The following is a 115,343-nucleotide window of genomic DNA, read 5'->3' on the forward strand; positions in this document are numbered from 1 at the left end:
GACACGGCGCCTCCCCTGGCAGCCGTCGGGGAGATTGCCATAGCGCACCGACATGATCCGTGATGCGCGTCCCGCAGGAGGGAAGCGTCGAGTTGCCGGTGTCCCGGTCTATACAGTTCTGTTGGTCGTCGTCGAGCAGAACAGGCAGGTAGCGGTACCCGTGATCACTGGTGAGATCAAGAGCAAGGTCGACGCCGTCTGGGACGCGTTCTGGACAGGCGGTATCTCCAACCCGCTCGAGGTGATGGAGCAGATCACCTACCTGCTGTTCATCCGACGACTCGACGACGAGCAGACCCTCGCGCTCAGCCGCGCCAACATGCTCGGCACGCCGGTCACCGGCAATCCCTTCCCGGTCGGCACCGACGAGCAGGGACGCGACTACGACGAGCTTCGCTGGTCCCGGATCAAGAACATGTCCGCCGACGAGGCGTTCGCCGTCGTCGACCAGCGGGTGTTCCCGTTCATCAAGACCATGCGCGGCGACGACTCCACCTACGCACACTTCATGAAGGACGCGCGGCTGACGATCCCCAACGCGGGCATGCTGCAGCGGGTGATCGACCGGCTCGACAAGGTGCCGATGGGGGACCTCGACACCAAGGGCGACATCTACGAGTACCTGCTCGCGAAGATCGCCAGCGCCGGCCAGAACGGCCAGTTCCGCACGCCGCGGCACATCATCCAGCTGATGGTCGAGATGATGGCGCCGAAGCCCGGCGACCGCATCGTGGACCCGGCCTCGGGTACCTGTGGTTTCCTCGTGGTGGCGAGCGAGTACATGCGGGACAACCACCCCGACGCGATCGCATCCGGCGCGGGCAAGGAGCAGTACCACCACGAGATGTTCCACGGCTTCGACTTCGACAACACGATGCTGCGAATCGGGTCGATGAACATGCTGCTGCATGGTGTGGAGCAGCCGGACGTGCGTTACCGGGACTCGTTGGCGGAGGCCAACACCGGCGACGCGGGGGCGTACTCGATGATCCTGGCGAACCCGCCGTTCGCCGGCTCGCTGGACTACGAGAGCACCGCGAAGGATCTGCAGCAGGTCGTCAAGACCAAGAAGACGGAACTGCTGTTCCTCGCGCTGTTCCTGCGCCTGCTCAAGCCGGGTGGACGGGCGGCGGTGATCGTGCCGGACGGCGTGCTGTTCGGATCGTCGAAGGCGCACAAGGAACTTCGTCGGATTCTGGTCGAGGATCAGAAGCTCGACGCGGTCGTGAAGCTGCCGTCCGGGGTGTTCAAGCCATACGCGGGCGTCTCGACGGCGATCCTGTTGTTCACCAAGACCGACTCCGGCGGCACCGACAACGTGTGGTTCTATGACGTGCAGGCCGACGGGTACTCGTTGGACGACAGGCGGAATCCGACTCTCGACGAGGGCAAGCTCGGGGTGTTAGCGGTCCTCGACGAGTCCGAGCACGAGAAGAACAACCTGCCGGACGTGTTGCGGCGCTGGGCTTCGCGTGGCTCGGAAGAGTTGACGCGGGCGCGGACCGAGCAGAGTTTCTGTGTACCCAAGGCTGATATTGCAGCGCAGGGCTACGACCTGTCGCTGAACCGGTACAAGGAGATCGTCCACGAGGAGATCGAGCACCGGGAGCCGGAGGTGATCCTCGACGAGCTGGAGCGGATCGAGAAGGAGATCGGCGACGGCATGGCGCAGCTGCGGGCGATGCTGGCGGGGGGTGTGGCGTGAGCGGGTGGCCGAGCGTTGCGCTGGGCGACGTATTGGTGGAAGCGCGTTCCGGATTTGCTTGTGGCGAGGTGGACCCAGCAGGCGTTCCTCAGTTCCGTATGTACAACGTCACGCGAGATGGCGCCATTGACTACACTAAGTTGCGGCGGGTTCCGTCGGAAAAGGCGCGTCTCGAAACGTTCGAGCTGCGGACGGGGGACGTTCTCTTCAACGCGACAAACAGCCCTGACCTGGTGGGTAAGACTGCCCTCTTCGTCGAACGAGACGAGCCCACTGTGTTCAGTAATCACTTTCTCCGGATCAGGACTGGCGATTCCCTCGACCCGTCTTTCCTCTCGCGATTCCTGCAGATGCACTTCGCGCGAGGGACGTTCCGCGGCATGTGCCGGCAGTGGGTGAACCAGGCGACGGTTAGCCGTGATTCTGTCCTCGGCTTGAAAATGCCGCTACCCCCACTCCCCGAACAGTGCCGGGTCGCCGCGATCCTCGATCACGCCGATGCCCTCCGCACCAAGCGCCGCGAAGCCCTCACTCGCCTCGACGAGCTCGTCCAGTCGATCTTCATCGACATGTTTGGCGGTGCTTTGACTCGCTGGCCAGTGGTCACGGTTGCCGATGTGGCGGGGTCGGACCGTGGTTCGATGCGTACTGGCCCTTTTGGAAGTCAGCTGCTCCACGAGGAGTTCACGGATTCGGGGGTGGCTGTCCTCGGGATTGACAATGCAGTTGGCAACCGATTCGAGTGGGGTGAAAGGCGTTACATCTCCGAAGACAAGTATGAGCAGCTCTGCCGATACACGGTGCGTCCGGGTGACGTTCTTATCACAATCATGGGTACTTGTGGGCGCTGTGCTGTTGTTCCGGAGGGCATTCCATTGGCGATTAACACGAAACACCTCTGTTGTATCACGCTCGACCGCGGCAAGGCGTTGCCCGAGTTTCTTCACTCATACTTCTTGCTACATCCAGCAGCTATTCGCTACCTGACGCAGAAGGCCAAAGGCGCGATCATGTCGGGCCTGAACATGGGGATCATCAAGGAGCTTCCCATTCCTCTCGTTCCAATCGAACTCCAGAGGAAGTACGTGGAGCGGACTGCTCATATCGAGAGCCAGCGACGCGACTATCGTCTCGGTCTAGCCGAGCTCGACGCCCTCTTCGCCTCTCTTCAGTCCCGAGCGTTCCGAGGTGAATTGTGATCCCTGGCTACGAGAGTGCGATTCTCCCCGCCTGGCCGGTGTTCGTCCGTCCAACGCTTGTGGTGCTATCGGACGGCCAGACATGGCGAACCGCCGACCTACGCGAGGCCGTCGCCGATGCGATGCAGCTGACCGACGGTCAGCGTGAGGAGCGGCTGAACTCCGGCCAGTCTCGCGCCGAGAATCGCGTCGGCTGGGCGCTGTCGATGCTGAAACGCGTGGGTGCGGTCACCCAGATTCGTAACGGCTATTCGGCTATCACCGACTTCGGGCAACAACTTCTCGTCGAACATCCTGAAGCGATCACCGAGGCCGAACTCGTTGCCATCCCAGCCTTTCAGGAATATGTTCCCAAGCGGCGCAAGGCTTCTCCGAAGGAAGCAATCGAGGACGGGCCGTCGTACTGGTTCGTCGGTGCGTACTACTACGGGGAGGCGGTCGAGGACCTGACCGACACCTTCGTGGAGGAGGGTATCTGGCGCAACGGCTACGAGGACAAGTATCTCGACGAGGTCCAGTCGATCGAAGTTGGCGAACGCATCGCCATCAAGGCCGCCTATACCCGCCTCTACGAGCTGCCGTTCGAGGCCAATGGAAACAAGGTCTCGGTGATGGCAGTCAAAGCGACTGGAACAGTCACCCGGAACCACGGCGACGGTCGCACCCTCGACGTGGAATGGGATCCGCGAGAGCATATTCGGGAGTGGTACTTCTACACGAACCAGCGGACGGTGTGGAAGGTCCAGCCGGGCGACTGGCGCACCGACGGACTCATCGACTTCGCCTTCGAAGGTGAAGAGCAAGACCTCGACCGCTTCCGGAACTCTCGGTTCTGGGCCGACCGCTTCGGCGACGACGCCGGCCTCGCCGAGGCGCCCGACGTGGACGACGAGATCGGTGCGGACGACGAGGAACTGCAGGGCGCCCAGCAGGGCTACACGCTCGCCGACATCGTCGCCGACGGCTGCTTCGTCCCCGCCCCGGTGCTCGGCGACTACCTGGATGCCCTGCGTATCAAGAAGAACCTCATCCTGCAGGGCCCGCCCGGCACCGGCAAGACCTGGCTCGCCAAGCGCCTCGGCTACGCCCTCATCGGTGGCAAGGATCGGAACCTGCTGCGCGCCATCCAGTTCCATCCCACCCTGGCGTACGAGGACTTCATCCGAGGATGGCGGCCCAGCGGCGACGGCAAGCTGCAGCTCGAGGACGGCATCTTCCTCGACATCGTCAATGCCGCCCAGGCCGACCCCGGGCACAACCACGTCGTCGTCATCGAGGAGATCAACCGCGGCAACCTCGCCCAGATCTTCGGTGAACTGCTCACGCTCCTCGAGAACAGCAAACGGACACCCGACGAGGCCCTCGAACTGTCCTACCGCCGCCCCGGCGAACCGCCCACATACCTGCCCGAGAACCTCTACATCATCGGCACCATGAACCTCGCCGACCGCTCCCTCGCGATCGTCGACTTCGCGTTGCGCCGCCGCTTCGCCTTCCGCAACCTCGAACCCAACCTCAACGAGGCCTGGCGCCGCTGGGTGTCCGAGCACAACGGCATCCCCGACGCCTTCCTCGCCGCGCTGGCGCACCGCATCGACGCGCTCAACGACAGCATCGCGGCGGACCGCTCGCTCGGCGACCAGTACCGGATCGGGCACAGCTTCTTCACGCCGTCCGGCAAGACCCGCATCGGCGACCCGGACAGCTGGCTGCGGCAGGTGGTGGACTCCGAGATCCGTCCGCTGCTCGACGAGTACTGGTTCGACGACCCGGAGCGCGTGCGGAAGGAAGCGGAGGCACTGCTCGGGTATCCGCTGTGACCGGCGTGATCGTCAGCGGCCGCACCCGGATCCCCGTCCGGAACCTGTGGCTGCTGATGCTGTACGCGTCGAGCCTGTACCGGGCCGACGAGTCGCTGCGCCGCGGCGGCGTCGAAGAGAATCCGGAAGACCTGTGCGACGTGGTCGCCGAGATCCTCGCCGACGCCGTCGAGACCCGGCTGCAGCGCACCCTCGGCCAGGCCTACAGGCCGCGCCGCGCCGCGCTCACCCGGGTGCGGGGCCAGATCGACGTGCTCGAGACGACGACCCGACAACTCCTCTCCCGCGGTCGCGTCGCGTGCCGGTTCACCGAACTGTCCGTGGACAATCCGCGGAACCGGCTGATGCGCACCGCCCTCGCCGTCGCTGCGGGACGGGTGCGCAGCGAACGACTCTCGGCGCGGTGCCGCCGGCTCGCCGCCACCCTCGTCCAGGCCGGCGTCTCGCCCCGGCCCATCGGACGGGGCGAGGTCGTCGGCGTCGTCCTCGGCCGCAACGAGGCGACCGACGTGGCTGCCGTCGACGCCGCGAAACTGATTCTGGCGATGGATATTCCGACCGAGGAGGACGGATCCGGTCACCGCTGGGCGGCATCGCGGGACGTCGCCGAGATGCGTCGCCTCTACGAAGCCGCGGTGCGCGGGTTCTATCGCGCCACCCTCACCGCGCCGTGGCAGGTGCATGCGGGCGAGAAGACGCTCCGCTGGCCTACCGAGGAGGCGACGAGCCGGGTGCGTCAGATCCTGCCGGTGATGCGGGCCGACACCATCCTCGAGACCGTCGACCGGCGGATCGTCGTCGAGACCAAGTTCACCGACGCGCTCAAGTCCAACCGGTACGGCGCCCTCAAACTCGCTCGTGGACACGTCTTTCAGCTGTACGCCTACATCCAGTCGCAGCACGAGCAGGACGCGCTCGCCGCCACCGCCGAGGGGGTGCTGCTGTATCCGACGGTGGGGGAGCACCTCGACGAGTCGGTCCGCATTCAGGGCCACCGCTACCGTTTCCTCACCGTCGACCTCGCCGGCAGCGCCGTCGACATCCGTGCCGCACTTGCCGCGGTCACGGACGAACCCACCATCGAACTCGAGGACAGTCATGAGTGAAATCCATCCGGCGGCAAGCGACGAGAACTTCGAACGGCTGCGCCAGGAACCGTTCTTCGAGGTGGTGGTCGACCTGATCGCCGGTTATCTTTCGTCCGCATTCGACGACGCGGCGTCGGGCGAGGTGGACCAGTGGACGCTGACGTGTCTCCCGACGACGAACAAGACCGCCGAGAGTGAACGTCTCTTCACCCTCAACATCGGACCGATGGAGGTGCTCTACGTGGAGCGGTACACGGAGAACGGCGAGACCGTCGACTACCGCACCGTGCTGTACACGTCGAAGTCCGCGCTGATGCGCGGCACCGGGTACAGCCTCGACGGCCTCACGATGGCAAACCCGTTGCTGCGTTTCCGCGAAACCGAACTGGCCTCCGCGGACGGCGACGGTGTGGTGATCGACTGGTTCCTCTCCGACGAGGGCGCGGACGACCAGTTCTTCGAGCTTCCCCTCGACGAGACGACCATCCGCCCGCTCGCCGAGCGACTTGTCGGCAAGGGTCGAGGCCCGTACGCGCAATATCACAATCGACGGTTCGCGCAGCATGTGCTCGACGTGATGACAGAAGAGGCCTGACATGACGATTCGTCTTCCGAAGGTCCTCGCGTCCGGTGACGACGGCGCCGCAGTCGAGGTGTTGCAGCAGTACTTCCGCGCGCCGCGGGTGAAGACCGGCCGACTGCGCAGCGGCGCGCTGTGGGACGAATGGGATTCCAGCGGAACCCGCGAGCGCGACGTCGACGTCTTCACCGCCGACGACTTGGTCGCCGTCACGCTGCTCTCGGTTGCGGTATCCCCGGACGGCGCCGACATCATCCTGCGCGAGCGCCGCGACGAGTTCGCCGAGCTGCTGCGGGAGGTCGGCCCCGACCGCGACCTCGTCGACGAGGCCGACGAGATGACCCCCGAGTCGCCGGCGTGGCGGCTGGAGACGGCGCTGTGGACGGTCCCCAGCGTCGGGCGGACCGTCGCCTCGAAACTGATCGCGCGCAAGCGCCCGCGGCTCTACCCCATCTACGACCGTGTCGTCGGCGAGGTTCTCGACACCAAGAAGGCGCACCTCAACCCCGTCCGGCAGGCCCTGCGGGACAACGACCGCGAACTGCACAACCGGCTCGTCGCGTTGCGGGAACGGGCGGAGTTGCCGGCCGCGGTCCCGGCCATCCGGATTCTCGACGTGCTTGCGTGGATGCAACTGAAGGCACCGGGCTGAGCGCTCGACTCGATCGCAGCTCTGCGCGCCGCTGTGCACAGGAGTGCCTATTTGAATGCACAGCTGACCTCCTCATGAGCGAGACGAGCCTGAATCGGCGACGAATTGCAGGCGAAAAGTACGTCTTGAACAGGAAATATACACAAATAGTCACAAATGTAGAATGGAGTGTGTAGGTGGACTATCCTGTGGACATGTCGTGGACAGCGGAGCGGCTACAGGACGTCCTGGCGGATCTGCGGACGCGCGGCGGTGATCGTACGGAGATCGAAGTGAAGCGCGCCTCTGGTGGGTGTCCCGGTTTGGCCGAGACTCTCTGCGCCTTCGGCAACATGCCCGAAGGCGGCACCATCCTGCTCGGAATCGACGAGGCACGGGACTTCGAGGTCGTCGGTGTGACGTCCGTGGCTGACATCGAGAAGGGGGTTGCGTCACAAGCGAGAAACGCCGTCGCGCCACCCGTCAACGTCACGTTCGAGCATGCGATCGTGGACGGCTGCGATGTTGTGATTGCCGGTGTGGCCGGGCTTCCCGACTCCGACCGGCCGTGTCGACTCGTCAGAGGCGGTGCTGCTTACCTACGGCAGGGCGACGGGGACTATCGGATGTCGGATCAGGAAGTAGCGCAACTGATTGCGCTCCGAAACCGGCCACGAGACGACGCGGATGCGGTGCAGGGATCGTCGACGACGGATCTCGACAAGCGGTTGGTGACGTTGTTTCTGTCGGAAGCGAGATCGTCGTCACGACGGCTTGCGGACGCCACGGACGGCCAGATCCTCCGATGGAAAGGCGTGACTGCATCGGACGGCACGACTCTGACGATTGCTGGGCTGTACGCACTGGGGCAGTTTCCTCAGCAGTTCGCCCCGTCGCTGGCCATCACCGCCGCGGTCGAACTACCTGATCGCACGGAAGGCCGCACACGTGATCTCGTCCATCTGGACGGGCCGATTCCCGAAATGCTCGATCATGCGATGGAGTGGGTGCGTCGTAACACTCGCAGCGTCATTCGATACGGCGCCGACGGTCACGGAGTCAACCAGAGTGAGATTCCGATGATCGCCGTCCGTGAGCTGATCGCAAACGCGCTCGTACACCGTGATCTCGGTCCACACACGCAGAGCAAGCGGGTGGAGATCCGTTTGCGGGACGACAAGCTGATCATCGCGAACCCGGGTGGCCTCTGGGGGATCAGCCGAGACCAACTCGGAATGCCGACAGGTAAGTCGGCGGTCAACGAGTTCCTATACGAGATCTGCAAACTGACGAGAACGACGATGGGGAACCGTGTTGTCGAGGGCGAAGGGGGTGGGATTCGAGAAGTGCGATCCGCACTGCGCCAGGCAGGGATGCGTCCTCCGGAGTTCCATGACACCGGCGTCAGGTTCACCGCCATCGTGCCGCGCCATGCCCTGCTGTCACCCGATGACCTGTCCTGGTTGGCGGCCGTTGTCAAGAATGCGCCGCTGTCGGACGTGCAGCGGCAGATCCTCGCATCCATGCGGCATGGGCAGGAGTGGACGAATTCGTTTGTGCGAGAGGAGTTCGCACCGATCGACTCGGTTGCCGCCCGCGCAGTGTTGCAGGGCCTGGTCGCCGCGGGATTCGCTGCGGCGAGCGGAGATCGGGGCGGCACCACTTATCATCTTGCGCCGAACCTTGTCGAAGGAAACGAGCGGACCGTGCCCACTGTCGAGATCCTCGACAACCCGGTTGCCGCGTCCGAGGTGTCTGCGCCAGGGGCGCCGGCCAACTTGATGGCGATCTCGTCCAATGCGTCCACCATCTGGCACGCGCTCGATCAGCCCAGGTCCGTCCGAGAGTTGACGGAGGTGACAGGACTCGGGGCGCATCAGGTCAGGTATGCGCTTGCCAAGATGGTCGACAATGGAATCGTTCACGTCGACGGCGGCCCGGGGCGCCGAGGTACCCGATATCGCCGTAGCTCTTGACAACTCGGAACGTACAAACCTGGCTCGCCCGACCCCGCCACGCATGGCAGCGGGGCCGGTTCTGGGCTGGGGTCAGCTCACCAACGTCCAAGTGCCACAACGCTTGCTGGTGAACGCGATGTCGCCCGGCTGGATGGTGACGACGGCCGGACCGTTCTCGTTACCGTTGGCGAGGATCTCGTCGAAGTCGCCGCTCGTGCCGCTGGACCGCTGCCAGTAGCAGCTGGATGTCCCGCTGTTGCGGTACGTGCCGGGGTTGATGTCCTTGCCGACGAGGAAGATGCCGTCGCCCTTGATCGTGTTCTTCGCGGCAGCCTGTTCCTTCGGCAGCAGTTCCCGCTCGCGGCGAGCGATGTCGGCGCTCTGCTTGTCGAGTTGCGACTTGCGGGAGTCGAGTGCGGTGGTCTCGGAGTCCTTGCGCGCCTGCAGATCCTGCTCCTGCTTCGCGACGGTCTGCTCGCGGGCCTCGACGGCTTTCGTTCGCTCACCGGTCGGGTCGGATGCCCCGGCGGCACCGATACCCACGCCGGCGAGCAGCGCCGCGATCAGCGCGACTACCCACGGCCAGCGGCGGCGTTTGGCGGGCTTCGAGGGTGCAGCGTTCGGGACGGTGAGATCGGGTGTGAAGGTGGGACCGGTCATGTCGAGCTCCTGTAACGGGAAGTGGCACCGCGGGTTCGGAGGCCCGATGTACCGCGGCGCGCCCTCGACGTTCGCGAGAGCCGGACAGACTGACAGACACCACCGACAGGATCGGCGTCGTGCAGGCGCCGCATCGTCAACGGTGCTGCTCCGGTATGGCGGGCGGGGTCGTTGCTGGACCGGCGCGGGGTTCCTCCCGCAATCTCTGCAGTGATCATCCTTGGATCAGGAACCAGTCGATCAAAGTTTGGTGTCTCAAACCATTGATCAATGGGCATTGATGAGAGGTTTCTCGGCCGTGTCCGGTTCGGTCGGAGCCCTGTGTCAAGATCACCGGACAGGTGCTACATGGGGAGGACGAGTGTCGATGGCGGGGAATTTCGACTTTCTGCAGGCAGAGTGGCCGACACTGCACGCGGAGGCGCGTAAGGCCGAGCGGGACGCGCTGTTCGACGCCCGCACCACGTGTTTCTACGCCCGCCGCACCGTCGAGCTGACGGTCAAGTGGCTGTACCAGGTGGAGTCGCTGCAGGAGCCGTACAAGAGCGATCTGTCGGCGAAGCTCCACGACCCGGCCTTCGTCGCGGTCATCGGTTACGCCCTCCAGACGAAGATGAACCTCATCCGCAAGCTGGGCAATGCCGCGGTGCACGAGGCCCGCCCGGTGCCGCCGGATGCCGGCCGCAAGGCGCTGGTCGAACTGTTCCACGTGCTGTCGTGGCTGGCCCGCAGGTATGCGACGCAGCCGGCCAGCAAGCCGTCGCCGCAGCAGCAGTTCGATCCCGGTCTGCTCCCGAAGCCGGGCGGCGGGGCCGTCGTCGCGAAGACCGTCGCGCAGCTGAAGAAGCTCGAAGGCGACATGGCGGCCAAGGATGCCCTGCTCGAGAAGTCCGAGGCCGAGAAGCTCGATCTGGCAGCGCAGTTGGCGGCCCGTGACGCCGAGAAGCAGGCCTCCGACCTGGAGAAGGCGACGCTCGAACAGCTCGTCGCCGAACTCAAGGCGCAGGTCGCCGAGGCGCAGGCGGCCAGCGCGGCCGTGCTGGACACCCACGACTACGGCGAGGCGCAGACCCGGCGAGACCTCATCGACCTGTTGCTCCATGAATCGGGGTGGCCGCTCGACCGGGCGCGCGATCGCGAGTTTCCCGTCCAGGGCATGCCCGACGGCAAGAACGGCTTCGTCGACTACGTGCTGTGGGGCGACGACGGTCTGCCGCTCGCGGTGGTCGAGGCCAAGCGCACCTCCAAGGATCCGCGGGTGGGGCAGCACCAGGCCAAGCTGTACGCCGACTGCCTCGAACTGCAGACGGGCCGACGCCCGATCATCTACTACACCAATGGATTCGATCACCACATCTGGGACGACACCCGGTACCCACCACGGCCGATCGAAGGGTTCCACACCCGCGACGAACTGGCGCTGATGGTCCAGCGTCGAACGTCCCGTAAGCAGTTGGCCACGATCGAGGTGCCCAAGCACATCGCGGGACGGCCCTATCAGGAGCGCGCCATCCGCCGCGTCGCTGAGCATTTCGAGAGCGACAACCAGCGTGCGGCCCTGCTGGTGATGGCCACCGGGTCCGGCAAGACCCGTACCGTCGTCGCGCTCACCGACATGCTGATGCGGGCCAACTGGGCCAAGCGGGTGCTCTTCCTCGCCGACCGCAAGGCGCTCGTGAAGCAGGCGGTCAACGCCTTCAAAACGCACCTGCCGGACTCGGCGCCGGTGAACCTGTTGACCGACAAGAACACCGAGGGCCGCGTCTACGTCTCGACCTACCCGACGATGATGGGCCTGATCAACGAGGTCGACGGAGGAGAGCGGCGGTTCGGTCCCGGCCACTTCGACCTCGTGGTGATCGACGAGGCGCACCGTTCGGTGTACCAGAAGTACCGCCACATCTTCTCGTATTTCGACTCGCTGCTGCTGGGGCTCACGGCGACCCCGAAGGATCAGGTCGACTACAACACCTACTCGTTGTTCAATCTTGAAACAGGTGTCCCCACAGACGATTACAGTCTGGAACAGGCCATCGCCGACAAGTTCCTGGTGCCCCCGCGCGCGGTGACGGTGCCGCTGGCCTTCCCGCAGCGGGGCATCAAGTACGAGAACCTCAGCGACGAGGAGAAGCAGTGGTGGGAGGATCTCGACTGGGGTGACGACGTCGTCGAGGCCGCGATTCCCGACGGCGTGGACGCCGAGGTCGTCAACAAATGGCTGTTCAACACCGACACCGTCGACAAGGTGCTCGAGATCCTGATGACGCAGGGGCACAAGGTCGAAGGCGGTGACCGGCTCGGCAAGACGATCGTCTTCGCGAAGAATCAGCGGCACGCCGACTTCATCGCCGAGCGCTTCGACGCGAACTATCCGGAGTTCAAGGGTGCGTTCGCGCAGGTGATCACCCATTCGGTGGTCCAGAACCAGGACCTGATCGACCAGTTCTCGCAGCGCGACAAGGAACCGCAGATCGCGATCTCCGTCGACATGCTCGACACCGGCATCGACGTCCCCGAGGTGGTGAACCTCGTCTTCTTCAAGCCCGTCCGCGCCCGGTCGAAGTTCTGGCAGATGGTGGGCCGCGGTACCCGGCTCTGCGAGGACCTGTACGGGCCGGGTCGGGACAAGACCGACTTCTTCATCTTCGACGTGTGCGGGAACTTCGAGTTCTTCAGCGCCCACCCGGATGCCGCGGAGGGCACGCCGGCGGCGTCGCTGTCGCACCGCCTGTTCGCCACCCGGACCGAACTGATTGCGGCACTGGGCAAGAGCGGTGCGGACGTCGATCTGCGTTCGGACACCGCCGACATGCTGCACCGGCAGGTGCAGGGTATGCGGTTGGACAACTTCATCGTCCGCGCGAAACGACGTCAGGTGGAGAAGTACGCCGACCGGGCGGAGTGGGACTCGCTCTCCGAGCAGAGGGTCGCCGAGATCATCGAGAACCTCGCACCGCTGCCGACCACGGTGCGCGATACCGACGAGCTGGCCAAGAGGTTCGACCTGATCGTCCTGCGCGGCCAGTTGGCGGTCGTGCACGCCGACGGCACCCTGCCCAAGTTCGAGGCGCCGATCCGGCAGATCGCCGACGGCCTGCTCGACGAGGGGCTGAACATCCCGAAGGTCAAGGCGAAGGAGGCGCTGCTGCGTGAGGTGGCGGGTGACGAGTGGTGGCAGGACGTCACGCTGCCGATGCTCGAACACGCGCGCCGCGAACTGCGCTCCATCGTCGGACTGCTCGAGAAGAAGAAGCGGACGATCGTCTACACCGACTTCAAGGACACCCTCGGTGATGTCGTCGAGGTCGATATGCCTGTGCTTCGGTCGGGCACCGATGTGGAGCGGTTCACCGCGAAGGTGCGCGACTACCTGCGGCGGCAGCCCGACAACCTGGCGCTGTCGAAGGTCCGCCACGGCAAACCGCTCACGACCGCGGACCTCGCCTCGCTCGAGGAGATGCTCGCCCGCAGTGGTGCCGGTGAGCCGGAGGATCTGGAACGCGCGGTCGAGAATGCCAAGGGACTGGCCCGATTCATCCGCTCACTCGTGGGCCTTGATCAGCAGGCCGCCGCCCAGGCGTTCGCGGAGTTCCTGCACGGCAAGACCGCGACGGCGGACCAGATCGATTTCGTGAATCTGATCATCTCCCACCTGACACGGCACGGCGAGATGGATCCGTCGCTGCTGTTCGAGTCGCCGTTCACCGACAAGGCGCCGCACGGACCCGGGCAGGTATTCGGCGACGACCAGGTGATGCGCCTGGTCCAGGTGATCCGGTCGATCAACGAGTCCGTCGACACCACCGACGCCGCCAGCGCCTGATCCGACCCGCGGCTGTCCCCAGCAGTCACGGTGGCACCCAGGATCGCCGCCGGCGGGAGACTGTGGCGTGGTTCGCGGGTGGTTCACCCGGCGGACTCGACCTTCGTGTATACCCGATCTTTGACCCGATATGTCCGCATCGACCACTTTCACATCGAAGGAGCCGTAACGCCGTGACCGCACCGCTGACCAAGGGGCAGAACGCCCCGATCACTGCCGGCGACGTCGTCGTCTTGCTCGATCTGACCGCGGCCGCTGATTTGTCGGCTCTTCTGGTCACCGCGAACGGGAAGGTTCGCTCCGACGCCGACTTCGTCTTCTTCAACCAGCCGAGCGGTCCTGGCGTGCAGCTGCAGCCGGGCCCGCCCGGTCAGGCTGCAACGCTGCGCGTTTCACTCGCGTCGGTGCCCGCCGACATCGACCAGATTCGTACCGTCATCACCCTCGAGGACGCCACGTCGACGTTCGGTCGCTATGGCGCTCCGACCGCGCGTCTGGCCGATGCCAACGGAAACACACTGTACGAGTATCGGATCGACGGCCTCGATACCGAGTCGATCGTGATCGCACTCGAGCTGTACCGGCGACAGGGCGGGTGGAAGGTACGCGCCGTCGGGCAGGGATACGCGGGCGGTTTCGCCGCGCTGGTCACCGACCACGGCGTCTCGGTGGACGACGAACCGGCCGCTCCTGCGGCTCCTGTCGCGCCGCCGGCGCCCCCCGCGCCGCCTGCGGCTGCGCCGGCCCCTGCCGCGCCGCCGGTTCACCCGGCGCCCCCGGCCGCGGGTGCCGAAGTCAGCCTCGTGAAGGGCCGCCCGGTCAGCCTGACCAAGGGCCAGAAGGTGAGCCTGCGCAAGGACGGCGGGGTGGCCCTCACCATGGTGAGCATGGGCCTGGGTTGGGATCCGATCGAGAAGCGAGGAATGTTCGGCAGCCGCGCCGTCGACGTCGACCTCGACGCCTCGGCCGTCCTGATCGCCGACAACCAGATCGTCGACGTCGCGTACTACGGGCAGCTTCGGTCCAAGGATGGCTCGATTCTTCACGAGGGCGACAACCTCACCGGCGTCGGTGACGGTGACGACGAGGTGATCCATGTCGACCTGACGCGGGTACCGCCGTACATCACCACGGTCATCTTCCTGGTCACCTCCTACAAGGGGCACACCTTCGAGCAGGTCAAGAACGCCTTCTGCCGGCTCGTCGACGCCACCACGAGCAGCGAACTCGCCCGATACACCCTGCAGGGTGGCATGCCATTCACGGGCATGGTCATGGCCAAGGTGTTCCGGTCGGGCGGTGACTGGAAGCTCGAAGCGATCGGCGAGGGAATCCAGGCCCGGCACGCCGGCGAGGCCGCACCCCAACTGCACCGGTTCATCGGCGCGTAGAGGACCGACAGTGCACCTGACGCCTGGACAGAACACCGTGCTGTCGACCGCGACTCTGCGGTTCACCGCCAACAGCGCAACTGCACTCGACGTGTCGGCCCTGGTGACCGATTCCTCGCTCCGTGCACTGTCGTCCGACGACTTCGTGTTCTACAACCAACCACGGACGAGCGGAGTCCATCTGGGACCGGACGGCGTCGAGATCGATCTCGACGCCGTCCACCCCGATGCCGGCGCCGTGCTCTGCATCGCGAGCGTCGACCCGAACGCTGCCCCCGATGCGGCTTTCACCCAGCTCACCGCGACGCTGCACGACCACAGCGGAGCGCCTGTCGCCACCGTCGACGTCGGCTGCAGATCCGCTGAATCGGCAGTGATCTGTTGGGAGCTGTACCGGCGAGCCGGGCAGTGGAAGGTCCGCGCAGTCGGGCAGGGATACAACGACGGGCTTGCGGGCCTGATCACTCGGCACGGCGTGGACGTCGACGACGACGCGAGTGAACAACCCGCGGCGCAGATGGCAGCCCCAACCACCGCATACGCGCCGATCGAGCCGCTCGACCCGGACAGGATCGTCGAACGGTTCGGGATGATCCAGGAAGACGCTGCTCGCTCGGCCGGTGCCCTTATCGCCGCGCGCCAGTTCGCAGAGTCCCGCCTCGACGACGAGATGACCGCGGCGGTAGCCGATCCCGCCACCCGCAACAGCCCGGAAGCGGGGCAGGCGAGGGCACGAGCGCAGCAGCGACATGACACGGTCGTCGAAGAGGCCTTCATCCGATACCGCCGAGACAGCGCCCACCTCGAGGCTGAACTCCAAGCCGTCGGGCCGATGCTGCCGCGACCGTTCGCAGACTGGAACTCTCCAGCCTGGACCAACCTCAGTGCAGGTGGCGGAACCGCAGACGGAATCCGCATCGGGGAACTGTCAGCCCCCCAGTGTGGTCCACTGCGAATCCCGGTGTGTCTGCCGTTCCCACTCCGGCAGCCGCTTCGAATCATCGGCCCGGACACACCCGGAACTTCAGCCGTCGTCTTCGCTGTCGCACTGCGGATGTTGGCCTCCTACGACGACATCGCCCTCGATATCGTCGATCTCAGCGGCGGACTTCGACCGCTGACGTCCGCGCTGTCCCATCGTCCCCACGGAACCACGATCGCAGGTGTCGACGAAGTAGCCGCCTACCTCGAGTCGATCTCCGCGTCGGTCGAACTCGGCATACTCGACGGGGCCGGCGGAGTCCGATGTTCCGCACGTCCCCAGCGGCTTCTCGTTCTGAACCACTTCCCGTTCGGCTACGAGCAGCGGCACTGGCCGGCGATCGCGTTCCTCGCAGAGCATGGCCCGTCGATGGGTGTTTCGATGGTGATCGTGGGCGAAGATTTCTCCTCCGTCGAGGCGATCGACAGCGACCTCGTCCACCGCAGCTACGCCCTTCCGGCCGCGGACCGATCCGAGTGGTGTGACCCGTGGACCTTCAACGACTGGACCTTCACCCCCGATCAGATACCGGCCGACGCCAACCGCCTGGCACAAGTGCTCGCGCACTTCGCGGACCGGTAGCAGGTGCGGTCGGCACCTGTTCTTGGGTCGACGCTGGACTGTGCTGAGTTCTCGGGTGGTGGATCAGCGGCCGGGAGCGACCGCCGTGATGGCCTGTGTGTTCGACTGTTCGGTGGCATCGAAGCTCGCCGCGATCTTCTCGAACACTGACTGCATCTGTTCGACGACGGTGATGTGGTCGGCCAGAGCCTGATCGAGCGGGTAGGCGCCACCCGACGCCTTCTGCCCGAACTTCCGGGCCAGGGCGACACCGGAGGGGAGGATGCCGAGGCCGTCGATGCGGGTCAAGTCGCCGGACCTCCACCGAAGCTTCTCGAGTTCTTCTCGAAGCTGAGCGCAGCGTTGCGCGCACTTCTCGGCGATCCCGGGTTCCAGGCGCAGGTCGCCCGCATCGACCAAGTCCCCGAGCTCACTCCATGACGAGCTGTTCATGTGATTCTGCCTTCCACTCAGCGGGGAATCGACGGCTCGAAAAGTCCCGCGTTTCGAATGGCGAGGGGACATGGACCTTCTGGTGGAGTTTGATTCGTGTAGTAGCCCGACTTGATCATCACTGTGTCCGACCCGGACGTGAAGACGACATCGCAGTACTCATTGCGCTTATCGGAAACCTCGCGGACGGTGAACGCTTCACGACCGCCCACATCGACGGGAGTGAAGTCTGTGAAACGCTCGTTTGAGCGGACCTCGTCGAGTGTCCGTCCCGAAGCGAAGATCGTGATCAGCCGGTTCGAGCCACTCCAGTTGCACAGGCTCCAACCGGGTTGCTTGACGCCGAGGATGTCCCGCGACTCGGTGGTCGGATCCATGCCCGCCGCTCGCAGCGCCTCGTCCGGGATGCTGCACGGGTCGAATGACGGCTCTGCGGCCCCGGGTGTGGCCGGGTCGGCCTGACCCTCGACGCTCGTCGACCCGCAGCCGACCAGGCTCAGAACCCCGACCGCGGCGACGGCCACGACACTCCACCGTCCCACAGACCTCACGTTTCCCCCCCTCGTTCGGCGACGATCCGCTCATTGGATCAGACGCGCGGTGACCCCACTCGGTTCCACCGAAGATCTCCACTGACGACGACCGGTGACCCGGGCGACGCCACGGATGCGACACCGGAGTCCTGAGCCATCCCGGCTAGGTTCTGCTCATGACTTCTGCCTCCGGCGCCTACTCCGGCCGGCCGCTGCGCCTCCCCGCTCCGCCGACCGTCGAGAACATGTCTGCCCTCGCGCAGGCATGTTCGCACTCGGTTCGTGCCAACACCGGGCACGACCTGCCCTTCACGCTCGCATCTGCACGCGATGTCGACGCCTTCCTCGGCGAGATACGCGACCAGGAGGGCGGCAGCGACTACCTTGCCGAACTCGTCTTCAAGTTCGGCGCCTACCTCGGCGAACTGCTCGTCCGCCACGCCGGAGGGAGGTGGGTCGAGCCGCCCACCGAAATCGGTGGCTGGCCCGGCATCGAACTGCCTGACGGGACCTTTGCGGACCCCATCGGCAAGGCGTTCAAGCGCGTCGACAACGGCTCCGAGGATGCGGTGCAGTCGTTCGTCGACGTGGCGGTCGACCTCGCCCGCCCCGCCCCGAAGCGGCGCTGGTTCGGGCGGTCACGGTAGCCGCTGCGCGGCAAGCGGTTCGAAGTCGACCTCGGTCGCGCCGAACAACGTCGCGGATTCCGCCCTCAGCACCGGCGCCGCAGCAACCAGCGACGGTCCGAGCAGCCGCAGCGAATTCATCCGCTGCGAGCAGTACACCGGGAACTCGCCTCGCTCGTCACGAGCGGCGGTGTCCCACAACAGCACATCGCCGTTCTCGCTGATGGCGAAAACCTGGAGCGAGTCGACGAGCGCCCAGTTGCCGTCCGGCTCGATCATCCAGTCGAACTCCTCGACCTGCCCGTCGCGGTAGGCCTCCTGCAGGCGCTCGGTGAGGATCGCGCTCCTGGCCTGCCAGCCGTCGGCGTAGCCGCCCAGCACGGTCGGGTACACGAGTCAGAGCCCGAACAGCCTGCCCCAGCCCAGTTCTCGCACGAAGGCCCGGTATGAGTCGGGAAACCCCGCGCCGTCGGGGAACCGGAAGGTATCGAGGAAGTCGACGTCGATGTGGGTATCAGGCGCGCGCACCCGGACGGTTCTCTTCGGCGTCGGAATCGGCGCGGATGAGTCCATCGCCGTACCGATCGGCATCCTCGACGGCGAGTCCGGAGTCCGTGATGATCAGGTCGACTTCGCCGAGCGCGGCCACCCGCGTCAGTGCTCTGTGTCCGAACTTCGAACTGTCTGCGACGACGGCCGAGCGGGCGGATGCCGCGATCATGGCCCGTTTGATCGGGACCTCGAGGGTGTTCGTATTGGTGACCCCGGCGGTGGGATCGATGGCGTCGGCCCCGAGGAATGCCCAGTCGACGGAGTAGTCGGCGAGGAACTCCACCGAACGCTCGCCGACCAGCGTGAATACCGACCCGAGGAGTTCTCCGCCGGTCACCAGCAGGCGCACCTCCGGGAACGTGGCGACGTACTTTCCGATGCGCAGGTCGTTGGTGATGATCGTCAGCTCGGACCTGTGTCGCAGCGCGGCCGCGACCTGGTAGGTGGTGGAGCCGCTGTCGAGAATGACGCTCGCGCCGTCGCTCACGAGGCCCGCGGCCGCACGAGCGATGGCGATCTTCTCGGCCCTGTGATCGCTCTCCTTGACCGCGTAGGGGATCTCGGACATCGCACCGGCGATCGGCCGCGCGCCACCGTGTGTCCGTTCGGCTTTGCCGAGTCGGACGAGAGCGTCCAGATCGCGCCGGATGGTGGACGCGTCCACGCAGAGCTCCCGCGACAGCGCCTTTGCCTCGACGTAGCCGTCTGCCACGAGCCTGCGAAGTATGTCCTCGCGCCGCTGTGCACTCCCGGACAAGCCAGTTCCTCCTCGGACGGTGCCCGCCGTTGCCGACCGGGCGGGCTGGTCGATTGTAGCTTCCGGGCTGCGCAGATATTGACAGATCAGGCAACGGTTTGCATGATTTCACGCAACGGATGCGCGAATTCGTGCAATCCAATTTCTGTCCGGATGGTGTGTCGATTCCGAGGAGTGCCAATGCAGATGGGTCTGATCGGCCTGGGCCGGATGGGCGCGAACATGCGCGAACGCATACGCGGCGCCGGGCACGACGTCGTCGGGTTCGATCCCGGAACCACCTCGAGTGACGTGGAGTCGCTGCAGGAACTGGTTGCCCGGCTGGCGACTCCACGGGTGGTGTGGGTGATGGTTCCGGCAGGCGAGCCGACTCGCACCGTGATCGAACAGCTGAGTCACCTGCTCGGGGCCGGCGATCTCGTCATAGACGGGGGAAACTCGCGGTTCACCGACGACAAGGATCATTGTGCGTTGCTGGGCGACAGGGGAATCGCCTATCTCGATTGCGGTGTGTCCGGTGGTGTTTGGGGTCTGCAGGAGGGGTACGGCCTGATGGTCGGCGGTGCAGCGGGCGACGTCGCGCGCGCCATGCCGATCTTCGACGCCCTGCGGCCCGCCGGCGAACACGCCGAGGGGTTCGTCCATGCCGGACCCGTCGGTGCCGGGCACTACGCGAAGATGGTGCACAACGCCGTCGAGTACGGGCTCATGCAGTCCTACGCGGAGGGCTACGAACTCCTTGCTGCCGAGCCTCTCATCACCGACGTCGGCGCCGTGCTGAAGGCCTGGCAGCGGGGGACCGTGGTGCGCTCGTGGCTGTTGGAGTTGCTGGTGGCCGCGGACAGCGATGATCCGGGGTTCGAATGCCTGACGGGCTACACCGACGACTCCGGTGAGGGGCGCTGGGCCGTCGAGGAAGCGATCGCGCACGCGGTACCCGCGCCGGTGATATCGGCGGCGTTGTTCGCCAGATTCTCCTCGCGCCAACCCGATTCCCCGGCGATGAAGGCGGTCTCGGCGCTGCGCAACCAGTTCGGTGGACACGATGTACGTCTGAAGGAGTTGTCGGCATGAACCTGCGGTTGGGGTACAAGGCATCCGCGGAGCAGTTCGGCCCGCGGCAGTTGGTGGAGTTGGGTGTGCTGGCCGAGGCCCACGGGATGGACTCGGCGACGGTGTCGGATCACTTTCAGCCGTGGCGGCACGAGGGTGGTCATGCGCCCTTCTCTCTTGCGTGGATGACGGCCGTGGGGGAGCGGACATCGCACCTGATGTTGGGGACGTCGGTGATGACTCCGACGTTCCGGTACAACCCGGCGGTGGTGGCGCAGGCGTTCGCGACGATGGGCTGCCTCTACCCGGGGCGGGTCATGCTGGGCGTGGGTACGGGTGAGGCGCTGAACGAGATCGCGACCGGATTCGCCGGGCCGTGGCCGGAATTCAAGGAACGGTTCGCGCGGCTGCGGGAGGCCGTCCGGTTGATGCGGGAACTGTGGTCGGGGAACCGAGTGGATTTCGAGGGGGAGTTCTACCGGACGACGGGTGCATCGATCTATGACGTGCCCGAGGGCGGCATACCGGTGTACATCGCGGCGGGTGGTCCGGTGGTGGCACGGTATGCGGGCCGGTCGGGCGACGGGTTCATCTGTACGTCGGGTAAGGGGATGGAGTTGTACACCGACAAGCTGATGCCCGCGGTCGCGGAGGGGGCGGACACCGCAGGACGCGACATCGCCGCGATCGACAGGATGATCGAGATCAAGATTTCCTACGACACGGATCCGGAACTGGCACTGGAGAATACGCGGTTCTGGGCGCCGTTGTCGTTGACGGCGGAGCAGAAGCACAGCATCGATGATCCGATCGAGATGGAGAAGGCGGCGAATGCGTTGCCGATCGAGCAGGTGGCCAAGCGGTGGATCGTGGCATCGGATCCGGACGAGGCGGTGGCGCAGATCCAGCCGTACGTCGACGCGGGGTTGAACCACCTCGTCTTCCACGCGCCGGGCCACGATCAGAAGAGGTTCCTCGAGCTGTTCGAGAAGGACCTCGCTCCACGACTGCGTGCCCTCGCGTGATCGGAGTCGATGTCACGAAATCCGCGTTGTGGCAGGAGCTCACGGCGCATCAGTCCACGATCGCGTCGACCGATCTGCGCTCGCTGTTCGCGTCGGACCCGAGCCGCGGCCGCCGCCTCGCCGTGAACGCCGGCGATCTCTACATCGACTTCAGCAAGCACCTCGTCACAGCGGAGACGCTCGACCTGTTGACCGCGCTGGCACGATCGGCCGGTGTCGAACGGTGCCGTGAGGCGATGTTCGACGGCAAGCGTATCAACAGCACCGAGGATCGGGCGGTGCTGCACACGGCACTGCGAGCGTCTCGGGGCGCACGACTGGTCGTCGACGGAGAGCACGTTGTCGACGACGTGCATGACGTTCTCGACCGAATGGCAGACTTTGCCGATCGCGTCCGATCCGGCCGGTGGCGCGGCGCAACGGGCCGTCGAATCCGATCCGTCGTGAACATCGGAATCGGTGGATCCGACCTCGGCCCCGCCATGGCGTACCGCGCTTTGCGGTCCTGTGTCGACGGTCCGGAAGTGCGCTTCGTGTCGAACGTCGACCCCGCGGATCTGGCCTCCGCGCTGGCCGGGTTCGAGCCGGAAACCACTCTCTTCGTGGTGGTTTCGAAGACTTTCTCGACTCTGGAAACCCTGACCAATGCAACCGCGGCGCGCCGTTGGTTGACGAACGTGCTCGGGGAGGACGCTGTACCCCTGCACTTCGTTGCGGTATCGAGCGATGTCGAACGAGTCGAAGCGTTCGGCATCGATCGAGCGAACATGTTCGGCTTCTGGGACTGGGTCGGCGGCCGCTACTCGTTGGGATCGGCCGTCGGACTCAGTCTCATGGTCGCGATCGGGCCCGAACAGTTCGGCGAGTTCCTGACCGGGTTCAGGCGAATGGATCAGCATTTCCGCACCGCGCCGCTCGAATCGAACGCGCCGGTGCTGCTCGGACTGCTCGGTGTCTGGTATGCGAGCTTCTTCGGTGCCGACACACACGCGGTACTGCCGTACGCGAACGACCTCGCGAGGTTCCCGGCGTATCTCCAGCAGCTGGTGATGGAGTCCAACGGCAAGTCGGTCCGATCCGACGGCACCGGTGTGGGCACCCGGACCGGCGAAATCTACTGGGGTGAGCCCGGAACGAACGGGCAGCACGCCTTCCATCAGCTTCTCCATCAAGGCACCCGTCTGGTTCCCGTGGATTTCATCGGGTTCGTGAATTCGGCGGCCGGCGTCACGGAAGTCGACCCCGACGGGTCGATGCACGATGTGCTGGTCGCGAACATGTTCGCCCAGGCGAAGGTCCTGGCCTTCGGCCGCTCCGCGGCGGAGATCGAGTCCGAAGGTGTTGCGCAGGAACTCGTTCCGCACAAGATCATGTCCGGGAACCGCCCGTCGACGACGATCCTCGCGCCCCGGCTCACACCCTCGGTCCTCGGACAGTTGATCGCGCTCTACGAGCACCTGGTCTTCGTGCAGGGAACGATATGGGGCATCAACTCTTTCGACCAGTGGGGTGTCGAACTCGGCAAGAAGGCTGCACTCGAGTTGACGGCCGACCTGTGCGATGTCGGCGTCGCGGTCTCCGATGGGGACACTTCCACGACAGAGCTGATGGGGGTCTACCGGCGGGAGCGGGACAGCATGCGGTGCCCGCACTGACGGCAGGCACAGCGAAACGCCCGGGGGCCGTCGAACCGTTCCGGTCGGCGACCCCCGGGCGGGGCGCGTGGGTCTACACGTCGCGCTTGCCGAGCCTCATCACCTCGCGATTGCCGGTGCACCACCGCTGGACCGCGCGCACCGAGCTGATCCGCCAGCCGTCCTCACCTCGCCGGAGACCCATGTCGTACTGACCTCCGGAGGTCCACAGCGGTCCACCGCTGTTGTTGGGCTTCACGTGGGTGGCCACCACCTGGGAGATGCACCTGGCCTCGTCGCCCGAGCCGCTCACGAGGTGCCCGGACACCTGGTGCTGCGTCGCGTCGAGGTTGCCGAGCAGACGCTCGGCGTTCCTGACGTAGTCGGCGCGCGGAGTGTCGGTGGGGGCACCGCCGAAGACACCCACGTAGTCCAAAGTGATGGTCTCGGTGAAGATCTCGTGGAGGTCGGCCCACCGGCGCTCGTCGATGTAGTACGTCATCTTCGTGCAGGTCTCGATGATCTCCGCACGATCGTCGGCGCTGAAGCGCTCGTCGGTCATTCAGTTGTTCCCTTCGTTCACGGATGATTGCGGGCGCTCGCCGGCGGCGCCGCCGGCGAGGAGATCGTCGATCTCCACGGCGTCGACGCCCCACTCGCCCAGGACTTCACGGGTGTGCGCGCCGGGCGTGGCGGCCGGCGCCGGGGTCCGAGGAGGCGTGCGGGAGAAGCGTGGGGCCGGGGCCGGCTGTACGATGCCACCGACCTCGACGAACACATTCCGCGCACGGTTCGCCGGATGCCGCGTCGCCTCCGTCGGGCTGAGCACCGGCGCGAAGCACGCGTCGGTGCCCTCGAGCAGGTCGCACCACTCCTGTCGGGTCCGGGTGGCGAACAGTTCGGCGAACCGGGACCGTGTCGCTGCCGCGTCGGCGGTACGGTCGACCTCGACACCCAGACGGTCGCACAGGTCGTTGTAGAACCGGGACTCCAGAGCGCCGATCGCGACGAACTGGTGGTCGGCCGTCTCGTACACGTCGTAGTGACCGGCACCGCCGTCGAGGACGTTGCTGCCGCGTTTCTCGGACCATTCTCCGGAGGCGATGAGTTCGTGGATCGCGGTGGTGAGCAGTGCCGCCCCGTCCACGATCGCGGCATCGACCACCTGGCCCTGTCCGGACGACCGCGCCTCGAGGAGCGCGCTGACCACACCGAGGGCGAGCAACATTCCGCCGCCGGCGAAGTCACCGACGATGTTGCCGGGTGGGACGGGACGCTCGGGTGTCCCGATGCCGTGGAGCGCGCCGGCGAGCGCGATGTAGTTGATGTCGTGCCCGGCGGTCTGGGCGAGCGGGCCGTCCTGGCCCCAACCGGTCATGCGCCCGTAGACCAGACGCGGGTTGCGTGCACGGCAGGGCTCGGGGCCGATGCCGAGGCGTTCGGCGACGCCGGGACGGAAGCCCTCGATCACCGCATCCGCGCTCTCACAGAGACGCAGGAACGTCTCGACGGCGTCAGGGTTCTTGAGATCGAGCGCGACGGAACGGCGGCCTCGCCCAACCGGCTCGTGCTCCAGCAGTGCCTCACCGCGCGGTGCGAGACGGTCGATGCGTACGACGTCCGCGCCGAGATCGGAGAGCAGCATGCCGGCGAAGGGCAGTGGACCCATGCCCTGCAGTTCCAACACGCGGACTCCGGCCAGCGGGCCGCTCAATTCACGGCTCCCAGCCGGGTGGAGTACGCGCCCGCCGACCCGAGGGTGTGGACCAGCGTCACGAGGTTGTTCAGCAGTTGGCCAATGAGTTTCGTGGCCCCCGGATCGACGAGTGTGCCATCCTCGAACCGGGTGTGCGCGCGGGTGACGAAGACCTCCGGGTGGTTCACCACATGGGATTGCGTCGCCACGAACGACTGCCGCAGTTGGGATTGCGCGCGCGCCGTACCCAGGATGCTCGGCGATGCGCCGACGAGGGCGACGGCCTTGCCCTCGAGTCCGGAGTTGCCCGGTGGCATCGAGATCCAGTCGAGCGCGTTCTTGAGCACCCCGGGGACACCGTAGTTGTACTCGGGGGTCGCGATGACGATCGCGTCGGCAGCGCGTACGGCCTCTCGCAGCTCGGCCACCGCGGGAGGTTCACCCTGGCGGGCATGGTCCTCGTTGAACAGTGGAATCTCCGCCATCCGGGTGAACGGGTCGATCGCCAGATCGTCCGGGCAGAGCCGGATGACGTTGTCGAGCAACAGCTGATTGTAGGAACCCGCGCGGAGGCTGCCCACGATCCCGACCGCACGGAGGCTCCGGGGAATGGTCACATCATCGGTCATCGTCGGACTCTTTCCTACTGCTGTCGGACACGTGGTTCGCGCGGGAGTCCCAGGACGCGTTCGGCGATCACGTTCTTCATGATCTCGTCGGTTCCGCCGCCGATCCGCAGGCCCAGGGCGCCGGTGAGCAGTTCGGTCCAGGGGTTCTCGAGGACGCCGTCCGGGCCGAGGGCGCGCAACGCGGTGTCCGCGGCGAGGTACTGGCCTTCCGTCGAGAGCAGTTTCGTGATCGACCCCTCGGCCCCCGGCGGACGCCCCTCGTTGGCTGCGGTGCGCAGCCGGAGCTTCAGGATGCCGAGGATGTGCTGGATCGTGTACACGTCGGCGAACTGTCGGCGGATCGTCGGGTCGGTGACGTGCGTGCTGGTGCGGAGCATCTCCAGCAGTGGCTGCGCGCCAACGATATCCGGCTCCAGCGAGTAGCGCTCGGCCATCAGGGTGGTCATCGCGACCTCCCACCCCTGGCCGGGCTCGCCGAGAACCGCGTCGGCGGCGACCTCCGCGTCGTCGAAGAAGACTTCGTTGAAGGTGTGCGCTCCGGTCGCCTGCTTCAGCGGCCGAACCGTGACTCCTGGTTGCTTCAGGTCGACCAGGAACGCGGTCAGACCGCGGTGGCGGGCAGCATCCTCGCTGCGGGCGAGGAGGTAGCCGAATGATGCGTACTGGGCGTAGGACGTCCAGATCTTCTGCCCGTTGATCCGCCAGCCGTCCGCGGTCCTGCGTGCGGTGGTGCGGATGGCGGCGAGGTCGGATCCGGCGTCCGGCTCGGAGAACAGCTGGCACGAGAGTTGCTTGCCGGCCAGGAGCGGTGTCAGGTACCGGTCGCGTTGCTCGGCGGTTCCCCACAGGGAGAGAGTCGGCACGATCATCCCCATCGTGACCGACTGGGCATCGAGCGGCAGGCGGTATCGCCCCTCCTCTTCGGTGAACAGGAGTTTCTGGGGGACATCACCTCCCGCGCCGCCGTACTCCTCCGGGATGCCGATTCCCGCCCATCCGTCCGCGTACTTGCGGGCCTGCCAGGCGAGGGCCTGCTCCACGTGGCGGACGGATTCCTCGGTGGTGCGAGCGCCGAAGACGCTCAATCTGCCCGTGTCCGGCTCCTCGAAGGCGGGTGCGTTCGCGGCAAGCCACTTCGCAGCCTGCTCCCGGTACGCGATGTCAGCGGGCGAATCAGCGAAATCCATGGTCGCTCCTAGGGGGTCTCGGCGAGCAGAAGGCGGGCGGCAACCGCGTCGCGGTGATCGTCGGGACTTCCCAGAGTCATTGCGCGACTCCGGGCGCGGCGGACGTGCAGGTGCGCGTCGTGTTCCCACGTGAACCCGATCCCGCCGTGGGTCAGGAGATTTGCCTCCGCGGCCTGCACGTAGGTGTCCGAGCACCACGCCTTCGCCATCGATGCGACGAGGGCGAGTTCCTCCGTCGCGCCGGTGTCGGCGAGCCATGCGGCGTGATAGACGAGCGAGCGTGCGCCCTCGACCTTGAGTAGTACGTCCGCGCACCGGTGCTTGATCGCCTGGAAGGACCCGATCGCCCGTCCGAACTGCGTTCTCGTCTTCGCGTACTCGACACAGCTGTCCAGGCAGGCCTGCGCGCCTCCCAACTGCTCGGCGGCCAACGCGATGTTCGCGTGCGCGAACGCCCGCTCGACCTTGTCCGAGACGGGCGCGCCGAGCCGGACGGACGGGGTGTCGTCGAAGCGGATCCGGCTCGATCGGGTGACCAGATCGTAGGGTGTGGCCTCGTCTGTGGGGGCGTCTCTGGGCGCGTCGAGGACTCCGCGGTCGACAGCGAAAAGGTCGGTCCCGCTGGACGTGCGCGCGGGCACGATCAGCAGACCTGCCGACTCCGCATCGATGACCGCGTCGGCGACGCCGGTCAGTCGCGCGTCGTCCGACGCGTGGACCGGGAGGTTCGCCATCGACCCGACCCCCACGGGGAGCGCGAACGTGGCGATCAGCTCGCCTTCGGCGATCCGGGGGAGGAAGTCGGCGCACGCCGTGTCGTCGTCGGTTGCGAGGAGTGCGGTGGACGCCAGGCCGATGCTGGCCAGGTACGGCGACCTGACGAGACGGCGGCCGAACTCTTCGAGGACGATTGCGAGTTCGACCATCCCGCCACCGGCACCGCCGTACTCGACCGGAATCGGGACCGACATCAGGCCGAGCTCGTCTGCCGCTCGGCGCCAGACCGCTTCGTCGTAGCGGAGGCCGGCCTCCATGAGTGTTCGTACCTGCTGCCGATCGGAGGCGTCGAGGAATCGACCGACGCTGTCGCGGAGAGCAGCTTGCTCTGGGGTGAAACCGAATTGCACGATCTTGCCGCCTAGGTGAGGAGGTCGGCCATGAGGCGAACCGCCTCAGGCTGTCGGGTCATGAGGGACATGGAAGTGATCGGTGCCGAGGTCCAGGGGTCGAGCAGTTCCTTGATCCGTTCGGGTGGGCCGCACAGTGCGATGTCGTCGACCAGGTCGTCCGGCACTGCGGCGATCGCCTCCTCCTTCCGTCCCGCGAGGTACAGATCCTGGATCTTCACCGCCGCGTCCGTGTATCCGTAACGGCATGCGACGTCGTTGTAGAAGTTCTTTCCCCGGGCGCCCATGCCGCCGACGTAGAGCGCGATGCTCGGCTTGACCTGGGCTCGGCACTCGGCGGCGTCGTCTCCCACGACCACGTCGAGAATCGGGCACAGGTCGAAGTCGGGTCGGGGCGTGAACCCGGCGGGAACGATCGCGTCGAACCTGCGCGGGGAGAAGAACACCGGGAACCAGCCGTCGGCGATCTCGCAGGCCAGTTCGATGTTGCGGGGCCCGATCGCCGCGAGGTAGATCGGCAGGTTCTCTCGCCGGGGATGCAGGATCATCTTGAGTGGCTTGCCGAGGCCGCTGCCGTCGCTCCCCGTATAGGGGACGTCGTAGTAGGTGCCGTGGTGTTCGAGGGGGGCCTCGCGGCGGAGCACCTGCCGGACCACGTCGACGTACTCGCGGGTACGTTGCATCGGCTTGCCGTAGGGGATACCGTGCCAGCCTTCGACGACCTGCGGCCCGGACATGCCGAGACCGAGGCGGAATCGGCCGTCGGAGAGATGGTCCATCGTGGCTGCGGTCTGTGCCGTGAGAGCTGGTGAGCGGCCGGCCATGCCGAGAACGGCTGTGCCGAGCCCGATCCTGGACGTTCGTCCGGCAAGCCATGCAAGGGGCGTAATGCCGTCGGACCCGTAGGCCTCGCCGGACCACACGCAGTCGAACCCGACATCCTCGGCGAGCTGCACGAGGTCGAGAACGTCGTCTCTTCCAGATCCCCAATAGCCAAGGTTCAGGCCAAGTTTCATGACGTCCTCCGAATGTGGATGTGGGGGCGGCCGATGGTGCCGCCGGAGGGAGTGGGATCGCCAAGGGTGAGGTCCCGGGTGTTTCGTCGTCCCGAGAACATAGCAGATTCTGACCTGCAGAGGGATTTTCTGTAAACCCTTGTGACGTCACCGAACTCGTGCCATGCTTTCACCAGCCGAACGCACAGGCGAGCCGACCTCGAAAGGTGGGCCCTGGCGCTCGGTATCCAATTTTCCGACCAGGCTGTGGCCGCCGTTCGAGACGGTTTCGAGGGCCCGCCGCCGTTGAATGGAGTCCCTATGAAGGCCGTGGATGCCCCGATTCTCGTTTCGAACCCCGCACCGGGCGTTCAGCAGATCACGTTGAACCGCCCGAACAGGCTCAACGCCCTCAACCCCGGCCTGATCATCGAACTCACCAAACACCTCGATTCCTTGGTGCGGGCCGACGATGTCAAGGTCGTCGTGCTCACCGGTGCCGGCCGCGGTTTCTGCTCCGGCGCCGACCTGTCGGGCGAGGTGTTCCCGACCGGCGTGGAGAGCGATCCGAATCGGCACTGGGCGGCCATTCAGTCGTGGTACTCCGGGGTAGTGGCGCGGCTGCGTCGGATCCCGCAGCCGGTGATCGCGGCCGTCAACGGACCTTGCGTCGGCGGCGGCTTCTCTCTCGCGATGGCGAGCGATATCCGGCTGGCCGCACCGGAGGCGTACTTCTCTGCGGCGCAGATCAATATCGGTCAGTCGGTTTCCGAGATGGGTGCGAGCTACCTGCTCCCCCGGATCATCGGCGGTCGTGCGACGGAGATCCTGATGACCGGCCGTCGAGTGCAGTCCGACGAGGCCGAGCGCATCGGCTTCGTGAGCCGCGTCTGTCCCGACGGTGTCGTGGACGCCGCACTCGAGGTGGCCGGGGTGCTCGCGGCCAAGGCGCCGCTGGCCCTGCGGATGTCGAAGGAGGCGCTCAAGGCCTCGCAGGAGATCGGCAGCCTCGAGGCCGCGTTGACCATGGAGGACCGTACCCAGGTCGTCTGTGTCCTGAGTCAGGACCTGGCCGAGGGAGAACTCGCCTTCCGCCAGAAGCGCAAGGCCGTGTTCTCCGATGCTCTCGTCGGATCCGCGCAGGTGTCCGATGAGTAAGCCGCCCGGCAACCGCGCGGTGTCCCGCTTCGAGCTCTACCTGGATACGTCGCCGAGTGTGGCGGCCGGGTGGTCGATGGGCACCGTCCGCGAGCCGGCCCGACTCTTCGGGGCCAACGGGGTACGGCTCCATGCCGACGGACGCTTATGGATCTCGGAGCTTGTAGGCGAACACCTTTCGGCGTGGGACGCCGACAATGACGTCCTGTCGACCGTTTCACCGATGGGCTCGGAGCTCCAGGGACCCGACGACATCGCCTTCGACTCCGAAGGGACCGTCTACGCGGCCGAAACGATGAACGGGAGAATTAGCGGTCGCCGCGCCGACGGCACGTACTTCGTGCTGGTCGACGACTGCCCCGCGGTGAACGGAATCACCGTCGACCCCGAGACCGACAGGTTGTACGTCGACGAGATGCGTGAGGGCGGTCGGGTCCTCGAGATCGACCGGCACCAGCGAAACCAGGTCCGGGTGATCGCCGAGGGTCTGGATTGGCTCAATGCCCTGGCGATGGGTCCCGACCGGCGGCTGTACATGCCGCAGGTCTTCGCGGGGACCGTGTTGGCCGTGGATCCGGAGTCCGGCGCGGTCGAGAAGGTCGTCGACAGCCTCGCGCACCCGACCGCGGTCAAGTTCGCCCCGGACGGCCGACTTGTCGTGGCCCAGGCGAGCATCGGCGAGGTCACGGCGGTGGATCTGAGCACCGGCGAACGGCAGCGGCTGGTGAGCCTCGCCCCCGGGATCGACAACTTCGACATCGACACGCGCGGTTACATCTACGTCTCCAACTTCGTGGAGGCGAGTGTGGCTCGGTACTCGATGGAGACCGGTGAGCTCGACAAGGTGCTCTCGGCCGGCTCGTTCCTCGGGCCGTACCAGGTCGCCCGTGCAGCCGAAGGTTTCATCGCAGCCGACCACGGGAGCATTTGCCGGGTGGACGGTGACGGAATCCTCGAGCGGGTGAGCAGGCTACTGCTCGACCAACCGTTCGCCGCCGTCGGTGTCGTCGAGGTCGCCGGCGTCATCGTGGCGCTGAGCCAGGCAGGCGAGGTGTTCCGCCGTGTCGACGGCTCGGGCGAGTGGGTAAAGATCTTCGGTTCGCTCAGCGGAGCGAACTCCGAGTACTTCGCCCAAGATGCAGACGGAGTGAATGCCGTCGGTGTCGGTGACGATCAGTTGCTGGTCGGGATGCGACGCGGCGACGTCGTCGTCCTGGATCTGGACGGCACCGTGAAGTCGCGGCGGTCGTCGGGGCTCACGACCGTCACGGCGATCACCGGTGACCGCGGTGCGATCGTCGTCAGCGACGAGACCACGGGCTCGGTGCTGGTCCTCGGCGAGGGCGAACCGTGTGCGCTGACCGGCTTCGTCCGGCCCCAGGGCGTCGCTCTCACCGACGACTACGTGGTGGTCGCCGATCAGGGCGCACGGCAGGTCGTGTGCGTGAGCCGGGACGGCGACCGACGCGAGGTGGCGGCCACGGATCTCCCTCTCGGACTGCCGCAGGTACGGGCCAACGACGGTCGCCGGTCGTCGGTGACCATCGCGGCCGACGGGTCGATCATTGTCGGATGCGACGGCGACGGGAGCATCCGCCGCCTCGTTCGCAGCTGAAGACCGCTGGGAGGGAACATGAATCTTGCTGGACCACTGCGGTACTGGGCGCAGCGCGACCCGGAGCGCATGGCGATCGCGATGGGCGATCGCGAACTCACGTGGGCACAACTGGACGACCGCACCTCGAGGCTCGCGCAAGGACTGCGCGGCCTCGGGGTGGGGCTCGGCGATCGGGTGGCGGCACTCGTTCCCAACTGCATCGAATTCTGCGAGACGGTGCTGGCTTGTTTCAAGCTGGGCGCGACCTTCGTGCCGCTGAACTACCGGCTGGCACCTGCGGAGCTGGCCGAGATCATCGACCGCAGCGGTACGACGACGATCGTCGCGGACCGAGCGATGCTGGACACCCTCCTCGAGTACGACGAACAGGCGGTCCGCCGGCACCGGCTCATCGTGACCGCGGCGCCTCGCGACGGTGAGCGTTTGTTCGAAGAGGTCGTGGCTGCGTCCGCGCCCGAGGACCCGCGGGCGTTCTTCGCCGGCGACCATCCGGCGTTCATCTGTTACACGTCGGGAACGACCGGCGTACCCAAGGGCGCAGTGCTCAGTCACCGCAATGTGCTCGCGGTGTGCGCCGAGCGGATCGCGATCGATGCGTGGAACTCCACCGACAGCACGTACTTCCCCTATGCGCTCGCCTTCACCGGCGGACTGATCGCGATGTGGATGCCGCTGTACTCGGTGGGCGGTCAGACCGTGCTCGACGCCGAGTTCGACCCGGTACGGACCCTCGAGGTCTTCGAGGAGCGTCGTATCACCCAGTTCATCGCGGTCGGATCGATTCTGGAGGCGCTCACCCAGGCCGCGACCTTCGAGACGACCGACCTGTCGAGCGTGCGGATGCTCGGCACGGGTGGCCAGGCCATCTCCGTCGCGATGCTGCGGGCATTCGCGCGCCGGGGGCTGCACGTGTGCCAAGGCTACGGCCTCACCGAAAGCGGTGGGCTGTGTCTGGCGCTGTCCGGCGAGATGTCGGAGAAGAAGCTGGGCTCCACCGGTATCCCGACGCCGCAGACGACGGCCAGGGTGGTTGGCATCTCGGGGGAGGACGTCGCCCCGGGTGATGTCGGCGAGCTGTGGTTGCGCGGGCCCCAGATCATGGAGCGCTACTGGGAGGATCCCGTGGCCACCAGCGATGCGGTCGTCGACGGCTGGCTGCGCACCGGCGATCTCGTCAGGCAGGACGAGGAAGGCTACTTCTACGTCGTCGACCGGGCCAAGGACATGCTGATCTCGGGTGGGGTCAACATCTACCCCGCCGAGATCGAGCGCGTGCTCGCGGGCTATCCCGGGATCAGCGAACTCGTGGTCATCGCCGCCCCCGACGAGAAGTGGGGTGAGGTGCCGGCGCTGATCGCACGACGCGACAAGCACGCAGCACAAGCGCCGAGCGCCGACGAGCTGATCGAGTACTGCCGTCAGCATCTGGCCCGTTACAAGGCCCCCAAATATGTCCTGTTCCAGGATGATCCGCTCCCTCGCGGCCTGTCCAACAAGATCCTCAAGAGTGAGGTTCGTGAGCAGTGCCTGCCGATGCTCGGCCTCAGCGTGGACGACACGCCGACGATGGCATGACGAAGAACTGATGGAGGCATGAGGAACACGTGACACAGCTATCGGAGATCGAGACCACGTTCGTCGGCCTGGCCGCCCCGGGCCAGCTCCGGGCGGGAGCGGGCGGTTGGCCCTGCCAGGGCGTCTACCACCGTCCTCGGGGAACCCGGCCGAAGGTTGCCGTGATCGCAACCCACTACAACGTCGACTTCTCCCAGCACTACCTGGCCGATCATCTGGCCGCACGCGGGTTCGGCTTCTTGGGTTGGAACACGCGGTTCCGCAACGATCCACTGCATTTCCTGCTCGATCGGGCACTCGTCGACATCGGAGTCGGCGTGAGGTGGCTACTCGAGGAGATGGGCGTCGAGTCGGTGATCATCCTCGGTAACTCCGGTGGATGCTCACTGATGGCGGCATACCAGTCGCATGCGACCAAACCGAATGTCGTTGCCCTACCGGGTATGCGACCGGCGCCCGGACTCGACGATCTCGTACCGGGCGACGCCTTCATTGCACTGGCAGCACACCAGGGTCGCCCCGACGTACTGACCAGTCAGCTCGACCCTGCGGTCATCGACGAGAACGACCCCACACTCACCGATCCCGAACTCGATCTGTGGAACCCCGAGCGGGAGAGACCGTTCACAGCCGAGTTCCTCACCCGCTACCGGGCCGCGCAGCGCGACCGCAATGCTCGGATCACTGCGTGGGCCAAGTCCGAGCTGCGGCGCGTCGCCGCCGCCGGTCAGCGCGATCGTGTCTTCACGGTCGCGCGGACATGGGCGGACCCACGATTCGTGGATCCGACCATCGACCCCAACGGTCGCAAGCCGAACCTGTGCTACCACGGTGAGCCCGAGCAGTCGAACGGCTCGACCTGGGGCCTGGTGACGTCGTGCACACTGCGGACATGGCTCTCGATGTGGAGTCAGGAAACTTCGCAGTGCAATGCCGGTCCTCACCTGGCGAACATTTCGGTGCCGGGATTCGTCGTCAACGGTGACGCAGACACCGGGGTGTTCCCCAGCGACGCCGAGGCACTCCTGAACGGCCTTGCCTCCGTGGACAAGACCGCCGCAACGATCCCAGGCGATCACTACTTCGACCGGCCGACCGATACTCGCCCGCAGGTCGCTGACGTGATTTCCGAGTGGATCGGACAGCGGTTCCAGCTGTAGCGGCACGCCTGGGACGGCCGGCTCGAACGGTCGAAGACGAGGAGCTCGGGTCCTGGTGGTCGGCCCCCGGCGGCTCTGCACTGCCGGGGGTGAAGTCGCCGGTCAACGACGGAGGTGAGTGAGCACCTGTCGGTGGCCTCGTCCACGGCTCATCGGCTGCTGGCGACGATGCAGCATCGCGGGTTCCCGGGTGGGTATGTCGATGGCCGCGAGTTCGACCTCGTCGGGCAAGGCGCTGCCGTCGTTGCACGACAACCAGCGGATCTCAAACATCCTGCGATTCAGAGATTCTCGATATCGCCAGCCCTCCTTGCGGGCCGCCGCCGCACCGGGCGTTCGAACTGCGCCTCGAACCCTCGGCTGTCTCGACGGACGTGCGTGATGGCAGTGAGCCATGCGGATCGTCTGTGTCGGTAGGGGTTTCCTCGGTATCGGCTGAGCATCCCTCCGGTCATGTGACGTGGCTCACCGGCGTGAGTCAGGTCTGATTGAACAGTGGTGAAGCGACCGGTGTCAAGACCAATCTATCGTTCGTTAGCTCGCTAGAGTGCCTGCAGGGCGCTCTTTCCGCCAGGGCTGATTCTGGCGAGCAGAGACATCTTCCGATTCTTCCGCGTGGGGCGATCCGTGCGTGCGCCGACGCTGTGCCCTGCTGGCCGGCGGGCTGTCTGCGAACAGGGATTTCGACGGTTCTCTGGACAACAGAATGATCTTCTAGCAAGGTAGTCCCCGAGCGGTGGATGCTTCGCGTGCCGGCCCTGAGTGGCCGGTCGGTATCGATGATCCGCGAGTCGGTCGATGCCGTGCCACGAATCTTGGTGAAGAGAGGCGAAAAGCGTTGAACAACAGTCAGTGTGAACTTGGTGGTGTGTTCTGTCCGGTGTCGGCGAGCATCACGATGACCGACCGGCGTACGGCTCCGGCCGGCGTGTGAACGACGTTCAACCGACCTCGATAGACGGTTCACCTGAGTCGAATTGGCGGAACCGCCACGTCTTTCGTCAATCGAGACCCTTCCTGCGAGAGGAACAATCGTGAGATTTCTAGGTGCAAAAGTCTGTGGTGCCGCTGCGATCCTTGCGCTCGCCGTCACCGGATGCGGCGGCCAACCCGCCGCGCAGGAGCGAACAACGACGGGACCCGCCGTCTCCGAAGCCGATCCGGCCGGGCACCTGCGGGTGGGCTACTTCCTCCCGCCGCGGCCGGTGGATCCCTACACGGCGCCCTCGACCGTTGCTGCATATCCGTACCTCACGCCGCTCTACGATCGTCTCACGCAGATCGTGAACGGTGAGAACGGAGCGGTGCTCGCCCCGATGGTCGCCACCGGGTGGGAATTCGGACCGGACGGCCGATCCGTAACCTTCACTCTCCGCGACGACGTCACGTTCTCCGATGGCGCGGTGCTCGATTCGACAGCGGTGAAGGCCTCGCTGGAGCGCGCCATGCGCTTACCCGGATCGACAGTTTCGAGCTTCTTCTCGATGGTCGAGGGCATCGACGTTGTGGATCCGTTGCGGGTAACGATACGGACGAACCGGCCTGCCTCGGATCTTCCGTACGTCCTGTCCGGCGTCGAGGGGATGCTCATCAGTCCCAACGCCGTGAACAACCCGGATCTCGACGTGCGGCCGGTCGGATCCGGCCCGTACAAGCTGGACACTCTGCGCGTAGGTGATTCGATCTCGTACGTGCGGAGGGATGGGTACTGGGACCCGTCCGCGCAGCTGCCGGAACGGATAACCATCACCGGTTACGCGGATGGCAACGCGCGCATCAACGCTCTGCGCTCCGGCCAGATCGACCTCGCGTACGTGATGCCCGTCGACTACACCCAAGCGTCGAATCTCGGTCGCGGATACGGCTTCTACTCCTACCCGCCCTCCACGGAGTACGTGGTGAATGTGAACACGAACTCTGCCGACATGGCGCGGCCGGAGGTTCGTCAGGCGATGAACTTCGCGATCGACCGGGAAGGTATCAACAAATCGATCATGCACGGTCAGTGCACGCCCAATCCGCAGGCCGCCACGCCGGGAACCGTCGGATACCTCGAAGAGCCGCCGATTCGATACGACTTCGACCCGGAGCGTGCCCGACAGATTCTCGAGTCGGCCGGTGCGGGCAGCCTCGAGATCGACATGATGGCGCCGTCGCGGGTCTCCCCGGTGGTTGAACTTGCGACCGCGGTGCGATCGCAGCTCGAAGACATCGGAATCAAGGTGAACTATCAAGAAGTCGATCAAGCGGAGATGAATGCCCGGTTCGCGCAGGGCGATGCGTACGACGCGGTCCTCAACGGCCGAGTGCCACGGGCGAGTTCGCTGCAGTCGTTCCAGTATTGGTACCGGACGCCCCAGCTGTTCCCCGGACCGCGTCCCGCCGGCTTCGACGAGACCCTGGATCGAGCGTTCGACCCGGCTCTGACCGAGGACCAGCGCACGCAACTCCTCGAGGACACCGCCTCGATCGCAACCGAGCAGGCAATGAACGTCTTCATCTGTGCGACCCCCACTCAGTTCGCCTATTCCGACAAGGTCATCGGAGCCACCGACATGGCGATGTCCCGAATCCAGGGAGTCCCTGACTTACGGCACGTCGGTGTGGCGAAGTAGCCACTCGAGTCGTCGAACCGGTGGTGGCTGAACGCTGGCACCGATGAACGAAAGCATGACCGGGGATTGGCTGTGACGGTACGGCCGAACGCGATCTTCTGCGTATCGGACCGCCGCGGCAGCCGATCCCCGGTCATGCTTGTTTGTAAACATGTTGGTAGACAACAGGACACGAGCATTCGGCTATTGACGTTTCGGACGGAAGATGATTAACGTTCGTTAAAGATGTGAACTGTCACATGCTTTCAGTCATTTGCGAACCCCTTCTTCGCCACAGTCCCATAGTGGCTGCAGGCCCTCAGAGTTCGGGAGTTGTTGCATGAGTATCGATGTCGCTGGCCGATTGACGTCGACGCACGCTGATGCGGAGCCGGTGTTGCGGGTCGAGGGACTGTCGGTGGACTTCGTCACCGATCGTGGATGGACCCGGGTGGTCGACGGAGTCGACCTGTCGGTACCGGCGGGATCGGTGGTCGGTGTCGTCGGGGAATCCGGGTCCGGCAAGACGGTGACGTCACTCGCCGCGATGGGATTGCTGCCGGCGGCGACGTCGAAGGTGTCGGGGTCGATCCGAGTGGCCGGCCGTGAGCTGGTCGGCATGACCGATCGTGAGCTGGCGGATGTGCGCGGCACCGAAGTGTCGATGATCTTTCAGGAGCCCCGACGTAGCCTGGACCCGGCCTTCTCTGTCGGGTCGCAGATCGCGGAGGTCGTGCGCAGGCACGAACGGGTGGGTCGGAAGGCCGCCTGGGCGCGCGCGGTGGAGATGCTCGACGCCGTGGGGATCGACGACGCGGCGCGGCGCGCCGATGCCTATCCGCACGAGTTCTCCGGTGGGATGTGTCAGCGGGTGATGCTGGCGATCGCAATGGTGTGCCGACCGAAACTGCTGATCGCCGACGAGCCGACCACCGCCCTGGACGTCACCGTGCAGGCGCAGATGCTCGATCTGATGCGAGAGGTGCAGCAGCAGTTCGAGGTTGCGATCTTGTTCATCACCCACGATCTCGGCGTCGTCGCGCAGATGTGTGACGCCGTCAATGTGATGTACGCCGGACAGGTGATCGAGTCCGCACCGGTCGAGGATCTGTTTCTGTCCCCGCAGCACCCCTACGCCCAGGGCCTGCTCGATGCGATTCCGGATCACCGGGACCGGTCGGCTCCGCTGCAGGCGATCGCGGGAGCGGTACCCGCACCGTGGGACTGGCCGGATTCGTGCCGGTTCGCGCCGAGATGCCCCCATGCGGGTCCGGAATGCGAAGCCGGCCCCGTTCCACTCGCGGGTGCCGCAGCCGAGTCCACGCGGGCGGTGCGATGTGTACGCGCGAATGATCTGGTGTTGGAAGGGATCACGGGATGAGCCCGCTGCTGGAAGTATCGGATCTCGTCAAGACCTATCCGGTGAAGCGGAACCTGCTCGGTCGGGTGCGTGAACGTACCACGGTGACCGACCATGTCTCCTTCACCGTCGAGAGGGGAGAGACCGTCGGGATCGTAGGGGAATCCGGTGCAGGCAAGTCCACCGTCGGCCGTCTTGCCCTGCGACTGATCGAACCGGACTCGGGATCGATCGTGTTCGACGGCCGCGATGTTCGCGGTCTGTCCAGGGCGGAGCTGCGCGAGTTCCGGCAACGGGCTCAGATGATCTTCCAGGATCCGTTCTCGTCTCTCGACCCCCATATGACCATCCGCGAGGCGGTCGGTGAGCCGCTCACGATCCACCGCGGTTTGAAGGGGATTGAACGCGACGCCGCGGTGACCGCCTTGCTGGCGCGGGTCGGGCTGCGGGCCGACCAGCTCGACAAGTATCCGCGTGAGTTCTCGGGCGGCCAGTTGCAGCGCATCGCGATTGCGCGAGCGCTGACCACCGAGCCGGATTTCATCGTGTGTGACGAACCCGTTGCGGCACTGGATGTCTCGATCCAGGCGCAGGTGCTCAACCTGCTCATCGACCTGCAACGCGAGCGCGGACTGGCATATGTGTTCGTCTCGCACGACCTGTCGCTCGTGCGGTTCCTCGCGCACCGCGTCGCCGTGATGCGCAAGGGTGTGATCGTGGAGATGGGGCCCACCGAGCAGGTTTTCACCGATCCGCAGCACGCCTACACCAAGACCTTGCTGGAGGCGATCCCGGATCCGCGGGCGCACTTCCTCGGCAGACGAGCCGAAGCGGACGCGGGGCGTGCCGCGTCGGCGATGGTCGGCACCGCGAAGGAGTCCTGATGCTGACCCTGATCGCAAAGCGGATCGCCTCGGCGATCCCGATGTTGCTGTTCGTCAGCTTCTTCGTCTATGCGCTCGTCGATCTCGTTCCGGGCGATGCGGCGACGGCGCTGGCCGGTGACAATGCCAGCGCCGAGCAGATCGAACAGACCAGGCAGGCGCTCGGGCTGGACCAACCGTTGATCGTGCGGTACCTCGACTGGCTCGGTGGGGCGCTGACCGGAGACCTGGGGACCTCGCTCTACAGCACTCAGTCGGTGGTGCAGATCATCGCCGAACGACTTCCGGTGACCCTCTCGCTGACGTTCGTGACGATGCTGATCGTGGTGGCCGTCGGACTGCCGGCGGGCATCGCCGCTGCGGTGCGCCCGAACTCGTGGTTGGACCGGGGGCTGACCGTACTCTCGAGTGTGGCCATCGCGGTGCCGCCGTTCATCGTTGCGCTGGCGTTGGTGATCCCGTTGGCAATCCTCAGTCCGATTTTCCCTGCCACCGGATACGCGATGCTCACCGACGGAGCAGGTGCGTGGCTGCAGCATCTGATCCTTCCGGCGATCGCGATCGCCGCCATCTCCGCTGCCGAACTGGCGCGACAGACTCGCGCCTCGCTCGTCGACGTGCTGGGCCGGGACTTCATACGCACTGCTCGCGCCAAAGGTCTGCTGCAGAAAGCGATCATCGGAAAACACGGCCTCAAGAACGCCGGCGTACCGATCGTCACGGTGCTGGGCCTGCAGGTCTCGCGGGTCCTTGCCGGTGCGGTGACGGTCGAGTTCGTCTTCGCGCTCCCGGGACTGGGCACACTCGCGGTGAGCTCCGTCTTCTCTCGCGACGTCCCGGTGATCCTCGGCATCGTCATGGTCTGCGCGGTGTTCATCGTGGTGATCAACGTGATCGTCGATGCCACCTACGGCTACCTCAATCCTCGCGTTCGCGTCTGAAAGGCCTGACCATGATCAGCACGACCGATGCCGCGGTGACACGTCCGCCCAATCCCTTCGTCCATTTCTGGACCACCAGTCGCCCGCTCCGGTTGCTGCGGAGCAACCGGTTGGCGATGGTCGCCTTGGGATTCCTCGTCGTTGTGATGCTGCTGGCCGCGTTCGGCGGCCTGCTCGCACCGTACGACCCGAATGCGCAGGACTTGTCGAACAGTTTCGCCCCGGCCGACGGAGCGCACCTCCTCGGGACCGACCTGTACGGCCGCGACAATCTCAGCCGACTGCTGGACGCAGCGTCGGTGACGTTCGCGGCCATCGTGCAGGCCGTCGGCGTCGCCGCGCTGTTGGGAATCCCGTTCGGATTGCTCGCCGGATTGCTCGGCGGCTGGGTGGGGGCCGTGCTGTCGCGGATCTCCGACGCATTGCAGTCGCTGCCGCCCCTGATCCTGGCCATCGCCGTCGTCGGCATCCTCGGCCCGGGACTGACCAACGCGATGCTCGCCATCGGTATCGTGCTTGCGCCGTCACTCTTCCGTCTCGCCCGCGGAGCCGCCGAGTCTGTCGCCACCGAAACCTATATCGAAGCCTGTCGGGCACTGGGATGTTCGCAGTGGCGGCTGCTGTGGCGGCATGTGCTTCCCAACGCTGCGTCCCCGATTCTGGTGCAGCTCACCTTCTCCGCCGGCGTTGCGATCGTCGCCGAGGCATCGCTGAGCTTCCTCGGGCTCGGCGTGCAGGCGCCGCAGACATCCTGGGGCAGCATGCTGCGCGATGCATTCGACAACGTCTACACCGCTCCTGCCGCGCTGATCGCGCCTGCGGTCATGATCGTCGCAACCGTTCTGGCGCTTTCCACGTTCGGTGACGGCCTGCGCGACGCCCTCGAAGGCACCGGCACCACCCGCAAGGTCAGGCTGCTCACCCGAAACAGATAGGTATCCTCAGCGAATCCCGTCCCGCCGCAGGGCGATCGAGACGGCTGCGGCACGAGAGTCGACGCCGAGCTTGGCGTAGATGTGGGCGAGGTGGGTCTTCACGGTGGCCTCGCTGATGAACAGCCGCCGGCCCAGTTCCTTGTTCGTCAGGCCCTCGGCCAGCAGGGTCAGCAGTTCCGCCTCGCGTGCGGTGAGGGCCTGGTCGGGTCGGCGCATCTGGTCGAGCACGCGGGCCGCGACGGGCGGCGACAGCACGCTCTGGCCCACGACCGCGCCGCGGATCGCGGCGAAGATGTCCCGCGGCGCGGAGTCCTTGAGCAGGTAGCCGATCGCGCCCGCGTCGAGTGCGCGCACCACGTCGGCATCCGTGTCGTAGGTGGTGAACACCAGCACCGGCTGGTCGGGCCGGGCGGCGCGGATGCGTCGAATCGCTTCCACCCCATCGATTCCGGCGCCGAGCGCGAGATCCATCATCATCAGATCCGGTGCGCGGTCCGCGGCGAGCGCGACGGCGTCCTCGCCGGTGTCGGCCTCGCCGGTCACCTCGATGTCGGGTTGCGAGTCCAGCAGGGCGCGCAGCCCCGCGCGCACCACGAGGTGGTCGTCCACCAGCAGCACGGAGATCACGCCGCACCCCCGACCGGAACCTGGGCGGCCACGACGGTGCCCTCGCCGGGTGCGCTCTCCACCGAGAATGTCCCGCCGAGCGCCTCGACCCGCTTCCGCATCGCCGTCAGTCCGAATCCGCTGCGGTCGCCCACGTCGAAGCCGGCGCCGTCGTCGAAGATGTCCAGGGCGACGGCGTCGGGCAGGTATGTCAGGGTCACCCCCACAGTCTGCGCGTGGGCGTGCCGGCGGATGTTCGACACCGCGCTCTGCGTGATCCGCAACAGTGCGTGCTCGACGGCGGACGGCAGCGGCGCCGGTTCGCCGATCACCCGAAGCTGCGCCGACGGAACATATCCGCGGGCGGCGGCGAGCAGCGCCGCTTCCAGCGTCTGCGTCTCGAGGTCGGGGGAGCTCAGGTAGTGGACCAGATCCCGGGTCTGGGCCAGGTTCTCGCGCAGCGACGCCGTTGCGACGTGGACCTCCTCCCGCGCCCGTGGCCCCGGCTGCTCCCACACCTGCTCGGCCGCCTCGAGATGCAGCAGCGCGCTGGTGAGTCCCTGTGTGACGGTGTCGTGGATCTCCCGCGCGAGCCGTTCGCGTTCGGACAGCACGCCGGCCTCCCGCTCGGTCTCGGCGAGCCTGGACTGGGCGGTGACGAGTTCACCGAGCAGTCGTTCCCGTTCGGCGCTGTCGCGCTCCACCTGGCCGTAGGCGAGGACGATGAGGGCGCCCGTGCACAGCGGGGCCAGGAACACCGCCCATTCGGTCCGCCCGCTGAACGACACGAACTCGATGCCGGTGAACACCGCCAGCGCGGCGACCACCAGGAACGCGAGCCACCGCGGGAACGCGCGGGTGCAGAGGAAGAAGATCGGGAACGCCGTCCACGCGAAGCTCGGCGCGAGCCACACCAGTGCCACCCACGTGCTCAGGACCGGCCACACCCACGGCTGCCACACCGCGCCGCGGCGCGAGGTCACCACGACCACCATGTAGAGCGCCGCGAGTACGGCGACGAGGCTCGCGATGACCACCCAGCGGTCGCCGAACCCGTGATACGTGAGGTAGCGGGCCGTGGACGCCGCGAGCAGCACGTAGAACGAGAGGTGGATCGCGACCCCGATCGGTCCGCGGAACGCCGACTTGTCCTGCACGGCCCGATCCTACGGAGACCGCAACCCGCGCGGATCGGCCATTCGGATGATGTCTGCGTGGCCGGAGGGTCGAGACCAGCGCAGACGGGCGGGCGATGCCGTCGAACAGCCGTCGGAGCGAGGCTCGAATCGATCGATTCACCACCTCCGAGAGGACCGAAGATGACCACCTCCCTCCGCCTGCCCCGAGCCCTCGCGATCGCCGTCCCCACCGTTGCCCTGCTGGCCGCGGCCGCCTGCGGATCGACCGACGACGCTGCCGCTCCGCCCACCGCCATGGAGGTCGCGCCCGCCGCGGTCTCGTCGCAACAGCCCGGCGCCGCCGACAAGGGCACCGTCTCCGCGAACCGGCTGGCCGTGGCGACCGCCGGCCGCGCCGCGCAGGCCGCGCTCGCGAAGTGCCAGGCCGACGGCCTCGGCTACGTCACCGTCTCGGTGGTGGACCGCTTCGGCAACGTGCAGGCGATGCTGCGCGGCGACAACGCGGCCCAGCACACCGTGGAGGCGTCGCGGGCCAAGGGCTACACGGCCGCCGCGTTCGGTGCGAACACCAGCGACCTCACCGGCCGCGCGAAGGGCGACGGCCCGACCGTTGCTGACCTGCCCGGCACGCTGTTCCTGCCCGGTGGTGTCACGGTGAACGTGGGTAACGCGTCGATCGCCGGCATCGGGGTGGGCGGTGCGCCCGACGGCAACGCCGACCAGGCCTGCGCCGCAGCCGGACTCGCCGAGATCGCCGGGAGCCTGCAGTGAGGGCTGCCGTCCTGCTGGCCGCCGTCGCATTGACGGCGGCCGCGTGCGGCAGCGCCGAGGTGCCCGAGACATATTCCACGCCAGTGTCTTCCGACGTCGCGTCGCCCGTACCCACGCCGGTGTCCACGCCGGAACTCGAAGGGGCGCTCTTCGCGGCGGTACGGACGGGCGACGCGGTCCGAGTGCGCGACGCTCTCGCCGGCGGAGCCGATGCAGAGGCCCGGGGTGCGGGCGGCCGGACCCCGCTGGTGGAGGCGACCAAGGCGAACGCGGTCGCCGTGGCGGCGGCGCTGATATGCACAGCACCAACCGATTCGGTGGGACCGCGCTGATCCCGGCGTCCGAGTACGGGCACGTGGAGACCGTGCGGACCCTGATCCGGGCGGGGGTGCCGGTGAACCACGTCAACGACCCGGGTTGGACGGCGCTACACGAGGCGATCGTCTACGGCGACGGATCGGCCCGGTACCTCGATGTCGTGTCCCGCTGCTCGACGCCGGCGCCGACCCGTCGATCCGCGACGCGCGGGGCCGCACGCCGCTGCAGAAGGCGCAGTCCCGCGGCCAGCACGACATCGTCGCGGTGCTGACCGCGTCGAACGGGAACTGACGGCACGCCCCGAACCCGAACCGTGCCGTGAGCTCCCGTTCATCGCTCGAGGTGGGTCGGGAGGTGGGGCGGACAGGTGTCGGGTCAGTCGGGGTCCTGGATCCGGGCCCAGGGCCGGGCGGCCTCGAGTTCGAAGGCGAGTTCGAGGAGGGTGCGCTCGTCGCCGTGGTTCGCGGAGAAGTGCGAGGCCAGGGGCAGACCGTTCGACGTCCGGTGCAGTGGGAGGGAGATGGCCGGTCCGCCGGAGGCGTTGTTGAGCGGGGTGAACGAGGCGTAGGTCACCAGGCGCTCGAACAGTGTGTCGAAATCTTGTGCGGGGGAGAGGTACCCGAGCTTGGGGGTGGTGTGTCCGAGGACCGGGGAGAGCACGACGTCGTACTTCTGGAACGCTCGGGAGTAGGTGCGGGCCGTGCGCCGCAACCGGTACAGCATGCGGGGTGTCTCGACCATGTGCTTGCGGTACATCGCATCCAGTCCGCGGCTGAGATTGTCGGTCTTCTTCGGATCGAACGTCGGTCCGAACATCCGCTTCCCGCCGGCGAGGATCGCGAAGGACAGGAAGCCCCAGTACAGCTTGAAGTCGCGCATGAAGTCCTCGCCGACCGGCAGCGACGCCTCCTCGACATGGTGGCCGAGTTCGTCGAGCAGATCGGCGGTGGATGCCACGGACTTGCGCGTCTCGTCGTCGGTGGGCACCGCGGTCACCGAGTCGGCGATCACGCCGACCCGCAGCCGCGTTGCGGCCGGACCCTCCACCAGGCGAATCGGCGGCAACTTCGGGTTCCGGTAGTACTGCTCGGCCGCGGCGTAGAAGCGGGCGGTGTCGCGCACCGAGCGGCTGATGGCGCCCTGCGTGACGATCCGGATCGGCATGGTCTTGTCGGTCGCATCGGGGATGGTGCGGCCGCGGGTCGGCTTCAGACCGACGAGCCCGCATGCCGCAGCGGGAATTCGGATGGAGCCGCCCCCGTCGTTCGCGTGCGCGAAGGGTAGAGCGCCGGACGCCACGAGCGCCGCCGAACCGCCGGACGACGCACCGGACGAGTACTCGGGGTTCCACGGGTTCCGGACCGGATCGGCGTCGGAGTACTCGGTGGAGGCGCTGAACCCGAACTCGGGCAGCCGGCTCTTGCCGATGGAGACGGAGCCCGTCGACAGGAACTGGTCCACGAAGTCGCTGTTGCGGTCGGCGGGGGCGGGGGTGAACGCGGCACTGCCCTGCCCGGTGGGCAGCCCCACGACGTCGACGTTGTCCTTGACGATCGTCGGTACACCGGCGAAGACGCCGCGGCGCGGGGTATCGGACAGCTTCAGGGCTCGCTCGAAGTCGCGGGCCTGGATACCGTTCAGCCTGCCCTGGACCTTCTCGGCGCGGTCGATGGCCGCCTGCACGACCTCCCGTGACGACACCTCACCGGCCGCGATGCGGGCGGCGACGCCGGTCGCGTCCAGGTCGCCGAGGGCGTCGTCACCGAATGTGTGGATCCGCGGATCATCGGTCATGTCCGGAGTCTAGGTCGCCGCGGGCTCGGTCCGGGAGGGTTCCAGCGGACGGATCAGCTCGCGTCGGGTCGGTCCGCGATGGCCTCGCGGATCGCCCGCAGTTCGGTGCGCAGTGAGTCGAGTTCGGCCCGGATGTCCTCGGCCCCGCCGGTCGGGGTCTCCGGTTCGGGGGCGGGGGCGGCGACGATCTTCTTGGTGCGTGCTCGTTTCGGTGCCGGCGCGAGGGGAGCGCCGTCGGTCTCTGTCGGCGCCGGGACGAACCCGTTGAGGAAGACGGTGGTGAGGGTCGTCGTCAGGGACTCGATGTCCCGGCTCAGGGTCTTGCGATGCCAGCGCACGGACATGAACACGCATTCGCGCATCATCCGCTGGAACTCGAAAACGTCTATCCCGGAATTGAATTCGCCGCCGCGGACGCCGTCCTCGACGATCCCGAACCAGGCATCGTGGGAAGCCTCGACCGCCGCGGCGATCTCGGTATAGCGGGGGAGCGTGCCGAGGTTCGCGAACTCGTTCTGGTAGATCTCGGTCGCGTACGGATGGGCGTCGGCCGTCTCGAGGGAGACGCGCACGATCCTCGCGAGACGCTCGCGCGCGGTCTCCGGCAACTCGACGACGGAGTTGTAGCGCTCCACCAGGTCGGTCAGGAAGCTCACCAGGATCTCGGAGACGATTGCGTCCTTCGAGTTGAAATAGTGATAGAGCGTTCCCGAATTGAGTCCGACTGCCTCGCCGATCTCCCGAATCGTTGTCGCTGTGATGCCACGATCGGAGAACAGTCGTGCCGATTCGGCCAGGATCACCTCGCGTCGGCCCACTGACGCCACGGTTCACTCCTCTTGTTCAGGTATTGATTCGATCGTGTACTACCCGAGGCTAGCAGCGGGTTATCGGCCGCTTTACTGACGAAGCGCTTGTTCGATGGCACCGAATCGGCGGGGCAGGAACAGGACGTATGCCCACACGAAGCCGACGCCCGCCATCAGTGTGCGGCTCACCTCCGCGACGCTCGAGCTGACCACCTGGTTGTCCGGGGCTGCCGAGACCGGGATGATCTCGGAGACGAGGATCGGGACCACCAGCACGGTGACGAGCCGCGGCGTCCAACGCTGCTGTGGCTCGGTCGATGGGACTCCGGTGCCCGTCGAGAGTCCGCCGTCGAGGGTTCCCGTCACCGGGGCAGGCCCTTCGCGCCGGCCGGGGGCGGCGTGTACCGATGACCCCACACCGCGCCCTCGGTGAGCCGGTAGGTCGGCGTCGGAGCCGCGATCCGCTCACCGCCCCAACCGATCTCGGTGGCATGCCCCTCGGGAGAATAGATGTAGAACGAGAGCATCCGGTCGTTGGTGTGCTTGCCGAGCGACTGCATCATGGGGATGCCGAGGTCGTGCGCCCGGTCGAGCGCCTTGCCGACGTCGTCGATCTCCGCGGTCTCCACCATGAAGTGCAGCAGCCCCGGACCCTCGGCCGGATTGAGCCCGAGAGTGTGCTGACGCGGGTTGCAGCCCAGGAAGTAGCTGGTGCCGCCCGGCAGCTCGAGCGAGTTGCGTTCGGCGAATCCCAGTACCCCCGTGTAGAAGTCGTAGGCGACCTCGGTGTCGGTCACATTGAGGATCACGTGGCCCATGCCCTGGTCGCCGGTCACGAACCCGGACACCGAGGGCAGGTCGACGGGCCGATGGCTCAGGACGGGTCCGTAGAACAGTTCCACCCGGTTGCCCGACGGATCGTCGAACGCGACGAACCCGGTGACCTGGCGCAGCGCACACTCCGCGGCGGTGCCGGCGTGCGTCGGGATACCGGCGGCCTCGATCCGCTCGACCAGGTGGCGCAGGTCCGTTCGGTCGAGCACCTCGAACCCGACGGCCGCCAATCCCGGTGTCGCGGACTCGGTCACCACGAGGCGCAGGTATCCCAGCGAGAGAACAGGCATTGCATCTCCTCGAATCAGTAGAGCGTTCCGGGGTCGCCGGTGAGCAGGTAGGTGCCGTATTCGTGGTTGACCTTGTCCGGCAGGTTGATTGCGTGATGCTGTCCGGCGTGGACGTCGCGTCACACCGACTGCAGCGCGCTGGACGTCGCGATCGAGCGGGGCCCGCCCACCTGGTACGCCTTGTCCGCGGCGGAGACCGCCAGGCCGACCGCGGCGATGTGATCGCGCTTCGAACGCTGCCGCATCTCCATCGGGACGACGTCGGAATCCGCCACGGCCGCAAAGGCGTCGGCCAGGTTCGACTGGAGGATCCGGTAGGCGGTGTCGATCTCGAAGTCCGCCTCGGTGAACCGGGCGAGGGTTGCCGGACGGGGAAGTGTGGTGGCGTCTGCGGCCGAGCGGGACTTGTGAATTCCGACCGCCTCGTCGAGCACGCGGCGGGACATCCCGACCAGCGGCACCACGACGGCGTTGACGAACAGGGTGTACCACGGCACCCGCAACAGCGCGCTCGGGTTGACCTCGCGGCCCGGGCAGCGGCCCGCGTACAGGTCCTCGACGTCGAGGACGCGGTGCTCGGGGACGAACACGCCGTCCACGACGATGTCGTTGCTGCCGGTGCCCGCCAGTCCGGACGTGAACCACACGTCGTCGATCCGGTAGTCGGCGCGGCCTCGAACCCGCCCCAGCGTTTGGGCTGGATCAGGCGCATGATGCCCGCATCGCGCAGGATCTTCGCGCTGTCGGCTGCGAGCCTGCGCTCCTCGACGCACTCGGATTCCAGTGCGCTCAGGCGGTCCCCGGCGGCGAGGACGCTATCGATCGCATCGTGCTGGAAAAGCATGTGTGAAAGCTCCTTTCGCCGGCTGGGATGCCGGGTCAGCGGGTGAGGAAGTCGGTCACGAGGGATTCGAAGTCGTGCTTGCGCTCGACCTGCGCCCAGTGCCCGCACTCGCCCAGGACGTGCAGGTCGGCCTTGGGCATGCGGCGCAGTGCGAACAGGGCGCCGTCGAGTGGCAGCATCCGGTCGTCGCGGCCCCACGTGACCAGGGTCTTGTGCGGGATCTCGTCGGTGCGCGTCCACAGCGGTGCCTTACCGGGCAGTGCGAGCGACGCCATCACCGCGCGCATGCGCTCGATCGCGCGGGGTGCGGTGGCGTTGGCCCAGCGCTCGTCGAGCAATTGCGGCGTGACGGTGGCCGGGTCGTAGACCATCGAATCCACCCACGCCTCGAGGGCCTCGCGGGTGGGATCGACGAGGAAGGCGTTGAGCCGACGCGCGCCCTCACTGAGCATCGGTCCCAGCAGCGGCGCGTACAGGCCACCCGGGCCCATCAGGGCCAGGCGCTCGACGCGTTCCGGGGCGAGCGCCGCGGTCTCGAGCGCGACCCAGCCGCCCATGGAGTTGCCCAGCAGGTGCGCCTTCTCGATCCCGAGGTCGTCGAGCAGCGTCACGATCGACTGCGCGGCGATCTCGGGGTACGGGCGGTCGTACTCCATGTCGGGACTCGCGCCGAAGCCCGGCATGTCGACGACGACGGTACGGAAGTTGCGGGCGAACACCGGGAGGTTCTTCGAGAAGTTGGACCAGCCGGATACGCCCGGGCCGGAACCGTGCAGCAGCACCAGCGGATGGCCGTCGCCGGCCTCGTTGAAGTGCAGTTTGTCCGTGGCGGACGGTCCTCGGGTGGTGTCGACGTAGTCGAGGGTGCTCATGGCGGTCCTATCTCCTGGGCGGGCACGGGCGGTACCTCCGTGCTCAGAAACATTGAGCTGGAACGAAACTCGAGTGATCTCGTTGAGGCGTGGGAACCGAGCCTACGGTCGAACCGAACATCAATCAAGCGATTGAGTGATATCGGTCTCCGTGTTTCCGGTGCGCGGGATATCCGCGTGATCGAACAATTATGTTCGGGTTACCGAACTCGAGCTAGTCTCGTGTCGTCACGCACCGAAGAGAGGCATGAGGACATGAACGGCACCGGCGGCTATGCACTTCCCGACCTGGCCTACGACTACGGCGCCCTGGAACCGGCGATCTCCGGCGAGATAATGGAGTTGCACCACGGCGCACATCACGCTGCGTACGTGAGGGGAGCGAACAGCACCATGGAACAACTCCACGAGGTCCGGGCGCGCGGCGACTACTCGGCGCTCGCCGGCCTCGAACGTGCCCTCGCCTTCAACCTCTCCGGTCACGCGCTGCACTCGATCTTCTGGCGCAACCTGTCGCCGGAAGGCGGCGACCGTCCCGACGGCGAACTGGCGGCCGCGATCGACGAATTCTTCGGCAGCTTCGACAGTTTCCGCGCCGAGATGACGGCGGTGACCGGCACGGTGCAGGGATCGGGGTGGGGCGTGCTGGCCTGGGAACCGGTCGGCGGTCGCCTCGTGGTGCACCAGTTGCACGATCACCACGCGAACTTCGCGGTCACCAGCACGCCGTTGCTCGTGTTCGACGCGTGGGAGCATGCCTTCTACCTGCAGTACCACAACGTCAAGGCGGACTACATCGAACGGCTGTGGTCGATCGTCGACTGGTCCGATGTCGGCCGACGGTTCGACGCGGCCCGGGCCGGTCGGCTCGTCGGTCTGACGGAGGCGAGCGGCGGTGAGTGAACGGCTGGTCGACCGAGTGCACGCGATCAACTGGAACCGGCTGCCCGATCCCAAGGACGCCGAGGTGTGGGACCGCCTCACCAGCAACTTCTGGCTGCCGGAGAAGATCCCACTGTCCAACGATCTGGCGTCGTGGGAAACGCTCACCGACGTCGAGCGGGAGATGACGATCCGGGTGTTCACCGGACTGACGCTGCTCGACACGGCGCAGGCCACCGTCGGCGCCGTCGCGATGATCGCCGACGCCGTCACCCCGCACGAGGAGGCGGTGCTGACGAACATGGCGTTCATGGAGTCGGTGCACGCCAAGAGCTACAGCTCGATCTTCTCGACGCTGTGCTCCACCCGGCAGATCGATGCCGCCTTCGACTGGTCGGAACGGAACCCGCACCTGCAGCGCAAGGCGCAGATCATCGTCGACTACTACCGCGGGGACGACGCGCTGAAGCGCAAGGCGGCATCGGTGATGCTCGAATCGTTCCTGTTCTACAGCGGTTTCTACCTGCCGATGTACTGGGCGAGCCACGGCAACCTCACCAACACCGCCGACCTCATCCGCCTGATCATCCGCGACGAGGCGGTGCACGGGTACTACATCGGGTACAAGTGCCGGCAGGCGCTCGAACACCTCGACGTCGGCGCCCGCGACGAGCACCGCGCCTACACGTACGAGCTGCTGCAGACCCTCTACGACAACGAGGTCGAGTACGCCGCAGACCTGTACGACGAGGTGGGCTGGACGTCGGACGTGTTGTCCTACATGCGGTTCAACGCGAACAAGGCGCTCGCGAACCTCGGCTACGAGGCGCTGTTCCCGGCATCGGACTGCGAGGTCAACCCCGCGATCCTGTCGTCGCTGGACCCCGGGGCCGGAGAAAACCACGACTTCTTCTCCGGCTCCGGCAGCGCCTACGTCATCGGGAAGCAGAAGCCGACCGAGGACGCCGACTGGGACTTCTGAGCGTGCTCTACGCGGCGCGCCGCAGCTCCGCGCGCAGGTGGTGCGTCATCGGCGTCGTGTCGAAGGCCATCCACATGTCGTAGCTGAGCACGTCGCCGTCGACGGCGAAGCGGCGCCGGATCTCGTGGACCGGCTTGGCGTCGGGCGACGCGCTCAGCGCGTGCGGTGCGAAGTCGAGGATGCCGTCGGACAGTGTGGCGCGGTGGATTTCGACGAAACCGGTCGGCTGGGTGACGAGCAGTTCGGCGACGCCGTCCGTGAGTCGCAGGTAGCCGGTCTCGGTGTGCATCGGCATGCCACCACCGGGCTTGCGGGTGCGGGAGCGGTAGAAGAGGAACGGCTTTCCGCTGGGGGAGAGCTCGATTTCCTCGTCGTACGCGAAGTCGTCGATGGTCGGGTAGTGGCCGGCACCCCCGCCCACCCAGCGTCCGGCGAAGGCGGCGAGATCACCGAGAGGGGCGAGCAGGTCGGGCTGCGTCTGGTCCATGCCGTCAGTCTAGGAACCGCGGGGTGCGTCGACCTGCTCGGCGGGTGCCGGGGTGTGGGGCCCACGGACAGCGCGTCGGGCAATGGCCGCGACGGCGGAGACGGCGACGACGGCGCCCGCCGCGATCGGACCGGCGGGGCTGTCCGGGAACAGGCCCTCGAGCAGCAGCCAGGCGCCGAACGCGAAGAACAGCACCGCGGCGCCGATCTTGACGACCGCCTCGGGCAGATGCTTGCCGAGCAGCGCGCCGACGACGATCGCGAGGGCGTCCGCGGCCACCATGCCGACCGTCGATCCGATCCACACGCCCACCCAGTCGTTGTCCGCTGCGAGCGTGACGGTGGCGAGCATGGTCTTGTCGCCTAGTTCGGCGAGGAAGAACGCCGACGCGACCGCCAGGAAGGCCGATCCGGTGACCTTGCGGGCCTTCTGCTCCTCCTCGTCGGAGAGCTTGTCGCCACGCAGTGTCCACAGGCCGAAGATCAGGAAGGCGACGCCGCCGAGGATCGACATGGCGGTGGTCGGAATCGCGGCACCGAGGAAGTGGCCGACGCCGACGGAGACCAGGTGCACGACGGTGGTCGCCACCGTGATGCCGGCGATCACCACCCACCAGCGGTAACGCAGCGCGAACGTCATCGCCATGAGCTGGGACTTGTCGCCCAGTTCGGCGACGAAGATGACGCCGAAACTCAGCAGTGTCGCGGCCAGCATGTATGTACCCTCCTCCGGATTTCTCGCTTCTCGGAGGATGTCGGGAAACCTTCCTCCGGCCCCGAACGCCACGTATGCGTTCACGGCCGAAGGTCTCGCCCACCGGAGAAGATCCGGTCCGCTGGGCCGGGCGGGCACTGCAATGTGCCGGCCAGTATGTCGACCCAGCGATTGGGGGCTACTCCCCTTCGCTGAGGCAACGATAACTCCGGATCAGCGAAAGTGCAAAGGCGACAATAAGTTTGGAATCCCGAACTTTCTTCTTCCGCAACCGTTCACGCGGCGAGCAGCATCGCCAGAACTGCGGTGTCGGGATCGCTGATCGGATCGATACCCACACGCGAAATCATCGATGTGACAGTGCCGTCCGCCTCCGCCTCCACCCACGCCGCGCGGTGTTCGAGCCCGAGATGCGGCAGGCCGGGGAGCAGCACGCACCCGGATGCCACCCCGGCGCACTCGGGAAGCGACGGGACGGTCTCCGCAGGCGGGTGCAGGACCAGCAGTGCCGGGGGCAGATGATCGACGAAGCGCCCCGGCGCGACCGCGGACTCGCCGAGCACGGGTCCTTCGGAGACGATCAGACCGACCGTTCCGGGTGCGGGATCGTCGGGGAGTTCCTCCCGCGCCCCGAAGACGGTCGACGTGGGCAGCAGGCCGGGCAGGGATGCGATCCGCACGGCAAGGGCCAGCAGCTGCGCCCACTCGCGGGTCGTGTCGGGCCAGCGTCCCGAGATCACGAAGCCACGGAGGTCGCCGGAGGCGTGGAACGGTGCGACCCCGACATATTCGTGCTCGTTCATCGCGACCCCGATTCTCCCGTGCGGCACCTGGCGACGGGAGCAGCCGGGCGGGCCCCTGTGGTCGGAGCCCGCCCGGCGCGCACGTCGTTCACACCTCGTTGGGTACTACGAGCATGCGCTCCTGTATCGCTGGCACACAAGGGGTCCCGAGTGCCAGCCGGGAGTCAGAAACCCGCACCCGGAACCTGTACCCGCAGGCGCCGGATCGCGCCGCCGCCGATGCGGATCGCGTCCTCCGGGACCCACGTGTCGGCCGTGCACACGAACAGGTCGCGGCCGTCCTCGCCGCCCAGCGCGACGGCGTACGGGTGCGGCACCGCGATGCGTTCGGCCACCTCGCCGGCGGCGGTCACCCGGATCACCTCCTGGTTGAACGGTGAGGCCACCCAGACCGAGCCCTCGGCGTCGAGCGCGATGCCGTCGGGCAGGACCGCCGCGTCGTCGAACTCGACGAGCGTGCGCCGGTTCACGAGGCTGCCGTCGGCCTCGATCGTGAAGGCGGTCAGCCGTCCCGGGGACGCACGGGTCTCGGCGACGATCAGCGTCGCACCGTCCGGGGTGATCACCATGCCGTTGGCGAACAGCATCTCGGTCGCGACGACGTGCGCGGTACCGTCCGGTTCGACCATCGCCAGGTCGGCGGGGAACGGCGGTGCCGGGGGCGCGCTGTCGTCACCGTAGTTGCCGACGTAGGCGCGCCCGGACGCGTCGACCGCCATGTCGTTGAGGTGCCACGGCGCGATGCCGTGGAGATCGGCGTGGACGGTGAGCGTGCCGTCGTCCTCGAGGCGGTACACCTTCCGTTCCTGCACGGACGCGACGAGCAGGCGGCCGTCGGGCAGGAAGCCCAGCCCGCCGGCCTGGCCGGGGACCTCGACGACCCGCTCGACCTCGCCGGTCGCCGGATCGAGGCGCAGGACGACACCGCGGTAGATGTCGGAGAACCACAGGCGGCCCTCCCGCCAGCGCGGGCACTCGGGGAAGGCAAGGCCCGTGGTGATGGTCTCGATTGTGATGTCCGTCATAGCAGCCACGATACCCATCGCGGTGAATCTCCCATTCACCCAACCGGATTGAGTGGACTCGGTGGCGGCCCGGGTGGTCTCACTCCGGAGTCGGGTCAGGGCTCGCAGCGCCGCAGCTACGCGACGTACGCGATGAACGGCGTTGCGACACAAACATGTCTGATTCTCGAGGACCCAGACGACGACTGTGCCAACTCGCGTTTCGCGCACTTGTCGCGATTCTCCGGGCGCGGCAACGGCGATAAGTGCGCAAAGCGCGGTGGACGTGAGCGCGGAGCGCGACAAGTGCAAAGCGCGGGAGTGGGGGCAGCGCAGCGGCGCCGCGCCCGACGAATCGGGGGCGGCGCCGCTGAGATGTCTGGAGTGCTTTGCGCGCAGATCAGGCGGGGACGATGAGTCCGGCGGTCTGGGTGCGGGCGGCGGCGAAGCGGGTGGCGACGTCGTTCCAGTTGACGATGTTCCAGAAGGCGTTGACGTAGTCGCCCTTGACGTTCTGGTAGTCGAGGTAGAAGGCGTGTTCCCACATGTCGAGCATGAGCAGGGGGGTCAGGCCGATGGAGATGTTGCCCTGCTGGTCGTAGAGCTGGACGATGATCATGCGCTGGCCGATGGAGTCCCAGGCGAGGATGGACCAGCCGGAGCCCTGGATGGCGTTGGCGTTGGCGGAGAAGTGGCTGCGGAAGGCGTCGAAGCTGCCGAACTGGTCGTCGATGGCTGCGGCGAGTTCGCCTTCGGGCTTGTCGCCGCCGTCCGGGCTCAGGTTGTTCCAGAACACGCTGTGGTTGGTGTGGCCGCCGAGGTGGAAGGCGAGGTTCTTCTCGTGCAGGTTGACCACGGGGGCGAGGGCGTCGGCCTCGCGGAGCTCGGCGAGCTTGTCGAGGGCGGTGTTGGCGCCGGCGACGTAGGCGGCGTGGTGCTTGTCGTGGTGCAGCTCCATGATCTTGCCGGAGATGTGCGGCTCGAGGGCGGCGTAGTCGTAGGGGAGATCGGGCAGCGTGTAGACAGACACGAGAATCCCTTCTTCGCGGGCGTGGCGCCCTGACGTGTGTGTTCGTTGAATCGTGCTCGGGGATAACCCAATCTCATTGGTACACCCTGCGCAAGCCGCGTGCTGAGGTGGGAATAACCGTACAAAAAAGTTCGGCGACCCTGAAATCGGGCGTCGAATGCGCCCGTCGGACATTGCGGGCGGGGCCGGTAATTGGAACAGGCGGTGAACGGAACCTTAGGATCAGGCGATGCCATCCGACATGCCCGCTGCAGCTTCGCGGCCAGAGGTGGCACCTCGCGTCGACCTGACCGGCGCCGACCTGCTGCGCACCATCGCTGTGCTCGCCGTCGTCTACTCGCACATCTCCTTCTATCTGATCGACGATCTCGGGTCCGGTTGGTGGATGATCGACATCGTCTACGAGGTGTTCGTGGACGGGTTGAACCTCAACCAGCACCTGTCGTTCGTCGGCGTCGCCATCTTCATGACCCTGACCGGCGCGCTCATCACCCGATCCGCGATCCGGCACAGTCCCGCGCGATTCCTACTCGACCGGGTGGGCCGCCTGCTGCCTGCGTTCTGGATCGCGATCGCCGCCGCCGTGCTGCTCGTCAAACTGGGCGTCAACGGCATGTTCAGCGGGCAGCCGGGGCTCTCGAACGGCGAGGCCGCGCTCAGCTTCGTGCTCGGCGGGTTCTTCCTCAAACCCGAGGTCGCAGTGCTCGGTGTCACGTGGACACTGGTCGTTCAGGTGCTGTTCTACGTATACTGCGTTGCCGCGCGGCCCATCCTGCGCACCCGGCCGATCGTGGTGCCGCTGCTCGGCGCGGCGATCTGCGCGCTGATCCTGCTCTACAACCTCTACGTTCCCCAGCCGTACACCGTGCCGATGCTGTCCAAGGTCGCCGCGACGTTGCCGACGATATTCCTCGGCCAGCTCATCTATCTGTGGTGGGCGCGCCTCGCCGACTGGCGCTGGGTGATCGTCGGTGTGCTCGCGCAGATCGAGGTGGTCCGGCTCGCTACCGAGATCCGCGTGTACTGGGCCGGGGACCGCTACCTGTGGACCATCGCCGTCGTCACCGCATGCGTGGTGCTCCTCGGTCGCTACCGGGGACGCCCGACGCGGTGGTCGGTGATCCGGTGGACCGCCACCCGCAGCTACGCGATCTACCTCGTCCACACGCTGATCCTGTACCGCGTCTACGAGAACGCCGTGGGCCCGCTCGGCCGCACCGGCGCCGTCATCGCGTTCCTCGTCGTCACCGCCCTGGTCTCGGAGGTGCTGTACCGGTGGGTGGAGGTGCCGGCCGCGCGCTGGCTGTCGTCCCGCACCAGCCGGATCGGCAGGAAGGCGACACCGTCCGAGCCACCCAAACCCCCCGAGCCCCCCGAACCCACCGGGGCGCCGGAGCAACCGGTGGACGCGTCGGACCACGCGTAGCATCGACGTATGTCTTGGTTCGATGACATCGTCGCCCGTGCCGGCGCGAAATCCGTGATGGTCACGCCGGATCAGGCCCTGCCGGGCCGCGCGACCCCGATGCCGGTGCCCGACGCCCACTTCGTCAACGGGCACCCGCTGCAGCCGCCCTTTCCCGACGGCATGGAGACCGCCGTCGTCGGCATGGGCTGCTTCTGGGGCGCGGAGAAGGAATTCTGGCAGCTCGACGGCGTGTACTCCACCGCCGTCGGATATGCCGGTGGCTACACGCCCAACCCCACGTACGAAGAGGTGTGCTCGGGACGAACCGGGCACACCGAGGTGGTGTCGGTGGTGTTCGACCCGAAGGTGATCTCGTACGAGGCAGTGCTCAAGCAGTTCTGGGAGAACCACGATCCGACGCAGGGTATGCGTCAGGGCAACGACCACGGCACCCAGTACCGCTCGGTGATCTATACCGGATCCGACGCGCAGGCCGCGACGGCCCGGGCCACCGCCGAGGCCTACGGCAAGCGTCTCGCCGACGCCGGCTACGGGGCTGTCACAACCGAGATCGCGCCGCTCGACACGTTCTACTACGCCGAGGACTACCACCAGCAGTACCTCGCGAAGAACCCCGGCGGCTACTGCCCCGTTCACGCGACGGGCGTCAGCTGCCCGGTCGGTCTCGGCGCCTGAGTCTCACTTCGGGTCGGGTCACCCGGGGATCTGCAGCGGTCCGACGGGCACGTCGGCACCCCACCGGGCCGCGCACGCGCGGCGGTACGGGCCGTCGAAGACGTGCAACAGGACGAACCGGGTCACCGGACCCACTTGGTGATGGAGCAGGTCGACCCGCTGCGGATCGAGGCTGTCGCCCAGCCAGTGTCCCTCGATCCCCAACTCCCACTTCGATTTCGGTGCGATGTTCTCGGTCTGGTCCCAGTGGTCCCACTGGGCCTGGGTCAGTGTGCGAGTGGCCAGGGGCATCGCCTCGTCCTCCTCGCGGCGCAGGTGCGGGAGCAGTGTGTCTTCGAGGCCGGCCAGTGCGTCGGCGAACTGTCCTTCCGCAGTGGGGGATTCGTCGTCGTGGAACAGTGCGGCCGCCGCCTCGAGTCGGTCGATCTCGGGACCGATCCGGGCGTGGTCGGCGTCCATCCGCTCCAGCACCGGTGCGGCGTCCGGGTCGGCCCGGCGGATCAGCGGCCACAACCCGCGGTCCTCGGCGCTGTGGTGGGCATGGAGGAACTCCATCATCCAGCGCGTGTGGTCGGCCAGCGCGCAACGCTGCCGGGTTTCGATCCGGCCGATCTCGAGGACGTCGTTCGTGCGGGAGAGGTCGCGGCGAAGGGCATCGTGCACCACCCCCATCATCGTGGTATCTGCAGGGGTAGAAGCAGTTTCGTTGGATCTTCCGTTCATGACGGGCTCCCGGTGTCGCAGTATCGGTTTCGGCCGCGACCCAATTCCAGGCTAGGACCCGAGCCCGATCGACACAAGACCACGGGACGCGCCGACGCCGGTACGCGCCGGCCCGTCCCGTGAGAGATCAGGCCGCGGGCAGCGGTTCCGGGTCACGCTCGTTCGACGCGGACTCGGCCGCGACCTGGGCCGTGATGGACTTGCGGTGGCGGTGCAGCGTCATCACGATGATGATCGCGATGAGCGACGACGCGCCCGAGATCAGGTATGCGACACCCGTGCTGCCGTCGCTGTAGAAGCCGTAGCCGTCGATCACCATGGCGATGTTGGAGTTCAGTACCGCGAATGCGATGACCGGCATGATCGACGCGACCAGCGTCTGCGACGCCTGGACCATGCTCGCCATCGAAGCCTGCACGGACGGCGGGACCGACGCGATGACGAGGTTCGGGATCGACGCCGTCGTCGCGCCCATGCCGAGGCCGAACAGCAGGATGCCGAACAGCACCTCGACCTTGCCGCCGTGCCAGAAGGCGGTGACCAGCGATCCGAGCATCATCAGGGCTGCGCCACCGGCCAGCGTCAGGGTCGGGAACTTGGTCCGCAGCATGCGGCCGACGAGCACGCCGCCGATGACGCTGCCGACACCCATGGGGATCTGGATCAGCCCGACGCCCTTGGCGTCCACGCCGAATCCGTAGCCGAGGCCCAGTACCGCCGGGGTCATGCACATGATCGGAATGAGCGTGGCGTACAGCGAGATCGTGCCGTAGGCGAAGCCGGCCGACAGGCAGATCCGGAACATCGGACCGTGACGGAAGAAGCGCAGGTCGACCAGCGGATCGGTGGTGCGAAGAGCGAGCGGTACCCAGATCGCGATGAGGGCGAGGCCGCCGATGATCAGCAGCAGGGTGCCGCCGTCCGTCCATCCCCAGCTGGGGCCGAAGCTGATGCCGCCGAGGATCGCGGCCAGGCCGCCGCCGAGCAGGGCGGCGCCGACAACGTCGAGCCGAGCCGAGCTGCGGGCCGGCGACTCCGCCGTGGTGAGGACGACGAGCGGGATCATCACCACGAGCGCGACCAGGAGGAACCAGAAGATCGACCGGAAGCCCCACGCGTCGACGAGCAGGCCGGTGATGAACGGCGACGGGATCGTCATCAGGCCCATGCCGCCTGCGGCGAGGCTGACCGCGAGGGCCAGTGTCTTCGGCGGGAAGACGTCGCGCATGAGCGAGAAGCCGAGGAACATGCAGGCGATGATCACGCCGAACAGGGCGCGGCCGAGCACGAGGATCAGGAAGCTGGGGGCGACCGCGGAGATCAGGGTGCCGACGGCCGCGATGGCCATGCACGCCAGGAACACCTTGCGCTTGCCGTGGATGTCGGCGAGCTTGCCGGCGAGGGGGCATGCCACGGCGGCGGCAAGCAGGTAAGCGGTGGTCACCCAGGCGATCTGATCGGTCTTGAAGTGCTCGCCGATGGGCATCATCGCGACCGAGGCCATCGTGGAGCTGATGGAGACGATTTCGAGGACGACTGCGATCGAGATCAGCGACAGGATGAGGTGCGGGGTCCAACCGCCTTCGGATACGGCGCGCGGCTCGGTGGCTGCGGTGCCGAGAGTTCCTGACATGTAACGCCTTTCTGGAAATGTGGTCCGGGTCACGATGTGACGCCCATTACAGATGGCGCGGGACGGTTCACAGATAGCTGTCCCATTGAACGGAACACGAACTTCGGCCGGGTGCCGGAAATGCGAAGTGCACACCGGGTTTCGCCAGGTGTGCACTTCGTGTCCGGTCATTGTCACCGCTAATCGTCTGCGGCCGTTGACATGTCCGAGCTGTGAAATTGTCTTGTCAAACGTTTGTTGTCGGTCAGTCCAGTTGGGGCATGACCTCGGAGGCGACCAGCTCGAGGTGGTCGAGATCGGCGAGGTCGAGCGTCTGCAGATAGATCCGCTGCGTCCCGGCCTCGCTGTAGCGTCCGATCTTGTCGACCAGCTCGGCCGGGGTACCCGCCAGACCGTTCTCCCGGAGCTCGTCCACCTCGCGCCCGATGCGGGCCGCGCGCCGCGCGATCTCGTCCTCGGTGCGCCCGCAGCACAGGACGAGTGCGTTGGAGTAGACGAGCTTGTCCGGGTCGCGGTCCACGGCCGCGCACGCCTCCCGGACCCGGTCGAACTGCGCCACAGTGTCCTCGATCGAGACGAACGGCAGGTTGAACTCGTCCGCGTAGCGGGCCGCCATCGCGGGGGTGCGGCGCTTGCCCATGCCGCCGATCACGATCGGCGGGCGCGGCGTCTGCACCGGCTTGGGCAGCGCGGGGGAGTCGGTGACCGGGAAGTGGGCGCCCTCGTGGGTGAAGGTCTGCCCCAGCGGCGTCTCCCACAGTCCGGTGATGACCGCGAGCGACTCCTCGAGCCGGTCGAAGCGCTCACCGAGCGGCGGGAACGGGATGCCGTACGCCCGGTGCTCCTCCTCGAACCAGCCGGCGCCGAGACCGAGCTCGATGCGCCCGCCGCTCATCGCGTCGACCTGGGCCACGGCGATCGCCAGCGGGCCCGGGTATCGGAACGTGGCCGACGTGACCAGCGTGCCGAGGCGGATCGTCGAGGTGTCCCGGGCGAGCCCGGCGAGCGTGATCCACGCGTCGGTGGGTCCGGGCAGGCCCTCGGCGTTCATCGCGAGGTAGTGGTCGGACCGGAAGAACGCCTCGTACCCGAACGCTTCGGCCGCCCTGGCGACCGCAAGAAGATCGTCGTACGTGGCGCCCTGCTGCGGTTCGGTGAAGATTCTCAGGTCCATGCCCCCACTGTGCCGGACGCGGGAATGTGACCTGCGCCGGAGGACGTGTCCGAAGGGAATGGAACCGATCCGCCCGATGCCGCGTCAGATCAAGTGTCGGGACGGGAGCGTCCCGACGAATGGGGGGGAGCCGGGCCGGAGTTCGGAACGAGGGATGGGGCACACATCCTGTCGGTGGGGGAACTCCGGCCCGTGCGGGCCCGTGCCGACCCCCTCGCACGCCACCCCGTTTCCATGCAAATCCACACAGGTTGTGGATTGCTGCTACGCCCGGCCGTGCACAGTTGTCAACGAATCATCCAGAGCATGCCTCTGACCTGTGGATGATGCCCTCCAAGTTTGTTCAGAACTGTGGATGAGCCTGTGGAAACTGTGGATAACTCGATAGTTCAAGTGCTGCAGATCACATTTTAGGACCCAATAGGCGACTCGAGGACTCTCGAGCGTCTCGGTCCGGTCACGAACTGCTCTGGCGCGTAACGAGAGATGGGCGGCCCGGGAACGTCGCTCGTGCCAGAATCGAGGTTGTGAGCATCCCGCACGTTCCCACCGTCGCCGTGACGGATCTGCCGACCGAGCCCGCTGAGGCGATCGTGCTGTTGGACGTGCGCGAGGAGGACGAATGGGAGCTCGGCCACGCTCCCGGCGCGCAACACATCCCGCTGGTGGACGTGCCCGCTCGTATGGACGAGATCGACATCGACGCCGAGGTGTACGTCGTGTGCCGTCAGGGCGGGCGGTCGATCGTCGCCGTCGAGTACCTCAACAACCTCGGTTTCGACGCCTACAACGTCGCCGGCGGCATGGTCGCGTGGCAGAACGCGGGACTGCCGCTCACCGCCGACCACGACCCCGGTTCGGCGAAGATCTACTAGATGAGCGTCGTCCAGGTCTGCGCGCGCTGCGCATCCCGGTGGCCGGTGGCCGGCAGCCCGGCCCAGTGGTGCCCGCGGTGCGGCGGCGTCCTGCTCTCCCCGGTCGACACCGCCCGCCCCGCCCCGGCGGCAGGCCGAAACTTTCGCTGGGTCGCGCGTAGCCCGTACCCGCCGCTGGGGCGTCGTAGTCCCGCCCCACGCCGCCTCGGCCCGACGCCGCGATACACCCAGGTCCCGCGGTGGGGTCTGCTCGATCCACCGCCGCCCGAACCGGACGACCGTGCTCCGCGCACCGAAGTGGCCGCGGACCTCGCGCCCACCCTTCTCGCGTGCACCGCGATCGTCTTCGCGCTCGCCGCGGTCTCCGAGGCCTTCCGGTACGCGCTGCTCGTGTTCAACCGGGTGCGACTGGTGGACCCGGTGACGCTCGCGGTGTCGGATGCGGCGGTGTGGGCGACGCAGGTGTCCGCGCCCCTGGTCGCGCTGGCCGCTGCCGTCACCACCGTGTGCAGGCTCGTCGTCACGCGCCGCGACGTGTTCGCCGTCCGGAGACTCGCCGATCCGCGGACACCTCGATCGCTCGCCCTGGGCGTTCTCGTCCCGGTCGTCAACCTCGTGATGCCCGGGGTGTACCTCACCGAGATCGCCGGCGACGACCGCCGAACCCGCACCGTCGTGCGCATCTGGTGGGCGACGTGGGCCGTCAACGGTGTCCTGGTCGCGATCGCACTGCTCTGGCGCAACCAGGATTCGCTGCAGGCGCAGGCCGACAGCGTCGTGCTGGCCGCGATCACGGCCGCCGTCGGCGCCGCCACGGCCGTGCTGACGCTGTACGTGATCCGGTGTTTCGACGGCCTGGACCTGTTCGGTCGGCCGCGCCGCGTCACCCGGTGGGTCAACGCGCCGCAATCCGAGAAGGCAGAGGAGGCGATGGCCGGATGAGCCCGGATCGACGAGGTCCCCTCGTGGTCGCACACCGCGGTGCCTCGGCCGAACGGCCCGAACACACCCTCGCGGCCTACGACCTGGCACTGCAGGAAGGTGCCGACGGACTCGAGTGCGACGTCCGGCTCACCCGCGACGGCCACCTCGTCTGCGTCCACGACCGTCGGATCGACCGGACCTCCACCGGTTCCGGCATCGTCAGCGAGATGACACTGCAGTCGCTCGGCGAACACGACTACGGCGCCGGCGGCGAGCCCGCCGGACTGCTCACACTCGCCGAGCTCATCACCTTGACCCTGGACTGGACGTCGCGCCCGACCAAACTGTTCATCGAGACCAAGCACCCCGTCCGCTACGGCGGTCTCGTCGAGAGCAAGGTCCTCGCCGAACTGGCCCGCTTCGGGCTGGCCGCGCCCGCGTCCGCCGACCACTCGCGCGCCGTGGTGATGTCGTTCGCGGCCAGCGCCGTGTGGCGGGTCCGGCGGGCGGCGCCACTGCTGCCGACCGTGCTGCTCGGCGACGCGTCCCGCTACCTCGGCGGCGGCGCCGCGACCACCGTCGGCGCCACCGCCGTCGGGCCGTCGATCCGGACACTGCAGGAGCATCCCGAGATCGTCGACAAGGCCGCCGCGGCCGGCCGCGCCACCTACTGCTGGACCGTCGACGACCCCGCCGATGTCGCGCTGTGCAAGGAGCTCGGGGTGAGCTGGGTGGCGACCAACCATCCGGGACGCACCAAGAAACTGCTGGGCGGCTGAGAGAATCCGCGCGTCCGTGTAGGTTTTGGCCCCGTGGGTAAGAAGAGCAAGAGAAACAGTGGTCCCAAGCCGGGCAGCGGTCGCGCCGAGAAGCTCGAGCAGCGTCGCCTCGCACGCGAGGCCGAGGTAACCGCGCCGACCCGGCCGTTCGAGGGCCTCGCCGCCGAATGCGACCTCGTCGCGCTGCGCGAGTTCGTGCCGTCCGCTCTCGCCGTGCTGCCCGTCACCGACGCCGGTAAGCCCGTGACCGCGGCGACCGTGCTGCCCGGTGCCGTGGCCGCGCTGGTCCGGGACGAGTCCGGCGACGCCGGCCGATACGTCGGGCTGCAGGTGCAGGCGCACACCGCCGACCCCGGCGCCGACCTCGGTGCCGCCGTGGCCTGGGCCCAGACGGCCGAGCCGGGAACCTCGCTCACCGCGGCCAACCCGGGCGCCGACAGCCCCCGCCTCGCGGACCTGATCGTCGCGGACGCGCTGCCGACGATCACCGTCCACCAGAGCTTCGACTGGTGGATCCCGGAGGGCGTCGAGCCGGCCGCCGACGTCGCCGCGACCGTGCAGCAGGCCAATATGGCGATCATGCCGTCCGCGCGTGTCGAGGCCGACGGCGTCGTCGCCGCGTGGTGGGTGGATGCCGGCGAGAAGGCGCACCTGCGCTGGGTGCGCCCCGAGGACGAGGACGCGCTGATGCCGGCCCTCGCCCGCGTCCACGCCGCCGGTGGACTGCACCTGGGTGAGGGTTCGCGTTTCGCGGGCTCGTTCCGCACCCACGGCCTGCTGGTGCCGGTCTTCGACCTCGACCCCGAGAAGCACGCCAACGAGTGGGCGGCGGCCACTGCGGAGCTGGGCGATCGCCTGGCGCAGGCGCTGACCGTCGACGCGCCGCTCACGGCCGCCGAGTTGCGCGCTCGCGACGGTCTGCGGGGCCGTCAGGTCACGCTGCGCTGATCAGCGCAGAAGACGCGGAAGGGTCCCTTCACACACACGCTGCGAACGTGTGAAGGGACCCTTTCGCTGTTCGGTCGGTGCTAGATGCTGCCGCCCGCGGCGGACGGTGCACCGGATGCGTCGTCCACACTGCTCATCTCGCGGGCCACGAAGTCCTCGAGATCGAACAGGTTGGAGCCGGCACGGTCGGCGATGGTCAGCAGCGTCGTCATGCGCGCGACCTCCTCGACCTGTTCCTTGAGGAACCACTGCATGAACTGTTCGCCCAGGTAGTCGCCGTCGTCGCGCGCTGTGCGGGCGAGCGTGACGATCTGCTCGGTGACCGACTTCTCCTGCGCGAGTGCGAGCGCGATCGGCTCGCGCGCATTCTCGAAGTGGCTCTTGGCCGGGTCGACGCCGGTCAGTTCCACCGCGATGTCCCGATCCAGGAAGTACTGGATGATCATCATCGCGTGGTTGCGTTCCTCGTTGCCTTGCTTGTAGAAGTGCCGGGCCAACTGGGGGAGATCCGCGTTGTCGAAATAGACCGCGGTCGCCAGGTACTGATGCGACGCGTTGAATTCGTTGCGGATCTGGTCGTGGAGAAGTGCGTGAAATTTCGTCCGATGCGAATCGTCTGAGGCACTCATGTGTCAAAGATATCGCTGGTCAGCTGGAACTGTCATCCAAGCGGTACCTAATTGAGGCAAGTATGGCCTCAATTAGTGCTTGCTAATTTAGGCTGGGCTGCCCTGGAAAACGTATGCCGCAATTGCCGAGCGGCAATTGCGGCATACGTCCGAAATTCGTCAGGCTCCGGCGCCCGCGATCCGCGGAGCGGTGGAGTCCGCCGTCAGGCCCGAGCTCATCTCGCGAGCCACGAAATCCTCGATGTTGAAGAAGTTGTCGCCCGCTCGGTCGACGATGGTCAGAAGCGTCGTCATGCTCGCGACCTCTTCCACCTGTTCCTTGAGGAACCACTGCATGAACTGTTCGCCCAGGTAATCGCCGGTGTCCCGGGCAGTGCGGGCGAGGCGAGTGACCTGCTCGGTGACCGTCCTCTCCTGCGCGAGAGCGAGCGCGACCGGCTCGCGGACCGATCCGAACTCGGTGACGACGGCGTCGATCCCGGGCACGACGACGGGCAGGTCGTTGTCGATGAGGTACTGGATCATCATCATCGCGTGATCGCGTTCCTCGGCGGACTGGCGGTAGAAGCGGCCCGCGAGCTGCGGCAGATCGTGGGAATCGAAGTAGACGGCGACCGCGACGTACTGCTGCGAGGCGGTGAATTCATTTCGGATCTGGTCCTGCAACAGTCGGTGGAACTCGTTCGTGTGCGCCGCTTCAGTCATGGACCGAACATTACCGCCCGGATTGGGGGCCGGACCCGGTGCTGAGCCGTGAAAGCGTCCACAGCGACGAATATCACGGCGCGCCGGTCAGGAGGGTCTGCGGAACCTGGCGATCATTTGCAAGCGCATCGAAGAATTCCGTGGCCTTTTCGCGATCCCACAGAAGGACGTCGCCCCAACCGTCGACGACCTCGAATCCGCCGACCGGCACGGTCGTGGTGACCATCTTGCCGCGCAGGCCCCAGGCGAGTCCCGCGAGATTCCACAGATGGTCACCGTCGTCGACCTGCAGCGAGTTGGCCGTCTTCGACATCATCGGCCACAACCGCAGCGGGTTGATCAGCGTCGTGGGCGAGGTGGCCTTCTTCAACAGTGCGCTCATGAACGCGCGCTGGTTGTTCATCCGGTCCAGGTCGGCGAGGGCCGTCGCGCGAGTGCGGACGAATCCGAGGGCCTCGGGCCCGGTCAGTTTCTGGCAGCCCTCCTGCAGATTGATACCGGCGAGGGGGTCGTCGATCGGGTACGGCACGCACATGTCGACACCGCCGAGGGCGTCGACGATGCCCGCGAATCCGCCGAAGCCGATCTCGGCGTAGTGGTCCATCCGCAGGCCGGTGGCCTCCTCGACGGTCTGCACCAGCAGTTGCGGGCCGCCGTTGTTGAAGGCGGCGTTGATCTTGCCCCGGCCCATGCCGGGGATGTTGACGTAGGAGTCGCGGGGAATGGACACCATCGTGGTGGCGCCGCTCTTCGGGACGTGCACGACGATGATCGTGTCGGTGCGCTTGCCCTCGATGTCGCCGCCCGCCGCCAGCTCCCGGTCCTGGTCCGCGGTCAGGCCCTCGCGGCTGTCCGAGCCGACCAGCAGCCAGTTGGTGCCGGGGGTGTCGGCGATCCGGCCCGGGTAGTCGGCGAGCGCGTCGACGCGGTTCAGCTTGGTGTCGAGGAGCAGCAGTCCACCGACCGACGCGACCATGAGCACGATCAGCACCAGCGCGACGCGGCGCAGCCACCCGCCCCGCTTCCGCGGTCGTCGCTGCTTGGGCGGTTCGGCCGGCGCCGACGGGGGACGCGGCGGCTGCGGCGCACGCGGCGGGGGTGCGGCCGGCGGGATGCGGCGCGGCTCGGCGTACGGCTGCGGCTTCTGGGTCGGCGCATAGCCGCCGGGCGGCGGTCCGGCGGGTGCCTGGGACCAGGCCTGCTGCGGTTCGGGCGCCTGCGACCAGGCGCGGGCCGGTCCGGGGCGGCCCGGGTTCGGGCCGCCGGGGCGTCCGTCGCGGCGGATGACCTGGGTGCCCTCGGGCTGTGGAGGCTGCTGCGGCCGGCGCTGCGGCGGCTGACCGCCTGGCGGCGGCGGGGGAATGCGGCGCGGCGGCTGGGGCCGGCCGCGCGGCGGCGGGCCCGGCTGACGTCTGTCGGGGGTCTCGCCGTTCACGATCACCGAGAATACGCAGGAACCGGTCGGACCGGGATCACGGCAGCCACGACACGTGCCCGCGCAGCAGTGCATAACCGACGAATGCGACGGTGTCGATGAGGGCGTGTGCGATCACCAGTGGCCACAGTTTGCCGGTGCGCTGCCAGTACCGGCCGAAGATCAAGCCCATCAGGACGTTGCCGAGACCACCTCCGAGCCCCTGATAGAGGTGGTAGCTGCCGCGCAGCAGCGCCGATGCCAGCAACGACGAGTTCTCGCTCCACCCGAGTCGCCGCAGCCGGGAGATCAGGTAGGCGACCACGAGGATCTCTTCGGCCGCGGAATTCGCGATCGCCCACAGCACCAGCACGGGCAGGCGCCACCAGTGATCGTCGATCGTGCTGGGCATCACCGTCAGGTTCGCGTCCAGCGCGACCGCCGCGAGGTAGAACGCCAGGCCGGGGAGTCCGATCAGCGCGGCCAGACCGACGCCGGGCAGCACCGCGTCGCGCAGCTTCGTCCGGCCCAGGCCGATCCGGGTGGGGCCGAGGCCACTGCGCCACAGCAGGTACAACCCCAGGGCCGCCCAGGCGGCCAGTTTGAGGACACCGAGCAGCTGTCGGGCCAGGTCGATGTACGACTGCGTCGACCGGGACGGATTGAGCGCGACGGCCTGCTCGGACAGCCCGCCCGGGGCCAGCGCCGATTCGAGCAGCGACAGCGCGCTGTAGATCCCGTTGAGGCCGAACGTCACCAGCAGGACGATGGTGATCTCGAACCACAGGGCCCGCCGCTCCCGCGCGTCCAACGGCGGCGTGGGTGGCTGCGGGGTCGCCGGACGGAGCCACGAGTCGACGGTGGTACGCGAGATCACCCCGTCGACGCTAGACGGAACGCGGCGCGAACGGCGTCAGGCGTGCTTGGCGAGGGACTCGGCCCGGGCACCGAGGCTGGGCAGCCGCAGGTCCGCGAACGGTGTGAGCGCGTTGCCCAGCCGGTTTGTCACGAACGCGACCGACAGCCCGGTGTCGGGGTCGGCGAACGCACCGGATCCGCCCAGCCCGTAATGGCCGAACGCGCCGGAGTGCTGGGTGCGGGCCGCGACCAGCGCCGCGTGGTACCCCAGCCGCCAGTTCATCCGGATCCCGAGCACGTAGTCCCGGGCCCGGGTCTGCACCTCGCTGAGCTGGGCGATCGTGTCGGGCTCGAGGAACCGGATGCCGTCGACCACGCCGCCGTTCGCGAACGCGGCATACATGCGCGCCAGGGCGCGGGCGCTGAACACGCCGTTCCAGCCCGGCATCACGAAGTCGTGGATCGTCGGGTCGCGCACCAGGAGGTCGAAGCCCTCCGGCATGCCGGCGTCGGCGATGTCCTTGAGATGCGGCACGAGCGACAACGCCAGCGACGTCGCGCCCCACGGCACCCCGTAGGGGTTGATGTGCGGGAACACCTTCGCGATCCGGCCCTTCTCGGACTCCGGCACCTGGAACCAGAACTCCGGGATGCCGAGCGGTTCGGCGACCTCGGTCCGGACCAGTTCGGTGAACGGCTTGCCGGCCACCCGTGCGGTCAACTCCGCGATCAGGGAGCCGTACGTGACGGCGTGATAGCCGGGCATCTTGGTGCGGCGCGGGTCCGGCACGGCGGCGGCCAGCGCGGCGCTGACCCGGTCGTGGTCGAGCAGCGCGAGCCGGCCGGGCACCAGTCCGCGGATGCGGTGCAGGCCCGCGCGGTGGCTGAGGAGTTCGCGGACCGTGATCGACTCCTTGCCCGCCTCGCCGAACTCGGGCCAGTACTCGGCGACGGTGGAGTCGTAGTCGATCAGTCCGCGCTGCGCGAGGCGGTGCAGTACGGTGCTGGCCACGCCCTTGCCGGTGGAGAACGACAGCGTGACGGTGTCGGAGTCCCACTTGCGGATCGGGGACGCCCACCCGGCCCAGATATCGAGGACGGGCCTGCCGTACAGGTACACGGCGAGGGCGCCGCCTCCGTCGCGGGTACGCCGGAACAGGTGGAAGAACTGGGTCGCGAGCGCCTCGAACCGCGGGTCGACGAGCATCGTCGTGGGCGGTCGGTACTGCTCACGGCGACGAGGGGTCCCGCCCGAGTCTCGCCGTGGGATTGCGGCAGTCATGTCGAGCGAACTTCCTGAATTCGTTCGAGATCGCCTAGCGCGGTCTCGGTCTCATCTGTAAAACGTTCGAGTTCCGGAACTGATTCCGGATTAGCGAGAAACCCGAAGTCGAGCCGGTCGGCGTAATGGCAGATCGTGATGTTCAGGCCAGTCCCGTCGAACACGATCGACAGCGGGTACATGTGCCGCAGTTCGGCGCCGTTCCAGTACAGCGGGGACTTCGGCCCCGGGACGTTGGAGATCACCACGTTGTAGCTCGGTGGCAGCAGTTCGCCCAGTGGCAGGATCCGGGCCACGTTCGGGAGGAGCGAGGGTACCGACGCGAGCATCGACGCGCTGGACCCCATCGCCCGCACGCGCCGTTTGGCGTCTGCCATCGAGTGTCGGATCCGGTCCAGCCGGGCACGCGGATCCGCCAGGTCGGTCCCGAGGGTGCACAGTGCCAGGCCGAACTCGTTGCCGCCGATGGCCTCCTCGCGTCGGCGCTGTGCGACCGGCACCAGCGCGATCAGGGACTTCGACGGCAGTTCGCCCTGCGCCGACAGGTAGCTACGCAGTGCGCCCGCGCACATCGCGAGCGTCACCTCGTTGCCGGTCGCTCCGGTCGCGCGCTGGATTGCGCGCAGCCGCTTCTTGGGCCACGACTTCCCGACGAACGCCCGGTCGGGTCCGACCTTGCCGTCGAACACGGTCCGGGGTGCGCTCAAAGGCAGAGCGGTCGACTCGGTCGTGACGCCTTTGCCGAGCCAGTCGAGGGCACCGATGGCGGTGTGACGGACGATGTCGGCGGCCGCGACGGCGCCGGAGATCCCGTCGCGCACCAGTCGGAGGGGGTTCCGGGAACGGTGGTCGGAGGTGGGCTCCGGCTCGTCCGGGGTGAGCAGCAGCGGCATGCCGCGGCGCTGGGGGTCCGGGTCCATGGACTGTTCGATCATGCGGATGCCCGACATCCCGTCGAGCGTGGCGTGGTGGATCTTCCCGTACAGCGCGAACCGGCCACCCGCGAGACCCTCGATGAGGTAGCCCTCCCACATGGGCCGCGAGCGGTCGAGGCGGGTCTCGTGCAGGCGTGCGACCAGCGCGAACAGTTCGTCGTCGCCACCCGGAGAAGGCAGCGCGAGCCGTCGCAGGTGCCGGTCCATGAGGATCCGCTCGGCGGGTTGCCAGGTTGGTAAGCCCGCGGTGGCGAACGAGAGAACCGGTTGCGCCATCAGTGCGGACTGCGCGCTGGTGGCGTCCAGCGCGGCCCGGTAGGCGTCGGCGGCGAAGGTGTCGGTGCCGTCAGGGGACGGGCCGAAGACCAGCAGTGCGCCGATGTGAAGGGTGCGCGAGCCGATCTCGCCGGCGAGCAGCAGCACGTCCACCGGCGACATCAGCGTCGTTGTCGTCATCGCGCACCGCGATGCAGGCTCACAAATTCTCTGTACACCCAAGTACGGCGAGCGGGGCCGGTATCGGTCCGCAGTGACCGACCCGCAACGGAACTAGTGCCTCGCCCGCAATCCGTTGACGAACGGGCAGCCGACGAGGATCCGCAGGGCCCGGCTCAGCGACGGCGCGTCGTCGACGGGTTCGGTGAAGTCCATCCGCACGTCCCGGTCGCCCGACACCCCCTCGATGCGCAGCCGGATCCCGTACCGATCGATGCCGAGCGGGCGGACCGGGCCGGTGCGCAGCGCCGAGGGCAGCCGCCGGGCCAGCAGCTCGACGAGGTCGGCATGGTCCTCCTCGAGGTGCTGCAGCCAACCGGTCTCGACCTCCCAGAACGGGTCGGGGTCGGCGGCGAGCAGGTCCTCGACGGTGACGGCCTCGGCGCCGCTGCTGTCGGCGACGACGGCCGAGTCGAGCCGCAGGCGGAGCAGCGTCGCGCCGTGCCCGACGTCGAGCAGGGCCGGGCGCGGGTGTTCGGCGGCGACGTCGTCGGCCAGGCCGCGGGCGCGGTCGTCGGGGACGGCGACGAGGGTGCCGCGCAGCCAGACGAGGGAGCGGACGGGTTCGCGCAGCGCGAGGGGTGCGAAGTCGGTGAGCTCGAGGACCGCGGGCAGTCCGCCCGCTCCGGCCTGCCAGGCGAGTCCGATGGCCGTCGAGTCGGACGGCGCCAGGAGCACGGCGGTGCCGTCGGCGCGCAGGTGGTGCAGTGAGGTCTCGGTGGGATCGCTGCCGGCGATCGCGAGCACGGCTCCGGTGGCGCGGGCGCTGGTGCTCCGCATCCGTTCGGCGGTGGACGGTCCGGTGGTGGTGCGGTTCATGGCGGCATCCTTCGGGTCGAGACGCGAGACGGAGGCGGTGGCGGTGCGATCGAGAGCTGCGAAATTAGGTAAACCTAAGCTAATTCCTGGAGGGGTGGACGGCAACCCCTCGGACGCGGAAGCGGGAGTTTTCGCCGGTCCGGGCTAACGTGTTGGGGTGTCGATTCCTGTTTCCCTGTCGATGCCGACTCTTCCGTCCCGCAACAGCGCGCCGCAGCCGCTCGTGGCGGGGCTACTTCTCCGGCGGCGGGATACCGCCGTCCCGGCCGTCGTTCGCGACGCCGTCACCACCGGACCGCAGATCGTGGCCGCGTCGATCCTCACCGCCGCGGCCGGGACCGACGCCGACGCGGGTGCCGTCGTCATCGACCTCGACATCGATCCGGACGAGCTGGCCGGGGCCGTCGAGCACCGTGCGCTGCGCTACCACGTGACCTGCACGACCGAGCAGGTCGAGGACGCGATCCGTCTGCGACTGCCCGCGCCCGTCACCGTCTTCGTCACGGCGTCGGACCCCTCCGACCCTGAAGCTGCCGACGCCGCGAGCCTTGCCGAGTCCGCGCAACTGCTCGCCGACGCCGGCCACAGCCCGGGGCTGATCGCCGGCAGCCCGGCCGACGTCGTGGCCGATTTCCTCGCGGTCCTCGCGCACACGTCCGTCGGTTTCGTCGGGCGGGCGCGGGACGGTGCCGAGGTCCTCGCGCTGCTGTCCGGCACCGTCGCGGCGCTGCGCGGAGACGACGTCCGGGCCGCCCTGTCCGCACCCGATCCGGCCGCGCTGGCGGCGCTGATCCCGGAGGCGGCCGAGGCGGTGCGCGGCGTGCTGCTCGGCATCGAGGTCGACGACCCCGATCAGATCGAGGGCGTGCTCGCCGACGCCGGTCTGCTGTAACGGAACCGGAACCGATCCGCGAAGTGCGCCGGACGGGAGTGCGTAATCTCGTAGGCGTGCCTCGTATCGCGTACTTCGGACCCAGCGGGACCTTCACGGAGATGGCCCTCGCCCAGCTCGAGTCGGGCGGCACGTTCGACGGTGTCGTCGAGCGGGTGTCCGCCGGAAGCCAGGCCGCGGCGATCGAACTCGTCCGCGCCGGTGACGTCGACGGCGCCGTGGTGCCGATCGAGAGTTCGGTGGAGGGCTCGATCCGTCCGACGATGGACGCGCTCTCCCTCGGCGACCGGCTGCAGATCATGGCCGAGACCGAGCTGGACGTCGCGTTCACGATCGTCGGACGCCCGGGCACCACGCTCGACGACGTCCGCACCGTCCGTGCCTATCCGGTCGCGACCGCGCAGGTGCAGGGCTGGCTCGACCGGAACCTGCCGAACGCCCGTGTGGAGCCGGCGTCGTCGAATGCCGGTGCCGCCGAGGATGTTGCCGCCGGCGTCGCCGACGCCGGGGTGTCGACCGCGTTGGCGGGGGAACGGCTGGGCCTGGTGGCGTTGGTGTCGGGCGTCGCCGACTACGACGGAGCCCGCACCCGTTTCGTGCTGGTGACCAGGCCGGGTCCCGCGCCCGCCCGCACCGGTAACGACCGGACCAGCGTCGTGCTCCATCTCGACAACGTGCCAGGCTCCCTGGTTCGGGCGATGACCGAATTCGCGACCCGGGGCATCGATCTGACGCGGATCGAATCCCGGCCCACGCGCAAGGAATTCGGCACCTATCTGTTTCATCTGGACTGCGTCGGGCACATCGACGACGGACTGGTCGCCGAGGCGCTCAAGGCGCTGCACCGGTTCAGCGACGTCCGCTTCCTCGGGTCGTGGCCGTCGGCCGTGCCCGGTGGCGGCGCACCGATGCCCGTCGCCGACGACACCGCATGGCTCGAAGGCCTGCGTCGTGGGGAGGAGAACGCGTGAGCGGTCGGTTGATCCTGGTCCGACACGGGCAGACCGAAGCGAACGTCGAACGGCGGCTCGACACCCGGCTCCCCGGGGCGCGGTTGACGGCGCTCGGCCGGACGCAGGCCCAGACCCTCGGAGGCCGGCTGGCGGACCGGCCGCCGACAGCGCTGGTGTCGTCGCAGGCGCTGCGGGCCCGGGAGACCGCCGGGTTCGTGGAGACGGCGTCGGGCATCACGCTGCAGGTGCGGGAGGGGCTGCACGAGGCGCAGGCCGGTGAGCTCGAGGACCGCTCGGACATCGAGTCGCACAAGATGTTCGCGAAGGTGTTCCACACGTGGCACGCGGGTGACCTGTCGGCGCGGATCCCGGGTGGCGAGTCCGGTATCGACATCATCGAACGGTATGTGCCGGTGGTCGATTCGCTGCGTGCCGAGTACATCGACGCCGGTGCCGGTGGCGACGTCGTGGTGGTCAGCCACGGCGCCGCGATCCGATTGGTGGCCGCGTACCTGGCGGGCGTGCCCGGCGCGTTCGCCGCGGACCGGCATCTCGAGAACACCTCGACGGTGGAGCTGGTGCCGACCGACACGGGCTGGCGGTGCGTGCGGTGGGGCACCTACGACCCGCCGTTCGATGCGACGCCGCAGCGGCCGTGGTTCGACCCGGAGGCCGCCGCGGCCACCGACGACCCGATGGGCTGACGGTCAGTCGAGCTGCGCGAGCAGGCCGTCGAGTGCCTGCCTGAGCCGTCCCGGGGTGCCCGGGCTGAACGAGGTCCACGGGGTGCCGTCGGTGGCGACGCTGGTGGTGCCGACGATGCGCCCGGCGGCGGTGTCGAACACCGTGACCGGTCCGTGCATCAGACCGGGATGCCCGGCTTCGTGCACGATTCCGACGATCTCGGTGAACGTCGTGCAGCCCACGAACGCCGGCCCGACGACGGTGGCCTCCGCGGCCGGGACCCCGATCGCCGTCAGCTGGGCGGCCGCCGTGCCCGGGTCGACGATCCGGTTCAGGGCGGCACCGAGGTCCGTGGTCGGCCGGTTGACCACCCCGAATGCGAGGGGCTCGGCGCGACCGAGGGCGTGGACGATCGGCCCGGCCAGGTCGTGCTCGAGCCGCTGGACGGTGAACGTGTCGCCGCTGCGCAGCGCGAGCACGGCCATCTCGTCGTCGCGGGCCAGGCACAGTCGCGCGACGGTGCCGTCGATGTAGCGGCGCAGGGCGATCTCGTCGCGGGGCCGGGCGAGGGCGCGCAGCCAGCCGGCCAGTTCCGGGTGCACCGCGATCCCGTCGATCAGCCCGGCCGCCGCGAGGGAGTCCTGCGCCGACCGGAAGACCCGGTCCCGCTCGGGCAGCGAATCGAATCGTGGGGCCGCGTCGAGCACGACCGGCAGGACGTCGATGTCCAGGAGGTCCACCAGCAGGTCGAGTTCGTCGACGTGCAGGGTCGCGGACGGCAGGGTTGCGGTCACCGGTTCGATGCCCAAGTCGATCACCGCCCGTCCTCGGGCAGGTCGGCGCCGATCACCGACGGGATCACCGTGCGCCCGTCGGCGAAGTGCTCGAACTGCTTGAGGTAGCCGGGGGTGGCGTGCTCGGCCTCGTCGGATGCCAGGGCGCCGCGGTGTGCGCCCATCGGGGCGCCTCCCATCGCGGTCCCGCGGGCGGCCGCGGCCGCCGACGCGTCGGCGCGGGCTGCGTCGATCGAGCCCGGGCCGGTGGCCGGTCCGGCACCGGTCCCAGGGGCGCTGCGCGAGCCCGACCCGTCGAGCTGCCCGGCCTGCGCCCAGCCGTCGGGGAGGGCGGCCCGCGCGCCGCCGGCCCCACCGCTGACTCCCGCGGCGCGCGCGGCGGTGTAGCCGGACCCCCGGCCGGCGCCGCCGGCGGTCGCGGCCCCGGCTGCACCCGAGGTGGGCGCGGTGGACGTGTTCAGGACCACGGGGGCGCCACCGGCGACGCCGCCGAGCACGGCACCGCCGATGTTGGCGGCGGCGGAGGTGGCACCCGAGACGGTGCCCGCGACCGTGCCGACCTGCGATGCGGCCGCCATGACGGTCGGGTTCTGGGCGAAGGCAGTCGCCGCCGCGGCGATGGTGCCGACCGGGTCGGTGCGGAAGTCGTTCTCGAGTCGGCGGCGGGCGACCTCGCCCGCGTCGCGGGACTCGAGGCCGGCGGTGGATTCGTTGGTGAGCGGCGGCGGCTGCGTGAAGGATCCCGGTGTCGCCAGGATGCTCGACGCCGCCTCGTACGCCTCCATCACCAGCCCGGCCCGGATGTCCATCGCACGGTCGGCGGCCTCGGCGACGGCGGCGGAGCCGTTGACCACGCCGCCGGTGCTGTAGGCGGCGGTCTTGGCTGCCTTGACCGCGGTGATCTCGGGCAGGCTCGGCATGGTCAGCGCTGCGGACGTGTAGGCGCCGGCCTCGACGGAGGCCTTGGTCGCGGTGTCCGCGGCGAGCGTCGCGGTCTGTTCGGCCCACGCGGCGAACGGGGCGATCCTGCCGAGCGCGGCCTCGGCGGCCACGCCCTCCCAGCCGGTGCGCAGCTCCGCCATCACCCTGTTCAGCGTCGCGCCGGCGTCGGCGAAGCTCTCCGCGACCGCGGCCCACGCCGGGCTCGCCGCGCTGAGCGGCACGGGCCCCGCGCCCGCGGTGAGCGTCGTCGAATTGACGGTCGCACCGCGCGGCATCCAGACGACTCCGGTGACACCAGTGGTCATGCTGTGTTCTCCTCGTTCCCCTCGAATGTGGCTGGCAGGTCCCGGTCCGGCGTGGTCACATGCCGGCCGCGAGCGACGTCCCGATCGTCTGGTCCTCGTCCCGGTAGGTCGCGGCCTGCGCGCGGAGCATCACGGCGGCGGCGGTGAGTTCCTCGATGCTGCGCCCGGCCGCCGGGCTGAAGCTGTTCGCCAGGCCGTTGAAGTACCCGGCCGCCATCACCGACACCTCCTCGGCGCCGGACGGCGCGACGGTGAGGGCCGGTGCCGCCGCGGTGAGGGTGACCTGCAGGCGGACGGCGAGCGCGTCGAGTTCGGTGGCCGCGGCGAGGAGGACGTCAGGGTCGACGAACACGTGATCCGACATGCGGGTATCTCCTCGAATCGGGGTCGATGGCAACCGGGGCGAGCAGATGAAACTCGTCCCTTGATTGCTTGGACGCCGAAAGCGAGCGGTCGGTTCCATTCGAATTCGACCGGATCGGGACGGGTCAGCCCCAGCCGAGCTCGTGCAGCCGGTCCTCGTCGATGCCGAAGTAGTGCGCCACCTCGTGGATGACGGTGACCATCACCTCGTGCACCACCTCGTCCTCGGTGTGGCACACGTCGAGGATCGCGTCGCGGTAGATGGTGATGGTGTCGGGCAGGGCGCCGCCGTAGTGGCTGTCCCGCTCGGTGAGGGCGATGCCGTGGTAGAGCCCGAGCAGGGTCGGCTCCTCGTCGTTGCGCGGCTCGACGAGCACCACGACGTTGTCGATTCCCGCGGCGAGTTGAGGCGGGATGAGGTCGAGCGCTTCCGAGACCAGCTCCTCGAAGTGAGCGGCCGTCATGGTCACCGGCACGTCAGCCCCCGGCCGGGGGGAGCGGCGCGGCGCCGGGCAGCGGGGTCGGCACGGAACGGCCCTCGGGCGCGGGCGGCGGCGGGACGGGCGCCTGCCCGTTGATGAGGATGGCGCCCTTGGCGCTGCCGACGATGGTCGCGAATCCGCTGCCGTCGACCTCCTTGCCGATCGAACAGTTGATCTTGCGGCTGCCGACGAGCCAGCTGTCGAGGTCGAGGTTGTCCCAGAACAGCGTCAGGGTCTTGTCACGCAGCGTGTCGGGGGAGCCGAGGTAGCCGTTGCTGGCCTCGGTGCACGCGCCCTCGAGGAACTTGTCCTGGTCCTCGACGGAGGGCATGCCACCGGGGAAGCGGCTGGCCAGGTCGATCACGCCGACCACCTCGAACGCGTGCGACTGCGCGCAGTCGACGGGATCGGACGGGACGTTCTGGTTGATGCCGATGCAGGTGCCCACGTTCCACACCTTCGACTGGTCCTGCTCGGCGACGCGGCCCTCGATGGGCAGCAGTGTTCCGGTGACACCGGAGAACTGCAGGCCGCAGCGGATGGTGCGTTCGCCGGCGGCCCAGCCGGCCTCGCCGGGATTGATCAGGCCGACGCTGAACTTGCCCTTGGGGTCGAACCGTCCGTCCAGGTAGTTGTTGACGGCCGGCGCGCAGTGTTCGTCGCGGAGTTCGGAGAAGCGCAGTACACCGGGGAACTTGGAGCCCGGACCGAACTCGACGCCCGGATACAGGCTGAGGTCCACATCGGTGGCGACCTCGAACTGGTGCGCCTGCGCGCAGTCGACCTTCTCGAGGTCGCTGGCGTCGGCGCTGCTCCATGTCAGGCAATCGCCGGTGGTGGCCGAGCCGAACGCCTCGCCGGCGACGGCGCCGGTGGGCTGCGGTCCCACGCCACTCGTGTGAACAGGCAGTTTCTCGCCGCGGTCGAAACCGCCGGAGACGAAGATGGTGGCGATGGCGGCGATCACCGCGCCGATCGCGACGAGCGCGAGAGCACGCCTGGTCACCGGCGCGGACACGTGTCGGCGCCGCTCCGGCTGTGGTGTCGGCTGCGGTTGATCGTCGGACATTGGTTCCATAATGCCCGCATCGGGAGCAGATGCCGAAGTTTCCGCGTAGGTTCGTCCGACATGAGTGAGGAACATCCCGGTGAGCGCGACGGCGACCTGCCGGGAGACGTGCAGGAGTTGGCCGGTCGATTGTTCGACATGGCCCGGACCGGCGCCGCGACCGCGTTGGCGCAGTACGTCGACGCCGGGGTCCCGGTCAACCTCACGAACGCGAGCGGCGACACGCTGGTGATGCTCGCGGCCTACCACGGGCACACCGACGCGGTCCGGGCGCTGATCGAGCGGGGCGCCGACGTGAACCGCCCGAACGACCGCGGACAGACGCCGCTGGCGGGTGCCGTGTTCAAGGGCGAGGACGCCGTGGTGGCCGCGCTCGTGGACGCGGGGGCCGACGCGGCGGCCGGTCAGCCGTCGGCGCTCGATGCCGCACGCATGTTCGGACGCGACGACTATCTGCAGATATTGGGGAAGCACCCGGAGTGAGCGTGGTGTCACCAAGTAGGGTTTGTGGTCGTGATTGACCTCAAGTTCCTTCGCGAGAACCCCGACGCCGTCCGCACCTCGCAGCGCACCCGCGGTGAAGACCCCGGTCTGGTCGACGCGCTGCTCGAGGCCGATGCATCCCGCCGCGCCGCTGTCCTGGCCGGCGACACCCTGCGCGCCGAGCAGAAGGCGTTCGGCAAGAAGGTGGGGCAGGCGTCCCCGGAGGAGCGTCCCGCGCTGCTCGAGGGTTCCAAGGAACTGGCGCGGAAGGTGAAGGACGCCGAGGCGACCCAGCACGAGGCGCAGGCCGCGATGGAGGCCGCCCACCGCGCGATCTCGAACATCGTGCAGGAGGGTGCGCCCGCCGGCGGCGAGGACGACTTCATCACGCTCGAGACCGTCGGCGAGATCCCGACGTTCGACTTCGAGCCCAAGGATCACCTCGAGCTCGGTGAGTCGCTGGGACTGATCGACATGGAGCGCGGCGCCAAGGTGTCGGGCTCGCGGTTCTACTTCCTCACCGGCTTCGGTGCGATGCTCCAGCTCGGCATGCTGCAGCTCGCGGCGCAGAAGGCGATGGCCAACGGTTTCACCATGATGATTCCGCCGGTGCTGGTGCGCCCCGAGATCATGCAGGGCACCGGCTTCCTGGGCCAGCACTCCGACGAGATTTACCACCTCGCGGACGACGACCTGTACCTCGTCGGCACGTCCGAGGTCCCGCTCGCGGGCTACCACTCGGGCGAGATCCTGGACCTGTCGAACGGCCCCAAGCGGTACGCGGGCTGGTCGTCGTGCTTCCGTCGCGAGGCCGGCAGCTACGGCAAGGACACCCGCGGCATCATCCGCGTCCACCAGTTCGACAAGGTGGAGATGTTCACCTACTGCAAGCCCGAGGACGCCGACGCCGAGCACCAGCGTCTGCTCGCCTGGGAGCGCGACATGCTGGACGCGATGGGGCTCCCGTACCGCGTCATCGACGTCGCCGGCGGCGACCTCGGTTCGTCCGCGGCCCGCAAGTTCGACTGCGAGGCTTGGGTTCCCACCCAGCAGCAGTACCGCGAGCTGACGTCGACGTCGAACTGCACCACCTACCAGGCCCGCCGCCTCGCGGTGCGCTACCGCGACGAGAACGGCAAGCCGCAGACCGCCGCGACCCTCAACGGCACCCTCGCCACCACGCGCTGGCTCGTCGCGATCCTCGAAAACCACCAGCAGGCAGACGGTTCCGTCAAGGTCCCCGCCGCCCTGGTGCCGTTCGTCGGCCGTGAGGTGCTGACGGCGCCGTAGCCTCACTTTTGGTGTTGGCCGAATGTCACATGCGTTCAGTTGGACCGAACGCATGTGACATTCGGCCGAAGTGTTTTCGGGGTCAGCGCAGGATCAGGCAGGTGGTGGACGCCGTCGCCAGCAGCCGGTCCCGGTCGTCGCGGACCTCGGCCCGTGCGGTGGCGGTGGTGCGGCCGGTGTGCTCCGAAAAGCCGTGCACGCGAATGGATCCCTGTTCGGCTTTGATGCCGCGGATGTACCGGACGGTGATGTCGAGGGTGGTGTATCCGACGCCGGCCGGAAGGGTGCTCGAGACGGAGAAGCCCATCGCGGTGTCGATCATCGTGGCGATGACGCCGCCGTGCACACTGCCGACGGCGTTGTAGTGCCACTCGGCCGGCTCGGCCGTGATCTCGACGAAGCCTTCGCGGGCGTCGGTGACGCGGAAGCCGAGGGTGCTCGCGGTGGGATGGTGCGGGACGGTGCCGTCGACCAGGCCGCGGACGAACTCGAGTCCACTGAGGTTCCGGTTGGCATCCGCGATCGGGGCGGGGTCGTTCCAGGTGTAGGTGCGCTGACGTTCGGGAGACACCCGTCAGACCGTACCCGCGGCGGTGCGGGCTCGCGGCCCGGTGGCTGGCCGGGCCGAATTCCATTTCTGGAATTCAATTCAATAATACCCTGCGGTATGTAGGAGTGATCAATTCTTTGTTCGCCGTAGCGGGTCGATTCCCGGTCGGCGTCTCGGCGAGGGCGGGGCCGTCGGTGTCGAGTTTGAGGCTCATTTCGGTGCGGGGTGAAGCGTAAGGGTTAATCCCGAGGTGAAGTTCCCGATTCTGGACACGCGGCGACGCTGGACATGGTACTGGACTCATGTCCAGGCATGTTGACCCAGTTGGAAGCTATTTTTTTTGCCTCCGTGTCCATGTGGCGGCCGAGGGTTTCTTCCGGATCGGACGTACCGGCCGGTAACAAACGTGTGTTCGGCAAATCTCCAGCAACATTTGGACGTTTGGTCGGCAAAACCGACACATAGGCGTAATCCCGCCGTTATGGTGTGCGGACCTCTGCGGATTTCCCCTCCCCCCATCCGCAACTTCTGCAAAGGAAGCGAGTATGCAAAATTCGATAGTGAGGCGCTGTGTCGTGCCACTCACAGGCACAGCGCTCGTCGCCGGGACGCTCCTGATCGGGAGCCCGGCGAATGCGGTCGTCAACACGACGAACTTCAAGAACGCATGTCAGGCATCGGCCACAATCACCGTGCACAAGGTTGCGGACACCGGGATGACTGTGGACGCTCCTGCCACGGTGGCACCGGGTGAGACATTCACCTACCGGATACAGCCGGTTGGCGCTTCGTACCCCAACTCGGACTCGGGCGCGACCACGACGAACGTGTCGCGGCTGAAGGTCGACTATCAGATTCCGGCGAACGCCACGTTCGTCAGCGCCTCGGTCGTGCCCGGCACGGCCATCAATCTCGATGGTGTGGCCCCCGGCGTCCTGAGGGTCAACGATTCCGGAAACCCTGACGCCGCAGGAAACATCCTGCGACTGTCCGGCAACAATCAGACCATCTCGAATGGGCCGAGCACCAGTACCAACAGCGAAGGTGGCATTCGGGCACCCAAGCTGAAGAAGGACCTCAACGGCAACGGGACCGGCGGTGACAGCTGGTTCCGACTGCCCGCTGTCGACGTGACCATGGTGGCTGGGTCAGCCGGTGTGATCACGCCGACGGTGCGCACAGCAGGCAGCGCCGCGAACTACAACGCCAATGAGAGCTACTACACCTTCCTGCCGCTGGCGAGCTTCTTCGGGAACCAGTGGGCGCCCACGCGGTGCACGCCGCGCGACGACAAGGGCGCAGGGCTCAACGCCGGCGCCGGCCCGCTGGCCACGATCAATGTCGTTGCTGCTCAGGTGTCGACCGCCACTACCCTCGCTGCGCCGGCCGCGGCGGAGACCGGCACCCCGGTCACGCTGACTGCCAACGTCGCGCCCAACAACGCGACGGGCTCGGTGCAGTTCCAGGACAACGGCACCGACATCGGCTCCCCGGTGGCGGTGTCGGGCGGCTCGGCCAGCCTGGATCACACGTTCACGTCTGCCGGTTCGCACTCGGTGACGGCGGTGTTCACCGGTACCGGTAGCTTCACCGGTTCGACGTCGGTGGCTTCGACCGTGACAGTGTCCGACCCGACCCCGGTCGATGTCGCGACGACACTGGGATTGACGGTTCCGCAGAACGCGGAGACCGGCACGGCCGTCGACCTGACCGCCACCGTGACCCCGGCGAATGCCGCGGGCACCGTGCAGTTCAAGGACAACGGCAACAACATCGGTTCCCCGGTGACGGTGGCGTCCGGCGCGGCGACGTTGTCGCACTCGTTCACCGTGGCCGGCGCACACGCGATCACGGCCGACTTCACGGGCGCACCCGGCTTCACGGGTTCGACCGCGGGAGCCCAGAACGTGACCGTCGCCGATCCGGTGGTTCCGGATGTCGAGACCACGACGACGGTGTCGGCTCCGGCCAACGCCGCGACCGGGGCCGAGGTGACGCTCACCGCGAACGTCGCCCCGCAGAATGCTTCCGGCACGGTGCAGTTCACGGCCAACGGCAGCAACATCGGTTCGCCGGTGACGGTGTCCAACGGTGTTGCGACGCTGCCGCACACGTTCGCCACTGCCGGCTCGTACGCGGTCGGCGCAGCATTCACCGGTGACGCCGGATTCGCTGCCTCCACTGCGGCGCAGACGCAAAACGTCACTGTGACGGATCCGGTCACCACGACGACGACTGAGCTCACGGTCCCGCAGGACGCGGAGACCGGCGCAGCGGTGGACCTGACGGCGAACGTCACTCCGCAGAATGCGGTCGGTTCGGTGCAGTTCCAGGACAACGGCACCGACATCGGTCAGCCGGTGACGGTCTCGAACGGTGTTGCGACGCTGTCGCATCAGTTCACCTCGGCCGGTTCGCACAGCATCACGGCCACCTTCACCGGTGGAGCGGGATTCGCGGGCTCGACCGCGGGTGCACAGACCGTGACGGTGACCGATCCGGTGGTTCCGGACACGGAGACCACTACCACCGTGACGGCTCCGGGCACGGCTGAGACGGGCTCCTCGGTGACATTGTCTGCTGCGGTTGCCCCGGTTCCGACCGGTGGCACGGTGCAGTTCAAGGTCGCCGGCAGTGATGTCGGTACTCCGGTGAATGTCGATGGCACCGGTCACGCGAGCATGCCGTACACGTTCAATGCGGAGGGTTCGTATGCAGTGACCGCGGTGTACTCGGGAACCACCGGGTTCGCGGGTTCGACGGCGTCGGCTCAGAACGTCGCGGTTTCGGATCCGGCTCCGTCGGATGTGGAGACGAGTCTGGGGCTGACGGTTCCGGCCACGGCTGAGACGGGTGCTGCGGTGGATCTGTCTGCTGCGGTCACTCCGGCGAATGCCGCAGGCACGGTGCAGTTCTCGGTGAACGGCAGCCCGGTCGGTGCTCCGGTCACGGTGTCGGGCGGTGCGGCAACGTACACGCACACCTTTGCTGCCGCGGGCTCGTTCAATGTGACTGCAGCGTTCACCGGTGCGGTCGGATTCACGGACTCGGCTGCGTCTGCGCAGACGATCGCGGTTTCGGATCCCACTCCGGTGGAGGCGGACACCACGACGATGCTGAACGTCCCGGGCAACGCCAAGACCGGTGAGTCGGAGGATCTGTACGCAACCGTGTACAACGCCGCGACTGCGGAGGTCGTCCCGAGCGGCGGCACTGTCGAGTTCTTCGACGGCGCAACGTCGATCGGAACAGCTCTGGTGGTTGACGGTGTTGCCGCATTGGCGCACACCTTCACCGCGGCGGGCACGCACACCATCACCGCGACGTTCAGCGGCGCGACCGGGTTTGCCGGTTCCAACGCCGGGGCGAAGCAGGTCGTGGTCACGGTGCCGACAGTGGCCGACGTCGAGACGGCCACGGTCGTGACGGTGCCGGCGAACGCGACGGCCGGAACCTCGGTGCAGTTGTCGGCGCAGGTCACCGGTGCGGGTGACGTGCCGGTCACCGGTACGGTCCAGTTCTTCGACGGGGCCAACCCGATCGGTGACGCGGTGACCGTGGTCAACGGCACGGCGGTTCTGAACCACACCTTCACCACGTCGGGTGCGCACAGCATCCACGCGGAGTTCAACGGCGGCCAGGGCATCGCGAACTCGACCTCGGGTTCGCAGACCGTCCAGGTCTCCGGGGGCAACCCGAGCGGAAGCTTGGGCAGTCTGAGTGGACTCTTCGGCGGCCTTCTTGGTGGCTTGAAGTTCGGCTCGTAAGTAGTTCCTGATCCAGGCGCGGTCTCGCCTCCATGCGGAGATGGGGCCGCGCCTGAGATCGTCAGATCCGAAAATGATTGTTGGCGAATGGAAATCGCTCTTGGCGGTTGCCGAGAAACGACTCTGCAACGATCAGCAAACGGTGACGCTGCAGTCCAGCTAGCGTCGGCATTCTTTTTACACCGCTGGGTCGGGGAAGCGCATACCTGAGGGAGGATTCAGTGGGTTTGTCATCCTTGCGGCGGCTCGCTACACCGGTCGTAGCGGGTGTAGCGGCGGTCGGACTCTTGGTCGCGGGAAGTGGCCTGGCCTTTGCGGCCGATCCACCTCCGGCCAGCAACCAGGGCTCGTCCGACAACGTCAAGTTCAAGAAGGAAGTGATCGGTAGCAACGTCCTCCATCGAGGCGACACGGTCACGTACAAGAGCACCATCTGGGTGGACAGCGGTGTGGAGCGCTACATTCCGAAGTTCCGGGACGTGCCGCCCGCGGGGTTCACGCTGGTGTCGGGCAGCCCCAAGGTGACGTACCTGGGTGCCACGAACAAGGCCACCTTCACCAACGAGTCGGACGGCGGCGTCACCGCAAAGTGCAGCGGCAGTGGCTGCAACGCCTTCGGCAACGGGTTCATCGTCAAGAGCGGGCAGAACGTCACGCTCGAGACCAGCTACCGGGTACCGGACACTTTCGCGTTCGGTACGTATGACAGCGGCGTGCTGCTGGACGTGTGGGCGTTCTCCGGAAACCCGAAGGGAGCCAACCCATTCAATGTGCAGGTCAGGGTGGAGGAGTTTGCCACGACCACCGCGCTGCAGGTGCCGGCTTCGGCGATGACGGGGCAGTCGGTCAACCTCACCGCGACCGTGAGCCCGGCAAACGCGAACGGCCAGGTGCAGTTCAAGGACGGCGGTGTGAACATCGGTTCGCCGGTGACGCCGGTGAACGGTGTGGCCACGTTTTCTCATCCATTCGACTCGGCCGGCGCGCACAGCGTCACCGCGGAGTTCGTCCCCGGCGCCGGCTTCTTCGGGTCGACTTCGGCCGCGCAGTCCGTCACGGTCACCGACCCTGATGTGGCGACGTCGTTGTCGTTGACGGTTCCGGGTTCGGCCCAGACGGGTGCCGAGGTGGATCTGACGGCGACGTTGTCGCCGTCGGATGCTCAGGGCTCGGTGCAGTTCTCGGTGAACGGCGCTCCGGTGGGTACGGCTATTCCGGTGTCCGGTGGTTCGGCGACGTTGCCGCACACGTTCAACGCGGCTGACACCTACGCGGTGACGGCCGAGTTCACCGGTGCTGCCGGGTTCACGAACTCGACGGCCCCGGGACGGAACGTCACGGTCACCGATCCCGATGTAACTACCTCGCTGGCGCTTGCCGCTCCCGCTTCTGCGGTGACGGGTTCGTCGGTGGATCTCACGGCGACGGTGTCTCCCTCGGATGCTCAGGGCACGGTGCAGTTCTCGGATAATGGTGCCCCGATCGGTTCTCCGGTTGTCGTGGTGAATGGTGTTGCGACGTTGCCGCATACGTTCACCTCTGCGGGCTCGCACAGCATCACTGCCGATTTCACGGCCGGCCCCGGTTTCGTGGATTCGTCGGCTGCGGCCCAGTCGGTGACGGTGACGGATCCTGATGTGACGACGTCGGTGTCGTTGACGGTGCTGGGTACGGCTCAGACCGGTTCCGAGGTGAGCCTGTCGGCGACGGTGGCTCCGGCTAATGCTCAGGGCACGGTGCAGTTCAAGGTCGACGGTGTCGCGGTGGGTTCGCCTCAGACGGTGTCGGGTGGTGCTGCGACGCTGCCGTATACGTTCGGTGCTGCGGGTTCGTACTCGGTGACCGCTGAGTTCACGGGTGCGGCCGGGTTCACGGATTCGACTTCGTCGGCTCAGAACGTCACGGTTTCGGATCCGGATCAGCAGACGTCGTTGTCGTTGACGGTGCCGGGTTCTGCGGTGACGGGTGCGTCGGTGGATCTTTCGGCGACGGTTACTCCGTCGAATGCTCAAGGAACGGTGCAGTTCTCGGTCAACGGCAGCACGGTTGGTGCTGCAGTGACGGTGTCGGGTGGTTCGGCGACTCTGGCGCACATGTTCAATGTCGCTGACACGTACGCGGTGACGGCGGAGTTCACCGGTGCTGCGGGTTTCGCGGGCTCTACCACTTCGGCCCAGACGGTGACGGTGACTGATCCGGATCAGGAGACCACGACGACGGTGTCGGTGCCGGCGACCGCTACGACTGGTGAGCAGGTGAGCCTGTCGGCTCAGGTGTCACCGCCGAACGCTCAGGGTTCGGTGCAGTTCAAGGTCGACGGTGTCGCGGTGGGATCGCCGCAGATGGTGTCAGGTGGTGTTGCGACGCTGCTGTACACGTTCAATGCTGCTGATACATATTCGGTTACGGCCGAGTTCACGGGTGCTACCGGGTTCACGAACTCGACTGCCACGGGTCAGAACATCACGGTGACCGACCCCGCTCCGGTCGACATCCTGACGGTGACGTTGCTGGGTGTTCCGGGTTCGGCGACGACCGGCGTGGAGACCACGCTGTCGGCGACGGTGCAGGCGCAGAGCGGGACAGCTGTCCCGACGGGAATGGTGGAGTTCCGTGACGGCGATTCGCTGATCGGTTCGCCGGTAGCCCTGCTGAACGGCTCGGCGTCACTTCAGCACACGTTCACCGCCCCGGGGACGCGTCAGATGACCGCGGTGTTCCAGCCCGACTCGGGCTTCGCGGGATCCACGTCGACGCAGCGTCCGGTCGAGGTGTCCGCGCCGAACCCCGTGGACGTCCAGACGTCGGCGGTCATGACGTCGACTACATCCGCGACGGCCGGCACGCCGTTCACGTTGAGGGCTCAGGTGATCGGTGCGCAGTCGCTGCCGGGCACCGTGCAGTTCTTCGACGGTGGCGTCGAGATCGGTCAGCCGGTGCCGGTGGTGGGCGGCTTCGCTGAGGTCGCGCACACCTTCACCCTGAGCGGTCCGCATCAGATTCACGCGGTCTACTCGGGTGGCCCGGGCGTGGCGGGTTCGACGTCCCAGGTGCAGGTGCTCGATGTCGCCGAGTCCGGTGACGGCACGGGCAGCTTCGGGTCGTTGGGGACGGGGTCTCTCGGCAGCCTGAGCGGGCTGCGGTTCGGGTCCTGACACCTCTCGACTGACGAAGACTGTGGCCCCCGGACCTGATGGTCCGGGGGCCACAGTCGTTCCACTGGTCGAATCCCTCGTTCGATCCTGATCTGGACGTTTGTCCGGTAGAGTTCGAGCCGCATTTCAGACGCGGAGTCGGGCTGCGGTTGGTTGCAGGGGGTGGCATGGGCCCTGCAACGCGCCCCGGACTCGATCCCCTCAGCGCGATGTCCCAGGTCGTACCTGATCCGTTGAGTTGGCGGCCGTCGAGTCGTCGTCGAGAGGGAAGTGCATGGTTGGCAGGGGAGTACGCCGAATAATCGGCGGCATAAGTGTTTTCGCCTTATCTGCGGGCTTCGCGGCGAGCCTCGGCATGGGGGCGGCTGGTGCCGCGCCGGCGTCGGTCGGCTGGAGCGACGGCAACAGCAAGTTCACGCGGACGGTAAGCAACTCCACGCCGTCGGTGGGGGAGACCGTCACGGTGTCGACGAAGTTCGAGCGCACCGGCGGTACGGTGGAGTGGTTGCAGGCGGTGAAGGACCTCCACCCGACCTGTATGACGTATGTCAGTGGAAATACTTCCGGTCCTGAGATCGCCGCGGACTACGTCCGGGTGACGGGGAACTGGCCGGTGTATCCGAACATCAGTCCTAAGTCGCAGACCTTCGAATTCACCTACTTGGTGGGCGCGAACTGTGCCCGCGCGACCCCGTTGATGACGACGATGCATTACGGGGGCAGCCTGGGCAGCGGCACGTACCCCGACAAGGGCCCGACGATCACCGTCGCGAAGGACGCCACCACGACGACGTTGGCCGCGGTGCCGACTCCGATCATGACCGGACAGTCTGTCACGTTGAGTGCGACGCTGACCGGCGCCGCGCAGGGCAGCACGATCGAGTTCTACGACGGCGCAACGAAGCTCGGTGAGGGACAGTCGAACGCGTCGGGCGTCGTGACCTACGTGTGGACGCCGACCACGGCGGGTGCCCGGAGTCTGTCGGCGAAGTTCCCGGGCACGGCGATCGCGGCCTCGTCGCAGTCCGCCGCGCAGAACGTGCAGGTGAACGCCCCGGTTGCAACCAGCGCCGCCTTGTCGGTCCCGGGAACTGCCGTGACCGGCACTCCGGTGACCCTGTCCGTGGCGATGACGCCGTCGAACGCGCAGGGTTCGGTGCAGTTCAAGGACAATGGTTCGAACATCGGATCGCCGGTGACGGTGTCCGGTGGCCAGGCGTCGCTGCAGCACACCTTCACAGCTACCGGCGCGCACAGCATCACCGCCGACTTCGTGGCCGGTTCCGGTTTCGTGAATTCGTCGGCAGCGGCGCAGACCGTGACGGTCGCGGATCCTGATGTGGCGACGTCGTTGACGGTAGCGGCTCCGGCTTCTGCTGAGACGGGTGCGTCGGTGGATTTGTCGGCGACGGTGTCTCCGTCGAATGCTCAGGGTTCGGTGCAGTTCTCGGTGAATGGGTCTCCGGTGGGTGCGGCGGTTCCTGTGTCGGGTGGTTCGGCAACGCTGCCGCATACGTTCGGTGCTGCTGGTTCGTATTCGGTGACCGCTGAGTTCACGGGTGCTGCCGGGTTCACGGGTTCGACCGCTGCGGCGCAGTCGATCACCGTCACCGATCCTGATGTTGCGACGTCGTTGACGGTTGCGGCTCCGGCTTCTGCTGAGACGGGCGCTTCGGTGGATCTGTCGGCGACGGTGTCTCCGTCGAACGCGCAGGGTTCGGTGCAGTTCAAGGACAATGGTTCGAACATCGGATCGCCGGTGACGGTGTCCGGTGGCACGGCTACCCTTCCGCACACCTTCACGACGGCTGGTTCGCACAGCATCACGGCCGATTTCATTGCCGGCTCTGGTTTCGTGAATTCGTCGGCGTCGGCGCAGTCGGTAGCGGTCACAGATCCTGATGTGACGACGTCGTTGTCGTTGGCGGTTCCGGGTTCGGCTCAGACCGGTTCGTCGGTTGATCTGACGGCGACGGTGTCTCCGTCGGATGCTCAGGGTTCGGTGCAGTTCAAGGACAACGGCACGAATATCGGTTCGCCGGTGTCGGTGTCGGGTGGTTCGGCGACCCTGCCGCATACGTTCGCTGCGGCGGGTGCGCACAGCATCACGGCCGATTTCATTGCCGGTTCCGGGTTCGCGAACTCGTCGGCGTCGGCGCAGTCGGTGACGGTGACCGATCCTGATGTGACCACGTCTCTGACGGTTGGTGTTCCGGCTTCTGCGGAGACGGGTGCCGAGGTTGATCTGACGGCGACGGTGACGCCGGCGGATGCTGCAGGCACGGTGCAGTTCTCGGTGGACGGCACTGCTGTCGGTGGCCCGGTGACGGTGTCAGGTGGTACGGCGACGTACGCGTACACGTTCACTGCCGCTGAAACCTATGCGGTGACGGCGGAGTTCACCGGTGCTGCCGGGTTCACGAACTCGACTGCCACGGCGCAGAACATCACGGTCACCGACCCCGATCAGGCGACGTCGTTGTCGTTGACGGTTCCGGGTTCGGCTCAGACCGGCTCCGAGGTTGATCTGACGGCGACGGTGTCGCCGTCGAATGCTGCAGGCACGGTTCAGTTCAAGGACAACGGCACGAACATCGGATCCCCGGTAGCCGTCGTCAACGGTGCTGCCACTCTGCCGCATATCTTCACTACGTCGGGCGCCCACAGCATCACTGCCGATTTCGCGGCGGGCCCCGGTTTCGTGAATTCGTCGGCTGCGGCCCAGTCGGTGACGGTGACGGATCCTGATCAGCAGACGTCGCTGACGGTTGCCGCTCCGGGCTCTGCGGAGACGGGCGCTTCGGTGAACCTGTCGGCGACGGTTAGTCCGTCGAATGCCCAGGGTTCGGTGCAGTTCAAGGTCGACGGCGCACCGGTCGGAACCGCGCAGGCGGTGTCGGGTGGTTCGGCAACGCTGCCGTACACGTTCGGTGCTGCTGGTTCGTACTCGGTGACTGCCGAGTTCACCGGCGCTGCCGGATTCACGAACTCGACCGCGGCCCCGCAAGGCATCACGGTGACGAATCCGGTTGTCCCGGATACACAAACCGTCACGGCGGTGACTGTTCCCGCGACCGGCGAGACCGGTCAGCAGGTGACGCTGTCGGCGGCGGTGTCGCCGGCTCCGACGGGCGGAACCGTGCAGTTCAAGGTGGCCGGTGCCGATGCGGGCGCTCCGGTGACTGTGGATGTGAGCGGCCACGCGAGCATGCCGTACACGTTCAACTCGGCTGGATCGTTCGCGGTTTCGGCGGTGTACTCGGGCGCGCCCGGATTCGAGGGCTCGACGTCCGCGACGCAGAGCATCACGGTTTCCGATCCTGCCCCGATCGATGTCGAGACGGTGACCGTGGTGGGTTCCCCGGACACGGCCACGGCGGGCATCGAGACGGTTCTCTCGGCGACGGTGCAGGCGCAGTCCGGGACGGCGGTGCCGACGGGCACGGTGCAGTTCCGTGACGGCGGCATCGAGATCGGTTCGCCGGTGACGGTGTCGAACGGTGCGGCAACGCTCGAGCACACGTTCACCACGGTAGGGACGCATCAGATCACCGCGGTATTCGCTCCGGGTGCCGGGTTCGCGGCTTCGACGTCGACGCCGCATCCGGTCGAGGTGTCCGCGCCGAATCCGACCGACGTGCCGTCGACGGTGGTGATCGCGTCGGGGCAGTCGGCAACGGCGGGTACCGCGTTCACGTTGACTGCCCAGGTGGGCGGTGCTCCGACATTGCAGGGCACGGTCCAGTTCTTCGACGGCGGTGTCGAGATCGGTCAGCCGGTGTCGGTGGTGAACGGTGTCGCCGAACTGGTGCACACCTTCACTCAGAGTGGGCCGCACCAGATCTACGCGGTGTACTCGGGCGGCCCGGGCGTGCAGGGTTCGACGTCGCCGGTGCAGACGCTGGACGTCGCGCAGTCCGGCGGCGGTGACGGTGGTAACGGTTCGTTGGGTTCGCTCGGCAGCCTGAGCGGCCTACGGTTCGGTTCCTGACTCCGTAGCTCCTGAGTGAGTGGCCCCCTGCCCGGTATCGGGCAGGGGGCCATTCGTCCTTCACCGGCGGATAATTCCTTGTTTCGTGTAGCGAAAGAACAGCATCCGACCAGTTCGTTCGTTCGGTCGTTGTCGTCAAATGGCTAACTGAACGTTTGACTTAGAAACTGACACACGTTCCAGTGGGAGGGTCTATCCTTCCGGCTCGGGAGCTCAGCAACCGCGGCGCCCTTCGACTGTTTGTTCAGGGAGTTTGATGAGTTCCTCGTTTCGGAGGCGCTGCGCTGTCGCGTTCGCCGGGTCCGTGGTGCTGTCCGGGCCGTTACTGATCGTCCAACCGGCTTCGGCCGCAACGTCGACGGTCGAGTTCACCACCACATGCCGGGCCACGGCGACGATGAACGTGACCAAGACTCCCGCCGCCTCGGTGACGGTGACGAGTCCCGCGAGCGTCGCGCCGGGTGAGACGTTCACCTTCCGCATGCAGACGAACGCGCAGTCGTTCCCCGACTCCGATTCGGGTGCGTCCACGACGAACCTGTCGCGCCTCAAGAACGATTTCGAGATCCCCACCAACGCGACGTTCGTCAGCGCGTCGATCGTGGGGAACTCCGCGGTCAACATCTCGGGCGTCGCACCGAGCGTCATCCGGGTCAACGACAGCGGAACCGTCGACCCGAACGGCACGATTCTTCGGATCTCCGGCAACAACGAGGTCATCGGAAACGGCGCCTCCAACAGCACTAACAGCGAGGGCGGCATTCTGGCCCCCAAGCTGAAGAAGAACATCAACGGCACGCCCAATGGCAACGGCGACTCCTGGTTCCAGATGCCGGCGATCGACGTCACGATGGTCGCCGGGCAGCCCGGTGTCATCCAGCCGAAGATCCGCACGAGTGGTGACGCGGGCAGCTACAACAACGACAAGAACTTCAGTACCCAGCTTGCGAAGGCGTCGTTCTTGGGTGTGCAGTGGGCGCCGACGCGCTGTAGCCCGCGCAACGGGGAATCCAGCGGCCTCAACGCGGGCGCGGGTCCGCTCGCGACAATCCGGGTCACCGTGCCCGACGCGGCCACCACGACGACGCTGACCGTGCCCAGCACCGCCGCGACCGGTTCCGCCGTCCAGCTGACTGCCGAGGTCTCGCCCGCGGACGCGTCGGGAACCGTGCAGTTCAAGGACAACGGCAACGCCATCGGCGCGGCGGTACCCGTCGCCAACGGTTCGGCTGCTCTGTCGTACGCGTTCGGCTCGCTCGGTGCGCACAGCATCACCGCCGAGTTCTCGGGCGCCTCCGGCTTCGCGTCGTCGACTTCGGAGGCTCGAACCGTGACGGTCACGCCGCCCGTAGTCGCCACCACGACGGCGGTCACGGTGCCGCCGAACGCAACCACCGGCCTCGCCGTCGATCTCGTGGCCGCGGTGACGCCGTCCACCGCGTCGGGCACCGTGCAGTTCACGGACAACGGCAACGCCATCGGCGCGCCGGTCCAGGTGGCCGGTGGGATCGCGACGCTGTCGCACACCTTCACCACGACTGCGCACAGCATCAGCGCCAGCTTCTCGGGCGGCACCGGATTCGCGCCCTCGATGTCGGGCAACCGGACGGTGACGGTGTCCGAGCCGATGCCGGACGCGGTCGCGACCACCACCGTCGTCACGGCACCCTCGACGGCCGAGGTCGGCGCAGAGGTGACGATCTCGGCGACGGTGTCCCCGGCACCTCTCGACGGCACCGTGCAATTCCGTGACGGTGCAACCGATCTCGGTTCCCCCGTGCTCGTGTCGGACGGCGTTGCGACGCTCGCCCACACGTTCGCGCGTGGCGGGTCGCATCCGATCACCGCGGTCTACAGCGGTGGTGTGGGCTCCCTCGGCTCCAGCGCCTCGCCGGTGAACGTGGCCGTGACGGCGTCGAACATCGGTACGGTGACGCTGCTCAACGCTCCCGGTGAGGCCAAGACGGGCGCGCCGATCGAGCTGTGGGCCACGGTCTTCGAGCTGCCCGAGGGCACCGAGGTGTCGAACGGCGGCACGGTGCAGTTCCGTGACGGCGCGACGAATCTCGGTTCTCCGGTGCCGGTGGTGGGCGGAACTGCCAAGCTGGTGCACACATTCGACACCGCCGGCACGCATGCGGTCTCGGCCGTCTACAGCGGCGCGGGAGCCTACGGCACCTCCACCACCGACACTCAGGACATCAACGTCACTGCGGCAGCCGTGAGCGACCTGGCGACGGCTGTCGAGCTGGGGATTCCGGCGTCCGGCACGGCCGGGAGCCCGGTTACTCTCACCGCGCGCGTGATCGCGCCGCGGACCCCGCACGGCACCGTGCAGTTCTTCGATGGCGACAAGCCCCTCGGTGTGGCCGTGGACCTGGTGGACGGGCGCGCGACGCTCGCGCACACGTTCACCGGGACCGGTGCCCACTCGATCACCGCGAAGTACAGCGGCGCGGAGGGATTCATCGCCGCCACGTCGACTTCCGGAACTCTGGCGCTCACCACGGCCGGCGGAACTACTACCGGCGGCAGCATCGACATCCCGGCCTTCGGCTCGTGAGCGGAAACGAAACGATGCGCGAGCGAATGACGAAAACGACGACGTGGCACGAGGAACGGGAGATGGGCATGTCGAGTAGGACCAAGCGGAGGCTGGTGGCCGCCGCGGGTGTGGCCGCGCTGTCGGCGGGGCTCACCGTCGTTCTCGGCGCGGGTACGGCCGGTGCCGCGTCGGACTCGGTGACCTGGAACGACGGCAGCACCAAGTTCACGCGGACGGTGAGCAACACGACGCCGAACGAGGGCGACGTCATCACCGTTTCGACGAAGTTCGAACGGACGGCGATTCCCGGCGAGTACATCTATGCCGTCAAGGATCTTCATCCGACGTGCCTGACGTATGTCGACGGGTCGGCGAAGGTGAACGGTTCGGTGCGTGGGTTGGAGAGCCAGGGCGCCGACTTCGCACGGGTCCAGGGGTCGTCCGTGGAATGGCCCGTGGGCGCGTTGATCAACGGTAAGCCGCACACGTTCGAGTTCTCGTATCGCGTCGGTGCGGACTGTGCGCGTGGGGTGGCGTTGACGTCGGCGATGCATTACAGCGGATCGCTGGGTTCGGGGGAGTACAACAACAAGGGTCCGTCGATCACAGTCGCGAAGAACACCACCACCACGGCGCTGGCCGCGGTGCCGGGTGCGCAGGTCGGGAAGTCGGTGACCTTGAGTGCAACCGTGACCGGTGGCGCGGAGGGCAACCCGGCCGACTTCTACGACGGCCCGGCCAAGGTCGGTTCGGGTCAGCTGAACGCGTCGGGTGTGGCCACCTTCGCGTGGTCGCCGTCGACGGCCGGAGTGCGGTCGGTGCAGGCCAAGTTCGCCGGCACGCCGTTCGCGAACGGATCCGAGTCGGGCGTGCAGTCGGTGTCCGTCGCCGAGGCCGACGTCCCGACCACCACGACCGTGACGGTGCCACCGAGCGCCCTCACCGGCACCGCCGTGAACCTCACCGCCAAGGTCGAGCCCGGGATCGCCTCCGGCACGGTGCAGTTCAAGGACGGCGACACGAACATCGGTGCACCGGTTCCGGTCACCGCCGGCACAGCTCAGGTGTCTCGCACATTCGCCTCGGCGGGCACGCATCCGATCACGGCGGCCTTCACCGGCGTCGGTTTCGTTTCGTCCGCCTCTGAGCCGCAGCTGGTTTCGGTCACCGATCCGGATCTGAAGACCACGACGACGGTCACCGCGCCGTCGGCCGCTCAGACCGGTGCCGCGGCGACGCTGTCGGCGTCGGTCAGCCCGAAGCCGACCGGCGGAACCGTGCAGTTCAAGGACGGCGCCACCGCCATCGGCGGCCCTATCGCCGTCGTCGACGGCGCTGCGACGCTCGACCACGCCTTCACGTCCGTCGGCAGTCACCGCATCACCGCGACGTACTCGGGCGCAGCGGGATTCGAGCCGTCGACGTCGCCGCCGCAGTCCGTCTCGGTGACCGATCCCGTCGTGTCGCCCCGTGGAACGGTGACGTTGCTCAGTGTGCCCGGCGAGGCCAAGTCGGGCGTCGTCACTGATCTCTGGGCGACGGTCCGGACGTCGGCCGGTGTCGCCGTCGACGGTGGCACGGTCCAGTTCCGCGACGGCGGGGCCGATCTGGGCGCCCCGATCGCGGTGACCGATGGTGTGGTGAGGCTGCCACGCACGTTCAGTGGCGTTGGTGCACATGCGATCTCCGCGGTGTTCTCCGGAGTTTCATCGCTCGACGGGTCGACGGCCGTCACCCGAATGGTGAACGTGACGGCACCGGCGCCGACCGATGCCGACACCGCGACGGCATTGACAGTTCCGGCCGGCGCGGCCAGTGGCAGCACCGTCCGGTTGTGGGCCTCGGTGGTGTCGTCGGGCCCCGTCGACGGGACCGTCCAGTTCTTCGACGGTGACACGCCGATCGGGGAGGCCGTCGAACTGGTCGACGGCGTCGCCACGCTCGACCACGCGTTCACCACGTCCGGTGCCCACCGGATCACCGCGGTCTACTCCGGTGCGGCAGGCCTGAAGGGTTCGTCGTCGGATGTGCGCGTCGTCGAGATCACCTCGACCGAAACGGCACCCGGCGGCACCACCGGCACGGGCAGCCTCGCGGGCCTGCCCAGCTTCGGGTCGTAGCCATCCGTGAGGAGGGCGGCGGCGAGATCCGCCGTCCTCCTCGGGCGGGTGTAACGAAAACTCGCTGATATCGGACGTTTGTTCTATAAAGATCGAGACGGGCTCCGAGTGCCATTGCGGCACATCGAGCACGGTCGAACGTTGGAGTCGGGCCGGCGGTCGACGAATCATTTGCACATGCGTTCGTATGCGCTGCGTGGAGTCGGTGTCCCCACCGACGCGCGGGGTGGACGCTCTGGAAGGAGTCGGAATGGCCCGATCGGTGATGCGGAGAACCGTGTCGAAGATGCTCGTCGGGGCGATGGCGGTCGCCACGCTCGGAGTCGGACAGGCGGTCCTCGGCGGCGGCGTCGCTGCGGCCGATCCGGTGTCGCAGACGGTGACGACGGACAACATCAAGGCGACCAAGACGATCGACAAGCCCAACGCTTTCCCGGGGGACACGGTGGTCTCCACGGTGACGTTCCAAACGACCAACATCATCGACCGGTATCTGCAGAACTTCACGGACCACCCGCCGCAGAACTACGTCCTGCAGGGCGTCACCGCCAACGTGTGGCGCGGCGACTCGGTGAGCGGCGGATGGAACAAGTCGGGGCAGTTCGACGGCAGCGCGACTCAGGATTCGGTCACGGGGTTGGTGCGGCTGGACTGGAAGGGACCTGGCAACTGCGTCGCTGCATGGTGCCGTCTGGGGCTCCTAAACAAGGGCGCGACCCTGACATTCACCTACAAGGTGGCGGCGGACGCTCAGCCAGGCCCGCGAACTACGGGTATGGAGTTCGACATCTACTCGTTCAACAACACGCAGCGGTGGGTCCCCCTCAACCAGCTGAACCTGTCGGTGCAGCAGCCGGTCACGAACACGACCACCGCGGTGACGGTTCCGCCGACGGCCGACAAGGGTGCACCGGTGACCCTGTCGGCGACCGTGACGCCGTCGAACGCGTCCGGCACGGTGCAGTTCAAGGACGGCAACACGAACATCGGCGGGTCCGTGCCGGTGGCCGGGGGCATCGCAAGCATGTCGCACACGTTCACGACCGACGGATCCCATGCGATCTCTGCGGAGTTCTCGGGCAGCGCCGGATTCTCCAACTCGAGTGCGGCAGGGCGTCTCGTCCAGGTGTCCACGCCGGACCCGAGTGCCAAGGAATCGGCGACGCTCATGACCGCTCCCGATAATGCGACCGCCGGCACCTCGGTGCGTCTCAGCGCGCAGGTCTCGAGCACGGCGCCGCTCACCGGTACGGTCCAGTTCTACGACGGCGGTAACCCGATCGGACCCCGTATCCCTGTCGGCAACGGTGTCGTCGGCATCGATCACATCTTCAGCACGACCGGCCCGCACCAGATCAGCGCGTCCTTCACCGGCGGACCCGGTGTGAGGGGCTCTTCGTCCACCTCGCAGACCGTGCAGGTCGCTGACGCGCCTATCTCGCCCGGCACCGGAAGCCTCGGAAGCCTCGGTGGGGGAAGCTCGACGTTCGGCTCCTGATCCGATGCTCGATTCGAGGCCCCCTGCGCATGCGCAGGGGGCCTCGAATCTTTCGCGGTAACGGTTTCCACACAGATCTGGACGTTTGTTCGATACAGTGGGGCGCGTTTCACTCGACGTTTGTGGTCGAGAAGAACGAGCCAGGTGTGTGGAGTCGGGCCGACACCTGGGCGGAAGAACACGTGGTCCCGGTGATTCAAGGATCCGGAACCACGGTGACCGTGCTCTGAGGGGAGTCGGAGAATGGCCCGATCGACGACGCGATTCACTTCGTCGACCGCGGGAACAGCGGCGGAGTGCCGCGCGGCCCGCGTGTTCGGATCGTCATACCGATACGCCCTCTGACTGGCACAACCATGTCCACCACGCGAGTCGCCCCAGTCGTCCGCAACGTGGGTTCGATGTTCATCGAGGTTCGTTGTCGAGAGGAAATGCATGTCTGACAAGAACACCCGTCGTGTACTCGCCGGCCTGAGTGCCTTCGCAGTCGCCGCCGGATTCGCGGTCACTGCCGGTGTCGGTGCGGCGAGTGCGGCACCGGGATCCATTACGTGGGACGACGGCAGCAGCCGGTTCACGCGGACGGTGAGCAATACGACGCCGAACGAGGGTGACATCGTGACGGTGTCGACGAAGTTCGAGCGGACCGGAATTCCGGTGGAGTGGATCCAGGCGGTGAAGGATCTGCATCCGACCTGTTTCACGTATGTCAGCGGAAACACTTCCGGTCCGGAGGTGGCTGCGGATTATGTGCGGGTGGCGGGGAACTGGCCGGTGTATCCGAACATCAGCCCGCAGTCGCAGACTTTCGAGTTCAACTATCGGGTGGGCGCGGATTGTGCTCGGGAGACCCCGTTGATGACGACGATGCACTACAGCGGCAGCCTGGGTAGCGGCACATATTCGAACAAGGGCCCGACGATCACGGTGAACAAGAACACCACGTCGACGACGCTCGCGCAGGTTTCCGGCGCCCAGGTCGGGTTGGTAACCACTCTGGCCGCGACGGTGACCGGTGGCGTGCAGGGCGACGCCGTCGACTTCTTCGACGGCGGTGCCAAGATCGGCACCGGAACCCTCGACGCGAACGGCACCGCCACCTACGCGTGGACGCCCGGGGCGCGTGGCACGCACAACCTCAAGGCGAAGTTCCTCGGTACCGCGAGGGCCACCGCTTCCGAGTCAGCCGTGCAGGGTATCGAGGTCATCCAGGTGGACCTTCCGTCGAGCACGGCGATCGCCGCCGTCTCGGGCGCCCAGGTCGGCAAGGCCTCGACGCTCAAGGCCACCGTCAACCCGGCCGCCGCCGGCGGAACCGTCAAGTTCACGGACGGCGGACAGCTCCTCGCCGAGGTCGCTGTGAACGGTGCCGGTGAGGCCACCTACGCGTGGACGCCGACGACCGACGGCAGCCACACGATCAAGGCGGAGTTCTCCGGCCGGAACGGAGTCACAGGCTCCAACTCCAGCGCGACCGTGACTGTCGCCGCTAAGCCGGTGAACAACACCGAGTCCGGCACCGTCGTCTCGGCCGGCAACGGTCAGGTCGGTGTGGCACAGACCATCTCGGCGCAGGTCACCGGGAGTGCCGGCGGCACCGTGACCTTCAAGGACGGCAACACCGTCATCGGCACGGCCACGGTCGACGGCAGCGGCCGCGCATCGGTCACCTGGACTCCGGCGACCCAGGGGCAGCGCGTCATCCGGGCCGAGTACTCGGGTGCCGGCACCGTGAATGCCTCGTCCGATGACCTGTCGATCACCGTCGCGCCGGCAGGCACCGGCGGCGATGGTGGCGGCACCGGCAGTGCCGGTTCGCTCGGCACGATGTTCGGTTCGCTCGGCGGATAGTCGCCTCGAGTTTCGATTTCCCTCCGGCCCAGGACCTCGGTCCCGGGCCGGAGGTTCCACTTCTCACTCCATGGCGGTCGGCGAAGTCCGTCGTCGAGAGGAAACCTATGTCTGACAGAAGGACTCGCCGACGGATGGCCGTGGCGGTGGGGGCTGCTGCTGCGGTGGCTGCGGGGTTTGCGGTCACTGCCGGTGCCGGCGCGGCGAGCGCTGCACCGGGTTCGGTGACATGGCAGGACGGTGACAGCAAGTTCACGCGGACGATCAGTGATGTGAACCCGAAAGAGGGTGACATCGTCACGTCGAAGACCACGTTCCAGCGGACTGCTGGTGTGGTGGAGTACATCTACGCCGTCAAGGATCTGCATCCGACGTGTCTGACGTATGTCGAGGGTTCGGCGAAGGTTGATGGTTCTCCGCGGGGTCTCGAGAGCAAGGGCGCTGACTTCGCGCGCATCGAGGGGTCTTCGATCGAGTGGCCGGTGCGGGCGCTGGTGAATCCGAATACTCGTACGTTCGAGTTCTCGTATCGGGTGGGTGCGGATTGTGCGCGTGAGACGCCGTTGATGACGACGATGCATTATGGCGGTTCGTTGGGTTCGGGGACGTATGCGGACAAGGGGCCGACGGTCACGGTCGCGAAGAACGCGACGTCGACGTCGTTGGCTGCGGTGTCGGGTGGTGTGCAGGTGGGGCAGTCGGTGACGCTCAGTGCCACGGTGTCCGGTGCGGTGGCGGGTGATTCGGTCGATTTCTATGACGGTGCGACGAAGGTCGGGACCGGTGTGTTGAATGCGTCGGGTGCGGCGACGTTCGCGTGGATGCCGTCGTCGGCGGGTGCGCATTCGTTGCAGGCGAAGTTTGCGGGGACGGCGAAGGCGAAGGCGTCGGAGTCGGCGCCGCAGTCGGTTTCGGTGTCGGTGGCGACGTCGATGACGGTGTCGGCTCCGGCGTCGGCGTTGACGGGTTCTGCGGTGACGCTCACGGCGACGGTGACGCCGTCGAATGCTCAGGGTTCGGTGCAGTTCAGGGATGGGTCGACGAATATCGGTGTGCCGGTGGTGGTGTCGAATGGTACGGCGACGTTGCAGCACACGTTCGACACGGCCGGCAACCACAGCATCGCGGCGGACTTCATCGCCGGAACCGGGTTCGTGAATTCGTCGGCACCCGCGCAGGCGGTGTCGGTGAGCGTCCCGGATGCGGCGACCGCCACCACGCTCACCGTCCCGTCCACGGCGGACACCGGTGCCCAGGTGACGCTGTCGGCGGACGTCGCCCCGAATCCCGGTGGCGGCACTGTGCAGTTCAAGGACAACGGCGCGGACATCGGTGCGCCGGTTGCGGTGTCGAACGGTAAGGCCGACCTGCCGTACACCTTCTCGGAGGCGGGTCAGCACAGCATCACGGCCGTCTTCTCCGGCGCTCCCGGATTCGTCGGATCGACGTCGCAGGCACAGTCGGTGGCGGTCAGCGTGCCGAACGTCGCGACCACCACGACCCTGACCGGCCCGGCCACCGCCGAGACGGGGCAGCAGGTGACCCTGACCGCGAACCTCGATCCGGCGAACGCCTCGGGTTCGGTGCAGTTCAAGGACGGCAACGTCAACATCGGTAACGCAGTGGCGGTCTCGAACGGCAAGGCCACCACACAGACGCCGTTCACGACGGCCGGTCAGCACAGCATCACCGCGGTCTTCACCGGCAACACGGGCTTCAAGAACTCGACGTCGGCGGTTCGGGTCGTGACGGTGAGCACCGCGCTGGTACAGACGTCGCTGGAGCTGTCGGTGCCGTCCGCGGCGCAGACGGGCACGTCGGTGACCCTGACCGCCACCACGACCCCGGCCGACGCGTCGGGCACCGTGCAGTTCACCGAGAACGGCGTCGCCATCGGCGGCCCCGTCACCGTGGCGAACGGTGTCGCGAAGCTCGAGCACGCCTTCACCGCGGCCGGTGACCGCACCGTCGGCGCGACGTTCACGGGTGCATCCGGTTTCACCAACTCGAACGGAGCCTCGCAGACGGTCCAGGTGTCGGTGCCGACCCCGGACGACACGGTCACCACGACCACTGTGACGGTCCCGGCGACGGCCACGGTCGGCAGCCCCGTGACGTTGTCGGCCACCGTGGCAGGCGGCACGAATCTGCCCGGCACGGTCCAGTTCTACGACGGCGACCTCCCGATCGGTGACCACGTCTCCCTCGTCGACGGTGTCGCGAATCTGGAACACACCTTCACCACCGACGGCGCGCACCGCATCACCGCGCGCTACTCGGGCGGACAGGGGGTCAAGGCGTCGGCCTCCGCCGAGCAGTCGGTTCAGGTCACCGCGGCGGACAACGGCGGCACCGGTAGTGCCGGTTCGCTCGGCACCATCTTCGGGTCGCTCGGCGGCGCCGGACGCTCGGGATTCGGGTCCTGAGGGTCCTGATCTCCTGAGCTGCTGAACACGGTCCCCCGCCCTCACCGGAGGCGGGGGACCGTGTCGTCTGTGGGAACGGATGTGTCCGTGGCCACCACCCGACGACTACGCTGCTCGGTGTGGAACCCTTCTACCGAACGATCATCGGCGTTGCTCGTGTCGTATTCGCAGGCCAGGGACTGAAGTTCACCGTGACCGGCGAGGAGCACGTTCCCGAGCGCGGTGGGGCGGTGGTCGCCATCAACCACACCGGGTACATGGACTTCACCTACGCCGGCCTGCCCGCCCGCGCCGTGAAGCGGTACATCCGGTTCATGGCGAAGAACGACGTCTTCGTCAACAAGATCTCCGGCCCGCTGATGCGGGCGATGAAGCACATCCCCGTCGATCGGTCCGCCGGCTCCGACTCGTACCGCGCGGCGGTACAGGCCCTGCGTGACGGTGAACTGGTGGGTGTCTTCCCCGAGGCGACGATCAGCCGCAGCTTCGAACTCAAGGACTTCAAGTCCGGCGCCGCCCGGATGGCGCTCGAATCGGGCACCCCGGTGATCCCGATGGTGATCTGGGGTTCGCAGCGCGTGTGGACCAAGGGGTTCCCCAAGCGTCTCGGACGAACGAACACCCCCATCTCCATCGCGGTCGGCGAACCGATCGCGCCGTTCGAACCCGCGTCCGAGATGACGGCGCTGCTGCACACCCGCATGGAGGAGTTGCTCCGCGGGGTGCAGGCGAACTACGACCATCCGGCGGGCGAGTACTGGGTTCCCGCGCGGCTCGGCGGCGGGGCACCGACGCTCGAGGAAGCCAACAAGATGGACGCCGACGAGGCCGAGGCCAAGGCGGCCGCACGCCGCAACAAGGAGACCGGGGCAAGCTAGCGGCCGGGGCCCGTCCACGCGGGTGGTGAGATTGCGCTCACCGATCGCAACCCAGGGGCGGGAAGTCGCCCGAACGGGGCAGAATGGCCCGGTGCACCCCGAACTCCCCAGCCTGGTCGCCAGTGATGTCGACGGCACCCTGATCAACGACGACGAACGCGTCACCGCCCGCACCCGGGCGGCGGTGCAGGCGGTGGTCGAGTCCGGCACGCCGTTCGTCCTCGCGACGGGCCGCCCGCCGCGCTGGCTCGGCCCGGTGGTCGACGGTCTGGGCTTCGCGCCGCTCTCGGTGTGCGCGAACGGCGCGGTGCTCTACGACGCGGAAGCCGACCGGGTCATCTCCGCCGCGACGCTGTCGCTCGAGACCCTCGCGTGGCTGGCGGACCTGGTGGAGTGGGAGCTACCGGGCGCCGGCCTGGCGGCCGAACGGATCGGTGCCTCCGCGCACGACACCGCGACCGCACAGTTCGTGAGCGCCCCCGGTTACGAGCACGCCTGGCTCAATCCCGGCCACACGGAGATGGCGCCCGAGGACCTGCTGTCCGCGCCCGCGGTCAAGATGCTGATCCGTGTTCCCGGCGCGAGCAGCGCCGACATGGCGGCGAAGCTGCGCCCACTGGTGGGGGAGCGGGCCGACCTGACGTATTCGACCAACAACGGTCTGATCGAGGTGTCGGCGCCGGGCGTGACCAAGGCGTCCGGGCTGCAGCTGATGGCGCAGCGCCTCGAGGTGCCCGAGTCGGGCATCGTCGCGTTCGGGGACATGCCCAACGACATCCCCATGCTGGCGATGGCCGGTCACGGTGTCGCCGTGGACAACGCGCACCCGGAGGCGAAGGCGGCCGCAGACGAGGTCACCGCCACCAACTCCGACGACGGCGTGGCCCGGGTCCTCGAACGCATCTGGGCGGACTGAACCGAGAACAACCCCTGCCCCCACCACGTAGTTCGGCTGTGGGGCATTCCGGTCCTGTGTGAACCATGTTGTGGTGCAACGACTGTGCCGAGTCCGGTGTCGGCCGGAGGCGATCCGCCCGGTGGAACCACGAACCTGTGAAACGAATCGGTCGTCGGAAACGAAACGGTCGGCACCGGATTCGGGAAGACGAGGTCGGCCTGCGTCGGGCTACCCTGGTTTGGCAGTTGAATCGCAGGTGACTTCATGGTCGAGAACGATCCCTTCAGAACACAGCGGAACGTGGAGTCGGCCCCCGCCGCGGAGTTGAGCGCGGTTGGGTTCGACGGTGCTGTCGAGATCGGGCGGGGTGGGTTCGGGATCGTCTACCGCTGCACCCAGGTAGGTCTCGACCGGACGGTCGCGGTGAAGATGTTCGCGGCCGAACCGGACGCGGAGAATCTGCCGCGATTCCTGCGCGAGCAACGCGCGATGGGGCAGCTCACCGGACACCCGCACATCGTGGGGATACTGCAGGTCGGCCAGACGGAATCGGGGCGACCGTTCCTGGTGATGCAGTACCACCAGCAGGGATCCCTGGACGCCCGGATTCGCAAAAGCGGCCCCCTCCCGGTGCAGGAGGTGCTGCGGCTCGGGGTGAACTTGGCCGGGGCGCTCGAGGCAGCGCACCGGCTCGGCATCGTGCACCGCGACATCAAGCCGGCGAACATCCTGTTCACCGACTACGGTGAGCCGGCCTTGGCCGACTTCGGTCTCGCCCACATCTCGGGCGGCTTCCAGACTGCCACCGGCATCGTCGCCGGCTCGCCCGCCTTCACCGCCCCCGAGGTGCTCGGCGGCCAACCCCCCACGCCTGCCGCCGACGTGTACGGGCTCGGCGCGACCCTGTTCTGCGCGCTCACCGGCCATGCCGCGTTCGAGCGCTACGACGGTGAGCGACTGGTCGCACAGTTCTTGCGTATCACCACCCAACCCGTACCGGACCTGCGCGAGAGTGGGATCGACGCCGACGTCAGTGCGGCCATCGAGGCGGCGATGGCGCGAGACCCCCTCCAGCGCCCCACCCCGGAGGCGTTGGGCGAGCAGCTCGGCCGACTCGAGCGTGGCGACGGCCCGTCCGTCGCGGACACTGCGCCAGAGGCCGACCCGGTTTTCGAACGGCAGACCGCACCGTCGGCCGGCACCGACATCGCGGCGGGAGATGCGCGGAAGAACCGGGCACGCCGGGGAAATCTCCCGACGGAACTGACGAGTTTCGTCGGGCGCCGCACCGAACTGTCGCAGGTGCGAGATTCCCTGTCGGCAGCTCGTCTGGTGACGCTGACCGGCATCGGCGGGGTCGGCAAGACCCGGCTCGCGCTGCGGGCTGCCGCGGCCGCACAGCGGGCAGTTCCCGACGGCGTGTGGCTGGTCGAACTCGGCGAGCTGCGCGACCCCGCGCTGGTGATCGAGCAGATCGCCACCTCCTTGGGAGTACGCGACCAGTCGGCCAGACCTGTGCGTGAGGTTCTCGTCGATGTCCTGGCCCCGCGCACCACGCTCCTGGTGCTCGACAACTGCGAGCAGGTGATCGCGGCCGTCGCCGACGTGGCACAGACACTGCTGACGAGATGCCCGAAGCCGCGCATCCTCGCCACCAGCCGAGAAGCACTCGGCATCGGCGGCGAATCGGTGATCAGGGTGTCCCCGTTGACGACTCCCGAACCGGACGACACTCTCTCCCGGCAGAACGTGTCCCGCTTCGACGCCATGACGCTGTTCGCCGAACGCGCCTCCTCCGCCGTACCGGGCTTCGAACTCACCGACGAGAACAGGGGCGTCGTCGCCGCGATCTGTGCTCGCCTGGACGGGCTGCCGTTGGCGATCGAGCTTGCGGCGCCGCGGATGCGGACGCTCTCGCCCGAGCAGATCCTGCAGCGGCTGACCGACCGGTACGCCTTGCTGACCCGTGGCAGCCGGAGCGCCCCGACCAGGCAGCAGACGCTGCGCTGGGCCATCGGCTGGAGCTACGACCTGTGCACGCCCGCCGAACAACAGCTGTGGGGTCGGCTGTCGGTGTTCGCCGGCAGCGTCGACCTCGGTGCGGCCGAGTACGTGTGCGGCGGCGACGGGGCGCCGGACAATCCCCTCGACACGATGACCGCGTTGGTGGACAAGTCGATCCTGATCTGCGAGGGATCGAACGGCGAGGTCCGCTTCCGGATGCTCGACACGATCCGTGACTACGGTCGGGACGCGATCACGCACGCCGACCGGTACCAGGATCTGCGCCGCAGGCACCGCGAGTGGTATCAGCGGCTGACGCTGGCTGCCGAAGCCGAGTGGATCGGTCCCCGTCAGCTCGACTGGATCACCCGGCTGGAGCGGGAACTGCCGAACCTGCGCGAAGCCCTCGAGTTCGGCCTCTCCGAGCGCGACGGCAGCGCACTCCAGATCGCCGCGGCCCTCTACGAATTCTGGCGCTCCCGGGGACTGGTCAGCGAGGGCCGACGCTGGCTCGATCGCACCTTGGCCCAGCCCCGCCGCGACTCGACCGTCGAACGCGCCAAGGCGATCTTCGCCGCGTCCGAGTTCGCTGCGATCCAGGGTGACCTGGCAGCGGCCGACACCTGGGTCGCGGAAGCTCATGCCCTCGAGGTGCCGGGAGTCGGAGTCGACCCCCTGACGCACGCCTTCGTCGCCGCCGCCGAGGGGTTCGTCGCTGTCGCCGGCGGGGATCTGAACCGCGCACGGGAATGCCTCGAAGAGGCCACCGAGGTACCCGAAGTACCGGACGACCTCCCGCCACGGATCTATGCGCTCCTGCTGCTCGGATGGGTTTACCAAATGAGCGGTCAGACCGCTCGAGCTCTTGCCAATCACGAGAAGGTGCTGGCCATCACGGAATCTCACGGTGAGTCGGTGTACAGGTCTCGCGCGCTGGCGGCCATGGGAATCGCCCTATGGCGGCACGGAGACAGCGATTACGCGATACAACAACTCGAAAAGGCACTCCTGCTTACTCGACCGGTGGACAATCTGATTACGACATCGACGTGTCTGCAGGCACTGGCGTGGATTACCGCCGAGCGCAACGACTCTCGGCGGGCCGCTGTCATGATGGGAGCCGCCGCCGAACTGCGGCATACCGTGGGCAGCCCGCCAATTCTGTTTCCCAGTCTGCTCCCCTACGGGGAACAGTCCGAGCGGAAAGCCCGTCGCGCACTCGGTGCGCGAGCGTTCGAAACCGCCTACCGCGAGGGTCGCTCGTTGGACTTGGATGCCGCGATCGCCTTCGCCCTCGGCGAGCGCTCCGACGAGAGGACCGCCGCCGCCCGTGCCCCGACCGACCTGACCAAGCGCGAACAGCAGGTCGCCGAGCTGGTCGCCGAGGGCCTGACGAACAAGGCGATCGCAGCCCGACTCGTACTTTCGCAACGAACGGTGGACGGGCACGTCGAGCATGTCCTGACGAAACTGGGGTTCGCTTCGCGGGCGCAGATCGCGGCTTGGGTCGTCGAACAGGAACATGCGTCGGGTATGTGAGAGCAAACCGGATCGTCGAACACGAAGTGCTTGCCACGACCTCGGTCGTGGCAAGCACTTCGTGTTCGGTTCGCGTGTCGCGACAACGCCTGGAATCCGCCGACTGTGTGGAAGCGGAAGCGCTTTCGTTGTCGCGAGCGGTGATCAGTTGATCTGGACCGGGGCCTCGGAGACCGTGCCCGCCGGTGCTGCTGCGGCCGGGGCCGCCGCCGGTGCCGCTGCGGGCGAGTTCAGGATCGTCGTGACCTGCTTGGTGGTCTCGTCGAAGATCATCGATCCACGCTCGAAATCGCTGCGGAAGCCGTTGGCCACCCGGTACTCGTCGCTGATCGGCAGACCGATGTCGCTCAGTGCGCCGCCGGACGCCTGCCACGACTTGAAGATCTCGCCGAGCATCGTGACCACCCCGCCCTGCGGTGAGGTGAAGATGGCGCCGTTCTGGAAGAACGCGTACAGCTGTCCGGTCGCGGTGGTCAGCAGTCCGGTGATGGCGTCGCCCAGCATGCTGCGGTTGCCGCCCATGGCCAGCCACTGCTGTGCGATCGGGTTGGAGTCGGCGATCGACAGGATCCCGTTGACGACGGCCGGAATGTGCTGTGCCAGGTCGAGCGAGTTCCCGCCGTTGTTCCCGCCGTTGTTGTTCCCGCCGTTGTTGCCCGAGCTGGGGTTCGTGGGCGGCGGGCCGCCGACTCCGCCGCCGTAGTTGGCTGCGGCGATGTCACGGATCTGGTTCATCTGGTTGTAGGCGGCGTCACCCGGGCACTCGGTGTAGCCGACGTCGCGGTGCGCGAAGATGATCGGCAGATTCACGGCCGTGCCCAGCGGGTACTTCGTGAACGAGGTGCCCTCGGAGTACATGGTCGTGAAGCCCTTGGGGTTCAGGTTCGCGAGCTTGAGCCGCCAGCCGAGGTACTTGCCCACCGACTCGATCGTCGCGGCCGGTGCGGGGGTGTTGACGAAGTTGCCCATCATGGCGATACCGACGGTGTTCTCGTTGAAGCCACCGGCGTGCGCACCCTGGACGGGGCGGTCGAGGCCACCGAAACGTCCCTCGAAGATCTGGCCGAAGCGGTCGACGAGCACGTTGTAGCCGACGTCGCACCAGCCCAGCGTCTGCGCGTGGTAGGCGTAGATGCCGCGCACGATGCCCGCCGACTGGTCCTTCGTGTAGTTGTTGTTCTCGGCCGTGTGGTGCACGGTCGCGCCACCGGTGGAGTCGTCGTAGGTCGGGTTCTGGCAGCGGATGCCCTCGTCGGCGCCCCACGCCTTGCGTGAGATCACGTTGATGCCGTTCACCGACGTCGGCGTCGCGATGTCGGAGAGGTTCGAATCCTGCGGTCCGCTACCGGGATTGATGAGGACGGCGGCGATGTCGTTCGCGTTGACGGTGGCCGCGTGGAGCGGCTTGGACACCGCTGCCGGGACGTAGCCCAGCGGCTGCTGCGTCTCGGCCGTTGCGTCCGGGGCCGGGGACTCGGCGGGCGCTTCCGCGGGGGCCCCTGCGGCCGGCGCTGCCTGCTCGCCGGTTCCAGCGGTGCCGGCGGCGGCACCGTCCTTGGGCGACACGAGAATCTGGACCGCATTGGTCTCGCCGACGAACACGGGATCGGTGCCCTGCTTGCCGGACTGCGATGCCATGTCGGAGCTGCCGCTCTCGATCACGTCGGGGGTGAACCACTCACCCCACGACCCGTCGGCGAGCTTCGCGCGGAGCTTCGTCACCGTCGACTCGAGGTCCGGCGCGGTGAGCGCGACCATCGAGAACGGCTCGTCCCGGGTGATCTCCTTGACCGTGGCACCGAGCTGATCGGCCGGGACCGTCGTCGTCTCGGGCGTCGGTGCCGGTGTGGGAGCGGCAATGTCGCCCGGCGCGTCCGGCGTGGTCAGTGACGGCAGGTCGAGCGAACCGCCACCCGGAAGCGGGATCTGGGTCGGCAACGGTAGGTCACGCAGGTGGATGTCCGGAAGATCGAGCCCGGTGAGTTCCTTGAGCGGGATCACGATGTCCGGAACCGAGGCCAGGACGACCTCCGCGATCTGGGTCTCGATCGTCGGGTAGGAATCGCTGGCGGAGCGGACATCGGACTGGTCGCTGTTCAGGGCCTGCACCGCGAACGGCGTGGCGACTGCCACCGCGGCGACTGCGGCCAGAACGATCGAGTTCTTCGGTCGACGGTGCGGCAAGGCGAATTCTCCTCGTGGTAGTGCGCGGGGTGTCTTCGTGCGCTGCGAGCGACCTCTCGGCCGGACCGATCCCGGTGGGGTCGGGGTTCGGACTGAATCCTGGGGGCTGCCCCGGGAGGAAGTCCACAGATCATCCGAGGATGTCTGCAACTTGTGATGCAGATGTTACTGATGTGATTGGTGTTACCTCAGTGGTAGCTGTTGCCAACACCAGTCACAGTTGCCACACTAGTCGCAACATCCATAACGCTCAACCTTAGCTTGAGCCTTTTGGGAGTGTGCAGGTCGGGCGGCTGCCTCGCTCCAGATCCACGGCAGCTGCGTCGTCGGCACGACCGTTTCCGGACCTCGCGCGATGTTCCGGACCCTTCACCGATGAGGAGCGCAGTATGGCGACCCCCCGTCTCCGCAGAGTCACGAATCGCGGTGTCCGTATCCGCCGACGATCCGTGGCCGGCCCCTCCTGGTCCCTGGCCCGACTGACAGCATTCGGGCTGGCCCCGGCCCTCGCGGTGGGAGCCGTGGTGGGACTCGCCGCATTCGAGCGTGACTCCGAACCCGCGATCGCGCCGGTGGTTGCCGCCGAGACATCCATCACGCTCAACGGTCACGGCTACGGACACGGCCGCGGGATGGGCCAGTACGGCGCCTACGGCTACGCCAAGAATCAGGGTTGGTCAGCGGAGCGGATCGTGGGCCATTACTACGGCAACACCACCCTCGGCCGAGTCGACGACCCGTGGGTGGCCGTGCGACTGCTCGGCCGCGACGACAAGCGCCTCGACGTCTACTCGCAGGCCGGACTCAACGTCGCGGGTCGCTACTTCGGGCCCAATTCCTCCGCGCACCTCACCCCGACGCCGGGTGGCGCCGATGTCACCGTCACCGAGGGGTGCACCGGCCGCGAGATCTGGCGGGGCTCCACCAACCATCCGTGGGTCGACCCGGTGAACCTCGGCGGGAACCGTCCGGCCAACGAACACCTGCGACTGTGCGACGGCAACGTGCCGTATCGCGGCGCGATGAACGCCACGCGCGACGGCAACGGCGCCTGGCGGACCGTGAACCGGGTACTGATGGAGGACTATCTCTATGGTGTGGTGCCGGCCGAATCGGTCCCGTCGTGGGCCGACTCCGGCGGGCGGGAGGCGCTGCGCGCCCAGGCCATCGCGGCGCGTTCGTACGCCGCGGCCGAGCGCCGCTACGGGTACGCGCAGACCTGCGACACCCAGTCCTGCCAGGTGTATCGCGGGTCGTCCAACGAGGACCGCCGGACCACCGACGCGGTGAACTCCACCGCCGGCACCGTGCTCAAGCGCGGTAACCAGACCGTGGCCGCCGAGTTCTCGTCCTCGTCCGGTGGATTCACCGCCGGCGGTGTCTTCCCGGCCGTCCCCGACGACGGCGACGTCATGTCGCCGAACCGCAACTGGACGCAGACCGTCACGGCCGGGGCCATCGCGAACGCGTTCGGGGTCGGCGAACTGTTCTCGTTCGAGGTGATCGGCCGTAACGGGCTGGGTGCCGACGGCGGCCGCGTGACCCGGGTGCGGGTCGCCGGCTCGACCCGCACCGTCGAGGCGACCGGCGACGAAGCCCGGTGGAAGCTCGGGCTCAAGTCGGACTGGTTCACCGTGGGCGGCGGTGGAGCACCGGGGCCGATCCCGGGACTGCCGATCCCGTTGCCGCCGGGTTCGCTCGAGTCGATCCCACTGCCGCCGCTGCCGGAGATCACGCCGGGCTCGCTCGAGTCGCTCCCGCTGCCCCCGCTTCCGCCGCTGCCCCCGCTCCCGCCCCTGCCGGGCTCGAGCGGACCACTGCCGATCGCCGAGCCTGTCGATGTCGCGGCCGTCGCCGACGTCGCGGATCCCGAGTCGCTGATCGACGCCAAGTACCGCGACCTCGGGGGACCGGCGGGCAGTCTCGGTGAACCCACCGGCCCGGAGCTGATGCTGCCCGACGAGTCGGGCAAGTTCCGTGCCTACGCCGGCGGCACCATCGTGTGGACGCCGACGCTGGGTGCGCAGGTCGTCGACTCGAGCGTCGTCCTGCAGCAGGTGCTTCAGGGCAGCGGTGAGATCGAGCCGGGAAGCGCTACCGGATAGAAGGAGGACGCCGACAGCCGGCGCCTGAGGGAATCGGGCAGGAACCCCAGGAGAATCAGCAACTCTCCGTGGGTCCTGCCCGATTTCTGTTTTCCGCTTGACCTTGACGTCGCGTCAACCTGCACGCTGGAAGGACCGACGAAGATCGAGGTCGAGGAGGTGCGACGTGAACCGACCCGGAGAGTGGTCCATCCAGCAGTTGGCGCGGATCACCGGAACCACGAGCCGGACGTTGCGGCACTACGGCAGCCTGGGCCTGCTCGAGCCGAGCCGCATCGGGGCCAACGGGTACCGCTTCTACGACCAGGCCGCGCTCGCGCGGCTGCAGCGGATCCTGCTGCTGCGTGAACTGGGGCTGGGGCTGGCCGCGATCGCCGCCGACTACGGACGCGCCCACGCCGCCGGACTTGCGCCCGACAGCCCCGAAGTGCGGGAGATCACCCGTCGGCACTACGAATGGGTCGCGGCGGGCTGGCAGGGGCGTCGCCCCGGCGCCGACGAGTTCGCGGGCCTGGCCCAGATGTATGTGGCTGACCCCCGGTTCGCGGCGAACTACGACCGGCACGGCGAGGGGACCGCGTCATTCGTCAGCGACGCGATGCTCGCGTTCGCGCTCGACCTGTAGGCGCTGGGCGCCCGTGCGCCTTTTCGGTGGTTCGCGCCACCGGAAAGGCGCACAGGCGGCGGAGTCGCCTACCCTGTTTTCCGTGACTGCCCAAAACGCGCCCGCACCGTCCGTAGGTCAGTACGACCTGATCGTCGTCGGATCCGGATTCTTCGGTCTGACGATCGCCGAGAGGGCTGCGACGCAGCTAGGCAAGCGCGTGCTCGTCGTCGAGCGCCGCCACCACCTCGGCGGCAACGCGTACTCGGAGGCCGATCCCGAAACCGGGATCGAGATCCACAAGTACGGCGCGCACCTGTTCCACACGTCGAACAAGCGGGTCTGGGACTACGTCACCCAGTTCACCGAGTTCACCGGCTACCAGCACCGCGTCTTCGCGATGCACAAGGGCCAGGCCTACCAGTTCCCGATGGGCCTCGGGCTGGTGTCGCAGTTCTTCGGCCGCTACTTCTCGCCGGCCGAGGCGCGTGCGCTCATCGCCGAGCAGGCCGCCGAGTTCGACAGCAAGGACGCGAAGAACTTCGAGGAGAAGGCGATCAGCCTCATCGGTCGCCCGCTGTACGAGGCGTTCATGAAGGCGTACACCGCCAAGCAGTGGCAGACCGACCCGAAGAACCTCCCAGCCGGCAACATCACCCGCCTGCCGGTGCGGTACACGTTCGACAACCGCTATTTCAACGACACCTACGAGGGTCTGCCGGTCGACGGCTACACCGCGTGGCTCGAGAACATGGCGAAGGACCCCAAGATCGAGGTCCGGCTGAACACGGACTGGTTCGACGTCCGCGACGACCTGCGCGCCGCCAACCCCGACGCCCCCGTCGTGTACACCGGCCCGCTGGACCTGTACTTCGACTACTCCGAGGGCGAGCTGGGCTGGCGCACCCTCGACTTCGAGACCGAGGTGCTGAGCGACTGCGGTGACTTCCAGGGCACCCCGGTCATGAACTACAACGACGCCGACGTGCCGTTCACCCGTATCCACGAGTTCCGCCACTTCCACCCGGAACGGGACTACCCCAAGGACAAGACGGTCATCATGCGCGAGTTCTCGCGCTTCGCGGAGAGCGGCGACGAGCCGTACTACCCGATCAACACCCCCGAGGACCGCGCGAAGCTCGAGGCCTACCGCGACCGCGCGAAGTCCGAGACGGCCAACGCGAAGGTCCTGTTCGGCGGGCGCCTCGGTACCTACCAGTACCTGGACATGCACATGGCGATCGCGAGCGCGCTGTCGATGTTCGACAACACGCTGCGTCCGCACCTCGAGTCCGGTGAGCCGCTGGCCGGAGACCAGGCGTGAGCGCGCTGCTGCAGCGGGTCCTGCTCCCGCGCGCCGGTGAACCGCTCGACGTCCGCAGCCTCTACACCGAGGAATCCGAGACCAACGCGCGCCGCGCGCACGCCACGTCGCGCACGTCGGTCTCGATCGGTGCCGAGTCCGAGGTGTCGTTCTGCAGCTACTTCAACGCGTTCCCCGCGAGCTACTGGCGGCGGTGGACCGTCCTCGAATCCGTCGTGCTGCGGCTCGAACTGTTCGGGCACTGCCGGGTCGACGTCTACCGATCGAAGGCGGACGGTTCTCGAATCCACGTGGAGGGCAAGGAGTTCCGCGAAGGAGTTCTCGAGTTCGACATCGATCTCGGCCCGTTCGAGGACGGCGGCTGGATCTGGTTCGACATCACCACCGACGCCGAGGTGGAACTGCGCAGCGCCGGTTGGTACGCGCCGGTCGACGCCCCGGGTGAGGGCCGCGTCGCGGTGGGAATCCCCACCTTCAACCGCCCCACCGACGCGGTCAAGGCGCTCACAGCGCTGGCGTCCGATCCCCTCGTTCTCGAAGTGATCGACGCCGTGATCATGCCCGACCAGGGCACCCGCAAGGTGCGCGACGAGCCGGGCTTCGCCGAGGCCGCCGCCATCCTCGGCGACAAGCTCACGATTCACGACCAGGGCAACCTCGGTGGCTCCGGCGGCTACAGCCGCATCATGTACGAGGCCCTGAAGAACACCGACAGCCCGTACATCCTGTTCATGGACGACGACATCGAAATCGAGCCGGACTCGGTCCTGCGCGCGCTCGCGATGTCGCGGTTCGCCAAGAGCCCCATGCTCGTCGGCGGCCAGATGCTCAACCTGCAGGAACGAAGCCACCTGCACACGATGGGCGAGGTGATCGACCGCTCCGTCACGATGTGGACGGGTGCGCCGAACGCCGAGTACGACCACGATTTCTCCGAGTACCCGCTGAGCGACCGCGAGAACTCGAAGAACCTGCACCGGCGCATCGACGTCGACGGCAACGGCTGGTGGATGTGCATGATCCCCCGCGTCTGCGCCGAGGAGATCGGTCTCCCGATGCCGCTGTTCATCAAGTGGGACGACTGGGAGTACGCGCTGCGCGCCCAGCGTGCCGGCTACCCGACGGCCACGGTGCCCGGTATCGCGATCTGGCACATGGCGTGGAGCGACAAGGACGACGCCATCGACTGGCAGGCGTACTTCCACCTGAGGAATCGCCTCGTCGTCGCGGCGCTGCACATGCCCGACAGCATCAACGGGCTGGTGCTGCACACGGTCAAGGCCACCGCCAAGCACCTGCTGTGCCTCGAGTACTCCACGGTCGCGATCCAGAACCTCGCGATCCAGGACTTCCTCGCTGGGCCCGAGCACGTCGCCGACCTGCTGCCCACCGCGCTGGGCACCGTCCACGCGCTGCGCAAGGAATACCCCGACGCCGTGGTGCTGCCGTCCTCGACGAGCCTGCCGCTCCCGTCCCGCGAGGACGTGGGCAACGTCAGCCTCCCGACCAACAAGGTGGCCATCGCCACCCGCCTGGTCAAGGGTCTGGTGCACAACGTCAAGAAGTCCAAGCCCGAGCACCTCGAGCAGCCGCAGCTGAACGTGCCGACGCTCGACGCTCGCTGGTTCCTGCTGTCGCAGGTGGACGGTGTCACCGTCACCACCGCCGACGGTCGCGGCGTCGTCTACCGCAAGCGCGACCCCAAGGTCGCGGCGCGGCTGCTCAAGGAATCGCTGCGTCTGCGGCGCGAGCTCGCCGAGCGGTTCCCGGAACTCGCGCGCGAGTACCAGGCCGCCGCGCCGGAGCTGACCAGCAAGGAGAGGTGGGAACGTGTCTTCGGCATCTGAGGTCCGGATCCTGCAGACCGTGCAGGCCACGATCGGGTCCAGGCCCCAGGTGATCCGCGCGGCGCGCGGGCTGTCGCACTTCGGTGAACACGCGCTCGGCTGGGTGGCCGTCGCCGGTGTCGGTGCGGCACTGGACAAGCCGCGACGTCGGCGCTGGGCAGGCGTCGCGGTCGGCGCGGTCGGCGCGCACGCGGCGTCGATCGTCATCAAGCGAGTCGTCCGCCGTCCCCGGCCGAACGACCCGTCCGTCCAGATCAACGTGTCGACGCCGAGCAAGTTGAGCTTCCCGTCCTCGCACGCGACATCCACCACGGCGGCGGCGGTGCTGCTCGGTCGACTCACCGGGCTACCCTTGCCTGCGGTACTGGTCCCGCCGATGCTGCTCTCGCGCCTGGTTCTCGGGGTGCACTACCCGACCGACGTGCTCGCGGGGT

Annotated in this window: 98 protein-coding genes and 1 pseudogene (1 of these 99 cut by a window edge); 57 read left to right on the plus strand and 42 right to left on the minus strand. The window is 67.4% G+C overall.

The genetic code is table 11. From position 1 onward, the window contains the following. Window positions 1-160: 160 nt before the first annotated feature. From HUN07_RS00815 to HUN07_RS00845, 7 genes are all read left to right on the plus strand, one after another. On the plus strand, window positions 161-1,705 hold the full coding sequence (locus tag HUN07_RS00815; protein WP_174907368.1) for a type I restriction-modification system subunit M: 1,545 nt from the start codon (window positions 161-163) through the stop codon (window positions 1,703-1,705). Beyond that, window positions 1,702-2,904 (plus strand): restriction endonuclease subunit S, encoded by a 1,203-nt coding sequence (locus HUN07_RS00820; protein WP_217487169.1) that lies wholly within the window; start codon window positions 1,702-1,704, stop codon window positions 2,902-2,904. Before HUN07_RS00815 ends, HUN07_RS00820 begins: the two co-directional genes overlap by 4 nt. Window positions 2,905-2,942: 38 nt before the next feature. Beyond that, on the plus strand, window positions 2,943-4,724 hold the full coding sequence (locus tag HUN07_RS00825) for an AAA family ATPase (protein ID WP_302675498.1): 1,782 nt from the start codon (window positions 2,943-2,945) through the stop codon (window positions 4,722-4,724). Further along, window positions 4,721-5,830 carry a 5-methylcytosine-specific restriction endonuclease system specificity protein McrC gene (gene mcrC, locus HUN07_RS00830; RefSeq protein WP_254622718.1) on the plus strand — a complete coding sequence of 370 codons (1,110 nt, stop codon included), beginning with the start codon at window positions 4,721-4,723 and terminating at the stop codon, window positions 5,828-5,830. Before HUN07_RS00825 ends, mcrC begins: the two co-directional genes overlap by 4 nt. Then, a complete protein-coding gene (locus HUN07_RS00835) occupies window positions 5,823-6,407 on the plus strand; it encodes a hypothetical protein (protein WP_174907370.1) in 585 nt (194 codons plus the stop codon). The genes mcrC and HUN07_RS00835 overlap by 8 nt, the downstream gene beginning before the upstream one ends. Window position 6,408: 1 nt before the next feature. Continuing rightward, window positions 6,409-7,044, plus strand: coding sequence for a DUF6308 family protein (locus HUN07_RS00840; RefSeq protein ID WP_174907372.1), 636 nt, complete (start codon window positions 6,409-6,411; stop codon window positions 7,042-7,044). 194 nt (window positions 7,045-7,238) lie between these two features. After that, a complete protein-coding gene (locus tag HUN07_RS00845; protein ID WP_254623059.1) occupies window positions 7,239-8,999 on the plus strand; it encodes an ATP-binding protein in 1,761 nt (586 codons plus the stop codon). 72 nt (window positions 9,000-9,071) lie between these two features. Here the strand turns inward: HUN07_RS00845 and HUN07_RS00850 are convergent, their stop codons facing one another. Further along, window positions 9,072-9,641, minus strand: a complete 570-nt coding sequence (locus tag HUN07_RS00850; RefSeq protein WP_174907376.1) for a hypothetical protein — start codon at window positions 9,639-9,641, stop codon at window positions 9,072-9,074. Window positions 9,642-10,008: 367 nt separating this feature from the next. On the opposite strand from HUN07_RS00850, the gene HUN07_RS00855 reads away from it, so the two are divergent. From HUN07_RS00855 to HUN07_RS00865, 3 genes are all read left to right on the plus strand, one after another. Then, window positions 10,009-13,464, plus strand: coding sequence for a DEAD/DEAH box helicase family protein (locus tag HUN07_RS00855; RefSeq protein WP_174907377.1), 3,456 nt, complete (start codon window positions 10,009-10,011; stop codon window positions 13,462-13,464). A 173-nt stretch (window positions 13,465-13,637) separates the two neighbouring features. Continuing rightward, a complete protein-coding gene (locus HUN07_RS00860; protein WP_114724013.1) occupies window positions 13,638-14,855 on the plus strand; it encodes a TerD family protein in 1,218 nt (405 codons plus the stop codon). Between the two features lie 10 nt (window positions 14,856-14,865). Next, on the plus strand, window positions 14,866-16,419 hold the full coding sequence (locus HUN07_RS00865) for a TerD family protein (RefSeq protein ID WP_174907379.1): 1,554 nt from the start codon (window positions 14,866-14,868) through the stop codon (window positions 16,417-16,419). Between the two features lie 63 nt (window positions 16,420-16,482). On the opposite strand, the gene HUN07_RS00870 is transcribed toward HUN07_RS00865, so the two are convergent. Both HUN07_RS00870 and HUN07_RS00875 read right to left on the minus strand, forming a co-directional pair. Continuing rightward, on the minus strand, window positions 16,483-16,851 hold the full coding sequence (locus HUN07_RS00870) for a hypothetical protein (RefSeq protein ID WP_174907381.1): 369 nt from the start codon (window positions 16,849-16,851) through the stop codon (window positions 16,483-16,485). 17 nt (window positions 16,852-16,868) lie between these two features. Continuing rightward, the gene (locus tag HUN07_RS00875) at window positions 16,869-17,375 is read right to left on the minus strand and encodes a DUF3558 domain-containing protein (RefSeq protein WP_174907383.1); all 507 of its coding nucleotides are present in this window, start codon (window positions 17,373-17,375) and stop codon (window positions 16,869-16,871) included. Between the two features lie 185 nt (window positions 17,376-17,560). On the opposite strand from HUN07_RS00875, the gene HUN07_RS00880 reads away from it, so the two are divergent. Then, entirely contained in the window at window positions 17,561-18,031 is a 471-nt protein-coding gene (locus tag HUN07_RS00880) for a hypothetical protein (protein ID WP_174907384.1), read from the plus strand. Here HUN07_RS00880 and HUN07_RS00885 read toward each other — a convergent pair. The 3 genes from HUN07_RS00885 to HUN07_RS00890 are packed head-to-tail and all read right to left on the minus strand — an operon-like array spanning window position 18,023 to window position 19,319. Then, complete coding sequence (locus HUN07_RS00885; RefSeq protein ID WP_254622719.1) at window positions 18,023-18,403, minus strand: hypothetical protein; 381 nt, start codon at window positions 18,401-18,403, stop codon at window positions 18,023-18,025. The two genes, HUN07_RS00880 and HUN07_RS00885, sit on opposite strands and share 9 nt — an antisense overlap. A gap of 3 nt (window positions 18,404-18,406) precedes the next feature. Next, window positions 18,407-18,538 carry a hypothetical protein gene (locus tag HUN07_RS27235; protein WP_302675469.1) on the minus strand — a complete coding sequence of 44 codons (132 nt, stop codon included), beginning with the start codon at window positions 18,536-18,538 and terminating at the stop codon, window positions 18,407-18,409. Further along, complete coding sequence (locus HUN07_RS00890; RefSeq protein ID WP_174907386.1) at window positions 18,525-19,319, minus strand: DeoR/GlpR family DNA-binding transcription regulator; 795 nt, start codon at window positions 19,317-19,319, stop codon at window positions 18,525-18,527. Before HUN07_RS00890 ends, HUN07_RS27235 begins: the two co-directional genes overlap by 14 nt. A gap of 180 nt (window positions 19,320-19,499) precedes the next feature. Between HUN07_RS00890 and gnd the strand changes: the two genes are divergently transcribed. The 3 genes from gnd to pgi are packed head-to-tail and all read left to right on the plus strand — an operon-like array spanning window position 19,500 to window position 23,052. Continuing rightward, window positions 19,500-20,393, plus strand: coding sequence for a phosphogluconate dehydrogenase (NAD(+)-dependent, decarboxylating) (gene gnd / locus HUN07_RS00895; RefSeq protein WP_174907388.1), 894 nt, complete (start codon window positions 19,500-19,502; stop codon window positions 20,391-20,393). Then, window positions 20,390-21,397, plus strand: a complete 1,008-nt coding sequence (gene fgd, locus HUN07_RS00900) for a glucose-6-phosphate dehydrogenase (coenzyme-F420) (protein WP_174907390.1) — start codon at window positions 20,390-20,392, stop codon at window positions 21,395-21,397. Before gnd ends, fgd begins: the two co-directional genes overlap by 4 nt. Beyond that, entirely contained in the window at window positions 21,397-23,052 is a 1,656-nt protein-coding gene (gene pgi, locus HUN07_RS00905) for a glucose-6-phosphate isomerase (RefSeq protein ID WP_174914303.1), read from the plus strand. Before fgd ends, pgi begins: the two co-directional genes overlap by 1 nt. Before the next feature lie 73 nt (window positions 23,053-23,125). Here pgi and HUN07_RS00910 read toward each other — a convergent pair whose 3' ends face one another. The 6 genes from HUN07_RS00910 to HUN07_RS00935 are packed head-to-tail and all read right to left on the minus strand — an operon-like array spanning window position 23,126 to window position 28,686. Next, window positions 23,126-23,593: a nuclear transport factor 2 family protein gene (locus HUN07_RS00910; RefSeq protein ID WP_114724022.1), complete on the minus strand. Its 468-nt coding sequence runs from the start codon at window positions 23,591-23,593 to the stop codon at window positions 23,126-23,128. Next, the gene (locus HUN07_RS00915) at window positions 23,594-24,745 is read right to left on the minus strand and encodes a CaiB/BaiF CoA transferase family protein (protein WP_217487170.1); all 1,152 of its coding nucleotides are present in this window, start codon (window positions 24,743-24,745) and stop codon (window positions 23,594-23,596) included. Next, complete coding sequence (locus HUN07_RS00920; protein WP_114724023.1) at window positions 24,742-25,356, minus strand: NADPH-dependent FMN reductase; 615 nt, start codon at window positions 25,354-25,356, stop codon at window positions 24,742-24,744. The genes HUN07_RS00915 and HUN07_RS00920 overlap by 4 nt, the downstream gene beginning before the upstream one ends. 14 nt (window positions 25,357-25,370) lie before the next feature. Continuing rightward, window positions 25,371-26,543: an acyl-CoA dehydrogenase family protein gene (locus HUN07_RS00925; protein ID WP_174907392.1), complete on the minus strand. Its 1,173-nt coding sequence runs from the start codon at window positions 26,541-26,543 to the stop codon at window positions 25,371-25,373. Window positions 26,544-26,551: 8 nt separating this feature from the next. Further along, a complete protein-coding gene (locus HUN07_RS00930) occupies window positions 26,552-27,670 on the minus strand; it encodes an acyl-CoA dehydrogenase family protein (protein WP_114724025.1) in 1,119 nt (372 codons plus the stop codon). A gap of 11 nt (window positions 27,671-27,681) precedes the next feature. Then, window positions 27,682-28,686, minus strand: a complete 1,005-nt coding sequence (locus HUN07_RS00935; RefSeq protein ID WP_174907394.1) for an LLM class F420-dependent oxidoreductase — start codon at window positions 28,684-28,686, stop codon at window positions 27,682-27,684. Window positions 28,687-28,986: 300 nt separating this feature from the next. On the opposite strand from HUN07_RS00935, the gene HUN07_RS00940 reads away from it, so the two are divergent. From HUN07_RS00940 to HUN07_RS00985, 10 genes are all read left to right on the plus strand, one after another. After that, window positions 28,987-29,823 carry an enoyl-CoA hydratase/isomerase family protein gene (locus tag HUN07_RS00940; protein WP_174907396.1) on the plus strand — a complete coding sequence of 279 codons (837 nt, stop codon included), beginning with the start codon at window positions 28,987-28,989 and terminating at the stop codon, window positions 29,821-29,823. After that, window positions 29,816-31,438 (plus strand): SMP-30/gluconolactonase/LRE family protein, encoded by a 1,623-nt coding sequence (locus tag HUN07_RS00945; RefSeq protein ID WP_174907397.1) that lies wholly within the window; start codon window positions 29,816-29,818, stop codon window positions 31,436-31,438. The genes HUN07_RS00940 and HUN07_RS00945 overlap by 8 nt, the downstream gene beginning before the upstream one ends. An 18-nt stretch (window positions 31,439-31,456) precedes the next feature. After that, window positions 31,457-33,016, plus strand: a complete 1,560-nt coding sequence (locus tag HUN07_RS00950; protein WP_174907399.1) for a class I adenylate-forming enzyme family protein — start codon at window positions 31,457-31,459, stop codon at window positions 33,014-33,016. A 29-nt stretch (window positions 33,017-33,045) separates the two neighbouring features. Then, a complete protein-coding gene (locus HUN07_RS00955) occupies window positions 33,046-34,176 on the plus strand; it encodes an alpha/beta hydrolase (protein ID WP_254622720.1) in 1,131 nt (376 codons plus the stop codon). Between the two features lie 114 nt (window positions 34,177-34,290). After that, complete coding sequence (locus tag HUN07_RS27340; protein WP_174907401.1) at window positions 34,291-34,593, plus strand: helix-turn-helix domain-containing protein; 303 nt, start codon at window positions 34,291-34,293, stop codon at window positions 34,591-34,593. Between the two features lie 617 nt (window positions 34,594-35,210). Then, window positions 35,211-36,791: an ABC transporter substrate-binding protein gene (locus tag HUN07_RS00965; RefSeq protein ID WP_174907403.1), complete on the plus strand. Its 1,581-nt coding sequence runs from the start codon at window positions 35,211-35,213 to the stop codon at window positions 36,789-36,791. 319 nt (window positions 36,792-37,110) lie between these two features. Further along, the gene (locus HUN07_RS00970; RefSeq protein WP_114724031.1) at window positions 37,111-38,151 is read left to right on the plus strand and encodes an ABC transporter ATP-binding protein; all 1,041 of its coding nucleotides are present in this window, start codon (window positions 37,111-37,113) and stop codon (window positions 38,149-38,151) included. After that, the gene (locus HUN07_RS00975) at window positions 38,148-39,014 is read left to right on the plus strand and encodes an ABC transporter ATP-binding protein (RefSeq protein ID WP_174907405.1); all 867 of its coding nucleotides are present in this window, start codon (window positions 38,148-38,150) and stop codon (window positions 39,012-39,014) included. The genes HUN07_RS00970 and HUN07_RS00975 overlap by 4 nt, the downstream gene beginning before the upstream one ends. Further along, window positions 39,014-39,955 carry an ABC transporter permease gene (locus tag HUN07_RS00980; protein ID WP_114724033.1) on the plus strand — a complete coding sequence of 314 codons (942 nt, stop codon included), beginning with the start codon at window positions 39,014-39,016 and terminating at the stop codon, window positions 39,953-39,955. The genes HUN07_RS00975 and HUN07_RS00980 overlap by 1 nt, the downstream gene beginning before the upstream one ends. An 11-nt stretch (window positions 39,956-39,966) precedes the next feature. After that, window positions 39,967-40,890 carry an ABC transporter permease gene (locus tag HUN07_RS00985; RefSeq protein WP_114724034.1) on the plus strand — a complete coding sequence of 308 codons (924 nt, stop codon included), beginning with the start codon at window positions 39,967-39,969 and terminating at the stop codon, window positions 40,888-40,890. A gap of 6 nt (window positions 40,891-40,896) precedes the next feature. On the opposite strand, the gene HUN07_RS00990 is transcribed toward HUN07_RS00985, so the two are convergent. Both HUN07_RS00990 and HUN07_RS00995 read right to left on the minus strand, forming a co-directional pair. Next, entirely contained in the window at window positions 40,897-41,517 is a 621-nt protein-coding gene (locus tag HUN07_RS00990; RefSeq protein WP_174907407.1) for a response regulator, read from the minus strand. After that, window positions 41,514-42,653 carry a sensor histidine kinase gene (locus tag HUN07_RS00995; protein WP_174907409.1) on the minus strand — a complete coding sequence of 380 codons (1,140 nt, stop codon included), beginning with the start codon at window positions 42,651-42,653 and terminating at the stop codon, window positions 41,514-41,516. Before HUN07_RS00995 ends, HUN07_RS00990 begins: the two co-directional genes overlap by 4 nt. A 162-nt stretch (window positions 42,654-42,815) precedes the next feature. On the opposite strand from HUN07_RS00995, the gene HUN07_RS01000 reads away from it, so the two are divergent. The 4 genes and pseudogenes from HUN07_RS01000 to HUN07_RS26730 all read left to right on the plus strand — a co-directional run bounded on the left by HUN07_RS01000 (window position 42,816) and on the right by HUN07_RS26730 (window position 44,015). Continuing rightward, the gene (locus HUN07_RS01000) at window positions 42,816-43,406 is read left to right on the plus strand and encodes a GlcG/HbpS family heme-binding protein (RefSeq protein WP_114724037.1); all 591 of its coding nucleotides are present in this window, start codon (window positions 42,816-42,818) and stop codon (window positions 43,404-43,406) included. Further along, window positions 43,403-43,738, plus strand: a complete 336-nt coding sequence (locus HUN07_RS26720; RefSeq protein WP_254622721.1) for a hypothetical protein — start codon at window positions 43,403-43,405, stop codon at window positions 43,736-43,738. Before HUN07_RS01000 ends, HUN07_RS26720 begins: the two co-directional genes overlap by 4 nt. Then, a pseudogene (locus tag HUN07_RS26725) lies at window positions 43,702-43,818 on the plus strand (ankyrin repeat domain-containing protein); the annotation flags it as partial. The gene HUN07_RS26720 and the pseudogene HUN07_RS26725, both read left to right, overlap by 37 nt. Before the next feature lie 5 nt (window positions 43,819-43,823). Continuing rightward, the gene (locus HUN07_RS26730; protein ID WP_254623063.1) at window positions 43,824-44,015 is read left to right on the plus strand and encodes a hypothetical protein; all 192 of its coding nucleotides are present in this window, start codon (window positions 43,824-43,826) and stop codon (window positions 44,013-44,015) included. An 84-nt stretch (window positions 44,016-44,099) separates the two neighbouring features. Here the strand turns inward: HUN07_RS26730 and HUN07_RS01010 are convergent, their stop codons facing one another. The 6 genes from HUN07_RS01010 to HUN07_RS01035 form a co-directional block, all read right to left on the minus strand. After that, a complete protein-coding gene (locus HUN07_RS01010; RefSeq protein ID WP_174907411.1) occupies window positions 44,100-45,518 on the minus strand; it encodes an amidase in 1,419 nt (472 codons plus the stop codon). Window positions 45,519-45,571: 53 nt separating this feature from the next. Continuing rightward, on the minus strand, window positions 45,572-46,345 hold the full coding sequence (locus HUN07_RS01015) for a TetR/AcrR family transcriptional regulator (RefSeq protein WP_174907413.1): 774 nt from the start codon (window positions 46,343-46,345) through the stop codon (window positions 45,572-45,574). Window positions 46,346-46,417: 72 nt separating this feature from the next. Further along, window positions 46,418-46,693 carry a hypothetical protein gene (locus HUN07_RS01020; protein ID WP_174907415.1) on the minus strand — a complete coding sequence of 92 codons (276 nt, stop codon included), beginning with the start codon at window positions 46,691-46,693 and terminating at the stop codon, window positions 46,418-46,420. Then, entirely contained in the window at window positions 46,690-47,451 is a 762-nt protein-coding gene (locus HUN07_RS01025; RefSeq protein ID WP_174907416.1) for a VOC family protein, read from the minus strand. Before HUN07_RS01025 ends, HUN07_RS01020 begins: the two co-directional genes overlap by 4 nt. A gap of 119 nt (window positions 47,452-47,570) precedes the next feature. Further along, window positions 47,571-48,098: a hypothetical protein gene (locus tag HUN07_RS26735; RefSeq protein ID WP_254622722.1), complete on the minus strand. Its 528-nt coding sequence runs from the start codon at window positions 48,096-48,098 to the stop codon at window positions 47,571-47,573. Between the two features lie 232 nt (window positions 48,099-48,330). Continuing rightward, a complete protein-coding gene (locus HUN07_RS01035; RefSeq protein ID WP_174907418.1) occupies window positions 48,331-49,167 on the minus strand; it encodes an alpha/beta fold hydrolase in 837 nt (278 codons plus the stop codon). A 255-nt stretch (window positions 49,168-49,422) separates the two neighbouring features. Between HUN07_RS01035 and HUN07_RS01040 the strand changes: the two genes are divergently transcribed. Both HUN07_RS01040 and nrdF read left to right on the plus strand, forming a co-directional pair. Further along, a complete protein-coding gene (locus HUN07_RS01040; RefSeq protein ID WP_174907420.1) occupies window positions 49,423-50,070 on the plus strand; it encodes a superoxide dismutase in 648 nt (215 codons plus the stop codon). Beyond that, on the plus strand, window positions 50,063-51,031 hold the full coding sequence (nrdF, locus tag HUN07_RS01045; protein ID WP_174907422.1) for a class 1b ribonucleoside-diphosphate reductase subunit beta: 969 nt from the start codon (window positions 50,063-50,065) through the stop codon (window positions 51,029-51,031). Before HUN07_RS01040 ends, nrdF begins: the two co-directional genes overlap by 8 nt. Window positions 51,032-51,038: 7 nt before the next feature. Here the strand turns inward: nrdF and HUN07_RS01050 are convergent, their stop codons facing one another. From HUN07_RS01050 to HUN07_RS01070, 5 genes are all read right to left on the minus strand, one after another. Then, a complete protein-coding gene (locus tag HUN07_RS01050; protein WP_114724045.1) occupies window positions 51,039-51,518 on the minus strand; it encodes an FABP family protein in 480 nt (159 codons plus the stop codon). Between the two features lie 9 nt (window positions 51,519-51,527). Beyond that, window positions 51,528-52,232, minus strand: a complete 705-nt coding sequence (locus tag HUN07_RS01055) for a TMEM165/GDT1 family protein (RefSeq protein ID WP_174907424.1) — start codon at window positions 52,230-52,232, stop codon at window positions 51,528-51,530. A gap of 275 nt (window positions 52,233-52,507) precedes the next feature. Further along, entirely contained in the window at window positions 52,508-53,035 is a 528-nt protein-coding gene (locus tag HUN07_RS01060) for a peptidase (RefSeq protein ID WP_114724056.1), read from the minus strand. A 164-nt stretch (window positions 53,036-53,199) separates the two neighbouring features. Continuing rightward, complete coding sequence (locus HUN07_RS01065) at window positions 53,200-54,270, minus strand: SMP-30/gluconolactonase/LRE family protein (RefSeq protein ID WP_368077028.1); 1,071 nt, start codon at window positions 54,268-54,270, stop codon at window positions 53,200-53,202. A 169-nt stretch (window positions 54,271-54,439) separates the two neighbouring features. Further along, a complete protein-coding gene (locus tag HUN07_RS01070; protein WP_174907426.1) occupies window positions 54,440-55,069 on the minus strand; it encodes a superoxide dismutase in 630 nt (209 codons plus the stop codon). A gap of 229 nt (window positions 55,070-55,298) precedes the next feature. On the opposite strand from HUN07_RS01070, the gene HUN07_RS01075 reads away from it, so the two are divergent. Continuing rightward, window positions 55,299-56,495 (plus strand): acyltransferase family protein, encoded by a 1,197-nt coding sequence (locus HUN07_RS01075; protein WP_254622724.1) that lies wholly within the window; start codon window positions 55,299-55,301, stop codon window positions 56,493-56,495. Between the two features lie 9 nt (window positions 56,496-56,504). Then, on the plus strand, window positions 56,505-57,173 hold the full coding sequence (gene msrA / locus HUN07_RS01080; RefSeq protein WP_114724163.1) for a peptide-methionine (S)-S-oxide reductase MsrA: 669 nt from the start codon (window positions 56,505-56,507) through the stop codon (window positions 57,171-57,173). A gap of 18 nt (window positions 57,174-57,191) precedes the next feature. Here the strand turns inward: msrA and HUN07_RS01085 are convergent, their stop codons facing one another. The 3 genes from HUN07_RS01085 to HUN07_RS01095 form a co-directional block, all read right to left on the minus strand. After that, window positions 57,192-57,896: a hemerythrin domain-containing protein gene (locus tag HUN07_RS01085; RefSeq protein ID WP_174907428.1), complete on the minus strand. Its 705-nt coding sequence runs from the start codon at window positions 57,894-57,896 to the stop codon at window positions 57,192-57,194. A 127-nt stretch (window positions 57,897-58,023) separates the two neighbouring features. Beyond that, complete coding sequence (locus HUN07_RS01090; protein WP_174907430.1) at window positions 58,024-59,529, minus strand: MFS transporter; 1,506 nt, start codon at window positions 59,527-59,529, stop codon at window positions 58,024-58,026. A gap of 244 nt (window positions 59,530-59,773) precedes the next feature. After that, a complete protein-coding gene (locus HUN07_RS01095; protein ID WP_174907432.1) occupies window positions 59,774-60,703 on the minus strand; it encodes an LLM class F420-dependent oxidoreductase in 930 nt (309 codons plus the stop codon). Window positions 60,704-61,230: 527 nt separating this feature from the next. Here HUN07_RS01095 and HUN07_RS01100 point away from each other — a divergent pair. The 4 genes from HUN07_RS01100 to HUN07_RS01115 are packed head-to-tail and all read left to right on the plus strand — an operon-like array spanning window position 61,231 to window position 64,229. After that, window positions 61,231-61,578 (plus strand): rhodanese-like domain-containing protein, encoded by a 348-nt coding sequence (locus HUN07_RS01100; RefSeq protein WP_174907434.1) that lies wholly within the window; start codon window positions 61,231-61,233, stop codon window positions 61,576-61,578. Then, entirely contained in the window at window positions 61,579-62,520 is a 942-nt protein-coding gene (locus tag HUN07_RS01105) for a DUF4328 domain-containing protein (RefSeq protein ID WP_174907436.1), read from the plus strand. Then, on the plus strand, window positions 62,517-63,281 hold the full coding sequence (locus tag HUN07_RS01110; protein WP_114724157.1) for a glycerophosphodiester phosphodiesterase: 765 nt from the start codon (window positions 62,517-62,519) through the stop codon (window positions 63,279-63,281). The genes HUN07_RS01105 and HUN07_RS01110 overlap by 4 nt, the downstream gene beginning before the upstream one ends. A 33-nt stretch (window positions 63,282-63,314) precedes the next feature. Beyond that, on the plus strand, window positions 63,315-64,229 hold the full coding sequence (locus HUN07_RS01115; RefSeq protein ID WP_114724156.1) for a DUF5926 family protein: 915 nt from the start codon (window positions 63,315-63,317) through the stop codon (window positions 64,227-64,229). A gap of 80 nt (window positions 64,230-64,309) precedes the next feature. Here the strand turns inward: HUN07_RS01115 and HUN07_RS01120 are convergent, their stop codons facing one another. The 7 genes from HUN07_RS01120 to HUN07_RS01150 all read right to left on the minus strand — a co-directional run bounded on the left by HUN07_RS01120 (window position 64,310) and on the right by HUN07_RS01150 (window position 71,366). Further along, entirely contained in the window at window positions 64,310-64,858 is a 549-nt protein-coding gene (locus HUN07_RS01120; protein ID WP_114724155.1) for a ferritin, read from the minus strand. A 159-nt stretch (window positions 64,859-65,017) separates the two neighbouring features. Next, entirely contained in the window at window positions 65,018-65,563 is a 546-nt protein-coding gene (locus HUN07_RS01125; RefSeq protein ID WP_114724154.1) for a ferritin, read from the minus strand. A 73-nt stretch (window positions 65,564-65,636) separates the two neighbouring features. Continuing rightward, window positions 65,637-66,998, minus strand: coding sequence for an LCP family protein (locus HUN07_RS01130; protein ID WP_429520138.1), 1,362 nt, complete (start codon window positions 66,996-66,998; stop codon window positions 65,637-65,639). Between the two features lie 37 nt (window positions 66,999-67,035). Further along, window positions 67,036-67,854 carry a CPBP family intramembrane glutamic endopeptidase gene (locus tag HUN07_RS01135; protein ID WP_114724153.1) on the minus strand — a complete coding sequence of 273 codons (819 nt, stop codon included), beginning with the start codon at window positions 67,852-67,854 and terminating at the stop codon, window positions 67,036-67,038. Window positions 67,855-67,890: 36 nt separating this feature from the next. Beyond that, window positions 67,891-69,117, minus strand: coding sequence for a serine hydrolase domain-containing protein (locus HUN07_RS01140; RefSeq protein WP_114724152.1), 1,227 nt, complete (start codon window positions 69,115-69,117; stop codon window positions 67,891-67,893). Further along, window positions 69,114-70,508, minus strand: coding sequence for a WS/DGAT/MGAT family O-acyltransferase (locus HUN07_RS01145; RefSeq protein ID WP_174907438.1), 1,395 nt, complete (start codon window positions 70,506-70,508; stop codon window positions 69,114-69,116). The genes HUN07_RS01140 and HUN07_RS01145 overlap by 4 nt, the downstream gene beginning before the upstream one ends. A gap of 93 nt (window positions 70,509-70,601) precedes the next feature. Beyond that, a complete protein-coding gene (locus HUN07_RS01150) occupies window positions 70,602-71,366 on the minus strand; it encodes a DUF2470 domain-containing protein (protein ID WP_174907440.1) in 765 nt (254 codons plus the stop codon). Window positions 71,367-71,523: 157 nt separating this feature from the next. Between HUN07_RS01150 and HUN07_RS01155 the strand changes: the two genes are divergently transcribed. The 3 genes from HUN07_RS01155 to HUN07_RS01165 are packed head-to-tail and all read left to right on the plus strand — an operon-like array spanning window position 71,524 to window position 73,915. Further along, window positions 71,524-72,258 (plus strand): hypothetical protein, encoded by a 735-nt coding sequence (locus HUN07_RS01155; RefSeq protein WP_174907442.1) that lies wholly within the window; start codon window positions 71,524-71,526, stop codon window positions 72,256-72,258. Window positions 72,259-72,314: 56 nt separating this feature from the next. Beyond that, window positions 72,315-73,229 (plus strand): prephenate dehydratase, encoded by a 915-nt coding sequence (gene pheA, locus HUN07_RS01160; RefSeq protein WP_174907444.1) that lies wholly within the window; start codon window positions 72,315-72,317, stop codon window positions 73,227-73,229. Next, entirely contained in the window at window positions 73,226-73,915 is a 690-nt protein-coding gene (locus HUN07_RS01165) for a histidine phosphatase family protein (protein ID WP_114724147.1), read from the plus strand. The genes pheA and HUN07_RS01165 overlap by 4 nt, the downstream gene beginning before the upstream one ends. Before the next feature lie 3 nt (window positions 73,916-73,918). Here the strand turns inward: HUN07_RS01165 and HUN07_RS01170 are convergent, their stop codons facing one another. The 5 genes from HUN07_RS01170 to HUN07_RS01190 all read right to left on the minus strand — a co-directional run bounded on the left by HUN07_RS01170 (window position 73,919) and on the right by HUN07_RS01190 (window position 77,859). Further along, window positions 73,919-74,713: an ESX secretion-associated protein EspG gene (locus tag HUN07_RS01170; RefSeq protein WP_174907445.1), complete on the minus strand. Its 795-nt coding sequence runs from the start codon at window positions 74,711-74,713 to the stop codon at window positions 73,919-73,921. Continuing rightward, window positions 74,710-75,936, minus strand: a complete 1,227-nt coding sequence (locus HUN07_RS01175) for a PPE domain-containing protein (RefSeq protein ID WP_174907447.1) — start codon at window positions 75,934-75,936, stop codon at window positions 74,710-74,712. The genes HUN07_RS01170 and HUN07_RS01175 overlap by 4 nt, the downstream gene beginning before the upstream one ends. Before the next feature lie 55 nt (window positions 75,937-75,991). Beyond that, the gene (locus HUN07_RS01180) at window positions 75,992-76,300 is read right to left on the minus strand and encodes a PE family protein (protein WP_174907449.1); all 309 of its coding nucleotides are present in this window, start codon (window positions 76,298-76,300) and stop codon (window positions 75,992-75,994) included. A 124-nt stretch (window positions 76,301-76,424) separates the two neighbouring features. Then, entirely contained in the window at window positions 76,425-76,775 is a 351-nt protein-coding gene (locus HUN07_RS01185) for a metallopeptidase family protein (protein ID WP_114724143.1), read from the minus strand. Between the two features lies 1 nt (window position 76,776). Then, window positions 76,777-77,859: a septum formation family protein gene (locus tag HUN07_RS01190; RefSeq protein ID WP_441346792.1), complete on the minus strand. Its 1,083-nt coding sequence runs from the start codon at window positions 77,857-77,859 to the stop codon at window positions 76,777-76,779. Between the two features lie 51 nt (window positions 77,860-77,910). On the opposite strand from HUN07_RS01190, the gene HUN07_RS01195 reads away from it, so the two are divergent. Both HUN07_RS01195 and serS read left to right on the plus strand, forming a co-directional pair. Further along, window positions 77,911-78,333 (plus strand): ankyrin repeat domain-containing protein, encoded by a 423-nt coding sequence (locus HUN07_RS01195; RefSeq protein WP_174907453.1) that lies wholly within the window; start codon window positions 77,911-77,913, stop codon window positions 78,331-78,333. 30 nt (window positions 78,334-78,363) lie between these two features. Continuing rightward, complete coding sequence (gene serS / locus HUN07_RS01200; RefSeq protein WP_174907455.1) at window positions 78,364-79,623, plus strand: serine--tRNA ligase; 1,260 nt, start codon at window positions 78,364-78,366, stop codon at window positions 79,621-79,623. An 82-nt stretch (window positions 79,624-79,705) separates the two neighbouring features. Here the strand turns inward: serS and HUN07_RS01205 are convergent, their stop codons facing one another. Beyond that, the gene (locus HUN07_RS01205; protein ID WP_114724140.1) at window positions 79,706-80,194 is read right to left on the minus strand and encodes a PaaI family thioesterase; all 489 of its coding nucleotides are present in this window, start codon (window positions 80,192-80,194) and stop codon (window positions 79,706-79,708) included. 554 nt (window positions 80,195-80,748) lie between these two features. Here HUN07_RS01205 and HUN07_RS01210 point away from each other — a divergent pair. The 11 genes from HUN07_RS01210 (at window position 80,749) to HUN07_RS01260 (ending at window position 106,845) form a co-directional block, all read left to right on the plus strand. Beyond that, on the plus strand, window positions 80,749-83,940 hold the full coding sequence (locus tag HUN07_RS01210; protein WP_254622725.1) for a beta strand repeat-containing protein: 3,192 nt from the start codon (window positions 80,749-80,751) through the stop codon (window positions 83,938-83,940). A gap of 221 nt (window positions 83,941-84,161) precedes the next feature. After that, a complete protein-coding gene (locus HUN07_RS01215) occupies window positions 84,162-87,095 on the plus strand; it encodes an Ig-like domain-containing protein (protein WP_254622726.1) in 2,934 nt (977 codons plus the stop codon). A gap of 274 nt (window positions 87,096-87,369) precedes the next feature. Continuing rightward, window positions 87,370-91,086, plus strand: a complete 3,717-nt coding sequence (locus tag HUN07_RS01220; RefSeq protein WP_174907458.1) for a beta strand repeat-containing protein — start codon at window positions 87,370-87,372, stop codon at window positions 91,084-91,086. Window positions 91,087-91,342: 256 nt separating this feature from the next. Further along, complete coding sequence (locus HUN07_RS01225) at window positions 91,343-93,649, plus strand: Ig-like domain-containing protein (RefSeq protein WP_174907460.1); 2,307 nt, start codon at window positions 91,343-91,345, stop codon at window positions 93,647-93,649. Window positions 93,650-93,675: 26 nt separating this feature from the next. Beyond that, entirely contained in the window at window positions 93,676-95,751 is a 2,076-nt protein-coding gene (locus HUN07_RS01230; protein ID WP_174907462.1) for an Ig-like domain-containing protein, read from the plus strand. A gap of 250 nt (window positions 95,752-96,001) precedes the next feature. Then, the gene (locus tag HUN07_RS01235) at window positions 96,002-97,249 is read left to right on the plus strand and encodes an Ig-like domain-containing protein (RefSeq protein ID WP_254622727.1); all 1,248 of its coding nucleotides are present in this window, start codon (window positions 96,002-96,004) and stop codon (window positions 97,247-97,249) included. 435 nt (window positions 97,250-97,684) lie between these two features. Continuing rightward, a complete protein-coding gene (locus HUN07_RS01240) occupies window positions 97,685-99,100 on the plus strand; it encodes an Ig-like domain-containing protein (protein WP_174907464.1) in 1,416 nt (471 codons plus the stop codon). 107 nt (window positions 99,101-99,207) lie between these two features. Continuing rightward, window positions 99,208-101,526 (plus strand): Ig-like domain-containing protein, encoded by a 2,319-nt coding sequence (locus tag HUN07_RS01245; RefSeq protein ID WP_174907466.1) that lies wholly within the window; start codon window positions 99,208-99,210, stop codon window positions 101,524-101,526. Between the two features lie 119 nt (window positions 101,527-101,645). Next, the gene (locus HUN07_RS01250; RefSeq protein ID WP_174907468.1) at window positions 101,646-102,404 is read left to right on the plus strand and encodes a lysophospholipid acyltransferase family protein; all 759 of its coding nucleotides are present in this window, start codon (window positions 101,646-101,648) and stop codon (window positions 102,402-102,404) included. A 91-nt stretch (window positions 102,405-102,495) separates the two neighbouring features. Further along, window positions 102,496-103,320 carry an HAD family hydrolase gene (locus HUN07_RS01255; RefSeq protein ID WP_114724131.1) on the plus strand — a complete coding sequence of 275 codons (825 nt, stop codon included), beginning with the start codon at window positions 102,496-102,498 and terminating at the stop codon, window positions 103,318-103,320. A 246-nt stretch (window positions 103,321-103,566) separates the two neighbouring features. Then, window positions 103,567-106,845 carry a protein kinase domain-containing protein gene (locus HUN07_RS01260; RefSeq protein WP_174907470.1) on the plus strand — a complete coding sequence of 1,093 codons (3,279 nt, stop codon included), beginning with the start codon at window positions 103,567-103,569 and terminating at the stop codon, window positions 106,843-106,845. Between the two features lie 144 nt (window positions 106,846-106,989). Here the strand turns inward: HUN07_RS01260 and HUN07_RS01265 are convergent, their stop codons facing one another. Next, window positions 106,990-109,029 (minus strand): N-acetylmuramoyl-L-alanine amidase, encoded by a 2,040-nt coding sequence (locus HUN07_RS01265; RefSeq protein ID WP_174907472.1) that lies wholly within the window; start codon window positions 109,027-109,029, stop codon window positions 106,990-106,992. 389 nt (window positions 109,030-109,418) lie between these two features. On the opposite strand from HUN07_RS01265, the gene HUN07_RS01270 reads away from it, so the two are divergent. The 5 genes from HUN07_RS01270 to HUN07_RS01290 all read left to right on the plus strand — a co-directional run. Beyond that, entirely contained in the window at window positions 109,419-111,134 is a 1,716-nt protein-coding gene (locus tag HUN07_RS01270) for a SpoIID/LytB domain-containing protein (protein WP_174907474.1), read from the plus strand. A 166-nt stretch (window positions 111,135-111,300) separates the two neighbouring features. Further along, on the plus strand, window positions 111,301-111,759 hold the full coding sequence (locus tag HUN07_RS01275; protein ID WP_174907476.1) for a MerR family transcriptional regulator: 459 nt from the start codon (window positions 111,301-111,303) through the stop codon (window positions 111,757-111,759). 82 nt (window positions 111,760-111,841) lie between these two features. Continuing rightward, window positions 111,842-113,062, plus strand: a complete 1,221-nt coding sequence (gene glf / locus HUN07_RS01280; RefSeq protein WP_114724126.1) for a UDP-galactopyranose mutase — start codon at window positions 111,842-111,844, stop codon at window positions 113,060-113,062. After that, the gene (locus HUN07_RS01285) at window positions 113,059-114,909 is read left to right on the plus strand and encodes a glycosyltransferase (protein WP_174907478.1); all 1,851 of its coding nucleotides are present in this window, start codon (window positions 113,059-113,061) and stop codon (window positions 114,907-114,909) included. Before glf ends, HUN07_RS01285 begins: the two co-directional genes overlap by 4 nt. Continuing rightward, a protein-coding gene (locus tag HUN07_RS01290) for a phosphatase PAP2 family protein (RefSeq protein ID WP_114724124.1) crosses the window boundary here: on the plus strand, window positions 114,893-115,343 show its 5' portion. The gene runs 65 nt beyond the window's last position; 451 of the gene's 516 nt are visible here — the first part of the coding sequence; it begins with the start codon at window positions 114,893-114,895; its stop codon lies beyond the right edge, outside the window. Before HUN07_RS01285 ends, HUN07_RS01290 begins: the two co-directional genes overlap by 17 nt.

Origin of the sequence: Rhodococcus sp. W8901 (assembly GCF_013348805.1) — a bacterium.
Lineage (GTDB): Bacteria > Actinomycetota > Actinomycetes > Mycobacteriales > Mycobacteriaceae > Prescottella.

Coding starts and splice junctions, on each gene's coding strand:
- HUN07_RS01060 (WP_114724056.1), bottom strand. CDS start 53,035: ATGAACGAGCACGAATATGTCGGGGTCGCACCGTTCCACGCCTCCGGC.
- HUN07_RS00970 (WP_114724031.1), top strand. CDS start 37,111: ATGAGTATCGATGTCGCTGGCCGATTGACGTCGACGCACGCTGATGCG.
- gnd (WP_174907388.1), top strand. CDS start 19,500: ATGCAGATGGGTCTGATCGGCCTGGGCCGGATGGGCGCGAACATGCGC.
- HUN07_RS01245 (WP_174907466.1), top strand. CDS start 99,208: ATGTCTGACAGAAGGACTCGCCGACGGATGGCCGTGGCGGTGGGGGCT.
- HUN07_RS01040 (WP_174907420.1), top strand. CDS start 49,423: ATGAACGGCACCGGCGGCTATGCACTTCCCGACCTGGCCTACGACTAC.
- HUN07_RS00855 (WP_174907377.1), top strand. CDS start 10,009: ATGGCGGGGAATTTCGACTTTCTGCAGGCAGAGTGGCCGACACTGCAC.
- HUN07_RS01175 (WP_174907447.1), bottom strand. CDS start 75,936: ATGACCACTGGTGTCACCGGAGTCGTCTGGATGCCGCGCGGTGCGACC.
- HUN07_RS01240 (WP_174907464.1), top strand. CDS start 97,685: ATGTCTGACAAGAACACCCGTCGTGTACTCGCCGGCCTGAGTGCCTTC.
- HUN07_RS00840 (WP_174907372.1), top strand. CDS start 6,409: ATGACGATTCGTCTTCCGAAGGTCCTCGCGTCCGGTGACGACGGCGCC.
- HUN07_RS01095 (WP_174907432.1), bottom strand. CDS start 60,703: ATGGACCTGAGAATCTTCACCGAACCGCAGCAGGGCGCCACGTACGAC.
- HUN07_RS00850 (WP_174907376.1), bottom strand. CDS start 9,641: ATGACCGGTCCCACCTTCACACCCGATCTCACCGTCCCGAACGCTGCA.
- HUN07_RS00925 (WP_174907392.1), bottom strand. CDS start 26,543: ATGGATTTCGCTGATTCGCCCGCTGACATCGCGTACCGGGAGCAGGCT.
- HUN07_RS01270 (WP_174907474.1), top strand. CDS start 109,419: ATGGCGACCCCCCGTCTCCGCAGAGTCACGAATCGCGGTGTCCGTATC.
- HUN07_RS01190 (WP_441346792.1), bottom strand. CDS start 77,859: ATGGAACCAATGTCCGACGATCAACCGCAGCCGACACCACAGCCGGAG.
- HUN07_RS00920 (WP_114724023.1), bottom strand. CDS start 25,356: ATGACCGATGATGTGACCATTCCCCGGAGCCTCCGTGCGGTCGGGATC.
- HUN07_RS00870 (WP_174907381.1), bottom strand. CDS start 16,851: ATGAACAGCTCGTCATGGAGTGAGCTCGGGGACTTGGTCGATGCGGGC.
- HUN07_RS01025 (WP_174907416.1), bottom strand. CDS start 47,451: ATGCCTGTTCTCTCGCTGGGATACCTGCGCCTCGTGGTGACCGAGTCC.
- HUN07_RS01050 (WP_114724045.1), bottom strand. CDS start 51,518: ATGGACCAGACGCAGCCCGACCTGCTCGCCCCTCTCGGTGATCTCGCC.
- HUN07_RS00950 (WP_174907399.1), top strand. CDS start 31,457: ATGAATCTTGCTGGACCACTGCGGTACTGGGCGCAGCGCGACCCGGAG.
- HUN07_RS01150 (WP_174907440.1), bottom strand. CDS start 71,366: ATGAACCGCACCACCACCGGACCGTCCACCGCCGAACGGATGCGGAGC.
- HUN07_RS01145 (WP_174907438.1), bottom strand. CDS start 70,508: ATGACGACAACGACGCTGATGTCGCCGGTGGACGTGCTGCTGCTCGCC.
- HUN07_RS01260 (WP_174907470.1), top strand. CDS start 103,567: ATGGTCGAGAACGATCCCTTCAGAACACAGCGGAACGTGGAGTCGGCC.
- HUN07_RS01075 (WP_254622724.1), top strand. CDS start 55,299: ATGCCATCCGACATGCCCGCTGCAGCTTCGCGGCCAGAGGTGGCACCT.
- HUN07_RS01085 (WP_174907428.1), bottom strand. CDS start 57,896: ATGAACGGAAGATCCAACGAAACTGCTTCTACCCCTGCAGATACCACG.
- HUN07_RS00945 (WP_174907397.1), top strand. CDS start 29,816: ATGAGTAAGCCGCCCGGCAACCGCGCGGTGTCCCGCTTCGAGCTCTAC.
- HUN07_RS00880 (WP_174907384.1), top strand. CDS start 17,561: ATGACTTCTGCCTCCGGCGCCTACTCCGGCCGGCCGCTGCGCCTCCCC.
- HUN07_RS01110 (WP_114724157.1), top strand. CDS start 62,517: ATGAGCCCGGATCGACGAGGTCCCCTCGTGGTCGCACACCGCGGTGCC.
- HUN07_RS01000 (WP_114724037.1), top strand. CDS start 42,816: ATGACCACCTCCCTCCGCCTGCCCCGAGCCCTCGCGATCGCCGTCCCC.
- HUN07_RS00985 (WP_114724034.1), top strand. CDS start 39,967: ATGATCAGCACGACCGATGCCGCGGTGACACGTCCGCCCAATCCCTTC.
- HUN07_RS00835 (WP_174907370.1), top strand. CDS start 5,823: ATGAGTGAAATCCATCCGGCGGCAAGCGACGAGAACTTCGAACGGCTG.
- HUN07_RS01225 (WP_174907460.1), top strand. CDS start 91,343: ATGAGTTCCTCGTTTCGGAGGCGCTGCGCTGTCGCGTTCGCCGGGTCC.
- HUN07_RS01105 (WP_174907436.1), top strand. CDS start 61,579: ATGAGCGTCGTCCAGGTCTGCGCGCGCTGCGCATCCCGGTGGCCGGTG.
- HUN07_RS00940 (WP_174907396.1), top strand. CDS start 28,987: ATGAAGGCCGTGGATGCCCCGATTCTCGTTTCGAACCCCGCACCGGGC.
- HUN07_RS00845 (WP_254623059.1), top strand. CDS start 7,239: ATGTCGTGGACAGCGGAGCGGCTACAGGACGTCCTGGCGGATCTGCGG.
- HUN07_RS01035 (WP_174907418.1), bottom strand. CDS start 49,167: ATGAGCACCCTCGACTACGTCGACACCACCCGAGGACCGTCCGCCACG.
- HUN07_RS01140 (WP_114724152.1), bottom strand. CDS start 69,117: ATGACTGCCGCAATCCCACGGCGAGACTCGGGCGGGACCCCTCGTCGC.
- HUN07_RS01120 (WP_114724155.1), bottom strand. CDS start 64,858: ATGAGTGCCTCAGACGATTCGCATCGGACGAAATTTCACGCACTTCTC.
- HUN07_RS01125 (WP_114724154.1), bottom strand. CDS start 65,563: ATGACTGAAGCGGCGCACACGAACGAGTTCCACCGACTGTTGCAGGAC.
- HUN07_RS01230 (WP_174907462.1), top strand. CDS start 93,676: ATGACGAAAACGACGACGTGGCACGAGGAACGGGAGATGGGCATGTCG.
- HUN07_RS00935 (WP_174907394.1), bottom strand. CDS start 28,686: ATGAAACTTGGCCTGAACCTTGGCTATTGGGGATCTGGAAGAGACGAC.
- HUN07_RS01090 (WP_174907430.1), bottom strand. CDS start 59,529: ATGTCAGGAACTCTCGGCACCGCAGCCACCGAGCCGCGCGCCGTATCC.
- HUN07_RS01195 (WP_174907453.1), top strand. CDS start 77,911: ATGAGTGAGGAACATCCCGGTGAGCGCGACGGCGACCTGCCGGGAGAC.
- HUN07_RS01220 (WP_174907458.1), top strand. CDS start 87,370: ATGGTTGGCAGGGGAGTACGCCGAATAATCGGCGGCATAAGTGTTTTC.
- msrA (WP_114724163.1), top strand. CDS start 56,505: ATGTCTTGGTTCGATGACATCGTCGCCCGTGCCGGCGCGAAATCCGTG.
- HUN07_RS00910 (WP_114724022.1), bottom strand. CDS start 23,593: ATGACCGACGAGCGCTTCAGCGCCGACGATCGTGCGGAGATCATCGAG.
- HUN07_RS00980 (WP_114724033.1), top strand. CDS start 39,014: ATGCTGACCCTGATCGCAAAGCGGATCGCCTCGGCGATCCCGATGTTG.
- HUN07_RS00975 (WP_174907405.1), top strand. CDS start 38,148: ATGAGCCCGCTGCTGGAAGTATCGGATCTCGTCAAGACCTATCCGGTG.
- HUN07_RS01055 (WP_174907424.1), bottom strand. CDS start 52,232: ATGCTGGCCGCGACACTGCTGAGTTTCGGCGTCATCTTCGTCGCCGAA.
- fgd (WP_174907390.1), top strand. CDS start 20,390: ATGAACCTGCGGTTGGGGTACAAGGCATCCGCGGAGCAGTTCGGCCCG.
- HUN07_RS01235 (WP_254622727.1), top strand. CDS start 96,002: ATGGCCCGATCGGTGATGCGGAGAACCGTGTCGAAGATGCTCGTCGGG.
- HUN07_RS01180 (WP_174907449.1), bottom strand. CDS start 76,300: ATGTCGGATCACGTGTTCGTCGACCCTGACGTCCTCCTCGCCGCGGCC.
- HUN07_RS01010 (WP_174907411.1), bottom strand. CDS start 45,518: ATGACCGATGATCCGCGGATCCACACATTCGGTGACGACGCCCTCGGC.